General features: G+C 58.9%; 91 protein-coding genes, 1 tRNA gene, 3 rRNA genes and 1 pseudogene (1 of these 96 running past the window's edge). 50 read left to right on the plus strand and 46 right to left on the minus strand.

The window, feature by feature from the left end; genetic code table 11:
* The 4 genes from SERRSCBI_RS22935 to cpxP all read right to left on the minus strand — a co-directional run.
* Positions 1 to 400: the beginning of a sulfate ABC transporter substrate-binding protein gene (locus tag SERRSCBI_RS22935; RefSeq protein ID WP_042785570.1), read on the minus strand. It extends 590 nt beyond the left edge of the window; 400 of the gene's 990 nt are visible here — the first part of the coding sequence; its start codon is at positions 398 to 400; its stop codon lies off the left edge, out of view.
* Between the two features lie 183 nt (positions 401 to 583).
* Positions 584 to 1,546 carry a 6-phosphofructokinase gene (pfkA, locus tag SERRSCBI_RS22940; protein WP_004931116.1) on the minus strand — a complete coding sequence of 321 codons (963 nt, stop codon included), beginning with the start codon at positions 1,544 to 1,546 and terminating at the stop codon, positions 584 to 586.
* A 231-nt stretch (positions 1,547 to 1,777) separates the two neighbouring features.
* Positions 1,778 to 2,680, minus strand: coding sequence for a CDF family cation-efflux transporter FieF (gene fieF / locus SERRSCBI_RS22945; RefSeq protein WP_042785571.1), 903 nt, complete (start codon positions 2,678 to 2,680; stop codon positions 1,778 to 1,780).
* Positions 2,681 to 2,811: 131 nt separating this feature from the next.
* Complete coding sequence (cpxP, locus tag SERRSCBI_RS22950) at positions 2,812 to 3,291, minus strand: cell-envelope stress modulator CpxP (RefSeq protein WP_042785573.1); 480 nt, start codon at positions 3,289 to 3,291, stop codon at positions 2,812 to 2,814.
* A gap of 148 nt (positions 3,292 to 3,439) precedes the next feature.
* On the opposite strand from cpxP, the gene cpxR reads away from it, so the two are divergent.
* From cpxR to SERRSCBI_RS22975, 5 genes are all read left to right on the plus strand, one after another.
* Positions 3,440 to 4,138 (plus strand): envelope stress response regulator transcription factor CpxR, encoded by a 699-nt coding sequence (cpxR, locus tag SERRSCBI_RS22955; RefSeq protein WP_004931124.1) that lies wholly within the window; start codon positions 3,440 to 3,442, stop codon positions 4,136 to 4,138.
* On the plus strand, positions 4,135 to 5,529 hold the full coding sequence (cpxA, locus tag SERRSCBI_RS22960) for an envelope stress sensor histidine kinase CpxA (RefSeq protein ID WP_015379421.1): 1,395 nt from the start codon (positions 4,135 to 4,137) through the stop codon (positions 5,527 to 5,529). The genes cpxR and cpxA overlap by 4 nt, the downstream gene beginning before the upstream one ends.
* A gap of 43 nt (positions 5,530 to 5,572) precedes the next feature.
* Positions 5,573 to 6,046 (plus strand): tRNA (uridine(34)/cytosine(34)/5-carboxymethylaminomethyluridine(34)-2'-O)-methyltransferase TrmL, encoded by a 474-nt coding sequence (gene trmL / locus SERRSCBI_RS22965; protein ID WP_042785574.1) that lies wholly within the window; start codon positions 5,573 to 5,575, stop codon positions 6,044 to 6,046.
* A 61-nt stretch (positions 6,047 to 6,107) separates the two neighbouring features.
* A complete protein-coding gene (locus SERRSCBI_RS22970; protein WP_042785575.1) occupies positions 6,108 to 6,881 on the plus strand; it encodes a CHAD domain-containing protein in 774 nt (257 codons plus the stop codon).
* A gap of 104 nt (positions 6,882 to 6,985) precedes the next feature.
* The gene (locus SERRSCBI_RS22975) at positions 6,986 to 7,657 is read left to right on the plus strand and encodes a DUF3313 domain-containing protein (protein WP_033645203.1); all 672 of its coding nucleotides are present in this window, start codon (positions 6,986 to 6,988) and stop codon (positions 7,655 to 7,657) included.
* A gap of 61 nt (positions 7,658 to 7,718) precedes the next feature.
* Here the strand turns inward: SERRSCBI_RS22975 and cysE are convergent, their stop codons facing one another.
* The 5 genes from cysE to SERRSCBI_RS23000 form a co-directional block, all read right to left on the minus strand.
* Entirely contained in the window at positions 7,719 to 8,540 is an 822-nt protein-coding gene (gene cysE, locus SERRSCBI_RS22980; RefSeq protein ID WP_025304676.1) for a serine O-acetyltransferase, read from the minus strand.
* A 106-nt stretch (positions 8,541 to 8,646) separates the two neighbouring features.
* The gene (gpsA, locus tag SERRSCBI_RS22985) at positions 8,647 to 9,666 is read right to left on the minus strand and encodes an NAD(P)H-dependent glycerol-3-phosphate dehydrogenase (protein WP_033645202.1); all 1,020 of its coding nucleotides are present in this window, start codon (positions 9,664 to 9,666) and stop codon (positions 8,647 to 8,649) included.
* Positions 9,666 to 10,136 carry a protein-export chaperone SecB gene (gene secB, locus SERRSCBI_RS22990; RefSeq protein ID WP_004931139.1) on the minus strand — a complete coding sequence of 157 codons (471 nt, stop codon included), beginning with the start codon at positions 10,134 to 10,136 and terminating at the stop codon, positions 9,666 to 9,668. Before secB ends, gpsA begins: the two co-directional genes overlap by 1 nt.
* Positions 10,137 to 10,193: 57 nt before the next feature.
* Positions 10,194 to 10,442: a glutaredoxin 3 gene (gene grxC, locus SERRSCBI_RS22995; RefSeq protein ID WP_019452217.1), complete on the minus strand. Its 249-nt coding sequence runs from the start codon at positions 10,440 to 10,442 to the stop codon at positions 10,194 to 10,196.
* 28 nt (positions 10,443 to 10,470) lie between these two features.
* Entirely contained in the window at positions 10,471 to 10,905 is a 435-nt protein-coding gene (locus SERRSCBI_RS23000) for a rhodanese-like domain-containing protein (RefSeq protein ID WP_033645201.1), read from the minus strand.
* 297 nt (positions 10,906 to 11,202) lie between these two features.
* Here SERRSCBI_RS23000 and gpmM point away from each other — a divergent pair, with 297 nt between their 5' ends.
* Genes gpmM through SERRSCBI_RS23015 form a run of 3 tightly spaced genes read left to right on the plus strand, consistent with a single transcriptional unit; the run spans position 11,203 to position 15,050 of the window.
* On the plus strand, positions 11,203 to 12,747 hold the full coding sequence (gene gpmM / locus SERRSCBI_RS23005; protein ID WP_033645200.1) for a 2,3-bisphosphoglycerate-independent phosphoglycerate mutase: 1,545 nt from the start codon (positions 11,203 to 11,205) through the stop codon (positions 12,745 to 12,747).
* Positions 12,748 to 12,756: 9 nt separating this feature from the next.
* Complete coding sequence (envC, locus tag SERRSCBI_RS23010; protein ID WP_028128084.1) at positions 12,757 to 14,091, plus strand: murein hydrolase activator EnvC; 1,335 nt, start codon at positions 12,757 to 12,759, stop codon at positions 14,089 to 14,091.
* Positions 14,092 to 14,093: 2 nt separating this feature from the next.
* Entirely contained in the window at positions 14,094 to 15,050 is a 957-nt protein-coding gene (locus tag SERRSCBI_RS23015) for a divergent polysaccharide deacetylase family protein (protein WP_042785576.1), read from the plus strand.
* A gap of 40 nt (positions 15,051 to 15,090) precedes the next feature.
* On the opposite strand, the gene tdh is transcribed toward SERRSCBI_RS23015, so the two are convergent.
* Both tdh and kbl read right to left on the minus strand, forming a co-directional pair.
* A complete protein-coding gene (gene tdh / locus SERRSCBI_RS23020) occupies positions 15,091 to 16,116 on the minus strand; it encodes an L-threonine 3-dehydrogenase (RefSeq protein WP_033645198.1) in 1,026 nt (341 codons plus the stop codon).
* 9 nt (positions 16,117 to 16,125) lie between these two features.
* Positions 16,126 to 17,322, minus strand: coding sequence for a glycine C-acetyltransferase (kbl, locus tag SERRSCBI_RS23025; RefSeq protein WP_033645197.1), 1,197 nt, complete (start codon positions 17,320 to 17,322; stop codon positions 16,126 to 16,128).
* Positions 17,323 to 17,562: 240 nt separating this feature from the next.
* Between kbl and rfaD the strand changes: the two genes are divergently transcribed.
* The 6 genes from rfaD to SERRSCBI_RS23055 are packed head-to-tail and all read left to right on the plus strand — an operon-like array spanning position 17,563 to position 23,939.
* Positions 17,563 to 18,492 carry an ADP-glyceromanno-heptose 6-epimerase gene (rfaD, locus tag SERRSCBI_RS23030; RefSeq protein ID WP_033645196.1) on the plus strand — a complete coding sequence of 310 codons (930 nt, stop codon included), beginning with the start codon at positions 17,563 to 17,565 and terminating at the stop codon, positions 18,490 to 18,492.
* A 22-nt stretch (positions 18,493 to 18,514) separates the two neighbouring features.
* The gene (rfaF, locus tag SERRSCBI_RS23035; protein WP_033645195.1) at positions 18,515 to 19,561 is read left to right on the plus strand and encodes an ADP-heptose--LPS heptosyltransferase RfaF; all 1,047 of its coding nucleotides are present in this window, start codon (positions 18,515 to 18,517) and stop codon (positions 19,559 to 19,561) included.
* Between the two features lie 2 nt (positions 19,562 to 19,563).
* Positions 19,564 to 20,529 carry a lipopolysaccharide heptosyltransferase RfaC gene (gene rfaC / locus SERRSCBI_RS23040; protein ID WP_033652247.1) on the plus strand — a complete coding sequence of 322 codons (966 nt, stop codon included), beginning with the start codon at positions 19,564 to 19,566 and terminating at the stop codon, positions 20,527 to 20,529.
* Entirely contained in the window at positions 20,526 to 21,692 is a 1,167-nt protein-coding gene (locus tag SERRSCBI_RS23045) for a glycosyltransferase (protein ID WP_042785577.1), read from the plus strand. Before rfaC ends, SERRSCBI_RS23045 begins: the two co-directional genes overlap by 4 nt.
* 28 nt (positions 21,693 to 21,720) lie before the next feature.
* A complete protein-coding gene (locus tag SERRSCBI_RS23050; protein ID WP_042785580.1) occupies positions 21,721 to 22,962 on the plus strand; it encodes an O-antigen ligase in 1,242 nt (413 codons plus the stop codon).
* Positions 22,959 to 23,939: a glycosyltransferase gene (locus SERRSCBI_RS23055; RefSeq protein ID WP_042785583.1), complete on the plus strand. Its 981-nt coding sequence runs from the start codon at positions 22,959 to 22,961 to the stop codon at positions 23,937 to 23,939. Before SERRSCBI_RS23050 ends, SERRSCBI_RS23055 begins: the two co-directional genes overlap by 4 nt.
* Positions 23,940 to 23,975: 36 nt before the next feature.
* On the opposite strand, the gene SERRSCBI_RS23060 is transcribed toward SERRSCBI_RS23055, so the two are convergent.
* Together SERRSCBI_RS23060 and SERRSCBI_RS23065 are read right to left on the minus strand one after the other, a co-directional pair.
* The gene (locus SERRSCBI_RS23060; protein WP_042785584.1) at positions 23,976 to 25,070 is read right to left on the minus strand and encodes a glycosyltransferase family 9 protein; all 1,095 of its coding nucleotides are present in this window, start codon (positions 25,068 to 25,070) and stop codon (positions 23,976 to 23,978) included.
* 8 nt (positions 25,071 to 25,078) lie between these two features.
* Entirely contained in the window at positions 25,079 to 26,035 is a 957-nt protein-coding gene (locus SERRSCBI_RS23065) for a polysaccharide deacetylase family protein (protein ID WP_042785585.1), read from the minus strand.
* A gap of 210 nt (positions 26,036 to 26,245) precedes the next feature.
* On the opposite strand from SERRSCBI_RS23065, the gene rfaQ reads away from it, so the two are divergent.
* Genes rfaQ through SERRSCBI_RS23080 form a run of 3 tightly spaced genes read left to right on the plus strand, consistent with a single transcriptional unit; the run spans position 26,246 to position 29,555 of the window.
* The gene (gene rfaQ, locus SERRSCBI_RS23070; RefSeq protein WP_033652252.1) at positions 26,246 to 27,328 is read left to right on the plus strand and encodes a putative lipopolysaccharide heptosyltransferase III; all 1,083 of its coding nucleotides are present in this window, start codon (positions 26,246 to 26,248) and stop codon (positions 27,326 to 27,328) included.
* Positions 27,325 to 28,452, plus strand: coding sequence for a glycosyltransferase family 4 protein (locus SERRSCBI_RS23075; RefSeq protein ID WP_042785587.1), 1,128 nt, complete (start codon positions 27,325 to 27,327; stop codon positions 28,450 to 28,452). Before rfaQ ends, SERRSCBI_RS23075 begins: the two co-directional genes overlap by 4 nt.
* 2 nt (positions 28,453 to 28,454) lie before the next feature.
* Positions 28,455 to 29,555 (plus strand): glycosyltransferase, encoded by a 1,101-nt coding sequence (locus SERRSCBI_RS23080; RefSeq protein WP_033652254.1) that lies wholly within the window; start codon positions 28,455 to 28,457, stop codon positions 29,553 to 29,555.
* Between the two features lie 44 nt (positions 29,556 to 29,599).
* On the opposite strand, the gene SERRSCBI_RS23085 is transcribed toward SERRSCBI_RS23080, so the two are convergent.
* Positions 29,600 to 30,613, minus strand: a complete 1,014-nt coding sequence (locus SERRSCBI_RS23085; protein ID WP_042785588.1) for a glycosyltransferase family 9 protein — start codon at positions 30,611 to 30,613, stop codon at positions 29,600 to 29,602.
* A gap of 125 nt (positions 30,614 to 30,738) precedes the next feature.
* On the opposite strand from SERRSCBI_RS23085, the gene waaA reads away from it, so the two are divergent.
* Genes waaA through coaD form a run of 3 tightly spaced genes read left to right on the plus strand, consistent with a single transcriptional unit; the run spans position 30,739 to position 33,279 of the window.
* Positions 30,739 to 32,016 (plus strand): lipid IV(A) 3-deoxy-D-manno-octulosonic acid transferase, encoded by a 1,278-nt coding sequence (gene waaA / locus SERRSCBI_RS23090; protein ID WP_019452200.1) that lies wholly within the window; start codon positions 30,739 to 30,741, stop codon positions 32,014 to 32,016.
* Positions 32,017 to 32,790 carry a glycosyltransferase family 2 protein gene (locus tag SERRSCBI_RS23095; RefSeq protein ID WP_033645184.1) on the plus strand — a complete coding sequence of 258 codons (774 nt, stop codon included), beginning with the start codon at positions 32,017 to 32,019 and terminating at the stop codon, positions 32,788 to 32,790.
* A gap of 3 nt (positions 32,791 to 32,793) precedes the next feature.
* Positions 32,794 to 33,279, plus strand: a complete 486-nt coding sequence (coaD, locus tag SERRSCBI_RS23100) for a pantetheine-phosphate adenylyltransferase (RefSeq protein ID WP_033645183.1) — start codon at positions 32,794 to 32,796, stop codon at positions 33,277 to 33,279.
* Between the two features lie 3 nt (positions 33,280 to 33,282).
* Here coaD and mutM read toward each other — a convergent pair whose 3' ends face one another.
* The 4 genes from mutM to radC all read right to left on the minus strand — a co-directional run bounded on the left by mutM (position 33,283) and on the right by radC (position 35,541).
* Positions 33,283 to 34,098 carry a bifunctional DNA-formamidopyrimidine glycosylase/DNA-(apurinic or apyrimidinic site) lyase gene (gene mutM / locus SERRSCBI_RS23105; protein ID WP_042785589.1) on the minus strand — a complete coding sequence of 272 codons (816 nt, stop codon included), beginning with the start codon at positions 34,096 to 34,098 and terminating at the stop codon, positions 33,283 to 33,285.
* A gap of 81 nt (positions 34,099 to 34,179) precedes the next feature.
* Positions 34,180 to 34,347, minus strand: coding sequence for a 50S ribosomal protein L33 (gene rpmG, locus SERRSCBI_RS23110; RefSeq protein ID WP_002442576.1), 168 nt, complete (start codon positions 34,345 to 34,347; stop codon positions 34,180 to 34,182).
* Positions 34,348 to 34,358: 11 nt separating this feature from the next.
* Complete coding sequence (rpmB, locus tag SERRSCBI_RS24440; RefSeq protein WP_004931195.1) at positions 34,359 to 34,595, minus strand: 50S ribosomal protein L28; 237 nt, start codon at positions 34,593 to 34,595, stop codon at positions 34,359 to 34,361.
* Positions 34,596 to 34,857: 262 nt separating this feature from the next.
* Positions 34,858 to 35,541, minus strand: coding sequence for a DNA repair protein RadC (gene radC / locus SERRSCBI_RS23115; RefSeq protein WP_042785592.1), 684 nt, complete (start codon positions 35,539 to 35,541; stop codon positions 34,858 to 34,860).
* A 182-nt stretch (positions 35,542 to 35,723) separates the two neighbouring features.
* On the opposite strand from radC, the gene coaBC reads away from it, so the two are divergent.
* The 3 genes from coaBC to slmA all read left to right on the plus strand — a co-directional run bounded on the left by coaBC (position 35,724) and on the right by slmA (position 38,225).
* Complete coding sequence (gene coaBC, locus SERRSCBI_RS23120; protein WP_033634306.1) at positions 35,724 to 36,941, plus strand: bifunctional phosphopantothenoylcysteine decarboxylase/phosphopantothenate--cysteine ligase CoaBC; 1,218 nt, start codon at positions 35,724 to 35,726, stop codon at positions 36,939 to 36,941.
* On the plus strand, positions 36,919 to 37,377 hold the full coding sequence (gene dut / locus SERRSCBI_RS23125; RefSeq protein ID WP_033652257.1) for a dUTP diphosphatase: 459 nt from the start codon (positions 36,919 to 36,921) through the stop codon (positions 37,375 to 37,377). The genes coaBC and dut overlap by 23 nt, the downstream gene beginning before the upstream one ends.
* 251 nt (positions 37,378 to 37,628) lie before the next feature.
* On the plus strand, positions 37,629 to 38,225 hold the full coding sequence (slmA, locus tag SERRSCBI_RS23130) for a nucleoid occlusion factor SlmA (protein WP_033652258.1): 597 nt from the start codon (positions 37,629 to 37,631) through the stop codon (positions 38,223 to 38,225).
* A 31-nt stretch (positions 38,226 to 38,256) separates the two neighbouring features.
* Here the strand turns inward: slmA and pyrE are convergent, their stop codons facing one another.
* Both pyrE and rph read right to left on the minus strand, forming a co-directional pair.
* On the minus strand, positions 38,257 to 38,898 hold the full coding sequence (gene pyrE / locus SERRSCBI_RS23135; RefSeq protein WP_042785593.1) for an orotate phosphoribosyltransferase: 642 nt from the start codon (positions 38,896 to 38,898) through the stop codon (positions 38,257 to 38,259).
* Between the two features lie 96 nt (positions 38,899 to 38,994).
* A complete protein-coding gene (gene rph, locus SERRSCBI_RS23140; RefSeq protein ID WP_025160305.1) occupies positions 38,995 to 39,711 on the minus strand; it encodes a ribonuclease PH in 717 nt (238 codons plus the stop codon).
* Positions 39,712 to 39,837: 126 nt separating this feature from the next.
* On the opposite strand from rph, the gene SERRSCBI_RS23145 reads away from it, so the two are divergent.
* Positions 39,838 to 40,701, plus strand: coding sequence for a YicC/YloC family endoribonuclease (locus SERRSCBI_RS23145; RefSeq protein WP_015379441.1), 864 nt, complete (start codon positions 39,838 to 39,840; stop codon positions 40,699 to 40,701).
* Between the two features lie 54 nt (positions 40,702 to 40,755).
* On the opposite strand, the gene SERRSCBI_RS23150 is transcribed toward SERRSCBI_RS23145, so the two are convergent.
* Positions 40,756 to 41,145: a hypothetical protein gene (locus SERRSCBI_RS23150; protein WP_042785594.1), complete on the minus strand. Its 390-nt coding sequence runs from the start codon at positions 41,143 to 41,145 to the stop codon at positions 40,756 to 40,758.
* A 375-nt stretch (positions 41,146 to 41,520) separates the two neighbouring features.
* Between SERRSCBI_RS23150 and SERRSCBI_RS23155 the strand changes: the two genes are divergently transcribed.
* Positions 41,521 to 42,705, plus strand: a complete 1,185-nt coding sequence (locus tag SERRSCBI_RS23155; RefSeq protein WP_004931212.1) for a NupC/NupG family nucleoside CNT transporter — start codon at positions 41,521 to 41,523, stop codon at positions 42,703 to 42,705.
* A gap of 34 nt (positions 42,706 to 42,739) precedes the next feature.
* Here SERRSCBI_RS23155 and SERRSCBI_RS23160 read toward each other — a convergent pair whose 3' ends face one another.
* A complete protein-coding gene (locus SERRSCBI_RS23160) occupies positions 42,740 to 43,174 on the minus strand; it encodes a DUF3574 domain-containing protein (protein ID WP_042785595.1) in 435 nt (144 codons plus the stop codon).
* 253 nt (positions 43,175 to 43,427) lie between these two features.
* Here SERRSCBI_RS23160 and SERRSCBI_RS23165 point away from each other — a divergent pair, with 253 nt between their 5' ends.
* The 7 genes and pseudogenes from SERRSCBI_RS23165 (at position 43,428) to SERRSCBI_RS23200 (ending at position 51,455) form a co-directional block, all read left to right on the plus strand.
* A complete protein-coding gene (locus tag SERRSCBI_RS23165; protein ID WP_025304704.1) occupies positions 43,428 to 44,045 on the plus strand; it encodes a trimeric intracellular cation channel family protein in 618 nt (205 codons plus the stop codon).
* 211 nt (positions 44,046 to 44,256) lie between these two features.
* Positions 44,257 to 44,880 carry a guanylate kinase gene (gene gmk / locus SERRSCBI_RS23170; protein WP_033636481.1) on the plus strand — a complete coding sequence of 208 codons (624 nt, stop codon included), beginning with the start codon at positions 44,257 to 44,259 and terminating at the stop codon, positions 44,878 to 44,880.
* A gap of 54 nt (positions 44,881 to 44,934) precedes the next feature.
* Positions 44,935 to 45,210 carry a DNA-directed RNA polymerase subunit omega gene (gene rpoZ, locus SERRSCBI_RS23175; protein WP_004931221.1) on the plus strand — a complete coding sequence of 92 codons (276 nt, stop codon included), beginning with the start codon at positions 44,935 to 44,937 and terminating at the stop codon, positions 45,208 to 45,210.
* Between the two features lie 18 nt (positions 45,211 to 45,228).
* Entirely contained in the window at positions 45,229 to 47,340 is a 2,112-nt protein-coding gene (gene spoT, locus SERRSCBI_RS23180; RefSeq protein WP_015379445.1) for a bifunctional GTP diphosphokinase/guanosine-3',5'-bis pyrophosphate 3'-pyrophosphohydrolase, read from the plus strand.
* A 5-nt stretch (positions 47,341 to 47,345) separates the two neighbouring features.
* The gene (gene trmH, locus SERRSCBI_RS23185) at positions 47,346 to 48,041 is read left to right on the plus strand and encodes a tRNA (guanosine(18)-2'-O)-methyltransferase TrmH (RefSeq protein WP_042785597.1); all 696 of its coding nucleotides are present in this window, start codon (positions 47,346 to 47,348) and stop codon (positions 48,039 to 48,041) included.
* Positions 48,038 to 50,119: an ATP-dependent DNA helicase RecG gene (gene recG / locus SERRSCBI_RS23190; protein ID WP_042785598.1), complete on the plus strand. Its 2,082-nt coding sequence runs from the start codon at positions 48,038 to 48,040 to the stop codon at positions 50,117 to 50,119. The genes trmH and recG overlap by 4 nt, the downstream gene beginning before the upstream one ends.
* A gap of 90 nt (positions 50,120 to 50,209) precedes the next feature.
* Positions 50,210 to 51,455, plus strand: a pseudogene (locus tag SERRSCBI_RS23200) (IS3 family transposase).
* Between the two features lie 12 nt (positions 51,456 to 51,467).
* Here the strand turns inward: SERRSCBI_RS23200 and gltS are convergent.
* On the minus strand, positions 51,468 to 52,679 hold the full coding sequence (gene gltS, locus SERRSCBI_RS23205; protein ID WP_033645177.1) for a sodium/glutamate symporter: 1,212 nt from the start codon (positions 52,677 to 52,679) through the stop codon (positions 51,468 to 51,470).
* Positions 52,680 to 52,919: 240 nt separating this feature from the next.
* On the opposite strand from gltS, the gene SERRSCBI_RS23210 reads away from it, so the two are divergent.
* Together SERRSCBI_RS23210 and SERRSCBI_RS23215 are read left to right on the plus strand one after the other, a co-directional pair.
* Positions 52,920 to 54,320, plus strand: coding sequence for an NCS2 family protein (locus SERRSCBI_RS23210; protein WP_042785599.1), 1,401 nt, complete (start codon positions 52,920 to 52,922; stop codon positions 54,318 to 54,320).
* Positions 54,321 to 54,448: 128 nt separating this feature from the next.
* Complete coding sequence (locus SERRSCBI_RS23215; RefSeq protein ID WP_042785600.1) at positions 54,449 to 56,110, plus strand: AsmA family protein; 1,662 nt, start codon at positions 54,449 to 54,451, stop codon at positions 56,108 to 56,110.
* A gap of 38 nt (positions 56,111 to 56,148) precedes the next feature.
* Here SERRSCBI_RS23215 and fabY read toward each other — a convergent pair whose 3' ends face one another.
* The 5 genes from fabY to typA form a co-directional block, all read right to left on the minus strand.
* Positions 56,149 to 57,096: a fatty acid biosynthesis protein FabY gene (fabY, locus tag SERRSCBI_RS23220; protein ID WP_004931235.1), complete on the minus strand. Its 948-nt coding sequence runs from the start codon at positions 57,094 to 57,096 to the stop codon at positions 56,149 to 56,151.
* Positions 57,097 to 57,117: 21 nt separating this feature from the next.
* Entirely contained in the window at positions 57,118 to 57,555 is a 438-nt protein-coding gene (dtd, locus tag SERRSCBI_RS23225; RefSeq protein WP_016929644.1) for a D-aminoacyl-tRNA deacylase, read from the minus strand.
* On the minus strand, positions 57,552 to 58,445 hold the full coding sequence (locus tag SERRSCBI_RS23230; protein WP_033652264.1) for a virulence factor BrkB family protein: 894 nt from the start codon (positions 58,443 to 58,445) through the stop codon (positions 57,552 to 57,554). The genes dtd and SERRSCBI_RS23230 overlap by 4 nt, the downstream gene beginning before the upstream one ends.
* 51 nt (positions 58,446 to 58,496) lie before the next feature.
* Positions 58,497 to 59,087, minus strand: coding sequence for a glucose-1-phosphatase (gene yihX / locus SERRSCBI_RS23235; protein WP_042785601.1), 591 nt, complete (start codon positions 59,085 to 59,087; stop codon positions 58,497 to 58,499).
* Between the two features lie 166 nt (positions 59,088 to 59,253).
* Positions 59,254 to 61,077 carry a ribosome-dependent GTPase TypA gene (typA, locus tag SERRSCBI_RS23240; protein WP_004931243.1) on the minus strand — a complete coding sequence of 608 codons (1,824 nt, stop codon included), beginning with the start codon at positions 61,075 to 61,077 and terminating at the stop codon, positions 59,254 to 59,256.
* A gap of 370 nt (positions 61,078 to 61,447) precedes the next feature.
* On the opposite strand from typA, the gene glnA reads away from it, so the two are divergent.
* From glnA to SERRSCBI_RS24845, 4 genes are all read left to right on the plus strand, one after another.
* Positions 61,448 to 62,857, plus strand: a complete 1,410-nt coding sequence (glnA, locus tag SERRSCBI_RS23245; RefSeq protein WP_033645173.1) for a glutamate--ammonia ligase — start codon at positions 61,448 to 61,450, stop codon at positions 62,855 to 62,857.
* Between the two features lie 193 nt (positions 62,858 to 63,050).
* On the plus strand, positions 63,051 to 64,100 hold the full coding sequence (gene glnL / locus SERRSCBI_RS23250; RefSeq protein ID WP_004931246.1) for a nitrogen regulation protein NR(II): 1,050 nt from the start codon (positions 63,051 to 63,053) through the stop codon (positions 64,098 to 64,100).
* An 8-nt stretch (positions 64,101 to 64,108) separates the two neighbouring features.
* Positions 64,109 to 65,521, plus strand: a complete 1,413-nt coding sequence (gene glnG, locus SERRSCBI_RS23255; protein WP_033652266.1) for a nitrogen regulation protein NR(I) — start codon at positions 64,109 to 64,111, stop codon at positions 65,519 to 65,521.
* Between the two features lie 113 nt (positions 65,522 to 65,634).
* Positions 65,635 to 65,757, plus strand: coding sequence for a YshB family small membrane protein (locus tag SERRSCBI_RS24845; RefSeq protein WP_015379453.1), 123 nt, complete (start codon positions 65,635 to 65,637; stop codon positions 65,755 to 65,757).
* 34 nt (positions 65,758 to 65,791) lie between these two features.
* Here the strand turns inward: SERRSCBI_RS24845 and hemN are convergent, their stop codons facing one another.
* Complete coding sequence (gene hemN, locus SERRSCBI_RS23260; RefSeq protein ID WP_042785602.1) at positions 65,792 to 67,165, minus strand: oxygen-independent coproporphyrinogen III oxidase; 1,374 nt, start codon at positions 67,163 to 67,165, stop codon at positions 65,792 to 65,794.
* Between the two features lie 182 nt (positions 67,166 to 67,347).
* Positions 67,348 to 67,890, minus strand: coding sequence for a Der GTPase-activating protein YihI (gene yihI, locus SERRSCBI_RS23265; RefSeq protein ID WP_015379455.1), 543 nt, complete (start codon positions 67,888 to 67,890; stop codon positions 67,348 to 67,350).
* A 734-nt stretch (positions 67,891 to 68,624) separates the two neighbouring features.
* Here yihI and yihA point away from each other — a divergent pair.
* On the plus strand, positions 68,625 to 69,269 hold the full coding sequence (yihA, locus tag SERRSCBI_RS23275) for a ribosome biogenesis GTP-binding protein YihA/YsxC (RefSeq protein ID WP_004931258.1): 645 nt from the start codon (positions 68,625 to 68,627) through the stop codon (positions 69,267 to 69,269).
* A 517-nt stretch (positions 69,270 to 69,786) separates the two neighbouring features.
* Here the strand turns inward: yihA and polA are convergent.
* Positions 69,787 to 72,585 carry a DNA polymerase I gene (gene polA, locus SERRSCBI_RS23280; protein ID WP_042785603.1) on the minus strand — a complete coding sequence of 933 codons (2,799 nt, stop codon included), beginning with the start codon at positions 72,583 to 72,585 and terminating at the stop codon, positions 69,787 to 69,789.
* Between the two features lie 497 nt (positions 72,586 to 73,082).
* On the opposite strand from polA, the gene SERRSCBI_RS23285 reads away from it, so the two are divergent.
* Positions 73,083 to 73,979 carry an acyltransferase gene (locus SERRSCBI_RS23285; RefSeq protein ID WP_033645170.1) on the plus strand — a complete coding sequence of 299 codons (897 nt, stop codon included), beginning with the start codon at positions 73,083 to 73,085 and terminating at the stop codon, positions 73,977 to 73,979.
* A 42-nt stretch (positions 73,980 to 74,021) separates the two neighbouring features.
* Here SERRSCBI_RS23285 and dsbA read toward each other — a convergent pair whose 3' ends face one another.
* The 3 genes from dsbA to SERRSCBI_RS23300 all read right to left on the minus strand — a co-directional run bounded on the left by dsbA (position 74,022) and on the right by SERRSCBI_RS23300 (position 76,028).
* Entirely contained in the window at positions 74,022 to 74,636 is a 615-nt protein-coding gene (dsbA, locus tag SERRSCBI_RS23290) for a thiol:disulfide interchange protein DsbA (protein WP_255352678.1), read from the minus strand.
* Positions 74,637 to 74,673: 37 nt separating this feature from the next.
* Positions 74,674 to 75,660: a serine/threonine protein kinase gene (locus SERRSCBI_RS23295; protein WP_042785605.1), complete on the minus strand. Its 987-nt coding sequence runs from the start codon at positions 75,658 to 75,660 to the stop codon at positions 74,674 to 74,676.
* 98 nt (positions 75,661 to 75,758) lie between these two features.
* A complete protein-coding gene (locus SERRSCBI_RS23300) occupies positions 75,759 to 76,028 on the minus strand; it encodes a YihD family protein (RefSeq protein ID WP_004931268.1) in 270 nt (89 codons plus the stop codon).
* A 148-nt stretch (positions 76,029 to 76,176) separates the two neighbouring features.
* On the opposite strand from SERRSCBI_RS23300, the gene mobA reads away from it, so the two are divergent.
* Both mobA and mobB read left to right on the plus strand, forming a co-directional pair.
* Positions 76,177 to 76,767 carry a molybdenum cofactor guanylyltransferase MobA gene (gene mobA / locus SERRSCBI_RS23305; RefSeq protein WP_033652269.1) on the plus strand — a complete coding sequence of 197 codons (591 nt, stop codon included), beginning with the start codon at positions 76,177 to 76,179 and terminating at the stop codon, positions 76,765 to 76,767.
* Positions 76,764 to 77,282, plus strand: coding sequence for a molybdopterin-guanine dinucleotide biosynthesis protein MobB (mobB, locus tag SERRSCBI_RS23310; RefSeq protein WP_042785606.1), 519 nt, complete (start codon positions 76,764 to 76,766; stop codon positions 77,280 to 77,282). The genes mobA and mobB overlap by 4 nt, the downstream gene beginning before the upstream one ends.
* A gap of 72 nt (positions 77,283 to 77,354) precedes the next feature.
* On the opposite strand, the gene rrf is transcribed toward mobB, so the two are convergent.
* The 4 genes from rrf to SERRSCBI_RS23330 form a co-directional block, all read right to left on the minus strand.
* A 5S ribosomal RNA gene (rrf, locus tag SERRSCBI_RS23315) occupies positions 77,355 to 77,470 on the minus strand.
* 100 nt (positions 77,471 to 77,570) lie between these two features.
* Positions 77,571 to 80,477, minus strand: a 23S ribosomal RNA gene (locus SERRSCBI_RS23320).
* A gap of 239 nt (positions 80,478 to 80,716) precedes the next feature.
* Positions 80,717 to 80,792, minus strand: a tRNA-Glu gene (locus SERRSCBI_RS23325).
* Positions 80,793 to 80,880: 88 nt separating this feature from the next.
* Positions 80,881 to 82,421, minus strand: a 16S ribosomal RNA gene (locus SERRSCBI_RS23330).
* Together the 16S, 23S and 5S rRNA genes with 1 tRNA gene alongside form the textbook arrangement of a ribosomal RNA operon.
* A 482-nt stretch (positions 82,422 to 82,903) precedes the next feature.
* Here SERRSCBI_RS23330 and SERRSCBI_RS23335 point away from each other — a divergent pair.
* Together SERRSCBI_RS23335 and mdtD are read left to right on the plus strand one after the other, a co-directional pair.
* Positions 82,904 to 83,593 carry a FadR/GntR family transcriptional regulator gene (locus SERRSCBI_RS23335; RefSeq protein ID WP_042785607.1) on the plus strand — a complete coding sequence of 230 codons (690 nt, stop codon included), beginning with the start codon at positions 82,904 to 82,906 and terminating at the stop codon, positions 83,591 to 83,593.
* 67 nt (positions 83,594 to 83,660) lie between these two features.
* Positions 83,661 to 85,076, plus strand: a complete 1,416-nt coding sequence (mdtD, locus tag SERRSCBI_RS23340; RefSeq protein WP_033645165.1) for a multidrug transporter subunit MdtD — start codon at positions 83,661 to 83,663, stop codon at positions 85,074 to 85,076.
* Here mdtD and rbsR read toward each other — a convergent pair.
* The 7 genes from rbsR to kup all read right to left on the minus strand — a co-directional run bounded on the left by rbsR (position 85,073) and on the right by kup (position 92,925).
* Positions 85,073 to 86,074, minus strand: a complete 1,002-nt coding sequence (rbsR, locus tag SERRSCBI_RS23345) for a ribose operon transcriptional repressor RbsR (protein WP_042785608.1) — start codon at positions 86,072 to 86,074, stop codon at positions 85,073 to 85,075. The two genes, mdtD and rbsR, sit on opposite strands and share 4 nt — an antisense overlap.
* Before the next feature lie 4 nt (positions 86,075 to 86,078).
* Positions 86,079 to 87,005, minus strand: coding sequence for a ribokinase (gene rbsK, locus SERRSCBI_RS23350; RefSeq protein ID WP_042785609.1), 927 nt, complete (start codon positions 87,003 to 87,005; stop codon positions 86,079 to 86,081).
* Positions 87,006 to 87,066: 61 nt separating this feature from the next.
* Entirely contained in the window at positions 87,067 to 87,954 is an 888-nt protein-coding gene (gene rbsB, locus SERRSCBI_RS23355; protein WP_028128068.1) for a ribose ABC transporter substrate-binding protein RbsB, read from the minus strand.
* A gap of 24 nt (positions 87,955 to 87,978) precedes the next feature.
* Complete coding sequence (rbsC, locus tag SERRSCBI_RS23360; RefSeq protein ID WP_033652333.1) at positions 87,979 to 88,947, minus strand: ribose ABC transporter permease; 969 nt, start codon at positions 88,945 to 88,947, stop codon at positions 87,979 to 87,981.
* 6 nt (positions 88,948 to 88,953) lie between these two features.
* The gene (rbsA, locus tag SERRSCBI_RS23365) at positions 88,954 to 90,459 is read right to left on the minus strand and encodes a ribose ABC transporter ATP-binding protein RbsA (protein WP_033652332.1); all 1,506 of its coding nucleotides are present in this window, start codon (positions 90,457 to 90,459) and stop codon (positions 88,954 to 88,956) included.
* 7 nt (positions 90,460 to 90,466) lie between these two features.
* Positions 90,467 to 90,886: a D-ribose pyranase gene (rbsD, locus tag SERRSCBI_RS23370; protein WP_033652331.1), complete on the minus strand. Its 420-nt coding sequence runs from the start codon at positions 90,884 to 90,886 to the stop codon at positions 90,467 to 90,469.
* A gap of 170 nt (positions 90,887 to 91,056) precedes the next feature.
* A complete protein-coding gene (gene kup, locus SERRSCBI_RS23375) occupies positions 91,057 to 92,925 on the minus strand; it encodes a low affinity potassium transporter Kup (protein ID WP_015379467.1) in 1,869 nt (622 codons plus the stop codon).
* Positions 92,926 to 93,208: 283 nt separating this feature from the next.
* Here kup and ravA point away from each other — a divergent pair, with 283 nt between their 5' ends.
* Entirely contained in the window at positions 93,209 to 94,717 is a 1,509-nt protein-coding gene (gene ravA, locus SERRSCBI_RS23380; RefSeq protein ID WP_122004632.1) for an ATPase RavA, read from the plus strand.
* Between the two features lie 2 nt (positions 94,718 to 94,719).
* Complete coding sequence (gene viaA / locus SERRSCBI_RS23385; RefSeq protein ID WP_042785612.1) at positions 94,720 to 96,183, plus strand: ATPase RavA stimulator ViaA; 1,464 nt, start codon at positions 94,720 to 94,722, stop codon at positions 96,181 to 96,183.
* 6 nt (positions 96,184 to 96,189) lie between these two features.
* On the opposite strand, the gene asnA is transcribed toward viaA, so the two are convergent.
* On the minus strand, positions 96,190 to 97,182 hold the full coding sequence (gene asnA / locus SERRSCBI_RS23390; RefSeq protein WP_042785613.1) for an aspartate--ammonia ligase: 993 nt from the start codon (positions 97,180 to 97,182) through the stop codon (positions 96,190 to 96,192).
* Between the two features lie 155 nt (positions 97,183 to 97,337).
* Between asnA and asnC the strand changes: the two genes are divergently transcribed.
* The 4 genes from asnC (at position 97,338) to rsmG (ending at position 101,369) form a co-directional block, all read left to right on the plus strand.
* Entirely contained in the window at positions 97,338 to 97,799 is a 462-nt protein-coding gene (asnC, locus tag SERRSCBI_RS23395; protein ID WP_004933786.1) for a transcriptional regulator AsnC, read from the plus strand.
* Positions 97,800 to 97,899: 100 nt separating this feature from the next.
* Positions 97,900 to 98,340, plus strand: coding sequence for an FMN-binding protein MioC (gene mioC / locus SERRSCBI_RS23400; RefSeq protein WP_015379470.1), 441 nt, complete (start codon positions 97,900 to 97,902; stop codon positions 98,338 to 98,340).
* Between the two features lie 380 nt (positions 98,341 to 98,720).
* Positions 98,721 to 100,610, plus strand: a complete 1,890-nt coding sequence (gene mnmG, locus SERRSCBI_RS23405; protein ID WP_033645158.1) for a tRNA uridine-5-carboxymethylaminomethyl(34) synthesis enzyme MnmG — start codon at positions 98,721 to 98,723, stop codon at positions 100,608 to 100,610.
* Positions 100,611 to 100,769: 159 nt separating this feature from the next.
* Positions 100,770 to 101,369: a 16S rRNA (guanine(527)-N(7))-methyltransferase RsmG gene (rsmG, locus tag SERRSCBI_RS23410; protein ID WP_042785614.1), complete on the plus strand. Its 600-nt coding sequence runs from the start codon at positions 100,770 to 100,772 to the stop codon at positions 101,367 to 101,369.
* Positions 101,370 to 101,445: the final 76 nt, after the last annotated feature.

Here is a 101,445-nt window from a genome sequence, read left to right on the forward strand (position 1 = left end):
AGTCAGGCCAGTCATGAATTTGTTTCGGGTTGCCTTTGCGCACCAGGAAGACGATGGTCGACGTGTAAGGCGCCGAGTTGTCCGGCAGGCGTTTTATCCAGTCTTTCTCAATGCGCCCGCGTTCGGCGATGGCGTCGACGTCATAGGCCAACGCCAGCGTCACCACGTCGGCCTCGATGCCGTTGATCACCGAGGTCGCCTGTTTGCCGGAGCCGCCGTGCGACTGACGCACCGTCACCTTGTCGCCGGTTTCCGCCTGATAGTGCTTGCTGAATGCCGTGTTGTAAGCCTGATAGAACTCACGCGTCGGATCGTATGACACGTTCAGCAACTGAATATCCTTCGCCATGGCGCCGGACGCCAACAGCACCAATGTCAGACCTACACCCCATTTACGCATCGACAGGCTCTCCCAGAAAATTAACGCAACCTCAATCGGTTGATTTAGCATCAGAGCCTGCCAGAAACTTTCCCGGCAATTAAAGAATAAAAAAGTTTGGGATAGATGATTCTGGAATATGTCGCCGCCGGGCATAAAAAAGCCCCCGCAAGCGGAGGCTTTCAGCGCGCGGTGAGCGGCGAATCAGTACAGCTTTTTCGCCGTTTCCAGCCAGTCGCCCTTGAACGGACGCTTCATGTTTTCGATCGCGTCGATGATGTCGTGATGCACCATCTTTTCGTTCTGGATACCGACGCAGCGGCCGCCGTAACCCTGCAGCAGCAGTTCGATGGCGTAGGCGCCCATGCGCGAGGCCAGGATGCGGTCATAGGCGACCGGTGAACCGCCGCGTTGAATGTGGCCCAGCACGGTAGCGCGGGTTTCACGCTTGGTTTCCTGCTCGATGTGGCGCGCCAGCTCATCGATATCGCAGATGTGCTCGGTGATCGCTACGATGGCGTGCTTTTTGCCCTTGGCGATACCGGCCTTGATTTCGCACACCAGATCTTCGCGATTGAATTCGATTTCAGGCAGCACGATGAATTCGCAGCCGCCGGCAATCGCCGCCGCCAGCGTCAGATCGCCGCAGTAACGGCCCATCACTTCCACGATAGAGATGCGCTGGTGCGACGAGGAGGTATCGCGCAGGCGGTCGATCGCTTCCACCACGGTTTCCAGCGCGGTGAAGTAACCGATGGTGTAGTCGGTACCGGCGACATCGTTATCGATGGTGCCCGGCAGGCCGATGCACGGGAAGCCTTCTTCCGTCAGGCGTTTGGCGCCCATGTAGGACCCGTCGCCGCCGATCACCACCAGCGCGTCGATACCGCGATTCTTCAGGTTTTCAATCGCCTTGGCACGCACGTTTTCATCCCTGAATTCCGGGAAGCGGGCAGAGCCGAGGAAGGTGCCGCCGCGATTGATCATGTCGGACACGCTATAGCGGTCCAGCTGCTCCATGCGATCTTCGTACAAGCCAAGGTAGCCATCGTAAATACCAAAAACTTCCAGACCTTCTGAAAGCGCAGAACGCACAACGCCGCGGATTGCAGCGTTCATACCCGGCGAATCACCGCCGCTCGTCAGTACACCGATTTTCTTGATCATGACTACCTCTGAACTGTGTAGATGCAATTTCTTAAGAATTCTGTCTCCGCCGATCGTCTTGAAACCTCTCCGGCTGCAGAAAACCAGCTTTACGGCTTATTGCTGGATATTATATCAAAAACACCCAGCTGAATTGATTCAAGTCACGCAATATAACGGTTAAAACACCGCATGGCACGCTGAGCTAACTCAGATATTCATGATAATACGTTGCGCTATGCCTCTATATGATTATAGCTCCCAATGCCCCTGCCTACCCGGCGGCACCACGGAGCACGGATCCAGGTGAATGATGACGTCCGCCCCCGCAAAACGTTGCCGCAGGGCTTGTTCCACCTGATCGGCCAACCGGTGCGCCTCGCGCAGCGGCAGCGTGTCTTCCATCTCCAGATGCAGCTGGATGAAACGCGTCGGCCCCGACTGACGCGTGCGCAGATCGTGTGCGCCTTTCACGCCGGGCCAGGAGGAAACCACGGCGATAATCGCCTGGCGCTCGTCATCCGGCAACGCCCGATCCAACAGCGACTGCACCGCTTCATAGCCCATGCGCAACGCGCTATAGAGGATGTAAACGCCGATGCCCAGCGCGAACAACGCATCCGCCCGTTGGAAGCCGTACCAGCTTAGCCCAAGAGCGATAAGAATAGCACCATTCATCATGACATCTGACTGATAATGCAGCATATCTGCGCGTACGGCCTGACTGCGCGTTTTTCTGACCACCCAGCGTTGATAGGTGACCAGAATCAGCGTGCTGACCAACGCGATCACCGTCACCACGACCCCGATGCCGGGATCGCGCAGCGTTTGCGGCGCATACAGATGCTGGAAGCCGGTGAGGAACAAAAACAGGGCGGAGCCGGAAATAAACATGCTTTGCGCCAGCGCCGCCAGCGATTCCGCTTTGCCGTGGCCGAAGGTGTGCTCGGCATCGGCCGGCTGCAGCGAATAGCGCACCACCAGAAGGTTGGTCAGCGAGGCGGCGATATCGACCAACGAATCCACCAGCGCCGCCAACAGGCTGACCGAACCGGTGTGGTACCAGGCGACGATTTTAATCAACAGCAGCGACGACGCCAGCGCAGTTGCGGCCAACGCGGCGGACTTTACCAGGCGTGCATAGCGCTGTTCCATAAGGGGCCCCGGCCAAAAGGTGTGGCGCTCAATATAGCGAAATGTCGGATAAAAAAAACCCCGCCATCATGGCGGGGAAGACAGGGATGGTGTCTATGGCAAGGAAAAACAGGGGACTACTCAGTCGTACTTCACTTCTGGGCAGAAGCTTGCTGCAAACCAGAAATTTGTTGCTCCATCTGCTGCATGCGCTGCTGATGTTTCTGGTCTAAAACACTTTTTTGCTCTGGCGTCAGCAGGTTATACATTTGGTTGCGCACCCGGGCCATTTCGACCTGGCGCTTGACCTGCTGTTGGGCCATCTTTTCCGCCTGGGCGTACACGGCGGCTTCGTCAAATTTCTCTGCGGTCACCAGTTTATGCATGGCTTCCATTTCAGCTACATTGACACCAGGCAGATCGTGCCGGGCCTGGCGCATCAAATCGCGCATTTGCTGGCGCTGCTGTTCGTTGAGGCTGACACCGTCGAACATATGGTGCTGGCCGGGTATTCGGGTCATCGCGTCGTTGCCGGGAGGTTGGGCTGTGTCCGGTATAGTGTCGGCAGCGAAGGCAGCGGTCGAACCAATTGCCAGCAGTGATGCCATAACTAATGCGGTCACCTTACGCATTTCAACTCCTCAAGCTTTCTCATTTTGCGAATCAACGAGGAGCAGTGTACCGCCACACCTGAAAACCTGCGTCAGTGCATGTAAAACTACGTAAAGTCATGGAATGGCAACAGTTGATGACGTATTTTGCGTCTGGAGGTAAATCATAATGAACAAGATTCTGTTAGTTGACGACGACCGCGAGTTGACCTCGCTGTTAAAAGAACTGCTTGAAATGGAAGGTTTTAATATCGTCGTCGCGCACGATGGCGAGCAGGCGTTGTCGCTGCTGGACAGCTCCGTCGATCTGCTGCTGCTCGACATCATGATGCCGAAGAAAAACGGCATCGATACGCTGAAAGAACTGCGCCAACATCACCAAACGCCGGTCATCATGCTGACCGCGCGCGGCAGCGAGCTGGACCGCGTGCTGGGCCTGGAGCTGGGCGCCGATGATTACCTGCCGAAACCCTTCAACGATCGCGAGCTGGTCGCGCGCATTCGCGCCATTCTGCGCCGTTCCAACTGGAGCGAACAGCAGCAACAGGTCGACAGCGGCGCCCCGACGCTGGATGTCGATGGCCTGCAGCTGAACCCCGGCCGCCAGGAGGCCAGCTTCGACGGCCAGGTGCTGGATCTGACCGGCACCGAGTTCACCCTGCTGTATCTGCTGGCGCAGCATCTCGGCCAGGTGGTGTCGCGCGAACTGCTGAGCCAGGAAGTGCTGGGCAAACGCCTGACTCCGTTCGATCGCGCTATCGACATGCACATCTCCAACCTGCGGCGTAAGCTGCCGGATCGCAAAGACGGGCATCCGTGGTTCAAAACCCTGCGCGGGCGTGGTTATTTGATGGTATCTGCAACATGATCAACAGTTTGACGGCACGCATCTTCGCCATTTTCTGGTTCACGTTAGCCCTGGTGCTAATGCTGGTGCTGATGGTGCCCAAGCTCGACTCCCGCCAAATGACCTCGCTGCTCGACAGCGAGCAGCGGCAGGGGTTGATGCTGGAACAGCACGTCGAGGCCGAGCTGCAAAACGATCCGGCCAACGATCTGATGTGGTGGCGCCGCCTGTTCCGCGCCATCGACAAATGGGCGCCGCCGGGCCAACGCCTGCTGCTGGTCACCAGCGAAGGCCGGGTGATCGGCGCGCAGCGCAACGAAATGCAGATCGTCCGCAACTTCATCGGCCAATCCGATAACTCGGATCATCCGAAGAAGAAAAAATACGGCCGCGTCGAGCTGGTCGGGCCGTTCGCGGTGCGCGATGGCGAAGACAACTACCAGCTGTACCTGATCCGTCCCGCCAACAGCCCGCAATCCGATTTCATCAACCTGATGTTCGACCGGCCGCTGCTGCTGCTGATCGTCACCATGCTGATCAGCGCCCCGCTGCTGCTGTGGCTGGCCTGGAGCCTGGCGAAGCCGGCGCGCAAGCTGAAGAACGCCGCCGATGACGTGGCGCGCGGCAACCTGAAGCAGCATCCGGAGCTGGAGGCCGGTCCGCAGGAGTTCCTGGCTACCGGCGCCAGCTTCAACCAAATGGTCAGCGCGCTGGAGCGCATGATGAACGCGCAGCAGCGGCTGATCTCGGACATCTCGCACGAGCTGCGCACGCCGCTGACTCGCCTGCAGTTGGCCACCGCGCTGATGCGCCGCCGCCACGGCGAAGGCCACGAACTGGCGCGCATCGAAACCGAAGCGCAGCGGCTGGATTCGATGATCAACGATCTGCTGGCGCTGTCGCGCGGGCAGCAGAAGGGCGAGCTGGCGCGCGAGCAGCTGAAGGCCAACGAACTGTGGGCCGACGTGCTGGACAACGCCCGTTTCGAAGCGGAACAGATGGGCAAGCAGTTGGAGATCGCTGCGCCGCCCGGTCCGTGGACGCTGTTCGGCAACGCGAGCGCGCTGGACAGCGCGTTGGAAAACATCGTGCGCAACGCCCTGCGTTATTCGCACACCCGCATCGCCGTGGCGTTCAGCGCCGACAATCAGGGCGTGACCATCCAGGTTGACGACGACGGCCCCGGCGTCAGCGCCGAAGATCGCGAGCAGATTTTCCGCCCGTTCTACCGCACCGATGAGGCGCGCGACCGTGAGTCCGGCGGCACCGGCCTTGGTCTGGCGATCGTCGAGGCGGCGGTCAATCAGCATCGCGGCTGGGTGAAGGCCGAAGACAGCCCGCTTGGCGGTCTGCGGCTGGTGCTGTGGCTGCCGCTGCATCATCAACGCCTATCGTCTAAGACAGAACAGTAAGAGTTTGCTATCCTGCGCCCCTCGTTCACGAGGGGCCTGCAACATGCTGAACATCGTTTTATTTGAACCCGAGATTCCACCCAATACCGGCAATATCATCCGCCTGTGCGCCAATACCGGCTTTAATCTGCATCTGATAGAACCGCTGGGTTTTCCGTGGGACGACAAGCGTCTGCGCCGCGCCGGGCTGGATTACCATGAGTTCACCCGCGTCCACCGTCATGCCGACTACGCCGCTTTTCTCGCCGCCGAGGATCCGCAACGGCTGTTTGCTCTCACGACCAAAGGCACGCCGGCGCACAGCGCCGTCAGCTATCAGGCTGGCGACTACCTGCTGTTCGGCCCGGAAACGCGCGGGTTGCCCGCCGACATCCTCGATGCGCTGCCCGCGCAGCAAAAAATCCGCATCCCGATGCAGGCGCAAAGCCGCAGCATGAACCTGTCGAATGCCGTCGCGGTGGTGGTTTATGAAGCCTGGCGGCAAATGGACTATGCCGGCGCGCTGATCAAGGCGTAATCCGCAACGACGCGCCATACTGAAGGAGGCATCGTTGCGATGCTCTCTCCAGGAACGGCACATGGCTTTCGTCGAGGATATTGTCACCCCGCTTCGCCGGCTCGAGTCGGCGCTGAACGAGGCGCTACAGCGGCTGCAACAGGCGCCGGACAGCGAAGCGCTGCACGATTTGCGCGTCAGTCTGCGCCGTATCCGCAGCCTGCTGCGCCCGTTGCACGGTTGCCCCGGCGCAACGCGGCTCGATCGGGCCGCCGCCCAGTTGGGCAGGCTCACGACGCCGCTGCGCGATCTCGAGGTGCTGATCGCCGAACTGGCGCACCATCACCTGGATTGGCAGGCCAACGTGCGCCAGAACGATTTTCAGGCCCGCTGCCGCCAACTGCTCGCCAACCCGCAGCTCATCAGCTTCCCTTCGCTATTGCACGCCTGGCCGCACCGCTTTCGCCGCACCGCGCAACGCGCCGCCAAACACCGTGTAAACCGACGCCTGCAGCGCCAGCAGCGGCAATTACGCCGGGCGTTGGCTGATACCGGCTACGATCGCCACCGTCTGCGGCTGCTGGTTAAACGCCTGCGTTACGCGGCCGAAGCCTACCCGCAACGCCTTCCCCTTTCTCCCGCCGCGATGGCGAGCCTGAAAGCGGCGCAAAATGCCCTCGGTGATTGGCACGACCGGGAGGTTTGGTGCCTGCAAGCCGAACATCAGGCGGATCTCTGGCCATTGTTGCCACAGTGGCAAGCTGAGCTACGCCTGACGCTGGCCAGAGCGGATGCCTCACTCGCCGCCTTATCACCGGCGCTGGCGACAAAAACCGGCGGCGCATCACGATCCTGAAAAAAGGCCGCGACAGGGCACGCCCGGCCCCGAAAATGCCCGCTACGCCGCAGATAATGCGCTATGTTTTGTAAGGGTAATCACCACTCATCATAGGAAACCACATGAAAAAACAACGCTTGAGCGTTGCCATGGCCGTTCTGGCAGCAGGCCTGTTGCTGGCGGGCTGTTCGTCCAAAGTCACCCAAACGTCGCAATATTCGGGCTTCTTGTCCGATTACAGCAAACTGCAGGAAACCACCTCGCCAAGCGGTCATAAAACGCTGCGCTGGGTAGATCCGAGCTACAAGGAATCCAACTATCGCGGCATCTATTTCCAACCGGTGGTCTATTTCCCGGCGGAGAAACCCACGGCGCGCGTCAGCCAGGACACGTTGAACAAGATTAAGGCCTATGCGACCCAGCGGATCAAAACCGCGCTGCAGAACCGCTTTACCATTCTGCCAAGCCCGGCGGGCTCGCGCGTGCTGGTGGCCAAACTCGCCATCACCGCCGTTTCGGCCGAAAACGAAGACATGAAGTTCTATGAGGTGGTGCCGGTTGCTGCGGTGGTTGCCAGCACCATGGCGGCTACCGGGCACCGGACGCAAAATACCGCGCTGTATATCGAAGGCGAGTTGATCGACCAGGATACCGGTAAAACGGTGATGGAAGTGGTGCGCAAGGCCTACGGTAAAACCGTCAACAACGACAGCACGCCGGTCACGGCGGATGACGTAAAGGCGGCGATCGACGATATCGTTACCGATATCACCCAGTTCCCGAAACAGGGCTGACCGCCGCTTGAAAAACACAGGGGGAGCCGAAGCTCCCCCTGAATGGACCCGCAGGCACGGCTTAGATGCCGTCGCCGTACTCGAATCCGTGGTTGGTGCCGTTGAAGTATTGATCCATATCCATCGACGGCGTATCGCTCTCCGGGCGCCCGACGATGCGCGCCGGTACGCCGGCGGCGGTGGTATGCGGCGGCACCGCCTGCAAGACCACCGAGCCCGCGCCAATCTTGGCGCCCTTGCCCACTTCGATATTGCCGAGAATTTTGGCGCCGGCGCCAATCATCACCCCTTCGCGAATTTTCGGGTGACGGTCGCCGCTGGTTTTACCGGTACCGCCCAGGGTGACCGACTGCAGAATAGAAACGTTGTTTTCCACCACCGCCGTTTCACCAATCACGATGCCGGTGGCGTGGTCGAGCATGATGCCGCAGCCGATGGTCGCCGCCGGGTGGATGTCTACGCCGAAGGCGACGGAAATTTGATTTTGCAGGTAGATCGCCAGCGCTTGCCGCCCTTGCTGCCACAGCCAGTGGCCGATGCGGTAAGCCTGCAGCGCGTGGAACCCTTTCAGGTAAAGCAGCGGCGTGGAGTATTTATCGACCGCCGGGTCGCGCAGCCGCACCGCGAGAATATCGCGCGCCGCCGAAACGATCATCTGATTGTCGGACTTGTAGGCCTCTTCCACCACCTCGCGCACCGCGATGGCGGGCATGATCGGCGTCGCCAGCTTGTTGGCCAACATATAGCTGAGCGCGCTGCCTAGGTTCTCATGCTTGAGCAACGTCGCATGGAAAAAGCTGGCCAGCATCGGTTCACAATCAGCCAGTGCTCGCGCTTCTGATTTAATGCTGTTCCAGACCTGTTCCAACTCTTCTGACGACATCACATACCCCTTTGCCTTGCCAAACGGGCCGCTTCACACGGTGGCGCGGAGCGGCCCAGGTCATTTGCGGGGTCAGCATTCCGCTGCCCCGACATATCGTTTTATGTCACGCGCTGGGTTTTTCGTCCTTTCGGGCTCGCCCCAGCAGGCTCAGCGCCGCTTCGCGGGCGTCCTTGTGGCAGTAAAGCACCTGATAGATCTGTTCGGTGATCGGCATTTCCACGCCGTGCCGCTGCGCCAACGCCAACACCTCTTTGGTATTGCGATAGCCCTCGACCACCTGACCGATGCTGTCCTGCGCTTCCTGCACGCCTTTGCCCTGCCCCAGCATAATGCCGAAGCGGCGGTTGCGCGACTGGTTGTCCGTGCAGGTTAGCACCAGATCCCCCAGCCCCGCCATGCCCATGAACGTCGAAGGGTCGGCGCCCAGCGCAGAACCCAGACGGCTCATTTCCGCCAGCCCGCGCGTAATCAACGCGGTGCGGGCGTTGGCGCCGAAACCGATGCCGTCGGACATGCCGGCGCCGATGGCGATCACGTTCTTCACCGCGCCGCCAAGCTGAACGCCAATGAAGTCGGGATTGCTGTAGACGCGGAAGCTCTTGCCGCAGTGCAGCAGCTGTTGCAGATCGTCGGCGAACTGCGCATCGGTCGCCGCCAGCGCAATCGCCGTCGGCAGGCCGGCGGCCAGCTCTTTGGCGAACGTCGGCCCGGAGAGCACCGCCAGCGGGATCGCCTCGCCCAACGCCTCACGCGCCACGTCCTGCAGCAACCGGCCGGTTTCAGCCTCCAGCCCCTTGGTGGCCCACACGATGCGGGCGTCAGGGCGCAGATGCGGCTTCAGCTGGCGCAACACGTCGCCGAACACATGGCTCGGCACCACCACCAGCACGTCGCGGCTGGCAGCCAGCGCACGCGCCAAATCGGCTTCAAGCAGCAGGGTATCGGGGAAAGGAACGTCGGGCAGAAATGCCTGATTGCAGCGATCGCGCTGCAACGTTTGAATTTGCGCGGGGTTATGCCCCCACAACACCACGGTGTGGCCGTTACGCGCCAGCGTGATGGCCAATGCGGTGCCGTACGAGCCGGCACCGATGACAGTCATTGAAGCATTGACGGTGTTCATCAGGCATCCTGATGTGGTGCGGCACCTTCGCCTTCCGCCTGCTGCTGCAGATAGTTCATGAACAGCGCGTCAAAGTTGACCGGTGCCAGGTTCAGCTGCGGGAATGTGCCGCGGGAAACCAGGCTGGTGATGCACTCGCGCGCATACGGGAACAAGATGTTCGGGCAGTATGCGCCCAGGCAATGCGCCAGCTGCGTGCCTTCGATGCCTGCTACCGAGAAGATGCCCGCCTGTTGCACTTCGCACAGGAACGCCGTCTCTTCGCCCAGGGTCGCCGTCACGGTTACGCGCAGTACCACTTCATACACTTCGTCAGCCAGTTGGCTGGACGCGGTATCCAGATCAAGTTTAACTTCCGGCTGCCATTCCTGCTGGAAAACCTGCGGCGCGTTCGGCGCTTCGAAGGAGATGTCCTTGGTATAAATACGTTGGATCTGGAAAGCCATTTCAGTGCTGTTTTGTTCTGACATGTGAGTAATACCCTTGGTTAAACGTCCTTATTGACACTCGGTGAACCGGCAAGCTGCTTAAAGCAGCGGATCCAGGCCGCCGCGAGCATCGAGTTCATATAAATCATCACAGCCGCCGATATGCCGGCCGTCGATGAAAATCTGCGGCACGGTGGTGCGCCCGCTGCGCTCGATCATCACTTCGCGCTTGGCGCTATCGCCGTCGATGGCGATCTCGTTAAACGCCGCGCCCTTGCTGTTCAACAGCGCCTTGGCGCGATGGCAGAACGGGCAAGTCGCTTTGGTGTAGATATCAATGTTAGCCATGGATTGCCACCTCAAATAGGTTTAACGATTACTTGCCGCGCACCAGCGGCAGGTTTTCTCCGCTCCAGCCGGCGATGCCGTCTTTCAGCATCGTCACCTTTTCAAAACCGGCCTTGCTCAGGTTCTCTGCCGGTTCGCGGGAGGCGGTGCCGTTGGCGCACACGACGATGATCGGCTGCGCTTTGTGTTTTTCCAGCTCGCCCAGGCTGCCGCTTTTGATTTCGCTGGCGGTCAGGTTGATGGCGCTGGCCAGGTGACCACGGCGAAAATCGTCGCGGCTGCGGGTGTCAACCACCACGGCATCTTCTTTGTTGATCAGGCGGATAGCTTCACCGCGAGCGATCTCTTTGACCTTGGAGAAACGGCTTTTGAAGGTCATGACGATCACGGCGACCAGCAGAGCGATCCAAGCCAGGCTCAGAATAGGGTGTCTGCTTACGAATGGCATAATTTCTTGCAGCATGGGGTGTAACAACTCCCGTCAGTTAAGGGATAAATAAGTCAAGGTTCCAGAGTATACCTGCCGAGTGCGGCAAATACAGCCAATAAGCAAGCGCGATTGTAGAAACTGCGGGCTGCGCTGAGAAATTCCCGAGGTCAGAGCATAAAAGCCCGCGCGATTCGCCGCAACCTTGATCTCTTTGGGCTATTTATCGCCGGTGGCGGTGTAAAATCAGCCGGTTTTTCGAGGGCGAACAGCCATGCTTCCGGCGGGCGCATGGCTATTCGCAGCTTAAAAAGTTCATAAGAGGTCAATGCAATGTCGAGCAACAAAAAACCGATGGTACTGGTGATCCTGGACGGCTACGGCCACCGTGAAGAGCGGCAGGACAACGCGATCCTGAACGCCGGCACCCCGGTGATGGATCGCCTGTGGCGGGAGCAGCCGCATACGCTGATCGCCGCTTCAGGGCTGGATGTCGGCCTGCCCGACGGCCAAATGGGCAACTCCGAAGTCGGCCACGTCAACCTGGGCGCCGGGCGCATCGTATACCAGGATCTGACCCGGCTGGACAAAGCGATCGCCGACGGCGACTTCTTCGCCAATCCGGTCCTGACCGCCGCCGTCGATAAGGCCGTGGCGGCCGGCAAAGCGGTGCATATCATGGGCCTGCTGTCGCCGGGCGGCGTGCACAGCCATGACGAGCACATCCTGGCCATGATTAAACTGGCCGCCCGACGCGGCGCCAAAGCCGTCTATCTGCATGCCTTCCTCGACGGACGCGACACGCCGCCGCGCAGCGCCGAAGCCCCGCTGCAGCGCTGCCGCGAGGCCTTCGCCACGCTGGGCGTCGGGCGCATCGCTTCACTCATTGGGCGCTACTACGCCATGGATCGCGACAACCGTTGGGATCGCGTGCAGCTGGCCTATGACCTGCTGACCGCGGCCAAAGGCGACTACGTGGCCGACGATGCGGTAGCCGGTTTGCAGGCCGCCTACCAGCGCGGTGAAAACGACGAGTTCGTCAAACCGACCGTCATTCGCGCCGCCGGCGAGGCCGATGCCGCGATGCAGGACGGCGATGCGTTGATCTTCATGAACTTCCGCGCTGACCGCGCGCGCCAGATCACCCGCGCCTTCGTGAACGCGGATTTCGACGGTTTCCCACGCGCCAAACAGGTGCAGTTCGGCGATTTCGTGATGCTGACCGAATACGCCGCCGACATCGACACCGCCTGCGCCTATCCGCCGGCGTCGCTGGCCAACACCTTCGGCGAATGGCTGATGAAGCACGACAAAACCCAGCTGCGCATCTCGGAAACCGAAAAATACGCCCACGTCACCTTCTTCTATAACGGCGGCGTGGAAGCACCGTTCAAAGGGGAAGACCGCGTGCTGGTCAATTCGCCGAAGGTCGCCACCTACGATCTGCAGCCTGAGATGAGCGCCGCCGAACTGACCGACAAACTGTTGACCGCCATCCGCAGCGGCAAATACGACGCCATTATCTGCAACTACCCGAACGGCGACATGGTGGGGCATACCGGCGTGTATGAAGCGGCGGTCAAAGCGGTGGAAACGCTGGACGCCTGCATCGCCCAAGTGGTTGACGCGGTGCGCGACGTCGACGGTCAGTTGCTGATCACCGCCGATCACGGCAACGCCGAGCAGATGCGCGATCCGGCCACCGGCCAGGCGCATACCGCCCACACCAGCCTGCCGGTGCCGCTGATTTACGTCGGCAAACCGGCGCAGGCGGTCGAAGGCGGCAAGCTTTCGGACATCGCGCCAACCCTGTTAACGCTGATGGGAATGGAAATCCCGCAAGAGATGACTGGTAAGCCGCTGTTCATCGTGGAATAATCCTTCTCCATGAGGGAGAAGGCGTTTTTTGCACTATCAAGGGTAACCCGAAGCGCAAACGCAGGCAGCCGGCCGCTGCCTGAACGCACCGCGCCAAGGACGTTCACCGCCATGTGCGCCAGCGTATTTTGCGCTGGCGTATTGCTGTTGCCGCTCGCCGGCCAGGCGGCGGAAGACAATAAATCCCAGCTGAAAGACATTCAGCAGAGCATCGCCGAGAAAGAAAAAGCGGTGAAGCAGCAGCAACAGCAGCGCAGCTCGCTGCAGGATCAGCTGCGGCAGCAGGAAAAAACCATCGCCCAGGCCAGCCGCCAGTTGCGCGACACCCAGGGCACGCTCACCCAGTTGGGCAAGGACATTTCCGGCCTGAACGCCTCGATCGCCAAGTTGCAAAAGCAGCAATCGACCCAGCAAAACCTCCTCGCCAAACAGCTTGACGCCGCCTTCCGGCAAGGGCAGCACAGCGCCGTGCAGCTGATCCTCAGCGGTGAAGAAAGCCAGCGCAGCGAACGTATTCTGGCCTATTTCGGTTATCTGAACGAAGCGCGCCAGAAAACCATCGAAGAGCTGAAACAGACCCGCGCCGAGCTGGCGAAGCAAAAAACCACGCTGGTGGCCAAACAGGGCCAGCAAAAATCCTTACTGAGCGAACAACAAACGCAGCAGCAGAAGCTGGAGCAGGCGCGCGGCGCCCGCAAGAAAACGCTGACCGCGCTGGAAGCCTCACTGGAAAAAGACCAACAACGCCTGGTGGAACTGCGCCAAAACGAAGCCCGCATGCGCGACAAGATCGCCCGGGCGGAGCGCGAAGCCCGCGCGCGCGCCGAACGCGAAGCGCGCGAAGCGGCCAAGGTGCGCGAACAGGTGCGCATCAAGGAACAGCAGGCGAAGAAAACCGGCACCACCTACAAACCTAGCGAAGCCGATCGCTCGCTGATGGCGCGAACCGGCGGCCTCGGCCGTCCGGCCGGCCAGCTGATGTGGCCGGTGCGCGGCCGCACGCTGCACGGCTTTGGCGAGCAGCAGCAGGGCGAGCTACGCTGGAAAGGCATGGTGATCGAAGCCCGCGAAGGCAGTGAAGTGAAAGCCGTCGCCGATGGCCGCGTGCTGCTGGCCGACTGGCTGCAAGGCTATGGCCTGATGGTGGTGGTCGAACACGGTAAAGGCGACATGAGCGTGTACGGCTATAACCAAAGCGCGTTGGTCAACGTCGGGGCGCAGGTGCGCGCCGGCCAGCCGATCGCTCTGGTCGGCACCAGCGGCGGCCAGGGAACGCCGTCGCTCTATTTCGAAATCCGTCGTCAGGGACAGGCGGTTAACCCACTGCCGTGGTTGGGAAGATAGATTTGCGCTATGTCAAAACCCGTACAGCTCTGTTAATGGGCTGTCTGCTGCAGGCTTACGCTGCGCAGGCAGGAAAACTCTCCATCGTCATCGATGACGTGGGCTACCGCCCCCACGAAGAAAACGCGGTGCTGCAAATGCCGACGGCGATCTCGGTCGCAGTCTTGCCCAACGCGCCGCACGCCCGCCTGATGGCCACCCGCGCCCACAGCCAGGGCCGCGAAGTGCTGATCCACATGCCGATGGCGCCGCTCAGCAAGCAGCCGCTGGAGCGCGATACCCTGCAGCCCGCCATGAGCAGCGACGAGATCCAGCGCATCATCCGCAACGCGGTGAACAACGTGCCTTACGCGGTCGGCATGAACAACCACATGGGCAGCGCCATGACCTCCAGCCTGCCGGGCATGCAGAAAGTGATGCAGGCGCTCGAAAGCTACCGTCTGTACTTCCTCGACAGCATGACCATCGGCAACAGCCAGGCGACCCGCGCCGCGGCCGGCACCGGCGTGAAGGTGATCAAACGCAAGGTGTTCCTCGACGATACCGCGAACGAAGCCGATATCCGCCGTCAGTTCAACCGCGCGGTTGAACTGGCGCGGCGCAACGGTTCCGCCATCGCCATCGGCCACCCGCGCCCGGCAACGGTGAAAGTGCTGCAGCAGATGCTGCCGTCGCTGCCCGCCGATATCGTGCTGGTCAAACCGAGCGCGCTGCTGAACGAACCGCAGGGCAACGGTGGCGGCAGCTACGTCCCGCCGCCGTTCAAACCGCAAAAACCGCAGCCGAAGAACCCGTTCAGCGGCGGCATCAAACAGTGCAAGGTCAAACCGCCGAAGGAAAAAACCAACGCCGGCACCGCGCTGGGCGTTATCGCCGACAGCATTGCCACCTCGCCGCCGGTGACCTTCATCAAGCGTCATTGGCAACACTGGACGCAAACCAAACCGCAACAAGCATAAAAAAAGGCCGGAATTCCGGCCCTTTTCACGCCTGCCGAGATCAATCCCAGCTCAGCACCACTTTGCCCGACTTGCCGGAGCGCATGGCGTCGAAGCCCTGCTGGAACTCGTCGATCGAGAAACGGTGGGTGATGATCGGGGTCAAATCCAGACCGGACTGGATCAGCGCCGCCATCTTATACCAGGTCTCAAACATTTCGCGGCCGTAAATCCCTTTGATAAACAGCCCTTTGAAAATCACCTGGTTCCAGTCGATCGACATATCCGAAGGCGGAATGCCCAGCATGGCGATGCGCCCGCCGTGGTTCATGGCGTTCAGCAGCGTGCGGAACGCCGGCGGCGCGCCGGACATTTCCAGACCGACGTCGAATCCTTCGGTCATGCCCAGCTCGGCCATCACGTCGTTGAGGTTTTCCTTGCTGACGTTCACCGCGCGGGTCACGCCCATCTTGCGCGCCAGTTCCAGACGATATTCGTTAACGTCGGTGATCACCACATGACGGGCGCCGACGTGCTTGCAAACCGCCGCCGCCATGATGCCGATCGGGCCGGCGCCGGACACCAGCACGTCTTCCCCGACCAGATCGAACGACAGCGCAGTATGCACCGCGTTGCCGAACGGATCGAAGATCGAAGCCAGTTCGTCGGAGATGTTATCCGGGATCTTGAAGGCATTGAACGCCGGGATCACCAGATATTCCGCGAAGCTGCCCGGACGGTTCACACCCACGCCGATGGTGTTGCGGCACAGGTGCGTGCGGCCGCCGCGGCAGTTGCGGCAGTGGCCGCAGGTGATGTGGCCTTCGCCGGACACACGATCGCCGATGCTGAAACCTTTGACTTCCTGACCGATCGCCACCACTTCGCCCACGTATTCATGGCCGACCACCATCGGAACCGGAATGGTTTTTTGCGACCACTCGTCCCAGTTGTAGATATGCACATCGGTGCCGCAGATCGCGGTTTTGCGGATTTTGATCATGATGTCGTTGTGGCCCAGCTCCGGCTGAGGCACGTCGGTCATCCAAATCCCTTCTTCCGCTTTCAGTTTTGACAGTGCTTTCATGGTTTTACCTTATGCAATAACGCCAAGATCCTTACCGATACGTGTAAACGCCGCCACTGCGCGTTCGATTTGCTCCGGGGTGTGGTCGGCGGACATCTGGGTGCGGATGCGCGCCTGGCCTTTCGGCACCACCGGATAGAAGAAACCGGTCACATAGATGCCTTCCTTGAGCAACGCATTGGCGAATTCCTGCGCCAGCTTCGCCTCCCCCAGCATGACCGGGATGATGGCGTGATCGGCGCCGGCCAGGGTGAAGCCGGCGGCGGTCATTTTTTCGCGGAACAGACGCGCGTTGGCCCACAGGCGATCGCGCAGCGCATCACCCTCTTCCAACAGTTCCAGCACTTTGATCGACGCGGCGACGATCGCCGGCGCCAGCGAGTTGGAGAACAGGTACGGGCGCGAACGCTGGCGCAGCCACTCCACCACTTCTTTCTTGGCGGCGGTGTAGCCGCCGGACGCGCCGCCCAGCGCCTTGCCTAACGTACCGGTAATGATATCGACGCGGCCCATCACTTCGCAGTATTCATGGGTGCCGCGCCCGTTGGCGCCGACAAAGCCCACCGCGTGGGAGTCATCCACCATCACCAGCGCCTGATACTCGTCCGCCAGATCGCAAACCCCTTTCAGGTTGGCGATCACGCCGTCCATCGAGAACACGCCGTCGGTGGCGATCAGAATGTGGCGCGCGCCGTCGGCTTTGGCCTGTTTCAGCTGCGCGGCCAGCTCGGCCATGTCGTTATTGGCGTAGCGATAGCGCTTGGCCTTGCACAGCCGCACGCCGTCGATGATCGACGCATGGTTCAACGCATCGGAGATAATGGCGTCTTCCGGGCCGAGCAGGGTTTCGAACAGCCCGCCGTTGGCGTCGAAGCAAGAGGAGTACAGGATCGCGTCTTCCATGCCCAAAAAGGCCGCCAGTTTCTGTTCGAGCTGCTTGTGGCTGTCCTGGGTGCCGCAGATGAAGCGCACCGACGCCATGCCGAAACCGTGGCTGTCCATCCCCGATTTGGCGGCGGCGATCAGCGCCGGATGGTTGGCCAGGCCCAGGTAGTTATTGGCGCAGAAGTTGATCACATGGCTGCCGTCGGCGACGGCGATGTCCGCCTGTTGCGCGGAGGTAATGATGCGTTCTTCCTTGAACAGCCCTTCACTGCGCGTGGCGGCAAGCTGTTGTTCCAACTGCTGATAAAAAGACGCTGACATTCGGTTATCTCCAGGATTGGGCTAATTGCGGCATATTTTACTGATTTGTAACCAAACTGACGAGAATGCGCGGGAGAGAATATTAAAATTGCAGCAGATATCACGGCAAACGGCGGACTTCAATGGCAATGCGGGATATTCGGAGCCCTTCCGCTGTTTGCCGCGGCATGAAATGCTATGATAACCGCCATTGAGCGTGGGGCATTGTGCCCCACCAGGCAGCTTAGCAGGGGTAACCCAATGATTATCGTTACTGGCGGCGCCGGCATGATCGGCAGCAACATCATTAAGGCACTGAACGACAAGGGATATCGCGATATCCTGGTGGTGGACAACCTGAAAGACGGCACCAAGTTCGTCAACCTGGTCGATCTGGACATCGCCGACTATATCGATAAAGAAGACTTTATCGCCAGCATCGTGGCCGGCGACGATCTGGGCGAGATCGAAGCGGTGTTCCACGAAGGCGCCTGCTCTGCGACCACCGAGTGGGACGGCAAGTACATGATGGACAACAACTATCAGTACTCCAAAGACCTGCTGCACTACTGCCTGGATCGCGAGATTCCGTTCCTGTATGCCTCCTCCGCCGCCACTTACGGCGGCCGCGAAGAGTTTATCGAAGAGCGTCAGTATGAAGCGCCGCTCAACGTGTACGGCTATTCCAAATTCCTGTTCGATCAGTACGTGCGTGAGATCCTGCCGGAAGCGGACTCGCAGATCTGCGGCTTCCGCTACTTCAACGTTTACGGCCCGCGTGAAGGCCACAAAGGCAGCATGGCCAGCGTCGCCTTCCACCTGAACACCCAGATCAACCGCGGCGAAAACCCGAAACTGTTCGCCGGCAGCGAAAACTTCAAGCGTGACTTCATCTACGTCGGCGACGTGGCGGCGGTCAACCTGTGGTTCTGGGAAACCGGCAAATCCGGCATCTTCAACTGTGGCACCGGCCGGGCGGAAACCTTCCAGGCGGTGGCTGACGCGGTGGTGGACTTCCATCAGCAAGGCGCGGTGGAATACATCGAGTTCCCGGAGAAGCTGAAGGGCCGCTATCAGGCGTACACCCAGGCCGATCTGACCAAGCTGCGCGCCGCCGGCTACGACGCACCGTTCAAAACGGTCGCCGAAGGCGTGAAAGAGTACATGGCCTGGTTGAACCGCACCGCATAAGCTGAAGGAATTAACGCTGGGTATGAAAATACTGGTTATCGGCCCTTCTTGGGTTGGCGACATGATGATGTCGCAAAGTCTCTATCGCACCCTGAAGGCCGAATATCCGACGGCGGAGATCGATGTGATGGCGCCTGCCTGGTGCCGCCCGTTGCTGGCGCGCATGCCGGAAGTCAATCAGGCGCTGGCGATGCCGCTGGGCCACGGCGCGCTGGGGCTCGGCGAGCGCCGCCGCCTGGGGCGCGCTCTGCGCGCCAACCGTTACGATCGCGCTTACGTTCTGCCCAACTCGTTCAAATCCGCGCTGGTGCCTTTCTTCGCCGATATCCCGCAGCGCACCGGCTGGCGGGGCGAAATGCGCTACGGCCTGCTGAACGACGTCCGCGTGCTCGACAAGGCGGCTTTCCCGCTGATGGTGCAGCGCTATGTGGCGCTGGCCTATGACAAAGGCCGCGTTCAGCGCGCCGACGATCTGCCGCAGCCGCTGCTGTGGCCGCAGCTGCGGGTGAGCGACGAAGAGATCGCCGAAACCACCTCGGCCTTCAACCTGACCGACAGCCGCCCAATCGTCGGCTTCTGCCCAGGCGCGGAGTTCGGCCCCGCCAAGCGCTGGCCGCACTATCACTACGCGGCGCTGGCTCAACGGCTGATCGAGAGCGGCTATCAAATCGCGCTGTTCGGTTCGGCAAAAGACCATGAGGCCGGCGAACAGATCCGCGCCGCGTTGCAGGACGACGCGCGCGATTTCTGCCTTAATCTGGCCGGAAAAACCCAGCTGGAGCAGGCGGTGATCCTGATCGCGGCCTGCCGGGCGGTGGTCAGCAACGACTCCGGTTTAATGCACGTTGCCGCAGCGTTGAACAAACCGCTGATAGCCTTGTACGGCCCAAGCAGCCCCGACTTCACACCGCCGCTCTCCGACAAGGCGCGGGTGATTCGCTTGATCAGCGGCTACCACAAGGTGCGTAAGGGCGATGCCGAACAGGGGTATCACCAAAGTTTGATCGATATTCAGCCGCAGCAAGTGTTGGATGCGCTGACGCCGTTGCTTGTCGCCAGCGAGGAATAGTCATGCAGGTGTTAATCGTAAAAACGTCCTCGATGGGAGACGTGCTGCATACGCTGCCCGCCCTGACCGATGCGCTGCAGGCCATTCCCGATATCCGCTTCGACTGGGTAGTGGAAGAAGGTTTCAGCCAAATCCCCACCTGGCACCCGGCGGTGGATCGCGTGATCCCGGTGGCCATTCGCCGCTGGCGCAAAAACTGGTTCGGCAGCGACACCCGACAGCAGCGCTGCGACTTCAAGCGCGCGCTGCAAGAACGCCGTTACGACGTGGTGATCGACGCGCAGGGCCTGATGAAAAGCGCCGCGCTGATCACGCGCGTCGCCAAGGGCAACAAACATGGCCCGGACTGCAAAAGCGCGCGCGAACCGTTCGCCAGCTGGTTCTACAACGTGCGCCATGAGATAGACAAACGGCAGCACGCCGTGGAACGCACGCGCGAGCTGTTCGCCAAAAGCCTCGGCTACGATAAACCGGGCAGCTACGGCGACTATGCCATCGCCGCGCGTTTTCTCAGCCAGCCGCCGGCCGATGCCGGTCAATATCTGGTGTTTTTGCACGCTACGACCCGCGACGACAAGCATTGGCCGGAGCAGAACTGGCGCGAGCTGATCGCGCTGACGGCCGACAGCGGGCTGAAGATCAAACTGCCCTGGGGGGCGGAGCATGAACATCAGCGCGCGCTGCGGTTGGCGGAAGGTTTCCCACATGTCGAGGTGCTGCCGAAGCTCAGCCTGCAGCAGGTGGCTGACGTGCTGGCGGGCGCCAGGGGCGTGGTCTCGGTCGACACCGGGCTCAGCCATTTGACCGCCGCGCTCGACAAACCGAACATCACGCTGTTTGGGCCGACCGATCCCGGCCTGATCGGCGGCTACGGGCAAAATCAGCACTCGCTGATTTCGCCGGAAAAAAGCATGGCGACAATCGACGCCGATACGGCATGGCAGGCGTTGCAAAAGGTTATAGCATGAAAAAACTGCACATTATCAACCTGGGTAAAATGGGCGGCGTCGAGCGCCTGTTCCTGCAGTACATCAACGATACCACCGACGGCAGCAACCAGGTCCTGTGCATCAGCGGCGACATCGGCGAGGAGATCCGCCGCCAGTTGCCGGCGCACCAACCCGTCACCTTCGCCAACCGCCTGATCAATGCGCTGCCGCTGCGCTGCCCGCAGTTCCTGCGAAAATTTCTGTTGAAGTGGAAAATCGAGCGGGCCAACGCCGACGTGGTGATCGTCTGGGACCTGGTACCGGGGCTGGCGGCCAAACCCAAGCGCGGCAAGCTGGTTTACTACGATCACGGCTGCTCCTGGCGCTACCCGAAAAATCAAAAGACGCTGCGTTTCTTCGCCATGCTGGACGGCGTGATTTCCGCCTCACACGCCTCGAAGCGGGTGATGGAGCTGCGCTTTAATCTGCCTTGCCCAAACCACGTGGTGATCAACCGCATCAAGACGCCGGCGGGGATCGACAACACGCCGAAAACGCTGTCACAGCCGATCAGAATCGGCACCGCCTCGCGTCTGGTCAGCCTGAAAGGCATCAGCGTTTCATTATTGATGATGCAGGAACTGCTGCGACGCGGGCATGACGTCACGCTGGAAGTGGCCGGCAAAGGGCCGGATCGCGCGGCGTTCGAGGCGCTGGCGGCCCGGCTCCAGCTCGGCGATCGCGTCACCTTCAGCGGTTACCAGGATGACGTCGCCGGCTTCTTCAATCGCACGCACATTTACATGAGCACGCCGATCACCGAGCCGTTCGGCTTGTCCTGCATGGAATCGCTCTATTTCGGCGTGCCGGTCATCTTCCCGCAGGTTGACGGCCAGCCGGAAGCGGTGAAAGACGGCGTCTGCGGCATTGGCCTGGTTCCGTCGGTCACCATCGAACAACACCGGCAGCTCACCGATATCGAGGTCGACTTCCCGCATGAAGTCTACGATCCGTTAACCGACAGCCTGGTGTCGCCCAAGCTGTTGTCGCATATCGACTGCGCGGATGCCGTTGAGACATTGCTGGCGGGCGAAACCTACCAGACGTTGAGCCGAAACGCGCAGCGCTATCCTGCTGAACATTTCAACTATGCTCAGTTCAAAGCTGAGTTTGACGACACACTGCGATCCTTCATCGTTTAATCAACACGTGAGCCGGAAAACACGCCCGATGCTAAAACAAAAAACGCCGCACCCTGCCTTCAGTTATCTGATTTATCTGGGATGTGCCATCGCTTTTTGCACCATTCCTTTCGGTTCCGCGACCGGACGCAATCTGTTTTACGTTTCCAGCTACATCGCCTTTATCGCCGTTTGCCTGTATCCGCGCTACTACTTCAGCAACGTTAAAAATCTGCTGTTGCCCGCGCTGATGTTCTGCGTCGGCATGGGCACCATCCTGTGGATGCATCATTTCAAACAGCCGGGCGAATATATCAATGTTTATCGTTCCTATATGTCGACCGGCAAACTGCAGCTCGCGACCGCTTTCATTTTGCTGATTGCGCTCAATGAACGGCTGTGCGTGCAGCGCCTGCTGATCGTCGTGGCCCTCGTTACCGGTTTGGCGGTCAACGGCTATTCCCTCTATCAAGGATTGCGGCTGGATATTCCTCGTGTGGAGCTCAACTTCGATCGCGCCACGGTCGTTGCCTACCTGATGACGGCCATCGATCTGGTGATGATGCAAGCCATCCTGATGCTGCGCACCCGCTACCGTCTGGTGCTGTACATTGCGGCGTTCCTGCTTTCCTTCTCCGCGCTGGTGCTGACCGGCACGCGCGCGGCGATGCTGGTTTACCCGGTGGCGGTTTGTCTGTCGCTGCTGGCGACCAAACATCTGGTATCCAGAAAACACAAGTTTGTGCTGGTCTCCTCGGTACCGTTGTTGCTGCTCATCTGCGGATTCGTCTTTAAGACGCAGATTGAACAACGCATTGCCGACTTCAAAACCAACATGCAACTGATCGATAAACCCGAGATAGATAACTCCATCATTTCCCGTCTATCGATGCAGGTGATTGCATGGCGTACAGGAACGGATGCCCCATGGGGTCAATCCGCGGAGCAGCGCGGTGAAGAGATCCGCGCCATCGTTGCGCAGCAACCGCACCTGTCTGGCGTCATGCCTTACATCAACGTGCATCTGCATAACGAGCTGCTGGAGACCTATTCGCTCAAGGGGGTCTGGGGGGCGTTGCTGTTGCTGGCGCTGTATATCGGCCTGTTCTTCTCTTCATTCCGGCCGCAGCGCAACGCGCTGCTGCTGAGCGTGAGCGCCAGCCTCTTCGTTTACGGTCTTAGCGACGTCATCTTCTTCAGCACGGAAGGCACCGTCATATTCTGTCTGGCGCTGATCGCCGCCGTGCTCTCCGTGGCGAAACCGCCTTCCGCCCAGGAGCAGACCGCGTGAAAACTCATCAGCCACCGCTGCTCAGCGTTATCGTGCCGTTTTACAATAACGAAGCGTTCGTCATCGCTGCGCTGGATTCGTTATTTACGCAGATTTCTGATGAGATTGAGGTGGTCATCATCGACGATGGCTCTACCGATGCGTCAGGGGCGCTGGTCAGCCGGTATCTGGCGCAGCGGCAGCATCCGCACGTGGCTTTTATTTCACAGGCCAACGGCGGCATTGCGCACGCCCGCAATGTCGGCCTGCAGCTAGCCACCGGGCGCTACGTCACCTTTCTCGACGGCGACGATCTGCTGAGCGACGACTATCTGGCGATCCTGCGGCCCCTGCTGATCGCCGATGAATATGACCTGATCGATTTTAATTATCAGAAGTTCACCGAACAACCGCCGAAACCCGAGAACCGCGCGACACAGCCCGCAGCCTACGACTTTTCCTCGTTGGGGCTGGGCAGCCTGCAACCGCTGTTCGCTCGCTCGATGTGGCATCTCTGGAGCCGGGTATATAAGCGCACGCTGCTGGCAGGGGAAACGTTCGAAGACGGCAGGCGTTATGAAGACGTGATTTTCACGCCTTTTCAGTATTTCAAAACTCGCCGCATCGCCCATCTTGACTGCGAACTCTATTTCTACCGGGATAACAGCCAGGGCATCACCCGCAATATCAAACCCAAAGATATTGAAGATTTGCTGTTCGCCATGGAGAAGATGCTGCGCTTTGTGGCGCAGCATCCTGGGGATGAGCCGCTGCGCCGGTTGGCCGCCCTGATGCTGGCCAACTGCTTTTCCGAGGTGAAAAGCATGTCGAAGGCGGTGTACGGTTATTATCATTACGCGCCGGCAACGCTGCAAATTCTGCGCCGCGCCGCCGCTGTCTGCCGCAACAGCGACGTGCCGGGCAAAAAAGTCCGCCAGATGCGCTATGCGCGAGTGGATACCTTTCTTTCGAAGCTGCGCGGGCGCAAACCACGCTAACCGCATAGGCCTGGCGGCCGATGCGTCGCCGCACCTCTAGCGCGCTAAAGGCACGTGCGCGACCAGTTCGTCATAAATCCGCTGCGGCTGAATGACCCCCATCGGGCTTTCTGCCTCCAGCGGCATCGTATAGCCGGTGCGCGACACCTGAATGATGCGGTGCAGCTCAGGATCCTGAATCGGCCCGGTGGAGCGTGAATCGGCGGTCACGAACAGGCTGATGGTTTTCACCTTCAACGCCACCGCCAGATGCAGCGGCCCGGTGTCGCCGGTGACCAGAACATGGAAACTGTCGAGCAACGTCAGCAAGCCTTGCAGCCCCGTTTTACCGATCTGATTATCCACGCAGGCCTGCGTTTGCGGGCCGATCAGGCTCATAAACTGTTGTGCCTTGCCGTCGTCAAGCGGTGCGCCAATCAGCACGATGCGCACATTGGGGTGCTTCGCCACCAGCTCATCGGCCAGGTGCGCATAGTGCGACACCGGCCAGCAACGCGACTCCGTCGATGCCCCCAGTTGAAAACCGATGGTGGGATGGTCGCTGCTTTTGACGCCGCGCTGATAGTCCACGGGAATTTCCATCGTCGGATCGTCGCTACGGCAGCCCAAAATGGAAATCAGCTCCAGTTTGCGGCGCACGAAATGGCCGTAATAATGGAAGATATAGTTGGTTAACCAAGGTTCCAGCCCGCAAATGCCCGAGCTGTAGTTATCCCTGATGATGTACTTTGCCCCCGCCATGACGGCGCTGATGATGTCATAAGGCAGATGAGAGTGCAGGATCAGCGCCAAATCCGGCTGATGTTCGCGCAGCGATTTCAGCAATGGGCGTATCGTCTTGATCTTGCTGTCCCAATACACCACGCGATCGTAATAGCGGCCGTTTTCCACCAGTTCGCGGTTTTTCTTGTGCACCACCAGCGTGATGTGCGCGTTGGGATAGCGTTCCCTCATCGCCCTCAATGCCGGCGTGTTGAACATGAAGTCGCCCAACGCCGTGGTGGAATAGATGACGATATTGTCAAACTGCTGGGCGCCGTCGAACGTCGCCTTGTCCTGAAAACGGCCGTACTTCGCCGTATAGCGCCGCAAGAACCAGTCGGCAACCTTAATTTTCCATTTCTTCGACATGTGCGTGCTTAGTTCGCTTTAAGTTGATAATACTCGGCCAGCGTCATGCCCACCGTGCGCTGCTGCAGCCAGTCAAACAGCTGCTCCAGATCGCGGTACAGCACTTCGATATCCTGCTCGGTTTTGAACGTCGGGCTGCCGCCCGGCATAAACTCGGAGGAGTGCAGCATAAACTCGACGTAGTCATGCCCCTGCGCCAACGACGTCTCGGCCACGCTGATCATCTTGGCCACGTTGCCGCCACTCGGCCGCAGCCAGTTGACGGACGGCGAACGCCGCTTGCCGCGCAGCCGATCATAGCCCTGCTTGAACGCATTCATCAGCGCCGAATGCTTGTACTGGATGCTCATCGGCACTTCCAGCAGCGACGAAGCGCCCGGCTTGGCGATGTTCTGCGGATCGATGAAATAGGCGTGCGACGGGAACCGGCTGTAATCGGTACCGCCGTTGCCCTGCGGGTTGCCCGGCGAAAACTGCCAGTTGACCCGCGGCGTGACCGAACAATCCACCTGATAGCCGTATTCCAGCAGCAGTGAGGCATAGTATTCGTTGAACGCCCAACGGCCCGCGCGATGGCTGAGCATTTTGGTCTGGAAGGCGTCCTCCAGCAGTTTGGTCATGTGGTCGACCTTGGCGCGTATCTGATCGGCGGGATACTCGATCAAATAAGGCTTGTGGCGCCAGTCGTCATCGGTGAGCGGCGTAAGCGGCGGGCTGTTCCAGGCGTGCAGATGCATGCCGACTTCACCGGCGCCGCGGGCGATCACGTCACGCGCGAACTCGACGTAAGCCGGATCCATCGCCATTTCATAGTTGGTGAGATAAACCGGCTTGAAGGCATATTTCTCGCACAGCGCCTGAAAGCGCGGCAAGAAACGCGTGTTTTCGGTCGCGATGCGATCGTGGTTTTGCCACAGATTATCGCCTTCGGTATCAATGGTGATGAGAAACGCCGGTTTAGTCATGAATATCGAACCTGATATCAACAGAATACGCTATGTTACGCAGGCCGTTTCGCCAGGGCAAACGACTTTGCTGCCTGGTTTGGACAACGTTGAAGCGCATTCGTCCCTGCTCCGGCGATTTTTTTGCGGCTCGGCAAGAAAACCGAGCAACAGTAGCCACATGCGATCGGGTCATTTAGAATCAAAGATTGGTTTCCCAGAAAGCGACTCATGATGAACGACGCGCCAGCCCTAACTTCCGCCCCATCCGTACAGCGTATTCTGATCATAAAACTGCGCCACCACGGCGATATGCTGCTGGTCACGCCGGTCATCAGCAGCCTGCGGCAAAACTACCCGCAGGCCCGGATCGATGTGCTGCTGTATCAGGAAACGCAGGAGATGCTGGCCAGTAATCCGGAACTGTCGACCCTGTTCGCCATCGATCGCCAATGGAAAAAACAGGGCGCCCGCGCTCACCTCGGGCATGAGCTGGCGCTGCTGCGCCGCCTGAAGGCGCAGCGCTACGATCTGGTGGTCAATCTGGCCGATCAGTGGCGCAGCGCCATCATCACGCGCCTGACCGGCGCGCGCATCCGTTTGGGCTTCGATTTCCCCAAACGCCGCGGCTTCCTGTGGCGCCACTGCCACACGCAGCTGGTGCCGGTAGACAATCACGCCCACTTGCATACCGTCGAACAAAATCTCTCGTTGCTGGCGCCGCTGAACCTGCCCGCGCTCAATGAGCATGTCACCATGAGTTATGATCCGCAGGATTGGCAGACCTGTGAGCAACTGTTGCAGAAACAGGGCGTCGCCGGCAGTTATATTGTGGTGCAGCCCACCTCTCGCTGGTTCTTCAAATGCTGGAGCGAAGAGAAAATGGCCGCCACCCTCACCGCCTTGCAGGCCGACGGCCACCAGTTGGTGATCACCTCCGGCCCCGACGCCAGAGAAAAAGCCATGGTCGAGCGCATTTTGGCGCTCTGCCCGCCGCAGGGCGTAATCTCGTTGGCCGGCCAGCTGACGCTGCGCCAACTGGCCGCCCTGATTGACCACGCCAAGCTGTTTATCGGCGTGGATTCGGTGCCGATGCATATGGCCGCCGCGCTGCAAACGCCGTGCGTGGCGTTATTCGGCCCTTCCAAGCTGACTTTCTGGCGGCCATGGCAGGCTACCGGCGCCGTGATCTGGGCCGGCGACTTTGGCGAACTGCCCGACCCGGACGCCATCGATACCGGCACCGATGAACGGTATCTTGACCTCATTCCTACAGACGCGGTGATTGCAGCCGCGCGGAGCACGCTGGCATGAAAGCATTTCGTTTGGCGATCGTTCGCCAAAAATACCGCCCGGACGGCGGAGCCGAACGTTTCGTTTCCCGCGCCCTGGAGGCGCTGGAGCAACAGGATCTCGATCTGAACGTCATCACTCGCGAATGGCAGGGTGACGCCAATCCAAACTGGCATATTCACCTGTGTAACCCGTTGAAACTCGGCCGCATCAGTCGCGAACGGGGCTTCGCCGTGGCGGCCAGGGCGCTGTGGCAGAAAGAGCGCTTCGATCTGGTGCAAAGCCATGAGCGCATTCCCGGCTGCGATATCTACCGCGCCGGCGACGGCGTACACCGCCGCTGGCTGCTGCAACGCGCGCGGCTGCTGCCCGAGTGGCGCCGCAAGTGGCTGTTTTCCAACCGTTATCACCGCTATGTGATGTGCGCCGAGCGCGCCATGTACGCCGCACCGGAGCTGAAAGCCGTCATCTGCAACGCCGAGATGATCAAACGGGAAATCATCGCCGACTTTGGCGTGCCCGCCGACAAAATCACGGTGATCTATAACGCCATCGACAATCAAAAGTTCCCGCCCGCCGACGAGGCCCAGCGCCGACGCCTGCGTGAGCAATATCAGATCCCGCAACAGGCGCACTGCCTGATCTTCGTCGGCTCCGGTTTCGAGCGCAAAGGGCTGGCCGCCGCCATCCGCGCCGTGGCGGCGACCGACAGCCACCTCTTGGTGATCGGTAAAGACAAAGCCGAAAAGCGTTACCGGGCGCTGGCGCAGTCGCTGGGCTGCGGCGATCGCATTCACTTTATGGGCGTGCAGAAGCAGACTCTGCCGTTCTATCAGGCCGCGGATGCGCTGCTGCTGCCGACGCTGTACGATCCGTTCCCGAATGTGATTCTGGAAGCGATGTCCTGCGGCCTGCCGGTTGTCACCAGCACCACCTGCGGCGGCGCCGAGTTTATCACCCCGGGCCAGAACGGCTTTGTGACCGACGCGCTCGACGTGCCGGCCATCACAGAAGCCATTCGGGCGCTGCCGCGCCAGGCGCTGGGATCCTCCATGGGCGAAGCGGCAAGATTGCGCATTATGACGGCTACGCCGGCGCATCTCTCCGAACAGCTCATTTCCCTCTATAACCGGTTACTGGATTAGCTATGCGTATTCTGATGATCATCGATGGCCTGCCGGGAGGCGGCGCGGAAAAAGTGGTGCTGACCCTGTGTCAGGGCATGCAGCAACAGGGGCATGACGTCAGTCTGATCTCGCTGCGTGACGTCTGCAATTACCCTATCCCGTCAGGCATTGATTATCAGGTGGTGGCCGATCGCAGCCGAGCCCCCTGGCGCAAGCTGACCGAGCTGTCGCGCCGCGCCGCCGCGCTGGATCGGGCGATAGCCGAACACGAGCGCCAACACGGCGCGTTCGATCTGGTGTTCTCCAACCTGCACAAAACCGATCGCATCGTCAGCCGCAGCAAGCGGCTGGCTTCGGATCGCCTGTGGTTCTGCATTCACGGCATTCTCTCCACCTCCTACCTCGGCCACCGCAAAGGCCTGGATCGCTGGCTCAAGCAACGTAAAATCGCCAACGTTTACCAGGGGAGAAATATCGTCGCCGTTTCACAGGCGGTCGGCGGCGATCTGCAGCAGAATTTGCCGATCCGCCCGCGTCGGCTGGCGGTCATCAATAACCCGTTCGACATCGACGCCATCCGGCAACAGGCGGCGGCGCCTTGCGAACTGGCCGGTCAGGACTATCTGGTGCACGTCGGCCGCTTTCACGCCACCAAGCGGCATGACCGCCTGCTGAAAGCCTATGCGCAATCCGGCATTCAGGCGCCGCTGGCTTTGATCGGCACCGGGGATGACGCCCGCGTCGCCGAGGTCAAGCGTCTGGCGGCAGACTTGGGTATCGCAGAGCGCGTGCTGTTCCTCGGCTTCCAGGCCAATCCCTATCCGTTTATCCGCCATGCCTCGCTGTTGGTGCTCAGCTCCGATAGCGAAGGGTTTGGCAATGTGCTGGTAGAATCGCTGTTGTGCGGCACACCGGTGGTCAGCACCCGCTGTCCGGGCGGCCCTGCGGAAATTCTGGAAAAAGCCGGCATGGCTAACGCGTTGGCGGAATTAAACGAAGCGTCGCTGGCAGAAAAAATGGCGGAAATTTACGCCAATCCGCCGCAGATAAATCAACAGCAATTGCTGAGCTATGGGCTGGAGCCTATTTGCCGTCAATATATTGAGCTGAAAGAAAAATAATAAAGTAATAAATAAGGCAGGTGATACCTGCCTTATTTTCTTCGCTAGCTTAGCGCCTGCATTTTCTGCCAAACCTCATCGACAGAAACATCTTCACAGTGCCCCGACTCACTCTGCAAAATATGATGACGGCCGGTCCATGGATGCCAGGACGTTTTATCGGTATCGCCAAAGAACACCACCATATCCTTATTCAGCGCGGCGGCAAGATGCATCTGCCCGCCGTCGCTGCACAGCACCCGGTCGCATAAATCGAACCCGCCTAACAGCTCGCGCACCGAGGCCGTCGGATAAAGCGCGACGCGTTCGTTTTGGCACAGCGCCAACAGCTGTTCTGCGCGCTGCTGATCGCCGATGTCGTCCGGCGCCAGCGTGCCCTGCGGCGACCAGAAGATCAGCACGCCGGTGCGGGGATCGGCGGTCAGGCGGTTGATGATTTCGGCATAGCGTTCAACCGGCCAGCGCCTTTTCGGGCTGCGGCTGCTGATATGCACGGCGCAAACCCGTTCGACCGACGGCAGGCGTTCCTGCAGCCGCTGCGCCGCCAGCTGCCGCTCTTCCGGCGTCAGAAATACCCGCACCGGCGGGATCGGAATGGTTTGATCGGTTATCGCCGATAAATAGCTGTAGGTGTGTTCGACCTGATGTAGACCGCGGAAATCGTCCTTGCGGAACGGGCGCTGAATATCTTTCGTGCCCAAATCGGCGCCGATGATATGGGTGGCGCCAGCCATTTTCGCTAAACGCAGGCTGTATTTGCAAGGCACCGGGTTGGCCAGAATGACCGCATCGAACTTTATTTTGCGCAGCTTCAGGAAGATCATCAGACGTTCGAAATAAACGCCCAACGTCGTTTCATTTTTCGCCTTATGCTTGGCCTTTTTATAGACAAAGACTTTCTCGAGATGAGGGTTGTTTTTAACGACGTCCTGGCTGACTTTATTGATCAGCAGATAAACTTTTGCGTCTGGATAGGCAATTTTCACCCCTTCAATCAGAGGCGTGGTGCAAACAAGATCGCCGATGTTGTCGCGGCGAATAATTAAAATATTCTTCATTCCGAGCCTATCGGCGAAATCGCTCGCCGGTTGTCTGAAACTGACACCCAAGGTTACCAAATTAGCGCCTTTCCCTTCCAGTTATGGTACTATTCCGAATAACCCATATAAATGAAATTGATAGAATGTTGCTGCGTTTATATCAGGTACTACTCTACCTCATCCAACCCCTGATCTGGCTCCGCTTACTGCTGCGCAGCCGCAAAGCTCCAGCCTACCGTAAACGCTGGGCGGAACGCTATGGCTTCTGCGCCGGGAAAGTCGTGCCGGGCGGCATTATGCTGCATTCCGTCTCCGTCGGCGAAACGCTGGCGGCCATCCCGCTGGTGCGGGCGCTGCGCCATCGTTACCCCGCTTTGCCGATAACTGTGACCACAATGACCCCGACAGGTTCAGAACGCGTCCAGTCCGCTTTCGGCAAAGACGTGCATCATGTCTATCTGCCCTACGATCTGCCCGGTTCCATGAACCGCTTCCTCGACCAGGTGAATCCCAAGCTGGTGATCATCATGGAAACCGAGCTATGGCCTAACCTGATCAACGCACTGCATCAGCGGCAAATCCCCCTGGTGATCGCCAATGCGCGCCTGTCGGCGCGATCCGCCGCCGGCTATAAGAAAATTGGCGGATTCATGCGCGATATGCTGCGCCGCATTACGCTGATCGCCGCACAGAACCAGGAAGACGGCGATCGTTTTATCGAACTGGGCCTGAAACGCTCGCAGCTGGCCGTTACCGGCAGCCTGAAATTCGATATCTCCGTCACCCCGGAACTGGCCGCCCGCGCCGTTACGCTGCGCCGCCAATGGGCGCCGCGCCGCCCGGTGTGGATCGCCACCAGCACCCATGAAGGCGAAGAAACCATCCTGCTCGAAGCGCACCGCAAGCTGCTGGAAAAACACCCCGACCTGCTGCTGATCCTGGTGCCGCGTCACCCGGAACGCTTCCCGACCGCCAAGGAACTGGTACAGAAGGCCGGTTTCAGCTACACCCTGCGCAGCAGCGGCGAAATCCCGTCCGGCAGCACCCAGGTGGTGATCGGCGATACCATGGGCGAACTCATGCTGCTGTACGGCATCGCCGATCTGGCCTTTGTCGGCGGCAGCCTGGTGGAACGTGGCGGGCATAACCCGCTGGAAGCCGCCGCCCACGCCATCCCGGTGCTGATGGGCCCGCACACCTTCAACTTTAAAGACATCTGCGCCAAGCTTTCGCAGGCCGAAGGCCTGATCACCGTGACCGACGTGGATTCGCTGGTAAAGGAAGTGGAAACCCTGTTGACCGACGAAGACTACCGCCGTTACTACGGCCGCCATGCGGTGGAAGTGTTGTATCAGAATCAGGGAGCGTTGCAGCGCCTGCTGCAGCTGCTGGAACCGCACCTGCCGCCCCGGAGTCACTGAATGAGCAGCCGCAAAAGCCTGTCGGTGGTGATGATCGCCAAAAACGAAGCCGGGCTGTTGCCGGACTGCCTGCGCTCGGTCGCCTGGGCCGATGAAATCATCGTGCTGGACTCCGGCAGCGAGGACGACAGCGTCGCCGTCGCCGAAAGTCTGGGCGCCAAAGTCTTCACGCACACCGACTGGCAAGGATTCGGCAAGCAGCGCCAGCTGGCGCAAAGCTACGCCAGCCATGACTACGTATTGATGATCGACGCCGACGAACGCGTCACCCCCGAACTGCGGCAATCCATCGAGCGGGTGTTGAACGCGCCGGACGACGGCGCCGTTTACAGCTGCGCGCGGCGCAACCTGTTCCTTGGCCGCTTCATGCGCCACAGCGGCTGGTATCCCGACCGCGTCAACCGCCTGTACGCCAATTCACGCTATCGCTATAACGACGATCTGGTGCACGAGTCGCTGAACATCGGCGACGCCAAAGTGATCCCCCTCAGCGGCGATATGCTGCACCTGACCTGCCGCGACTTCTTCGCCTTTCAGCGCAAACAGCTGCGCTATGCCGAAGAGTGGGCCACACAGCGCCACCGGGCCGGCAAGCGTTGCGGCTATCTGTCCATCCTGACCCACACGCTCGGCGCCTTCGTCAAAACCTGGCTGCTGCGGGCCGGCTTCCTCGACGGTAAACAGGGGTTGCTGTTAGCGGTGGTCAACGCGCAATATACCTTCAATAAATATGCCGCATTATGGGCATTGGGCCGCAACTACTCAGAGAAGTGAATCATGACCAGCAAAGCCATCTATCCCGGGACGTTCGATCCCATGACCAACGGCCACCTGGATTTAGTGACGCGCGCGTCGCTGATGTTCGATCACGTGATTCTGGCCATCGCCGCCAGCCCGAGCAAAAAGCCGCTGTTCAGCCTGGATGAGCGTGTGGCGCTGGCGACGCAGGTCACCTCGCATCTGGACAATGTGGAGGTACTGGGCTTCAGCGAGCTGATGGCGCATTTCGCCGCTCACCAGAATGCCAATATCCTGGTGCGCGGCCTGCGGGCGGTGTCTGACTTTGAGTACGAACTGCAGCTGGCGAACATGAACCGCCATTTGATGCCGACGCTGGAAAGCGTGTTCCTGATGCCTTCCGAAGAGTGGTCGTTCATCTCCTCATCACTGGTGAAGGAGGTCGCCCGCCACGGCGGCGATATCGCGCCTTTCCTGCCCGATGTGGTCACTCAGGCGCTGATGGCGAAGCTCGCCGCCGCGTGATGCTCAGCGCTGGCAGCGTCGGCAAAAGAAGGTGCTGCGCTGCCCGTGCCTGGCGGATTCAATCGGCGTGCCGCATGTGCGGCACGGTTCTCCCGCCCGTCCGTAAACCTGCAGCTCCTGCGCGAAGTACCCCGGTTTCCCGTCCGACTGCAAAAAGTCGCGCAATGTGGTGCCGCCCTGCTCGATGGAGCGTTGCAACACCGCCTTGATGGTCTTCGCCAACAGCGCCGCTTCGGCTTTGGTCAAGGATCCCGCCGGACGATCGGGCAGGATCCCGGCGCTGAACAGCGATTCACTGGCGTAAATGTTACCGACCCCGACCACCAGCTTATTATCCATCAGCCACGGTTTGATCAGCGTGCGCTTATTACGTGATTTTTCATACAGGTAGTCGCCGTTGAACGCCTCACTCAGCGGTTCCGGCCCCAGATGCGCCAACACGCTGCTGGTCGCCAGGTCTTCGCACCACAGCCAGGCGCCGAAGCGGCGCGGATCGGTATAACGCAGGATCATACCGTTGTTGATCACCAGATCGACGTGGTCGTGTTTGCCGGCTTCGTCTTCGTTTTCCTCACGCAGCATGCGCAGGCTGCCCGACATGCCCAGATGCACGATAATCCAACCGCGCTCCAGCTCAATCAGCAGGTATTTGGCCCGACGCTGCACGCTGAGCACCGGCTGATCGCTCAGCGTCAGGATCTGCTCGGAAACCGGCCAGCGCAGGCGCGCGTTGCGCACCACCGCATACTGAATGCTGTGGCCGACAAGATAAGGCTCTATACCACGTCTGCTCGTCTCAACTTCCGGTAATTCAGGCATCTGGCTTCCCCTCCGATGTTTTCTACCCTTTATAAAACAAAAAACCCGGCCAAGGCCGGGTTTTTCATTAATCCACTAAAATTATTTAATTTTAGCTTCTTTGTATACTACGTGCTGACGGACAACTGGATCGAATTTCTTCAGTTCCAATTTTTCCGGCTTAGTACGCTTGTTCTTCGTGGTGGTATAGAAGTGACCAGTACCAGCAGAAGAAACCAGCTTGATCTTCTCGCGAACACCTTTAGCCATGATTCAGTTCCTTAATACTTCTCACCACGGGCACGCAGATCGGCCAGAACCGTCTCAATACCCTTCTTATCGATAACACGCATACCTTTAGCAGATACACGCAGAGTTACAAAGCGCTTCTCAGCCTCAACCCAAAAACGGTGTGAGTGCAGGTTAGGCAGAAAACGGCGTTTGGTCGCGTTCATTGCGTGGGAACGGTTGTTACCGCTCACCGGGCGCTTGCCAGTAACTTGGCAGACTCGGGACATGTCTATTCTCCAAAAATCAAATCAGCTCGAGCTTCGTATAGGGTATGGCCGCCTCGTCAGGCTTTTAGAGCCCATCTCAGCAAACTTCATACTGAGGAGACTCTCGTCATCAGGTAGAAACCACACATCAGGTCAGAAACCTGCTGAGATAGGCTCTTGCGCCAAACCCAAGATTCTCAAAGGTGGCGTAGTATACGCTCTGAAGCGTAAGTGCTCAAGTCCCGAACAGCTAAAGATCCCACAAGGATCGCGAAAAAATCGCTTAAAGCCATCCGCGCTCGGCAAAAGAGACGCATTCACCCCGACCGATCACCAAATGATCGAGCACTCGGATCTCCAATAACTGGCAGGCTTTCACTACCTGTTCAGTTATCAAACGGTCGGCATCACTGGGTTCAGCCTTACCCGAGGGGTGATTATGCGCGAGAATCAGCGCGGCGGCATTAGCCTTCAACGCTTCACGCACAATTTCTCTCGGGTAGACGACGACGCTGCTGATGGTACCAGCAAACATCTCCTGATGGCGAATAACCCGATGCTGATTGTCTAAAAACAATACCAAAAAGACCTCTCGCTCACGATGTGCCAGCAGGCTTTGCAGATAATGCTGGGTGACGCGCGGGTTAAGCATGGCGTTTTCCTGCGAGAGATGGCTGGAAAAGAAGCGAAGCGCCAGCTCGGCAATCGCCTGCAGCTGCGTATAGCTGGCGTCGCCCAAGCCTTTTTGACTGCAAAACGCCTGATGATCGGCCGACATCAGATGGTAAAGCGAGCCGAATCGGCGCAGTAGCTGCTCCGCCAGCTGCATTACGTGCACGCCGGGCAACCCGGTGCGCAAGAAAATGGCCAACAGCTCTGCGTCGGACAGCGCCGCGGCCCCCTGCATCAACAGCTTTTCACGCGGCGCCAGCGCGCCCGGCCAGCACGCCACAGTCGGGTTGCTCATCGTGTTCCTCCCTGAAAGGGCTACAGCATGCCATGCGCCCCCGGCGCGTTCGACAGGTGTTTGATAACATTGCGAAGTGTTTCGCAAAGCACAATGTAACGCCCTGCAGCCATTGCGGAATCGCTCACCTGAACGGCGGATATGCTAAAATGGCGCATCTTTCGGCTTTCAATCGGACAATGATGATGACGGGACTTTCCGGCAAACATATTGTGCTTGGCATCAGCGGCGGCATCGCCGCCTACAAATGCCCAGAGCTGGTGCGCCGCCTGCGCGACAGGGGCGCGGAAGTGCGCGTGGTGATGACCCACGCCGCCAAGGCGTTCATTACGCCGCTGACGCTGCAGGCCGTTTCCGGCCACCCGGTGTCCGACGATCTGTTGGATCCCGCCGCCGAAGCCGCCATGGGCCACATCGAACTCGGCAAATGGGCGGATCTGGTGATTCTGGCGCCGGCGACCGCCGATCTGCTGGCGCGCGTCGCCGCCGGCATGGCCAACGATCTGCTGACTACCGTCTGCCTGGCGACCGACGCCCCTATCGCCGCCGCCCCCGCCATGAACCAGCAGATGTATCGCGCCGCCGCCACGCAGGCCAACCTGCAAACGCTGCAGGCGCGCGGCATGCTGCTCTGGGGGCCGGACAGCGGCAGCCAGGCCTGCGGCGACGTCGGCCCGGGCCGCATGCTGGATCCGCTGGACATCGTCGAGCTGGCGAACGGTCATTTCTCCGCCCCGCAGGATCTGCAACATTTGCAGGTTATGATCACCGCCGGCCCGACGCGCGAAGCGCTGGATCCGGTACGCTTCATCAGCAATCACAGCTCCGGCAAAATGGGCTTCGCCATCGCCCGCGCCGCCGCCGCCCGCGGCGCGCAGGTGACGCTGATCGCCGGGCCGGTGAGCCTGCCGACACCGCCGAAGGTCACACGCGTGGACGTCACCAGCGCGCTGGAGATGGAACAGGCGGTGCAACAGCGCGCCGCTCAGCAGCAGATTTTCATCTCCTGCGCCGCCGTAGCCGACTACCGTCCCGAGCGGATCGCCGATGAAAAAATAAAAAAACAGGGTGATGAAATCGTCCTCAAGATGGTAAAAAACCCCGATATCGTCGCCGGCGTGGCGGCGATGACCAAAAATCGACCGTTTGTCGTGGGGTTTGCCGCCGAAACCCAGAATGTGGAAGAATACGCGCGGCAAAAACTGGCGCGTAAGAAGCTGGATTTGATTTGCGCTAACGATGTATCGCTTGCAGAGCACGGGTTCAACAGCGACACCAATGCCCTGCACCTTTTTTGGCAGGATGGAGAGAAACGCCTGGCGCTGAGCGACAAGGCACTCCTTGGCCAACGTTTAATAGACGAGATAGTCAGCCGTTATGATGAAAAAAATCGACGTTAAGATCCTCGACCCGCGCATCGGTCAGGATTTCCCGCTACCGACCTACGCCACTCCGGGCTCCGCCGGTCTCGACCTGCGAGCCTGCCTGGACAGCGCGGTGGAGCTGGCGCCGGGTGAAACCACGCTGCTGCCTACCGGTCTCGCGATCCATATCGCCGACGCCGGCCTGGCGGCGGTGATCCTGCCGCGCTCAGGCCTGGGCCACAAGCACGGCGTCGTGCTGGGCAATCTGGTCGGTCTGATCGACTCCGATTATCAGGGCCAGCTGATGGTGTCGGTCTGGAACCGCGGCCAGAAGTCATTCACTATCGAACCGGGCGAACGCATCGCGCAGATGGTCTTCGTGCCGGTGGTGCAGGCCGAGTTCAACCTGGTGGAAGAGTTCGACAGCAGCGAGCGCGGCGAAGGCGGCTTCGGCCACTCGGGGCGCCACTAAGCGCCACTCAATGCACGATGGCCGGCAGGGAAACGTCGCCTGAACCTTGCCTTTCCGGGGAGAAGGATGTCTCTGCGGCAAGGTTTTACCGCGACAATTGCAGCGCACACCAGGCAGCGCGGAAAAAGGCCGTTAAGGCCGCTGACCCCAGCATCGTAAAAAAGCTATCACATAAGCCGCACAGAGCCTGCTCTGCAGCGGCCGGTGCCCGGGTTTCCGTCAGTTAAGTTTTAGCAAGGGTCTAATCAGACATGGCAGAAAAAGAAAATACGAAAAGGAATCGGCGCGAGGAAATATTGCAGGCGTTAGCCCAGATGCTGGAATCCAGCGACGGCAGCCAGCGCATTACCACCGCCAAGCTCGCCGCGAACGTGGGTGTTTCTGAAGCTGCGCTGTACCGGCATTTCCCCAGCAAGACACGGATGTTCGACAGTCTGATCGAGTTTATCGAAGACAGCCTGATCACCCGCATCAACCTGATCTTGCAGGACGAGAAAGAGACGTTTAGTCGTCTGCGCCTGATTTTACTGCTGATTCTGGGCTTTGCAGAACGCAACCCGGGGCTGACGCGCATCATGACCGGCCACGCGCTGATGTTTGAACAGGATCGCCTGCAGGGCCGCATCAACCAGCTGTTCGAACGCATCGAGGCGCAGCTGCGTCAGGTGCTGAAAGAGCGCAAATTGCGCGAAGGCAAAGGCTTTATCGTCGATGAAACGCTGCTGGCCAGCCAGCTGCTGGCCTTCTGCGAAGGCATGTTGTCGCGCTATGTGCGTTCGGAATTCCGCTATCGTCCAACGCAGGAATTCGACGCCCGCTGGCCGCTCCTGGCGGCCCAGCTGCAATAACGATAACGCCGGGCATGCCCGGCGTTTTTACTTATATCCCGTACTGCTCGCGGTAAGCGCGCACCGCCGCCAGGTGGTCCGCCATTTCCGGTTTCTCTTCCAGATAGGCGATCAGATCCTTCAGCGTCACGATCGAAATCACCTTGCAGTGGTAGTCGCGTTCCACTTCCTGAATGGCGGAGATGTCCGCGCGGCCGCGTTCCTGCCGGTCGAGGGAGATCAGCACGCCCGCCAACGAAGCGCCGCTGGCGCCGATGATTTCCATCGACTCACGGATCGCGGTACCGGCGGTGATCACATCGTCCACCAGCATCACGCGGCCCTGCAGCGGGCTGCCCACCAGCGAACCGCCCTCGCCGTGGGTCTTGGCTTCCTTGCGGTTAAAGCAGTAAGGCACGTCGCGCTCATGGTGTTCCGCCAGCGCAACCGCCGTGGTGGTGGCGATAGGAATGCCTTTATAGGCCGGGCCAAACAGCAGATCGAAATCGATGCCGGAATCCATCAGGGCTTCGGCATAGAAGCGCCCCAACAGCGCAAGATCGCGCCCGGTATTAAACAGGCCGGCGTTGAAGAAATACGGGCTGGTGCGGCCGGATTTCAGGGTGAACTCGCCGAATTTCAATACCTGCTTGTTAAGCGCGAACTCGATAAACTGGCGCTGATAGGCTTTCATTACTGCTTCTCCTCGTCTGAATCTGCTTGGGTCTTGTCATTACTGCCGCCCGATCGGCGGGCATAAAAAAGGCGACTTCTCAGTCGCCTTGAAAAATTAGTCCGCCAGCGCCGCTTTCTGCGCCTGGAAGATGGTTTCGATGCCTCCTCGGGCCAGCGCCAATAGCGCCAACAGCTCATCGTGGCTGAACGGCTCGCCTTCGGCGGTGCCCTGCACTTCAATCATGCGGCCGTCTTCCATCATCACCACGTTCATGTCGGTTTCCGCCGCGGAATCTTCCACATACTCCAGATCGCACAGCGCTTCGCCGTTGACGATGCCGACGGAAACCGCCGCCACCATGCCCTTCATCGGATTGGCTTTCAGCTTACCGTTGGCCACCAGGGTGTTCAGCGCATCGGCCAGCGCCACGCAGGCGCCGGAGATGGAAGCGGTGCGGGTACCGCCGTCGGCCTGCAGTACGTCGCAGTCGAGAGTGATGGTGAATTCACCGAGCTTTTTCAGATCCACCGCGGCGCGCAGCGAACGGGCGATCAGGCGCTGGATCTCCAGCGTGCGGCCACCCTGTTTGCCTTTGGCGGCTTCACGGGCGTTGCGGCTGTGGGTGGAGCGCGGCAGCATGCCGTACTCGGCGGTGATCCAACCTTGCCCCTGGCCTTTCAGGAAGCGCGGAACGCCCTCTTCTACCGTGGCGGTGCACAAGACTTTGGTATCGCCAAACTCAACCAGCACTGAACCTTCAGCGTGTTTGGTATAGTGACGGGTCAGTGTCAGGGGGCGAACTTGCTGTGGTGCTCTGCCTGCAGGACGCATGGGCTCTCTCCGGCTTCAAATCAACTATTGGCTGCGCATTATACGGGCTTCGTGACGTAATGCCTATCCTGCCCGCAGCCGCGACGCTATAATCGCCCCATCTTTTCCTATTACGGGTACGCATCAATGATCCGCAGCATGACCGCCTACGCCCGGCGTGAAATCAAGGGTGAATGGGGCAGCGCAGCCTGGGAGCTGCGTTCCGTTAACCAGCGCTACTTAGAAACCTACATCCGCCTGCCGGAACAATTCCGCAGCCTGGAGCCGGTGATCCGTGAACGTATCCGTGGCCGCCTGACCCGCGGCAAAGTCGAATGCAACCTGCGTTTCGAACTGGATCCAAGCGCGCAAAGCTCGCTGATCCTGAACGAAAAACTGGCCAAACAGCTGGTCGAAGCCGCCAACTGGGTGAAAATGCAGAGCGACGAAGGAGAAATCAACCCGATCGACGTGCTGCGCTGGCCGGGCGTGATGTCCGCGCAGGAGCAGGATCTGGACGCCATCAGCGCCGAGCTGATGCAAGCGCTGGACGGCGCGCTGGATGACTTTATCGTCGCACGCGAAAGCGAAGGCGCCGCGCTGAAAACGCTGATCGAACAGCGCCTCGACGGCGTCAGCGCCGAAGTGGTCAAAGTGCGCGCCCAGATGCCGAACATCCTGCAATGGCAGCGCGAGCGCCTGGTCAGCAAGCTGGAAGAGGCGCAGGTGCAGCTGGAAAACACTCGCCTGGAGCAAGAGCTGGTGCTGATGGCGCAGCGCATCGACGTCGCCGAAGAGCTGGACCGCCTGGAAGCGCACGTGAAAGAGACGCACAACATCCTGAAGAAGAAAGAAGCCGTCGGCCGCCGCCTCGACTTTATGATGCAGGAATTCAACCGCGAATCGAACACCCTGGCCTCCAAGTCAATCAATGCCGACGTCACCGCCTCCGCCATCGAGCTGAAGGTGTTGATCGAGCAAATGCGCGAGCAGATCCAGAACATCGAGTGATCCGCTCCGCACACCATCAAGCCCGCGCCACGCGGGCTTTTTTATGGCTATAAATCAGCGATAGGCGGCCGCCTGTTCCTCACCGATCAACCCCATTTTCTGCAGTTGCACCGCAATGCTCCAGGTTGAACGCTCGAACTCATCGCTCAGCGCCTCCAGCGTCGCCCCGGCCGCATGGCTCTCGCGCAGCCGCAGTTTTTCTTCTTCCGGCCAGGGGAAGTAGGCATTGGCCGGCCGGCCCTCGGCCAGATTCTTCTGCCGCTTTTCTTCCGGCGTCAGTCTGGCTTTTTTCTGCAGTTCAGATTCACCGTCAAACTCGTCGGCCAACGCGAACAGCAGGCGGATAGCCTCCGGCGCGCAGGCCGCTGAAGCCGGTCTCAATAGCTCGCCGGTGTCGGGATTAACGCCGTTGGCCAGCGCCCTGAGCAACGTGCCGATATTCATCGTTCTCCTCCTTGTTCGATAAAATGCGCGCCTATCGCGACCGGCGCCTTGTCCAAACATGTTTCTCTTCCTCAGCCAAGAAAGCCACGCTTTGCGCCATGAAAAATCGCCCATTGCGAGCCAGATTCCAGGTGCCTGAACGTGCGGGACGGTGGTTGCATCAGGCTGCGAGCCGACAGGCATCATGGAAGACGGCTCACTAAGGCACTTCGGGGGCTTATGAAAAACTGCCGAGCAGCGCGTGCGGATGACAATCGGCAAGATATCCCGCACGCCATAAGTATTTTGTTCTAATTATCACGCAAGGTAATGAAAGGACGGCGATGCTGTGGCTAAATGTGTTTTTTTCCTGCCCGTGAACCGTACGGACCGTTTATGCCACAAATTCTGCAATTTATTATGGCCCTGGTGGTGATCATCGCCCTGGCGCTGCTGGTCAGCAATAATCGCAAGAAAATCCGCCTGCGCTATATCATCCAGCTGTTGGTGATCGAAGGCGCGCTGGCCTATTTCTTCCTGCACTCCGCCAGCGGGCTCAGCGTGATCAAACACGTCGCCGGCTTCTTCGACACCCTGCTCGCCTACGCCGCACAAGGGTCGGAGTTCGTGTTCGGCGGCATGAGCAAAGATGGCCTGGCGTTTATCTTCCTGGGCGTTTTGTGCCCTATCATCTTTATTTCCGCCCTGATCGGCATTTTGCAGCATTTCCGCATCCTGCCGCTGATCATCCGTCTGGTGGGCACCCTGCTGTCCAAGGTCAACGGCATGGGCAAGCTGGAATCGTTCAACGCCGTCAGCACGCTGGTGCTGGGGCAGTCGGAGAACTTCATCGCCTACAAGGGCATCATCGGCGACATCTCGCCGCGCCGCATGTACACCATGGCCGCGACCGCCATGTCGACGGTATCGCTCTCCATCGTCGGCGCCTACATGTCGATGATCGACGCGCAGTACGTGGTGGCGGCGTTGATCCTTAATATGTTCAGCACCTTCATCATCCTGTCGATCATCAACCCGTATCAGGTCGAAGACGAGCCGGAGCTGAAGCTGAACAAGCTGCACGAAGATCAGAGCTTCTTCGAAATGTTGGGCGAGTACATTCTGGCCGGCTTCAAAATTGCGATGATCATCGCGGCAATGCTGATCGGCTTTATCGCGCTGATCTCCGCCGTCAATGCGCTGTTCTCGGCGGTGCTAGGCATCAGCTTCCAGCAAATCCTCGGCTACGTGTTCTATCCGCTGGCCTGGCTGATCGGCATCCCGGCGGAAGAGGCCCTGAAGGCGGGCAGCATCATGGCGACCAAACTGGTGGCCAACGAATTCGTGGCGATGATTGAGCTGAAGAAAATCGCGGCGGAGCTGTCGCCGCGCGGGCTGGGCATTCTGTCGGTGTTCCTGGTGTCGTTCGCCAACTTCGCCTCCATCGGCATCGTCGCCGGCGCCATCAAGGGGCTGAATGAGCAGCAAGGCAACGTGGTTTCCCGTTTTGGCCTGAAGCTGGTTTACGGCTCGACGCTGGTGAGCCTGTTGTCGGCGGCCATCGCCGGCCTGGTGCTGTAATCCCCACTCCCGGCCGCAGGGCCGGGAGTTCGCTTTAAAACGCCACGCACACCGGCGCATCCACCCGCATTACCGAATCCTGCGCAAACTGCTGCTTATAGCCGCTGCGCAGCGCCTCGATATTCGCCTCGCTCTCTTTGCCCGGCGCATGGATCAACAGCAGCGCCTTGCTGTTCTCGCGCGCCAGCTTGCCGTCGTGACCCAGCCACTGCCCTTTGGCATCAAACACCGTCAGCCCGTCTTTAAAACGCGGCGTCACCTGGCTATCGACGAAGGTTTGCCACTCGGCGGCGGTGATCGCCGGCCCCGCCGGCCGGTTCAGGCCGAAGTAGAGCGTTGTCTGCACCAGCGGATCGCCGATGCGACAAGTCGGGGCGGGGGAAACAGCCTGGTGGCCTGGCGCCACGCAGCCACTCAGCAGCAGGGCGGCCACCATGGCGCCGGCGGCCAGTCTCGGGGAGTTTTTCATCTGCAGTCTCGATTTTTCGGTTGAAGGATTCGCTGCAAAAGTCATAGTCAGCGATGGAAATTAGCGCGAAATTTCTAATGCTTTCATTAACAGCCAGATGTTAAAAAAGGCTGGTTATCGGCAATAAAAATGGAGTTTGGATTAGCCATATTAATCCGAAGCGCCATCGGTGAAAAAAACTCAGTGGCGCGCGTCCTCGGCGGCGATTACCCTGCCGGCCATCATTCTGACGCAATTACGCTGTGAACCCCTTATGTTACTGAGCATCCTTTATATCATCGGCATCACCGCCGAAGCCATGACCGGCGCGCTGGCGGCCGGCCGCCGCCAAATGGACATGTTCGGCGTGATCATCATCGCCTCTGTCACCGCAATCGGCGGCGGGTCGGTGCGCGATATGTTGCTCGGGCATTTTCCGTTGGGCTGGGTCAAACACCCGGAATACATCGTCATCGTCGCGATAGCGGCGATCGTCACCACCTGGGTGGCTCCTCTGATGCGCCATCTGCGCCGCCTGTTCCTGGTGCTCGACGCCGTCGGCCTAATCGTCTTCTCCATCATCGGCGCGCAGGTGGCCCTGGATATGGGGCACAGCGCCATTATCGCCGCCATCGCCGCGGTGATCACCGGCGTCTTTGGCGGGGTGCTGCGCGATATGTTCTGCAACCGCATCCCGCTGGTTTTCCAGAAGGAGATCTACGCCGGCATCTCCTTCAGCGCCGCCTGGCTGTATATCGGCCTGCAGCACCTCAGCCTGCCGCACAATCTGGTGGTGATCCTCACCTTGGTCGCCGGCCTGAGCGCGCGTCTTATCGCCCTGCGCTTCCGCCTCGGCCTGCCGGTGTTCAACTACCAGCATCCGGATCACTGATCTCGGGGCGGCAACGCGCCGCCGCCGAGGCCAAAACTGCAAAAATGTCGCCCTTCGACGCGCAAATTCGCCCTTTCGGCGCTTTTTCCACGCAAAGCCGCGGGCAAAATGCGAGCTAACGCTGCACCCGGCGCGTTAGCCGTGTATACTGTGCGGAGAAAATACACATCCGCTGTTTTTGGCATATCAACCGTTATCAACGAACATCATCATGGCTCAAGGCACGCTTTATATTGTCTCTGCTCCCAGTGGCGCAGGTAAATCAAGTCTGATTCAGGCTTTGTTAAAGACGCAACCGCTGTACGACACGCAGGTTTCGGTTTCGCACACCACGCGCGACAGTCGCCCGGGTGAAAATCACGGCGAGCACTATTTCTTCGTCTCGAAAGACGAATTCCGCCGGATGATTGAGCAGGACGCGTTTCTTGAGCACGCCGAAGTGTTCGGCAACTATTACGGCACCTCGCGCGCCGCCATCGAACAAGTCTTGTCGACCGGCGTGGATGTGTTTCTGGATATCGACTGGCAGGGCGCGCAGCAAATCCGCGCCAAAATGCCGCAGGCGCGCAGCATCTTCATTCTGCCGCCGTCGAAGGAAGAACTGGGCCGCCGCCTGCGTGGGCGCGGGCAGGATTCCGAAGAGGTGATCGCCAAACGCATGGCTCAGGCCGTGGCGGAAATGACGCATTACGCGGAGTACGATTACCTGATCGTGAACGATGATTTCGATCTGGCGCTGTCCGATCTGAAGACCATCATTCGCGCCGAACGCCTGCGTTTGGGCCGCCAGTTGCTGCGGCATGACGCTTTAATCAGCAAACTATTGGCAGACTGAAGGCAGTTTCAGTATCATGCCCAGTCTTTTCGTCACCTGTGGAGTAGCACAAATATGGCACGCGTAACTGTTCAAGACGCTGTAGAGAAAATTGGTAACCGTTTTGACCTGGTGTTGGTCGCTGCTCGTCGGGCGCGTCAGATCCAGACCGGCGGCAAAGATGCACTGGTTCCGGAAGAGAACGACAAGTACACCGTTATCGCCCTGCGCGAAATCGAAGAAGGCCTGATCACCAGCCAGATCCTCGACGTGCGTGAGCGCCAGGAACAGCAAGAGCAGGAAGCCGCAGAGATTCAAGCGGTTACCGCGATTGCTGAAGGTCGTCGTTAATTAGACTGCGAGTCCGCCTTGTACCTGTTTGAAAGCCTGAATCTGCTGATTCAACGTTACCTGCCCGAGGAGCAGATTAAGCGCCTCAAACAGGCATACCTCGTCGCGCGCGACGCGCACGAGGGTCAGACACGCTCCAGCGGTGAGCCCTACATTACTCACCCGGTCGCCGTGGCCTGCATCCTGGCGGAAATGCGTCTCGATCACGAGACGCTGATGGCGGCGTTGTTGCACGACGTCATCGAAGACACCCCAGCCACCTATCAAGATATGGAACAGCTGTTCGGCAAGAGCGTCGCCGAACTGGTTGAGGGCGTCTCCAAGCTCGACAAGCTGAAGTTCCAGGACAAGAAAGAAGCGCAGGCGGAAAACTTCCGCAAGATGATCATGGCGATGGTGCAGGATATCCGCGTCGTGCTGATCAAGCTGGCCGACCGTACGCACAACATGCGCACCCTCGGTTCGCTGCGCCCCGACAAACGCCGGCGCATCGCGCGTGAAACCCTGGAAATCTACAGCCCCCTCGCCCACCGTCTGGGTATTCATCACCTGAAAACCGAGCTGGAAGAGCTGGGCTTCGAGGCGCTGTACCCGAACCGTTATCGCGTGATCAAGGAAGTGGTGAAAGCCGCGCGCGGCAACCGCAAAGAGATGATTCAAAAAATCCTCTCCGAGATCGAAGGGCGGCTGACCGAGGCCGGCATCGCCTGCCGTGTCAGCGGGCGGGAAAAACACCTCTACTCCATCTACCTCAAGATGCACCTGAAAGAACAGCGTTTCCATTCCATCATGGATATCTACGCATTCCGGGTGATCGTAAAAGAGGTCGATACCTGCTACCGCGTGCTCGGCCAGGTGCACAGCCTGTATAAACCGCGCCCGGGGCGGGTCAAAGATTACATCGCCATTCCCAAGGCCAACGGCTATCAATCGCTCCATACCTCGCTGATCGGCCCGCACGGCGTGCCGGTCGAAGTGCAGATCCGCACCGAAGACATGGATCAGATGGCTGAGATGGGGGTGGCCGCGCACTGGGCTTACAAGGAAAGAGAACAGGGCGAAACCGGCACCACGGCGCAGATCCGCGCCCAACGCTGGATGCAAAGCCTGCTGGAGCTGCAGCAAAGCGCCGGCAGTTCGTTTGAATTTATCGAGAGCGTCAAATCCGATCTGTTCCCGGATGAGATTTACGTTTTCACCCCGGAAGGCCGCATCGTCGAGCTGCCCGCCGGCGCCACGCCTGTCGACTTCGCCTATGCGGTGCATACCGATATCGGCCATGCCTGCGTCGGCGCACGCGTCGATCGTCAGCCATACCCGCTGTCGCAGTCGCTGACCAGCGGCCAGACCGTCGAGATCATCACCGCGCCGGGCGCACGGCCCAACGCCGCCTGGCTGAACTTCGTGGTCAGCTCGAAAGCGCGCGCCAAGATTCGCCAGATGCTGAAGAACCTCAAGCGCGACGACTCCGTCGGCCTCGGCCGCCGTCTGCTCAACCATGCGTTGGGCGGCAGCCGCAAGCTGGCCGAAATCCCGCAGGAAAACATTCAGCACGAGCTGGACCGCATGAAGCTGGCGACGCTGGACGATCTGCTGGCGGAAATCGGCCTCGGCAACGCCATGAGCGTAGTGGTGGCGAAGAACCTGCAGGGCGATCAGTCCAGCCTGGGCACCACCTCCGGCGTGCGCAACCTGGCCATCAAGGGCGCCGACGGCGTGTTGATCACCTTCGCCAAGTGCTGCCGTCCGATTCCGGGCGACCCGATTATCGCTCACGTCAGCCCGGGCAAAGGGCTGGTGATCCACCATGAATCCTGCCGCAATATTCGCGGCTATCAGAAAGAGCCTGAGAAGTTCATGGCGGTCGAGTGGGATAAAGAGACCGAGCAGGAGTTCATCGCCGAGATCAAGGTGGATATGTTTAACCACCAGGGCGCGCTGGCCAACCTGACGGCGGCAATCAACGCGGCCGAATCCAATATTCAGAGCCTGAACACCGAAGAGAAAGACGGTCGGGTTTATAGCGCCTTTATCCGCTTGACCACCCGCGATCGCATCCATTTGGCAAACATTATGCGTAAAATCCGTATCATGCCGGATGTGATCAAAGTTAACCGCAACCGAAACTAGCGCTTATGAGTCCTGAACGCTATGCGCGGATTTGTGAAATGCTCGCGACCCGGCAGCCGGATTTGACGGTCTGCCTGGAGCAAGTGCACAAACCGCATAACGTCTCCGCCATTATCCGCACCGCCGACGCCGTCGGCGTGCATCAGGTCCACGCCGTGTGGCCCACCACCCGCATGCGCACCCTGGTTTCCTCCGCCGCCGGCAGTAACAGTTGGGTCAGCGTTAAAACCCATCCCACCATCGGCGACGCGGTCAGTCACCTGAAAGCGCAGGGCATGCAAATTCTGGCCACCAACCTGTCTGCGCGCGCGGTCGATTTCCGCGAGGTGGACTACACCCGGCCAACCTGCGTGCTGCTCGGCCAGGAAAAAACCGGCATCACCGAAGAAGCGCTGGCGCTCGCCGATCAAGACATCGTCATTCCGATGATCGGCATGGTGCAATCGCTCAACGTCTCCGTGGCTTCGGCGCTGATCCTGTATGAGGCGCAGCGCCAGCGGCAAAACGCCGGCCTGTATCGCCGCGACAACAGCATGCTGGACGAAGAAGAGCAGCAGCGTCTGCTGTTCGAAGGCGGCTATCCGGTGCTGGCCAACGTGGCCAAGCGCAAGGGGCTGCCGCGTCCGCAGATCGACGAACAGGGCCAGGTGGTCGCCAGCGCCGAATGGTGGGCGGCCATGCAGGCGACGGTGCGCAAATGAAAGGCCGCCTGCTGGATGCTGTCCCACTCACCACGCTTTCCGGGGTTGGCGCCAGCCAGGCGGGCAAACTGGCCAAGCTTGGCCTCGACACCATTCAGGATCTGCTGCTGCACCTGCCGCTGCGCTACGAAGACCGCACCCGCCTCTACCCGATCAACGATCTGCTGCCGGGCATCTACGCCACGGTAGAAGGGGAAGTGCTGCGCAGCGACATCAGCTTCGGCCGCCGCCGCATGCTGACCTGCCAGATCAGCGACGGCACCGGCATCCTCACCATGCGGTTCTTCAACTTCAACGCCGCAATGAAGAACAGCCTGGCCACCGGCCGCCGCGTGACCGCCTACGGCGAGATCAAACGCGGCAACCACGGCGCGGAGATCATCCATCCGGAATACCGTATTCAGGGCGAAACCAGCGAGGTTGAGCTGCAGGAGTCGCTGACGCCGGTCTACCCCACCACCGAGGGGGTGCGGCAGGCCACGCTGCGCAAGCTGACCGACCAGGCGCTGGAGCTGCTGGATACCTGCGCCATCGCCGAACTGCTGCCGCCGGAGCTGAGCGGCGGCCTGATGAGCCTGCCGCAGGCGCTGCACACCCTGCATCGCCCGCCGCCGGACATCCAGCTGGCGGATCTGGAGCTGGGCAAACACCCGGCGCAAAAGCGTCTGATCCTCGAAGAGTTGCTGGCGCATAACCTCAGCATGCTAGCGGTGCGCGCCGGCGCGCAGAGTTATCAGGCGCAGCCGCTGCTGCCGGACGATCGGCTGAAAAACCGTTTTCTCGCCCAGTTGCCGTTCTCGCCAACCGGCGCGCAAACGCGCGTGGTGGCCGACATCGAAGCCGATATGCAAAAAGACTTCCCGATGATGCGGCTGGTGCAGGGCGACGTCGGCTCCGGCAAAACGCTGGTGGCGGCGCTGGCGGCGCTGCGCGCCATCGCGCACGGCAAGCAGGTGGCGCTGATGGCGCCGACCGAGCTGCTGGCCGAACAGCATGCCAACAACTTCCGCCAGTGGTTCGAGCCGTTGGGGCTGGAGGTCGGCTGGCTGGCGGGCAAACAGAAAGGCAAGGCGCGCATCGCGCAGCAGGAAGCCATCGCCAGCGGCCAGGTATCGATGGTGGTCGGCACCCACGCCATCTTCCAGGAGCAGGTTCAGTTCAACGGCCTGGCGCTGGTGATCATTGATGAGCAGCACCGCTTCGGGGTGCATCAGCGGCTGGCGCTGTGGGAGAAAGGCGAAGAACAGGGCTTCCACGCCCATCAGCTGATCATGACGGCCACGCCAATCCCGCGCACGCTGGCGATGACCGCCTATGCCGATCTCGATACCTCGGTTATCGACGAGCTGCCGCCGGGCCGTACGCCGGTGACCACCGTCGCCATTCCCGATACCCGCCGCGCCGACATCATTCAACGGGTGAAAAGCGCCTGTCTGGAAGAAGGACGGCAGGCTTACTGGGTGTGTACGCTGATCGAAGAGTCCGAGCTGCTGGAAGCGCAGGCGGCGGAAGCCACCTGGGAAGAATTGAAAGCCGCGCTGCCGGAGCTGAAGGTGGCGCTGGTGCACGGCCGCATGAAAGCGCAGGAAAAGCAGGCGGTGATGCAGGCGTTTAAACAGGGCGAGCTGCAGCTGTTGGTCGCCACCACGGTGATCGAAGTCGGCGTCGACGTGCCGAACGCCAGCCTGATGATCATCGAAAACCCGGAACGGCTGGGCCTGGCGCAGCTGCACCAGCTGCGCGGCCGCGTAGGGCGCGGCGCGGTGGCTTCACACTGCGTGCTGCTGTACAAAACGCCGCTGAGCAAAACCGCGCAAACGCGCCTGCAGGTGCTGCGCGACAGCAACGACGGCTTTGTCATCGCGCAGCGCGATCTGGAGATCCGCGGCCCGGGCGAGCTGCTGGGCACCCGCCAGACCGGCAGCGCCGAATTCAAGGTGGCGGACCTGTTGCGCGACCAGGCGATGATCCCCGAAGTGCAACGCGTCGCTCGCCATCTCCATCAGCACTACCCGGAACACGCCCAGGCGCTGATCGAACGCTGGCTGCCGGAGAAGGCGCGCTACTCTAACGCATAAAAAAGGGCGCCGCAGGCGCCCTTCTCATGATGACTCTGACCCGTCCTGAATAGCGTTGACACATTTTACTCACGCACAGAGGAAAATGTGATGAACCAGTATATTAAACGCACACAACGCGATTACTCTCTATCCTTTAAACTGGCCGTCGTCGAACAGGTCGAAAAAGGCGAAATGACTTGCCGTCAGGCCACAGACCGTTATGGTATCCAGGGCAACGTAACCGTCATGAACTGGCTGCGCAAATACGGTCAGCTTGACTGGCGGACTTCTCCTTCCACCAGAACGTGCGGAGACAATATGCCCAAACTCCCCCTGACGCCCGAACAGCGTATTAAAGAACTTGAGCAGCAACTGGCTGAATCTGAAGTCAAAGCCCAGTTCTTCGAGGCTGTCGTCAAAGTGATGAACACCGACTTTGGCGCCACGCTGACAAAAAAGCAGCTAACCGCCTTATCGCGCAAACACAAGTACCGGGACTCACAGTAACGCGGGCCTGCCGATGGATGGGCATCAGCCGACAAGCGTGGTATCAGTCCCTGCAGCGTGAAGCAGGCAAAGAGGAGCAGACCCGGCATCTCGTCGAACAGGTGACGGCCATCCGCTTGCACCAGCCCCGGCTGGGGACACGTAAGCTGCATCACCTGTTGCGGCAACGCCCCGAACCGGCATTGCATGTGGGGCGCGACCGGCTGTTCAGTATCCTGCGCTGCGCGCGGTTACTGGTGATGCCTAAACGGGCATATCACAAGACGACGCAGAGCCATCATCGTTTTTATCGTCATCCCAACCTGCTGAAGGCGGGGGACAACCAGGTCATAGCCAGCCGTCCGGAACAGGTATGGGTGGCGGATATCACCTACTTGCCGCTGAGAACAGGGACGGCGTATGTCAGCCTGGTAACGGATGCCTGGTCGAGAAAAATCGTGGGGTATCATGTGCATGACAGTCTGCATACCCGGCATGTCGCCTGCGCGTTCAAAATGGCACTGGCCGGCAGACGCACGGCGTTGCCGTTGGTGCACCACTCGGACAGGGGTATCCAGTACTGCTCACAGGAATATCAGGCGTTACATCAGAGATATGGCATCACCTGTTCGATGACGGACGGGTATGACTGTTATCAGAACGCGCTGGCGGAACGGATAAACGGGATACTCAAAACGGAATACCTGCTCGGCAGGCCAGAAGATATCGCGCAGGCAAGAAAGATGGTCAGGGAGTCGGTGAACTTGTACAACACGCGGCGGCCGCACCTGTCGCTGAAATACAAAACGCCCGATGAGGTTCATCGGGCGTTATCCGGCTGAAAAGTGTCAACCTATATCAGGACTAGTCACTCGCGATATCACCCCACCGCCGGGAACACCGGCAACAGCAGATACAGCTTGATGACGATGGCGTTGGCGATATCGATAAAGAACGCCCCCACCATCGGCACCACCAGAAACGCCAGGTGCGACGGGCCGAAGCGATCGGTGATCGCTTGCATGTTGGCGATCGCCGTCGGCGTGGCGCCCATGCCGAAGCCGCAGTGGCCGGCGGCCAGCACCGCCGCATCGTAGTTCTTGCCCATTACCCGGTAGGTGACGAAGATCGCGTACAGCGCCATCACCAGCGTCTGTACGGCCAGGATCGCCAGCATCGGCAGCGCCAGCGAAGCCAGCTCCCACAGGCGCAGGCTCATCAACGCCATCGCCAGGAACAGTGACAGGCTGACGTTGCCCAGCACCGATACCGCCCGCTCGAACACGGTATAGAAACCGGTGAAGGCCAGCGTGTTGCTGAGGATCACCCCGACGAACAGCACGCAAACGAAGTTAGGCAGTTCAAACACCGTACCGCTCAGCAGACCGGCAATCAGCTGCCCCAGGCTCAAACAAATGGCGATCATGGCGATGGTTTCAATCATCACCAGCGAGGTGATCAGGCGGCCACTTTCCGGCTTCTCGAAACCGCTCGGCTGCACGCTGTCTTCCGGCGTGCCTTCCGGCGTAGAGGAGTGTTTAACCAGATAGCGCGCCACCGGGCCGCCGATCAGGCCGCCCAGCACCAGGCCGAAGGTGGCGCAGGCCATGGCGACTTCCGTCGCGTTTTCAAAGCCGTAGCGCTCGATGAACAGCTTGCTCCAGGCCGCCCCGGTGCCGTGGCCGCCCGACAGGGTGATCGAACCGGCGATCAGGCCCATCAACGGATCCAGCCCCAGCATTTTCGCCATGCCGATGCCGATGGCGTTCTGCACCAGCAGCAGCCCCAACACCACGAACAGGAATACCATCAGCGCTTTGCCGCCGGCGCGCAACCGCGCCAGGTTGGCGTTCAGGCCGATAGTGGCGAAGAAGGCCAGCATCAGCGGATCCTTCAACGACATGTCAAAGCTGATTTCCCAGTTGGCGAATTTTTTCAGGACTAACAGCAGGAGGGCCACCAGCAAACCGCCAGCGACGGGAGCGGGAATGGTATATTTTCGCAGCAGAGGAATGCTTCTGACGCACTTGCCCCCAAGGAGCAAAACCAGCGTCGCCGCGACTAACGTGCCATAAGTATCAAGATGAAACATCCAGGTACTCCATGTAAGGGAAAAGATCCAAATAAAAATAATAAGTTATAGAAAACCACGTAGTTTTTAAACTTGATGAGTGCAGGATTAGAAGTAAAAAACGCTGAGATGACAAGAAAAAATGAATGAAAATGCGACATAAACGGGAAAGTCGGCAACATAATATTTAGGCGCAACCGTTTGCTTTTGCGGGGCGGCGCATTAAAATGCCTGCTTTGCCGTATCTGGAAACGCCACACCATGAGCATGTCATCCTCCGAGCTTGATGCCGCACGCCAAACCGCCTCTGAACCCCGCGCCAGCGAACTGATTTATCGCCTCGAAGACCGCCCGCCGCTGCCACAAACGCTGTTTGCCGCCGGCCAGCACCTGTTGGCGATGTTCGTTGCGGTGATCACTCCGGCGCTGCTGATCTGCCAGGCGCTGGGTCTGCCGGCGCAGGATACCCAACACATCATCAGCATGTCGCTGTTCGCTTCCGGTCTGGCTTCCATTCTGCAAATCAAAACCTGGGGGCCGGTGGGCTCCGGGCTGCTGTCGATTCAGGGCACCAGCTTCAACTTCGTTTCGCCATTGATCATGGGCGGCCTGGCGCTGAAAAACGGCGGCGCCGACGTGCCGACCATGATGGCCGCGCTGTTCGGCACCCTGATGGTCGCCTCCTGCACCGAAATTTTGCTGTCGCGCGTGCTGCATCTGGCGCGCCGCATCATCACCCCGCTGGTTTCCGGCATCGTGGTGATGATCATCGGCCTGTCGCTGATTCAGGTCGGCCTGACCTCGATCGGCGGCGGCTATGCCGCGATGAACGACCACAGCTTCGGCTCGCCGAAAAACCTGCTGCTGGCCGGCGCGGTGCTGGCGGTCATCATCCTGCTGAACCGCCAGCGCAACCCTTACCTGCGCGTCGCTTCGCTGGTGATCGCCATGGCGGTCGGCTACCTGCTGGCCTGGGCGATGGACATGCTGCCCACCGACGCTCCGGCGGCACCGACGGCGGCGATTACCATTCCAACGCCGCTCTATTACGGCCTGGGCTTCGACTGGAACCTGTTGCTGCCGCTGATGCTGATCTTTATGGTCACCTCGCTGGAAACCATCGGCGACATCACCGCCACCTCTGACGTCTCCGAACAGCCGGTCAGCGGGCCGCTGTACATGAAGCGTCTGAAAGGGGGCGTACTGGCCAACGGCCTGAACTCGATGCTGTCGGCGGTGTTCAACACCTTCCCCAACTCCTGCTTCGGCCAGAACAACGGCGTGATCCAGCTGACCGGCGTCGCCAGCCGCTACGTCGGCTTCGTGGTGGCGCTGATGCTGATCGCGCTGGGGCTGTTCCCGGCGGTGGCCGGCTTCGTGCAGCACATCCCCGAGCCGGTACTGGGCGGCGCGACCATCGTGATGTTCGGCACCATCGCCGCCTCCGGCGTGCGCATCGTGTCGCGCGAACGCCTGAACCGGCGCGCCATCATGATCATGGCGCTGTCGCTGGCCGTCGGCATGGGCGTCTCCCAGCAGCCGCTGATCCTGCAGTTCGCGCCGGACTGGCTGAAAACCCTGCTCTCTTCCGGTATCGCCGCCGGCGGCATTACCGCCATCGTGCTGAACCTGGTGTTCCCGCAGGAACACGAAAAAAAGTAACCCGCCCATTGGCGTTCAAACGGCCGCTTGCGGCCGTTTTTTATTGTCTATCAGACCATTGCCCTTGAGATGCCCGGCCAATTGCGGCATAAACAGGGTATCTTTTTTGACCGATGCGGATGTAGACGATGAAATTTATCGGAAAGCTGTTGCTGACGTTGCTGCTGCTGATCGTGCTGGCGGCGGTGGTGCTGTATCTGGTGGGGCAAACCCGCTGGGCGGCAGGCCGTCTAAGCGCCTGGATCAGCGACAACAGCGAATACCGCCTGTCGATAGGAAAAATCACCCACTCGTGGAATCAGCCGGGCCAGATCGGTCTGGAAGACGTGCAGCTGGCGCGCAGCGGCCAACCTCAGGCGCTGGTCGCCAAACGCGTCGATCTCGGCCTCAGCCTGCGCCAAATCACCGAACCGCGCTATTTTTACAGCGTCACGCTGCGCGACGGCACGCTGAACGTGCAGCCACAGGCTGCTGCGCTGCCCGTACAGGCCGACGTGCTGCAACTGAGCAACATGGCGCTGCAGTCCAACGATAGCGAGTGGCAGCTCAACGCGCAGCAGGTCAATGCCGGCATCACGCCGTGGCGCCCGCTGGCCGGCCATCTGCTGGGGGACAACAACCAGTTCCAGTTCAGCGCCGGTTCGATGACGCTGAACGGCATCCCCGCCTCGAAGGTGTTGGTGCAGGGGGAGCAAAAACAGGGCCAGTTGCTGTTGAACAACTTCGGCGCCGATCTGGCGCAGGGCGACCTGACCGGCGTGGCCAGCCGCGCCACCGACGGCAGCTGGCAGGTGGATCGCCTGCGGCTGAGCGGCGTGCGCATGCAGACCCCGATGACGTTGGCGGAATTCATGCGGCGCTTCACCGCTCTGCCGCCGGTCACCCTCAAGCGTTTCGATCTGATCGATGCGCGCCTGGAAGGCAAGGCGTGGGCGGTTAACGATCTCGACCTGTCGCTGCAAAACGTCAGCGTCGAAAAAGGCGACTGGCGCAGTGAAGACGGCTCGCTCAACGTCAACGCCGGCGACGTGGTCAACGGCGGTTTCCACCTGATCGATCCGATCGCCACCCTGCGGCTCTCTTCCGCCGGCATCGCCATTCAGCAGTTCACCACCCGCTGGGAAGGCGGGCTGCTGCGCACCTCCGGCAACTGGCTGCGCGCCGGCAAACGCCTGCAGCTGGATGAAGTGGCCATGGCGGCGCTGGAGTACACCCTGCCGATCGACTGGCGCGAGCTGTGGCTGAAACCGCTGCCGGACTGGCTGGCAGAGGTGTACGTCACCAAGCTGACCACCAACCGCAATCTGATTATCGATATCAACCCGGCATTCCCGTTCCAGATCACCGCGCTGGACGGTTACGGCAGCAACCTGCTGCTGGCGCGCGACCACCAGTGGGGCATTTGGTCCGGTTCGCTGAACCTGAACGGCAGCGAGGCCACCTTCAACAAAATCGACGTGCGGCGCCCTTCGCTGGCGCTGAACGCCGACGCCAACCAGATCGCCGTCACCGAGCTCAGCGCCTTTATGCCCAATGGGTTGCTTGAGGCCAAAGCGACCGTCGATCAGCTGCCGGGCAAGCCGTTCCAGCTGACGCTGCACGGCCGTTCGGTACCGATCAACATCTTGCAGCAATGGGGATGGCAGCCGGTGCCGCTGACGGGAGACGGCAACCTCGAGCTGCAGTTGAAAGGGCTGCTGAACAGCGATGGGCCGTTCAAGGCCTCATTGAAAGGCAATCTGCAGGCCACCGCCGGCGACGGCCAAGCGGTGAACCAACAACTGCCGTAGTGCACTGCGCGGCCCGCCCTCAGGGCAGGGCCGCCGCCTTACTCCTCCAGCGCTTCAGAGCCGCCCTGATCCAACGGCACATCCGGCTCGGCCGGCAACACCATATAGGTGCCTTCGAACACTGCGCCCTTGTCCTCGTCACCGAACAGATGCACTTCGGCGTGTACGCGCGCGCGGCGGCCGCGCGCCAGACGCGCCAAATCGCCGCTCAGCGAGCCGAGATCCGCCACCGCCCGCGGCCTGCCGGTAATCGGTTTGCTGTAGCGAATGTGCGCGTCCGCCAGAATGATGGTGCCGCCCAGATGGCGCTCGCGCAGCAGCAGCCAAATCAGCCCCCAGGCGGTCAGCGTCGCCAGTGAGAACAGGCTGCCGGCAAACAGCGTATGGTGCGGATTCTGATTGCCGATCTCCGGCATGGTGGTGACGAAGCGCTGGCCGGTGTATTGGCTGATGCGCACGCCCATCTTTTCGCTCAGCGGGATGTGTTCATACCAGGCCTGCTGCAATTGGCCGCACCAGTCGGGGCGATGCAGGATATCGTCCAGCGTCGCCACCGGTTTGATCATCAAAAAGTGACGGATCGGGGTGGTCTGCGGCGCGGTGATCTCGCCCTGATTGACGAAGCCCAGTTTGGCGAAGAAATCCACCGCGTCTTCACGGGCGCTGCACACCACCCGCTTCACGCCTTCCTGCCGCGCGACCGACTCCAGCGTCATCGCCACCAGCGTCCCCAGCCCTTTATCCTGCAGCGTCGGATCTACCGCCAGAAAACGGATCGCCGCCTCGTTGTCGGCATTGATGTACAGCCGCCCGATGGCGACGATTTTACCGGCCTCGTCCACCACCATTTGGTGATGGGCCATGGCGTCATAGGCATCCTTTTCCGAACCCACCGGCTGGTGCAGCGGCTTGCGCAGCATTTCCCAGCGAAACTGGTAATACTCCTTCAGTTCTTGCTCTGTTACGGGTACTCGTAGGTGATACATAGACGCCTGTTCTCCGAATGCTTAGACCTGTAGCCAGAATGTCACCGGACCATCGTTGACCAGCGCCACCTGCATGTCGGCGGCGAACTCGCCGGTCTGGGTCTCTACGCCGCGTTCGCGGCACTGGCCAACAAAATATTGATACAACCGATCGGCGACCAAAGGCGCGGCGCCGCGCGAGAAGCTGGGCCGCATGCCCTTCTGGGTGTCCGCCGCCAGGGTGAACTGCGAAACGACCAGCACACTGCCCCCGGCCTGCTGGACGTTGAGATTCATCTTGTCGTTCTCGTCGCCGAAAATGCGGTATCCCAACACGCGTTCGCACAGGCGCTGCGCTTTTTGCTCGTTATCGCCCTGCTCCACGCCCAATAACACTAACAAACCGGGGCCAATCTTGCCTACCGTCTCGCCACCTACCGTGACGCTGGCGTTTAACACCCGTTGAATCAACGCAATCATTCCTGCTGCCCTTCTGGTTTTTGTTCCTGTTGCTCCGCCTTCTGCCGGCGGTAGTCGCGGTATTCGCCGATGGTCACGGTGATTTCCGCGCCGAGTAACACGATACACCAGCTCCAGTAGACCCACAGGAATAAAATCGGGATCACCGCCAGCACGCCGTAAATCAGCTGATAGGAGGGGAACATGGTGACGTACAGCGCGAATCCCTTCTTGCCCAGTTCGAACAGCAATCCGGCCACCACCGCGCCAATCAGCGCGTCTTTGGGCGGCACGCGCACCGTCGGCACGATGCAATACAGCAGCCAGAAGGAGGTGCACGACAAAATCAGCGGAAAGATGCGCAGCACCTGATCCACCAGGCCGTTGACGCCGGTCTGCGCCAGCCAGTTGAGCGACAGCAGGTAGGAACTGATGGCCATGCTGGCGCCCACCAGCAGCGGCCCCAGCGTCAGCACCATCCAGTACACGGCGAAGGAGAAGACGATCGGCCGTTTGTTCTTGCTGCGCCAGATGGTGTTCAGCACGCTGTCCACCGAGGAGATCAACAGCAACGCGGTAACGATCAGCCCGCAGGTGCCGACGGCGGTCATCTTGTTGGAATTGGCGACGAACTGTTCCAGGTAGTTCTGGATCACGTTGCCGGCGGCCGGCACGAAATTGGAAAATATAAAGCTCTTCAGCTGTTCGCTGATGTCGGAAAACATCGGGAAAGCGGCGAACAGGGCGAACACCACGGTGACCAGCGGCACCAGCGACAGCAGGGAAACGTAGGCGAGATGGCCCGCCAACATCGTCAGGCCATCGTGGTCGATGCGTTGGTACAGCAGCCGTCCGAAGGTGACGCTTGGCTTAATCGCAGAAGGCAGCTTCTTGCGGCGGAAAAACGACATGGTCACTCCTTGATGTCCGTTGATACGCCTTAAGCTTAACGCGCCCTGCGCTCATTGAGCAAAATAGGCCGGCACCACGTCGCGATCGGTGACGTGCACCGTCTTGATCCCCAGCGCCTGCGCGGCGAGGACGTTCGCCGGGTGATCGTCAAAGAACACCGCGTCGGCGGCGGCGGTGTTTTCCGCAACCAGCACATGCCGGTAGATGTCAGCTTCAGGTTTGCGCATGCCGAGATCTTGCGACAAATAGAGATGATCGGCGGCGGCGGCCACTTCTGGGTAATGCTGCGGCCAGTAATTGCAGTGCAGACGGTTGGTGTTCGACAGCACCACCACCCGGTGACCTTCGTTGCGCAGGCGCTGCATGATGTCGATCACCTCCGGGCGCAACGCGACGAATACCGCCTGCCAACCGGTGGCGAACTGCTCAAAGCTGAGCGCGATGCCCATTTCATCGCACAGTTTGCCGGCGAAGTCTTCATCGCTGATTTCACCGCGCTCATGCTGCTGAAACACCTCACCCATGGTGAAACGATCGGACAGCACCGCCAACGGCGTGCCGCTCAAATTGCTCCACACGCCCAGCACACGCTTGAAATCGATATCGACGATCACATTACCTAAATCAAAGATATACAGCATAGTCCTCTCCTGATGGGCCGGTGAGATTTCACTGTAGCGGGAAAAGGAACAGCTGAACAGGGAGCGAACGGAAAAGCGCATAGCGCGCCGCACAAACGGGGAACAACAGAGGAAAAAACTCAGGGCGCGAGAGCCGCGCCCTAAGCATGAGACACTCAATCAGCGATTAAGCGTCTTTTGGACCGCGGCTGGCACGCTTACGATCGTTTTCCGTCAGGTGACGCTTACGGATACGGATCGAGGTTGGCGTCACTTCTACCAGTTCGTCGTCATCGATGAACTCCAGAGCTTGCTCCAGGGTCATTTTGATGGCCGGAACCAGGGTAGTCGCTTCGTCGGTACCGGAAGCACGCATGTTGGTCAGCTTCTTACCGGTCAGGCAGTTTACGGTCAGGTCGTTGGAACGTGAGTGAATACCGATGATCTGGCCTTCATACACTTCCGCACCGTGGCCCAGGAACAGCTTGCCGCGATCCTGCAGGCCGAACAGCGCGAACGCGACCGCTTTGCCCTGGCCGTTGGAGATCAGCACACCGTTCTGACGCTGGCCCACTTCGCCCGGACGCACATCGTCGTAGTGGCTGAAGGTGGAGTACAGCAGACCGGTACCCGAAGTCATGGTCATGAATTCGTTACGGAAGCCGATCAGACCGCGGCTTGGGATCACGTAGTCGAGACGCACGCGGCCCTTACCGTCCGGATCCATGTTTTTCAGGTCGGCTTTACGCTCACCCATCGCCTGCATCACGGAACCCTGATGCTGCTCTTCGATATCCAGCGTCACGTTCTCGAATGGCTCCTGCTTGCGGCCATCGATTTCGCGGAAGATAACTTTCGGACGGGAAACCGCCAGCTCGAAACCTTCACGGCGCATGTTTTCGATCAGCACCGACAGGTGCAGCTCGCCACGACCGGATACGCGGAAGGCGTCAGCATCGTCGGTTTCTTCAACGCGCAGCGCCACGTTGTGCACCAGCTCTTTGTTCAGACGGTCAAGGATCTGACGCGACGTCACGTACTTACCTTCTTTACCGCAGAACGGCGAGGTGTTGACGTTGAAGAACATGGTTACGGTCGGTTCGTCGACGGACAGCGCCGGCAGCGCTTCTACGGCGTTGGTGTCGCAGATGGTGTCGGAGATGTTCAGCTCGCCCAGGCCGGTGATGGCGATGATGTCGCCCGCTTCCGCCAGGGTGCTGTCGATACGCTCCAGACCCAGGTGACCCAGCACTTTACCCACTTTACCGTTGCGAGTTTTACCTTCGCTGTCGATGATGGTGACCTGCTGGTTCGGCTTCACTTTACCGCGCTTGATGCGGCCGATGCCGATAACGCCCAGGTAGTTGTTGTAGTCCAACTGGGAGATCTGCATCTGGAATGGCGCTTCCAGCTCAACCTGCGGCGCAGACACGTGGTCGACGATCGCCTGATACAGCGGGGTCATGTCTTCCGCCATGTCGGTGTGGTCGACGCCGGCGATGCCGTTCAGCGCAGAAGCGTAGATGATCGGGAAGTCGAGCTGCTCGTCGGTCGCGTCGAGATTTACGAACAGGTCGAACACCTGATCCACAACCCAGTCAGGGCGTGCGCCAGGGCGGTCAACCTTGTTGATTACCACGATCGGCTTCAGACCGTTGGCGAACGCCTTTTTGGTCACGAAGCGGGTTTGCGGCATAGGGCCATCCATTGCATCCACAACCAGCAGCACCGAGTCAACCATCGACATCACGCGCTCTACCTCACCGCCGAAGTCGGCGTGTCCTGGGGTATCCACGATGTTGATGCGGTAACCATTCCAATTAATGGCGGTGTTTTTTGCGAGGATGGTAATCCCACGCTCTTTCTCCAAATCGTTGGAGTCCATTACGCGTTCGGTGGCTTCCGCACGCTCTCCGAAAGTACCGGATTGTTGCAGCAGCTTGTCAACCAGGGTGGTTTTACCATGGTCAACGTGGGCAATAATGGCGATGTTACGCAAATTTTCGATCACAGCTTTGCCTCGGGCATTAGAAATAGCGCGCTATTGTACACGTATTAAGCGAGGGACTAAACAAGATCACAACCATCTCTTATAAACAACCGCGTACCGGTCAGTTTGTGATCCCTTTCACGGTGCAAAAAGCCGCAATCGTTGCACTTTTGCACCATTTCAGTGCCCACCCCCACGCTTATTGCACCATAACAGTGCAAACTATCGCTGATGGTGCATACTGTGTCTGGGTAAAACCCGCGCAGAAAGGCGATGAAAGCCTTTTTAAAAAGTTGGCACGCTTTTCGCTTTAGTCTTTTCAAGGCGAAAAAAAGCCAGTTCCACAGATTCGTTCCACGACGACGACAATGATAAACCGGGAGAGTTAAGTATGTCCGCTGAACACGTTTTGACGATGCTGAATGAGCATGAAGTGAAATTCGTAGACCTGCGTTTCACTGACACCAAGGGTAAGGAACAGCACGTGACTATCCCGGCTCATCAGGTAAACGCCGACTTCTTCGAAGAAGGCAAAATGTTTGACGGCTCCTCTATCGGTGGTTGGAAGGGCATCAACGAATCTGACATGGTACTGATGCCGGATGCCAGCACGGCGGTTCTGGATCCGTTCTTCGAAGAACCTACGCTGATCATTCGCTGCGACATTCTCGAGCCGGGCACCATGCAAGGCTACGATCGCGACCCGCGCTCCATCTCCAAACGCGCCGAAGACTTCCTGCGCTCCTCCGGCATCGCGGACACCGTGCTGTTCGGGCCAGAGCCTGAGTTCTTCCTGTTCGACGACATCCGCTTCGGCAGCAGCATCCGCGGTTCCCACGTGGCCATCGACGACATCGAAGGCGCCTGGAACTCCGGCACTCAATACGACGGCGGCAACAAAGGCCACCGTCCGGCGGTGAAAGGCGGTTATTTCCCGGTTCCACCGGTCGACTCTTCGCAGGATCTGCGTTCCACCATGTGTCTGACCATGGAAGAGATGGGCCTGGTGGTTGAAGCGCACCACCACGAAGTGGCGACCGCCGGTCAGAACGAAGTGGCGACCCGCTTCAACACCATGACCAAGAAAGCCGACGAAATTCAGATCTACAAGTACGTGGTGCACAACGTGGCGCACGCCTTCGGTAAAACCGCGACCTTCATGCCGAAACCCATGTTCGGCGACAACGGTTCCGGCATGCACTGCCACATGTCGCTGTCCAAGAACGGCACCAACCTGTTCGCCGGCGACAAATACGGCGGCCTGTCTGAAACCGCGCTGTTCTACATCGGCGGCATCATCAAGCACGCCAAGGCGATCAACGCGTTGGCAAACCCGACCACCAACTCGTACAAACGTCTGGTACCGGGCTACGAAGCGCCGGTGATGCTGGCCTACTCCGCCCGTAACCGCTCTGCGTCCATCCGTATCCCGGTGGTCGCCAGCCCGAAAGCGCGCCGCATCGAAGCCCGCTTCCCGGATCCGGCGGCTAACCCATACCTGTGCTTCGCCGCACTGCTGATGGCCGGCCTGGACGGCATCATCAACAAGATCCACCCTGGCGACGCCATGGACAAAAACCTGTACGACCTGCCGCCGGAAGAAGAAGCCGAGATCCCAAAAGTGGCCGGCTCGCTGGACGAAGCGATGGCCGCGCTGAACGAAGACCGCGAGTTCCTGACCCGCGGCGGCGTATTCACCGACGATGCGATCGATGCCTACATCGAACTGCGCAAAGAAGAAATGGACCGCGTTCGCATGACGCCACACCCGGTCGAGTTCGAACTGTACTACAGCGTCTAAGCCCTACCCGCGCCGTCTGCAAAGGCGGACGGCGCCCACAATTTTTGTTATCGCTTTTTTGTTGCCGTGGAAACTTTCAGCCCATCTTCGGATGGGTTTTTTCTCCACCGTATTTTCTGCAAAACTATTCCATACCGCGCCGATCCCGGATGGAGTAGGATAGATGCACTAAAAAGGTGCAGGAGTCTGCTGTATGGCAACTGGCAAGCTGCCCGATGCTGGGCAGATCCTCAATTCACTCATCAACAGCATCCTGCTGTTGGATGACTCACTGGCGGTTCACTACGCCAACCCTGCGGCACAGCAGCTGCTGGCGCAAAGCTCCCGCAAGCTGTTCGGCACGCCGCTGCCCGACCTGCTCGGCTATTTTTCGCTGAACGTCTCTCTGATGCGTGAAAGCCTGCGCGCCGGTCAGGGCTTCACCGACAACGAAGTGACCCTGGTGGTCGATGGCCGCGCGCATATTCTTTCCCTGACCGCTCAGGCGCTGCCGGAAGGCTATATCCTGGTCGAGCTGGCGCCGATGGACAATCAGCGCCGCCTGAGCCAGGAACAGCTGCAGCATGCCCAACAGGTGGCCGCCCGCGATCTGGTACGCGGTTTGGCGCACGAGATTAAAAACCCGCTGGGCGGCCTGCGCGGCGCGGCACAGCTGCTGGCCAAAGCGCTGCCCGATCCGGCGCTGACCGAATACACCAAGGTGATCATTGAGCAGGCCGATCGGCTGCGCAATCTGGTGGATCGCCTGCTCGGGCCGCAGCGCCCCGGTCAGCACATCACCCAGAGCATCCATCAGGTCGCGGAGCGCGTCTGCCAGCTGGTGTCGCTGGAAATGCCGGATAACGTCACGCTGGTGCGCGACTACGATCCCAGCCTGCCGGAAATGGCCCACGACCCGGATCAGATAGAACAGGTGCTGCTGAACATCACCCGCAATGCGCTGCAGGCCTTGGGCGAGGCGGGCGGCACCATTACGCTGCGCACCCGCACCGCGTTTCAGATAACGTTGCACGGCACCCGCTATCGCCTGGCGGCGCGTATCGATGTCGAAGACGACGGCCCCGGCGTGCCGGCGCAGCTGCAGGACACGCTGTTCTACCCGATGGTCAGCGGCCGTGAAGGCGGTACCGGCCTGGGATTATCCATCGCCCGCAATCTGATCGATCAGCATTGCGGAAAAATTGAGTTCAACAGTTGGCCAGGTCATACCGAATTCTCGGTCTACCTGCCCATTCGTCAGTGAGGTTTGCAATGCAACGAGGGATAGTCTGGATCGTCGATGACGATAGCTCCATCCGCTGGGTGCTTGAGCGCGCGCTCACCGGCGCGGGCATGAGCTGCGCCACCTTCGAAGGCGGCAATGACGTGCTGGAAGCCTTGGCCACGCAAACTCCCGACGTGTTGCTGTCCGATATCCGTATGCCGGGCATCGATGGTCTGGCGCTGCTCAAGCAGATCAAACAGCGCCACCCGATGCTGCCGGTGATCATCATGACCGCGCATTCGGATTTGGATGCGGCCGTCAGCGCCTATCAGCAAGGGGCCTTCGACTACCTGCCGAAACCGTTCGACATCGACGAAGCGGTGGCGCTGGTCGAGCGCGCCATCAGCCATTATCAAGAGCAGCAGCAGCCGGTGCGCAGCCAGCCGGCCAGCGATCCGGCGGCGGACATCATCGGCGAAGCGCCGGCGATGCAGGACGTGTTTCGCATCATCGGCCGGCTGTCGCGTTCGTCAATCAGCGTGCTGATCAACGGCGAATCCGGCACCGGCAAGGAACTGGTGGCGCATGCGCTGCACCGCCACAGCCCGCGCGCCAAGTCGCCGTTCATCGCCCTGAACATGGCCGCTATTCCCAAGGATCTGATCGAGTCCGAGCTGTTCGGCCACGAGAAAGGCGCCTTCACCGGCGCGAACCAAATCCGTCAGGGGCGCTTTGAACAGGCCGACGGCGGCACGCTGTTCCTCGACGAGATCGGCGATATGCCGCTCGACGTGCAAACGCGCCTGCTGCGGGTGCTGGCGGACGGCCAGTTTTACCGGGTCGGCGGCTATGCGCCGGTGAAGGTCGACGTGCGCATCATCGCCGCCACGCACCAGAACCTGGAATTGCGGGTACAGGAAGGCAAGTTCCGCGAGGATCTGTTCCACCGCCTGAACGTGATCCGCGTACACCTGCCGCCGCTGCGCGAGCGCCGGGAAGACATCCCGCGGCTGGCGCGCCACTTCCTGCAGATCGCCGCCAAGGAGCTGGGCGTAGAGGCCAAGAACCTGCATCCGGAAACCGAAACCGCGCTGACCCGCCTGCCTTGGCCGGGGAACGTGCGCCAGCTGGAGAATACCTGCCGCTGGCTGACGGTGATGGCCGCCGGGCAAGAGGTGCTGATTCAGGATCTGCCGAGCGAACTGTTCGAAACCGCCGCACCGGAGAGCCCCAGCCACAGCCTGCCGGACAGCTGGGCCACGCTGCTGGCGCAGTGGGCCGATCGCGCGCTGCGTTCCGGTCATCAAAATCTGCTGTCGGAAGCGCAGCCGGAGATGGAGCGTACACTGCTCACCACCGCCTTGCGTCACACCCAGGGGCACAAACAGGAAGCCGCACGCCTGCTGGGCTGGGGGCGCAATACCCTGACCCGCAAGCTCAAAGAACTGGGCATGGAATAGGCGCTGAGGTTGATGATAAAAAACGCAGCCCAGCGCACAAAAAAACGCCAACCGCAGACTTTACAGCCGGTGCGGGCGCAGTATGATCGTGTCGCACACTCTGGAGGTTGACGATGCTGGACTCATTCATCGTATTCATTTCTCAGGGCGCGGAGCTGGGCTCCGCCGCCAGCCACACCCCGCAGGCGGCGGTCGCCGCGGTGTTGTGCGCCGCGCTGATTAACTTCTTCAGTTAAAAAAACAGCCGCATCAGCGGCTGTTTTTTCATCCTCAGATCACCCGAGAGAACTGCTGGCTGCGCGCCTGTTGCCGCAGATAACGGTCGAAGCACATGCAGATATTGCGGATCAGCAACCGCCCGCGCGGCGTGACGCGAATGCCTTGCTCGTCGCGCTCCACCAGCCCATCGCGTTCAAACGGCGCCAGCAGCTGCAGGTCTTCGGCGAAGTAAGCGGTGAAATCGATGCCGTATTGCCGTTCAAGTGGCTGATACGCCAACCGGAAGTTGCAGATCAACGTTTTGATCAGATCGCGCCGCAGGCAATCGTCGTCCGTCAGCGCCAACCCGCGCCACAGGGCGTTGCCCTGCGCCGGTACGCTCTCATAGTAACGCTTCAGCTCTTTCTGGTTCTGCGCATAGCTGTCGCCGAGCATGCTGATGGCCGACACGCCCAACCCCAGCAGATCGCTGTCGCCCTGGGTGGTGTAGCCCTGGAAATTGCGGTGCAGCTTGCCTTCGCGTTGCGCAATCGCCAGCTCATCGTCCGGGCGTGCAAAGTGATCCATGCCGATAAACTGATAGCCGGCGTCAGTCAGGAACGCGATGCTCTGCTGCAGGATATCCAGCTTCTGCTGCGCGCTGGGCAGATCGGCGTCTTTGATTTTGCGCTGGGCGGCGAATAAATTCGGCATATGCGCGTAGTTGAACACGCTGAGGCGATCGGGATTCAGTTCAGCCACCCGCTGCAGCGTGAAGGCGAAGCTTTCCGGCGTCTGTTTCGGCAGGCCGTAGATCAGATCAATATTGGTCGAGCGGAAGCCCAGCGCTTTGGCCCGCTCGATCAGGGCGAAGATAAAGGCTTCATCCTGCTCGCGGTTGACCAACGCCTGCACCTGCTTGTTGAAATCCTGCACCCCCATGCTCAGGCGGTTAAAGCCTTCAGCGCGTAAATGATCGAGCACATCCAGCGCTATCTCGCGCGGATCGACTTCGATCGACATCTCCGCATCGGGCAGAAAATCAAAATGTTCGCGCAGCAGCGCCACCAGCCGGCTGATTTGCGCTTTGTCCAGATAGGTTGGCGTACCGCCGCCCCAATGCATCTGACCGACCTTGCGGCCGGCGAACAGTGGCGCACGGCTGGCGATCTCTTGCGCCAGGACATTCAGGTATTCATCGGCCTTGTGCGTCTGACGCGTCACCAGTTTATTGCAGCCGCAGAAGTAGCACAGCTTATGGCAGAAAGGGATATGCACGTACAGCGACAGCGGGCGCTCAGGGTAGCGCGCCGCGGCGCGTTGAAACGCCGCTTCGTCGTAGCGCTGGTTAAACTCCAGCGCCGTGGGGTATGAGGTATAACGCGGCCCTGAGTAGTTATATTTTTGGATCAGGGCCAAATCCCAGACAATCGTCTGCTCTGACATGCTCACTCCTTCCGATATCTTTTTCTACCGGGCCGGGAGAGAGGCGGTTGTCTGCGCTGTCTGGCCACGGAAGCGCTGCGAAAACGCGCTTTGCGCTTAGACAGCCGCCATAGTTTACCGAATAACCACAGCAGATAACACATCAAGAGTAGGGCTATTGTCGGGATCAGCCACATGGCGCGTTAAAAAGCGTCCTTCGGGTTGCCGCCTTTCAGCAGCTTCAGAATATCTTCCTGCTTCTCTTCTTCTTCCTCGTCGTCTTCATCGCCCAGCTCGATGCCCAGCACGTCCATCAGCACATCGATGCGATCCAGCGTCTTGTCGACATACGCCTGCTCTTGCGCGTTCAGCGTTTCGCCATCGTCGATGCGATCCAGCAGCGCGTTCAGACGTTCGTCATTTTCCAGCTTCGCCAGCTCTTCTTCCGGCGACAGGCGCGGTTTTGCTTCAGCCTTTGGCTTCGGCTGCGGTTTGGCCTTCACTTTGGTTTCGTCGACCACCAGCGCAACCGGCACTTTACTGCCGATACGCGGATCTTTGGCTTCCGCCGCCGATTTGTTTTTCTGGCTGCCGGACTCGACCTGAGTGCGCGAACCGGAAGCGTGGCCGCGGCGTTTTTTCAGGCGTTTGCGCTCACGCGCTTCCTGATCGAGCTCCATACGGCTTTTCTTTTTCGTTTTTGACTTCGCCGCGCTGCCGCGAGGTGCTTTTGATGGCTGGTTCATAGCGTGTGCTCTTAGGTATGTAGATTCAGTATAGAATTGCGGCGGAATCTAGCAGAAAGCGGACAAAGAAAAAAGGCGGCAGGTTAAACCTGCCGCCTATTTCGCACCTTCTTGCGAAGGGTATTCCTGTTACGCGCTCCTTGCGTACATGCAACATCCCGGTTTTTCCTTCTGCTATAACCGCATTCCCTGCCACTACGTCCTTCATCCTGAAAGGAAAATCGTCCATGGCGCAATCCATTCGCATCCGCTCTTCCCGAGCGCGCTTCCTGCGGGCATCCAAACTGCCGATACTTCACCATCCGATGTGCCTGCCGCCTATTCCGGTGCGAAAGGGTCACTTCCTTTTGCGTTCATCCTGGCACTCATTGCACGCCCTGTGCATTCCCTGAGATTTGTCATCCTTCCCGGATGTTCCCTAATCCTGCGCAACCCTGCGTTAACGAGTACTTTACGTTATTGTTGCGAAGGCTCAAGGCACCGGAGGCCGATTTGACTGACATTTCCACACAACGAAAAAACAACACATTGTTTTAAAAAAAGAAAAATAAATATCGCTTTCGAATAAAGCGACATTACCCGCGATTCGAATGGCAAATGTCTCACAACGTACGAGCAGCTTAACCGTCGTTTTATCGCGCCCCGCCGCTTAAAAACGGAGAAACACGCCATTTTTACCGCTGATGCAGTTATAATCGCCAACCAGTTAGCCATCCTCACGGAGACGAAAAATTTTGACCAGCAAGAACTACAACTATCATGTGACCCATTTCGTCACCAGCGCACCCGATATTCGCCATCTTCCGGGGGATGCAGGAATTGAAGTCGCCTTTGCCGGCCGTTCCAACGCCGGTAAATCCAGCGCGCTGAATACGCTGACCAACCAAAAAAGCCTGGCGCGCACCAGTAAGACGCCGGGGCGCACCCAGCTGATTAACCTGTTCGAAGTGGAAGACGGCATTCGTCTGGTCGACCTGCCGGGTTATGGCTACGCCGAAGTGCCGGAAGAAATGAAGCGCAAATGGCAACGCGCGCTGGGCGAATACCTGCAGATGCGCAACAGCCTGAAAGGGCTGGTGGTGCTAATGGATATCCGCCATCCGCTGAAAGATCTCGACCAGCAGATGATCCAGTGGGCGGTCGACGTCGGCACGCCGGTGCTGGTGTTGCTGACCAAGGCCGACAAGCTGGCCTCCGGTGCACGCAAGGCACAGCTCAACATGGTGCGTGAAGCGGTGCTGCCGTTTATGGGGGATATCCAGGTCGAAGCCTTCTCATCGCTGAAAAAGATCGGCGTCGACAAGCTGCGCCAGAAGCTGGACACCTGGTTTAACGAGATCCCGCCGGAAGTGCTGCCGGAAGAAGACATCGGCGAATAAGCCCTGATCGCACGTTTGAGCCGATGCCTCGCCGCATCGGCTTTTTTATGCCCGCAGATCGGCCGCAGGCGGGATTTTTCGTTATCTAATTACATTTTTGAAATAAAGCCATCATAAAGACTTATCGCCAAAACGGGCTTGTTTCGCCGAATTACGCGGATTGAGGGAGCGGAAGTTGAAATGAAAGTCGGGGCTGAGCGATAGGAAAAACGTATGGTTTGCTGCTGTTTTTACAATAAAAAACGCCCCAGTCAATACTGACTGGGGCGGCTAAATATTCAGCCAAATCCGATTACGTGAAGTAAAAGGTCTGAAAGATAGAACATCTTACCTCTGTACCCTACGCCTGTAACTCTACATCATTTTTTCGCAGGGCAAAAGAATTTTTTGTAGTTTACTTACACAATTTGAGACACAAGAACGGCGAAGTTGGGGAAACTATCGCCGCATCTTGTAGCTTAATTACGAAAAGTGCTTAGCTTCTCGCCAGTTAGCGCATACGGCGATAACCCGGCGATCAGTGCGCCTCATCCCAGTTCATGCCGACGCCCACATCGACCTTCAGCGGCACCGCCAGCGTCATGCTGCCTTCCATCAGTTGGCGGATACGTTGGCTGGCTTCGTCGATCACCGACTCGTGCACCTCGAACACCAATTCATCGTGCACCTGCATGATCGCGCGTACCAACGGCTTCTCCTGCCCCTGCAGCCAGGCGTCGACCTCGATCATCGCACGCTTGATGATATCGGCCGCCGTGCCCTGCATCGGGGCGTTGATGGCGGCGCGCTCGGCCGCCTTGCGGCGCATGGCGTTGCTGGAGCGGACGTCCGGCAGATACAGACGGCGGCCGTCCAGCGTGCTGACATAGCCCTGCTCGGAAGCCTGCTGACGGGTGCGCTCCATGTAATCCAGCACGCCCGGGTAACGTTCGAAGTAGAGATCCATATAGCGCTGGGCTTCCCCACGCGGGATCCCCAGCTGACGCGCCAGGCCGAAGGCGCTCATGCCGTAAATCAAACCAAAGTTAATCGCCTTGGCGCTGCGGCGCTGCTCGCCGGTCACTTTATCCAACGGCACGCCGAAAACTTCCGACGCCGTGGCGCGGTGAATGTCTTTCCCTTCGGCAAAGGCCTTCAGCAGCCCTTCATCCTGAGACAGATGCGCCATGATGCGCAGCTCGATCTGCGAGTAGTCGGCCGCGACAATGCGGTAGCCTTCCGGCGCAATAAAGGCCTGGCGAATGCGCCGCCCTTCTTCGTTGCGCACCGGGATGTTCTGCAGGTTCGGATCGCTCGAGGAGAGGCGGCCGGTGGCGGTCACCGCCTGATGGTACGAGGTATGCACCCGCCCGCTGACCGGATTGATCATCAGCGGCAGCTTGTCGGTATAGGTGGTCTTCAGCTTCGCCAGGCCGCGGTATTCCAGAATCACCTTCGGCAGCGGGTAGTCGAGCGCCAGCTCGGCCAGCACTTCTTCGTTGGTGGATGGCGCCCCGCCCGGGGTTTTCTTCAGCACCGGCAGCTTTTGTTTTTCGTACAAGATAGCCTGCAGCTGCTTGGTCGACGCCAGGTTGAACGGCTCTTCCGCCAGCTCGTGGGCCTGCGCCTCCAGCTCAGCCAGACGCTTGGCCAGCTCCTGGGAGTGGGCCGATAAAATGGCCGGATCGATCAGCACCCCGGTGCGTTCGATATGCGACAGCACCGGCAGCAGCGGCATTTCAATCTCGTTGAACACCGTCAGCAGTTCCGCGCTCTGTTTCAGCTGCGGCCACATCGCCAGATGCAGCTGCAGCGTGACATCGGCGTCTTCGGCAGCGTATGGCGCCGCCTGCTCAAGCGCGATCTGATTGAACGTCAGCTGGTTCTTGCCCTTGCCGGCGATCTCTTCGAAAGTGATGGTTTTGTGGCCAAGATAACGATCGGCCAGGCTGTCCATATCATGACGGCCGCCGACGCTGTCCAGCACATAGGACTCCAGCATGGTGTCGTAGGCGATGCCGCGCATCTCGATGCCATAACGCGCCAGCAGGCTCATATCGAACTTCAGATTTTGCCCGACCTTGAGCGCTTTCTCGTCTTCCAGCAGCGGCTTGAGCGCCTCCAGCACGTAAGCGCGATCCAGCTGCGCCGGCGCATCCAGATAATCGTGCGCCACCGGCAAATAAGCCGCTTCGCCCGGCGCGATCGCAAAGGACAGGCCGATCAGATTGGCGGTCAGGGTATCCAGGCCATCGGTTTCGGTATCGAAGGCAAACACGTCGGCTTTTTTCAACCGCGCCAGCCAGTCGGTAAAGGTCGCTTCGTCCAGGATGGTGACATAACCGTCCTGAGACAGCTTGGCCTCCGCCAGCGCTTTCGGCGCTTCCGCGGCTACGGCTGGTTTGGCGGTGCCGGCAGCTTTCGCGCCCGCGCCTTTCTTGTTTTCCAACCAGACGCCGGCTTCTACGTCCGCCAGCCAGCGTTTGAACTCGTACTGTTTGAACAGCTGTTGCAGCGTGTCGACATCCGGCGCGGAGACCGTCAGGTCCGCACAGGTCAGATCCAGCTCGACGTCGGTTTTGATCGTCGCCAGCTTATAGGAGAGGTACGCGACCTCTTTATTCTGTTCCAGCTTGGCCGCCATGGTTTTGGCGCCGCGGAAGCTCAGCGTGGCGATGTTCTCCAGATTGCCGTACAGCGCATCCAGCCCGCCGATACCCTGCAGCAACGCCTGGGCGGTTTTCTCGCCCACGCCCGGCACGCCGGGAATGTTGTCCGATGAATCGCCCATCAGCGCCAGGAAGTCGATGATCAGCTCCGGCGGAATGCCGTATTTGTCGCACACTTCCTGCGGGCCGAGGATCGTGTTGTTCATGGTGTTGATCAAGGTGACGTTCGGCGTCACCAGCTGCGCCATGTCTTTGTCGCCGGTGCTGATCAGCACCGCGTGGCCGGCCTTTTCAGCCTCCAGCGCCAGCGTACCGATGACGTCATCCGCCTCTACGCCGGGCGTCACCAACAGCGGCAGGCCCATCGCCTTGACCATGTTATGCAGCGGCTCGATCTGCGCGCGCAGATCGTCCGGCATCGGCGGCCGGTGCGACTTGTATTCAGCGAACAGATCATCGCGGAAGGTCTTCCCTTTGGCATCAAACACCACGGCAACGTGGCTCGGTTGATACTGCAACAGCAGACTGCGCAGCATATTCAGCACGCCGTACATCGCGCCGGTCGGCTCGCCCGCCGAGTTGGTCAGCGGCGGGAAGGCGTGATAAGCGCGGTAGAGGTAAGAGGAACCGTCAACCAGGATTAGTGGGTTTTCTGCAATCTGGGCCATAGCGTTTCTTTATCGTGATCGGACATAGGGGTAAGCATGCCATAGCTGGCCGCCGGAGACGAACCTTAGCGTGCATTGCGGACGAAAATGATGTGATTGTGCGCGAGGATCCGCAAGATCTTACCTGTGGATAACTTTGTGCATAGAAAAGAGACCGAATTATAACGCTGTGATTATCGTTATAACGGCGAATAAAATTCCTATTTAAATCACCGCGTTAAAAGAACGAATTCCGGCGACGCTTTATTATTGGCTTTTATTGGATTTGTGGATATAACTTTCGCCGGATTTTAATCGCACTATTAATCAAATTCGGCGCCTCAATTACCATAGCACAAGCTGGACAAGTTGCACGAAAACTCAGCAAATGGTTATCCGATGAGACGAAAAACAGTGATTTTAAGCGGCGCTTTACCCCGGCGATTTCTGTTAAAATGCGTTTTTGTTCATGCGCTTTGGCATGCAACGATGTTCCCACCAACCGTCAGCCCATAATCATGCCAAGATTGTTAACGCCTGTTATCTTTATCATTTCCGTCATACTTACCATTCTGGTGACGGTGTTATGCTCCATCCCCATCACGCTGGCCGGCATCGTGAAACTCGTGGTGCCCATTCCCGCCGTTTGGCGATATATCTCGGCTTTCGCCGATTTCATGATGTGGTGTTGGTGCCAAGGGCTGGCGCTGTTATTGCGCATTAACGGGCAATTGCGTTGGGATATTGAAGGGCTGGAAGGGTTGGATCGCAAAAACTGGTATCTGCTGATCAGCAACCACGAAAGTTGGTCAGACATTGTCGTGTTATGCGTGCTGTTCAGAAATCATATTCCAATGAATAAGTATTTCCTCAAGCAGCAGCTCGCCTGGGTGCCGTTTGTCGGCCTGGCCTGCTGGGCGCTGGACATGCCATTCATGAAGCGTTACTCCCGCGCCTATTTGCTCAAGCACCCGGAAAAACGCGGCAAGGATATCGAAACGACGCGCCGTTCCTGCGAAAAATTCCGCCAGCGCCCAACCACCATCGTCAATTTCGTCGAAGGCTCACGCTTCACCGAAGCCAAGAAAATTAAAAGCAATTCACCTTATCGCAATTTGCTGGCGCCCAAAGCTGCCGGCATCGCGTTTACCCTTAGCGCGCTGGGCAATCAGTTCGACAAAGTGTTGAACGTCACCCTGCTTTATCCGGAAAATAACCAGCGGCCCTTTCTGGATATGCTGTGCGGCCGCCTGACGCGTATCGTGGTGAGAATAGAGACGCTACCGATCGATGAAACCCTGCACGGTGATTATTTCAACGATAAACAGTTCAAGCGGCGCTTCCAGCTGTGGCTGAATACGCTGTGGCAGGAAAAAGACCGGTTGCTGGATAAATTGAAGCGGCAATACGGATAAAAAAACGCCGGCGATGCCGGCGTTTTTCATGTTGAATCAGGCTTATTTCTGCTGGCTGAGGAATTTAACCACATCGGCGAACTGCTTCACGTAAGCGTCCATCGAGCTGGTGTCCAGGCCATCGTTTTTAACCATGTATTTGCCGTTGACGAATACCGCCGGCACGCCGCGCAGCTGCAGATCTTCTGCGGCTTTCTCCTGTTGAACCACCAGAGATTTCACCACGAAGCTGTTCCAGGCCGCGTCATAATCTGCGGCGGTTACGCCCGCTTTCACGAAGACGTTACGGATATCGTCCGGCGTTTGCACGGTCTGGGTTTTCTGCACCGCTTCAAACATCAGCGGGCTTACTTTGTCTTCCACGCCCAGCGCCATCGCGACCGCCCACGCCTGAGTCAGCTGTTTGCCCAACGGCCCCAGGAACTCCACGTGGTACTTGGTCATTTTGGTGCCGGCAGGCAACGCTTTTTTCACGTTCTCGGACACGTGATAGACCTGCTCAAACTGGTAGCAGTGTGGGCAGTAAAAGGAGAAGAACTCCAACACCTGCGGCTCACCGGTCACCGGCTTGTCCAGGGTCACGTACTGAGTGCCATCGCTAAACTGTGCCGCCGAGGCGCTGAATGCCATCACCATGCCAACGAGCGCCAACCATATTTTTTCATAAGACTAAACTCTCCATTGTGTTAAAGCTTCAATACATTGGCGTCAGCTGCAGAGGAGGCTCCTGCAACAGCTTAACCTGTTCATTAAACGCCGCAGTCTGAGATAACCAGAAATCAGACTCCGCCATCCACGGAAAACTCTTAGGGAAGGCCGGATCCTGCCAACGGCGAGCGACCCAGGCCAGGTAATACACCATGCGCATCGCCCGCAGTGGCTCAATTAACGCCAGCTCGCGCTGATCGAACTCGGCAAATTCGCCGTACGCCTCCAGCAAAACGTCCAGCTGCATCAGTTGGTCGCGACGTTCGCCGTGCAACAGCATCCACAGATCCTGAACCGCAGGGCCGTTGCGCGCGTCATCAAGATCGACGAACAGCGGGCCATCGCGCCACAGAATATTGCCCGGATGGCAATCGCCGTGCAAACGCCGCGGCTGCCAGTTCAGATGCCAGTGTGGCTTGATCGCCGCAATCAGGTTATCCGTCGCCTGCAGGAAGGCATCACGCTGAGCCGCCGGCAACAGCTCGCAATCGGCCAGCGCCTGACGCGGGGCAACAAGATACTCTTCAATCCCCATGGTTGGACGCTCGGCAAACAAACGCTCGCCGCCGACCTGATGGATACGCCCCAGAAAACGGCCTACCCATTCCAACTGATCCAGATTGTCTATCTCGTATTGCCGGCCCCCCACGCTGGGGAACAGGGCAAAGAAAAAACCGCCGTGCGTATGCAGCGTAGCGCCTTGCAGCGCCAACGGCGCCACCGCCGGGATCTCCGCGCCGGCCAGATCCAGAGCGAACTGATGTTCCTCACCGATTTGTGCGGCGCTCCAGCGCTCCGGGCGGTAAAACTTCACCACGTAGCGTCGACGATCCTCGTCCATAAACTGATAGACGCGGTTCTCATAGCTGTTCAGCGCCGTCAGGCCGGAATCGACGCGCAGGCCAATCCCTTCTAGCGCGTCCATGATCAAATCGGGCGACAGGGTGTCGAAATTAAAAGCTGAGTTATTCATAACGTTCGTTTGATCGCTGACAGCACGGTGCCGGGAATGAGAAATAGTAGCATTAATGGCGCATTTCACGCGCTATGCTTTCTCGCACCGCACGAGGATCAATCCTTGATAACGCCACGAGCGCGCAGCAACGCCGTTTTAAAATCTTCTTCGTAATCTTTCTTCAGGCCCGGGATCTGATCCGTGCCGGCGCTGCCGCGCATTTTCAGATGGTAAATAAGAATATCGTCGCTCAACTCGGACAATTCGCCCTGGAAGCCCGCTTCTTTCGCCAGCTTTTGCAAAAACTGCATCAAATTGAGATCGGGATCTTCCTGCCAGGCCGGGTGCAACAGCTCGATCAACTCGTTTACGCGATGCGTTTTCATCTCAATATCGTCCAATAGCATGAATAAACTCACAAAGTAACAGGCTTACCCACGCAGTGAAAGAACCGGCTTGTCAATAAAGGTAAATCCTGATGTCGCGCCGGCTTTAGCGCTACAATCAGCGCATCGACAAGGCGGGATAAACGAGATGCATAAAGAAATCAGCGGCGTCATTTTGGCCGGCGGACGGGCCACGCGCATGGGCGGTGAAGACAAAGGCCTGGTGTCGATTGGCGGGATCGCACTCTATCAACACGTATTGGCTCGGTTACGCCCGCAGGTGGCTTCCGTCGCCATTAGCGCCAATCGCAATCAGGCACGTTACCAGGCGAGCGGTTTGCCGGTGATTGGCGATCTGACGCCCGATTTTGCCGGGCCGCTGGCCGGCATGCTGGCCGGGCTCAAACAGGCTCCCAGCGAATGGGTGGTCTTCGTCCCTTGTGATGTCCCCGACTTTCCCGCCGACTTAGTCGCTCAGCTATGGCAGCAAAAAGGCGCGGCGCAGGCGGCCTTTGCCAGCGATGGTGAACGAGATCACCCCACGCTGGCGTTACTGCATAGCCAAATAGCGCCGCAGCTGGCCGACTATCTGGCGCGCGGTGAACGCAAGCTGATGCTGTTCTTGCATCAAACTGGCGCACAACGCGTAGTGTTCAGCGGGCAGCAAGCGGCATTTCATAACCTGAATACGCCGGCTGACTGCCTGAATTGGCAACAAACGCGAGAGCTCAAAAAATGAATCGTTCATTGCCTCCCTTGCTGGCCATCGGCGCCTACAGCGGAACGGGGAAAACGACCCTGCTCAAACAACTGATCCCGTTGCTGAAACAACGCCAGGTAAGGATTGGACTGATCAAACATACGCATCACGACATGGATGTGGATAAGCCGGGTAAAGACAGCTATGAGCTGCGTAAAGCAGGCGCCGAGCAAACGCTGGTCGCCAGCGATCGTCGCTGGGCATTAATGACCGAAACGCCGGAGCAACAACCTTTGGATCTGCGCTATCTGGCTGGGCGCTTTGACGCCGATAAGGTCGACTTGATTCTGGTGGAAGGGTTCAAACATGAGCCGGTCAGCAAGATCCTGCTTTATCGGGCCGAGATCGGCAGACCGTTGGAAGACATGCTGGATCAGTTTGTCGTCGCGATAGCCAGCGATCGACCGCTATCCATTTCGTCTAAGCAGCTGGATCTCAATCAACCGGAAAGCATCGCCGACTTTATTGTCGAGTGGTTGAAAGGCGCAGCGTAGCTGCGCTTTTTTGCGTTTTACGCACAGCAAAAAGCCCTGAACGTCAGTTCAGGGCTTTCGGCTTTATTTGATGCCTGGCAGTGTCCTACTCTCGCATGGGGAGACCCCACACTACCATCGGCGCTACGGCGTTTCACTTCTGAGTTCGGCATGGGGTCAGGTGGGACCACCGCGCTATTGCCGCCAGGGCAAATTCTGTTTCATTCCAACCGCCTCACTTCCATGAAGCCATCAGAACCAATCTTGGAACGTCGCTGAAAATCTCTCTAAAAACACCTTCGGTGTTGTAAGGTTAAGCCTCACGGATCATTAGTACTGGTTAGCTCAATGCATCGCTGCACTTACACACCCAGCCTATCAACGTCTTAGTCTTAAACGTTCCTTCAGGGGCCTTAAAGGCCCAGGGAAGACTCATCTTGAGGCAAGTTTCGCGCTTAGATGCTTTCAGCGCTTATCTTTTCCGCACTTAGCTACCGGGCAATGCCATTGGCATGACAACCCGAACACCAGTGGTGCGTTCACTCCGGTCCTCTCGTACTAGGAGCAACCCCTCTCAATCTTCCAACGCCCACGGCAGATAGGGACCGAACTGTCTCACGACGTTCTAAACCCAGCTCGCGTACCACTTTAAATGGCGAACAGCCATACCCTTGGGACCTACTTCAGCCCCAGGATGTGATGAGCCGACATCGAGGTGCCAAACACCGCCGTCGATATGAACTCTTGGGCGGTATCAGCCTGTTATCCCCGGAGTACCTTTTATCCGTTGAGCGATGGCCCTTCCATTCAGAACCACCGGATCACTAAGACCTACTTTCGTACCTGCTCGAGCCGTCACTCTCGCAGTCAAGCTAGCTTATGCCTTTGCACTAACCTCACGATGTCCGACCGTGATTAGCTAACCTTCGTGCTCCTCCGTTACTCTTTGGGAGGAGACCGCCCCAGTCAAACTACCCACCAGACACTGTCCTCACCCCGGATTACGGGGCCGAGTTAGAACATCAAACATTAAAGGGTGGTATTTCAAGGATGGCTCCACGCAGACTGGCGTCCACGCTTCAAAGCCTCCCACCTATCCTACACATCAAGGCTCAATGTTCAGTGTCAAGCTATAGTAAAGGTTCACGGGGTCTTTCCGTCTTGCCGCGGGTACACTGCATCTTCACAGCGAGTTCAATTTCACTGAGTCTCGGGTGGAGACAGCCTGGCCATCATTACGCCATTCGTGCAGGTCGGAACTTACCCGACAAGGAATTTCGCTACCTTAGGACCGTTATAGTTACGGCCGCCGTTTACTGGGGCTTCGATCAAGAGCTTCGCCTTGCGGCTGACCCCATCAATTAACCTTCCAGCACCGGGCAGGCGTCACACCGTATACGTCCACTTTCGTGTTTGCACAGTGCTGTGTTTTTATTAAACAGTTGCAGCCAGCTGGTATCTTCGACTGGCTTCAGCTCCATCCGCAAGGGACTTCACCTACATGCCAGCGTGCCTTCTCCCGAAGTTACGGCACCATTTTGCCTAGTTCCTTCACCCGAGTTCTCTCAAGCGCCTTGGTATTCTCTACCTGACCACCTGTGTCGGTTTGGGGTACGATTTAATGTTACCTGGAGCTTAGAGGATTTTCCTGGAAGCAGGGCATCAACTACTTCTGCACCGTAGTGCATCGTCATCACGCCTCAGGGTTGATATGCAACCGGATTTACCAGGTCACACCCCCTACACGCTTAAACCGGGACAACCGTCGCCCGGCCAGCCTAGCCTTCTCCGTCCCCCCTTCGCAGTAACACCAAGTACAGGAATATTAACCTGTTTCCCATCGACTACGCTTTTCAGCCTCGCCTTAGGGGTCGACTCACCCTGCCCCGATTAACGTTGGACAGGAACCCTTGGTCTTCCGGCGAGCGGGCTTTTCACCCGCTTTATCGTTACTTATGTCAGCATTCGCACTTCTGATACCTCCAGCAACCCTCACAGGCCACCTTCAACGGCTTACAGAACGCTCCCCTACCCAACAACGCTAAGCGTCGCTGCCGCAGCTTCGGTGCATGGTTTAGCCCCGTTACATCTTCCGCGCAGGCCGACTCGACCAGTGAGCTATTACGCTTTCTTTAAATGATGGCTGCTTCTAAGCCAACATCCTGGCTGTCTATGCCTTCCCACATCGTTTCCCACTTAACCATGACTTTGGGACCTTAGCTGGCGGTCTGGGTTGTTTCCCTCTTCACGACGGACGTTAGCACCCGCCGTGTGTCTCCCGTGATAACATTCTTCGGTATTCGGAGTTTGCATCGGTTTGGTAAGCCGGGATGGCCCCCTAGCCGAAACAGTGCTCTACCCCCGAAGATGAGTTCACGAGGCGCTACCTAAATAGCTTTCGGGGAGAACCAGCTATCTCCCGGTTTGATTGGCCTTTCACCCCCAGCCACAAGTCATCCGCTAATTTTTCAACATTAGTCGGTTCGGTCCTCCAGTTAGTGTTACCCAACCTTCAACCTGCCCATGGCTAGATCACCGGGTTTCGGGTCTATACCTTGCAACTAATCGCCCAGTTAAGACTCGGTTTCCCTACGGCTCCCCTATACGGTTAACCTTGCTACAAAATATAAGTCGCTGACCCATTATACAAAAGGTACGCAGTCACACCACGAAGGTGCTCCCACTGCTTGTACGTACACGGTTTCAGGTTCTATTTCACTCCCCTCGCCGGGGTTCTTTTCGCCTTTCCCTCACGGTACTGGTTCACTATCGGTCAGTCAGGAGTATTTAGCCTTGGAGGATGGTCCCCCCATATTCAGACAGGATGTCACGTGTCCCGCCCTACTCATCGAACTCACGACCTGTGCATTTTAGTGTACGGGGCTATCACCCTTTGCTGCGCGACTTTCCAGACGCTTCCACTAACACACAAGCCGATTCAGGTTCTGGGCTCCTCCCCGTTCGCTCGCCGCTACTGGGGGAATCTCGGTTGATTTCTTTTCCTCGGGGTACTTAGATGTTTCAGTTCCCCCGGTTCGCCTCATGCCACTATGTATTCATGACATGATAGTGTGTCGAAACACACTGGGTTTCCCCATTCGGGTATCGCCGGTTATAACGGTTCATATCACCTTACCGACGCTTTTCGCAGATTAGCACGCCCTTCATCGCCTCTGACTGCCTAGGCATCCACCGTGTACGCTTAGTCACTTAACCTCACAACCCGAAGATGTTTCCATCGTTCGCGCTGCAAACATTTGAGAGACTCTATGACAGGTTACTCTTCATCCCAGTACATCTACGGAGGGATAAATTTCAGCCGTCATGTTTCAATTTTCAGCTTGTTCCAGATTGTTAAAGAGCAATATCTTAAACATGACTCGGAAGTCATCTTTAAGATATGGTGTATCGTCAGATACTTGGGACCGCCGCTTTCACCGGGTGGGTCGGAAGCTTGGCGTCCCCTAGGGGATTCGAACCCCTGTTACCGCCGTGAAAGGGCGGTGTCCTAGGCCTCTAGACGAAGGGGACACGACACCGTACTTTTATGACGCTTTTGCTCGTTACTTTTTCATCAGACAATCTGTGTGAGCACGCCACTCGAACTAATATCTTTAGGTAAGGAGGTGATCCAACCGCAGGTTCCCCTACGGTTACCTTGTTACGACTTCACCCCAGTCATGAATCACAAAGTGGTAAGCGCCCTCCCGAAGGTTAAGCTACCTACTTCTTTTGCAACCCACTCCCATGGTGTGACGGGCGGTGTGTACAAGGCCCGGGAACGTATTCACCGTAGCATTCTGATCTACGATTACTAGCGATTCCGACTTCATGGAGTCGAGTTGCAGACTCCAATCCGGACTACGACGTACTTTATGAGGTCCGCTTGCTCTCGCGAGGTCGCTTCTCTTTGTATACGCCATTGTAGCACGTGTGTAGCCCTACTCGTAAGGGCCATGATGACTTGACGTCATCCCCACCTTCCTCCAGTTTATCACTGGCAGTCTCCTTTGAGTTCCCGGCCGAACCGCTGGCAACAAAGGATAAGGGTTGCGCTCGTTGCGGGACTTAACCCAACATTTCACAACACGAGCTGACGACAGCCATGCAGCACCTGTCTCAGAGTTCCCGAAGGCACCAAAGCATCTCTGCTAAGTTCTCTGGATGTCAAGAGTAGGTAAGGTTCTTCGCGTTGCATCGAATTAAACCACATGCTCCACCGCTTGTGCGGGCCCCCGTCAATTCATTTGAGTTTTAACCTTGCGGCCGTACTCCCCAGGCGGTCGATTTAACGCGTTAGCTCCGGAAGCCACGCCTCAAGGGCACAACCTCCAAATCGACATCGTTTACAGCGTGGACTACCAGGGTATCTAATCCTGTTTGCTCCCCACGCTTTCGCACCTGAGCGTCAGTCTTCGTCCAGGGGGCCGCCTTCGCCACCGGTATTCCTCCAGATCTCTACGCATTTCACCGCTACACCTGGAATTCTACCCCCTCTACGAGACTCTAGCTTGCCAGTTTCAAATGCAGTTCCCAGGTTGAGCCCGGGGATTTCACATCTGACTTAACAAACCGCCTGCGTGCGCTTTACGCCCAGTAATTCCGATTAACGCTTGCACCCTCCGTATTACCGCGGCTGCTGGCACGGAGTTAGCCGGTGCTTCTTCTGCGAGTAACGTCAATTGATGAACGTATTAAGTTCACCACCTTCCTCCTCGCTGAAAGTGCTTTACAACCCGAAGGCCTTCTTCACACACGCGGCATGGCTGCATCAGGCTTGCGCCCATTGTGCAATATTCCCCACTGCTGCCTCCCGTAGGAGTCTGGACCGTGTCTCAGTTCCAGTGTGGCTGGTCATCCTCTCAGACCAGCTAGGGATCGTCGCCTAGGTGAGCCATTACCCCACCTACTAGCTAATCCCATCTGGGCACATCTGATGGCAAGAGGCCCGAAGGTCCCCCTCTTTGGTCTTGCGACGTTATGCGGTATTAGCTACCGTTTCCAGTAGTTATCCCCCTCCATCAGGCAGTTTCCCAGACATTACTCACCCGTCCGCCGCTCGTCACCCGGGGAGCAAGCTCCCCTGTGCTACCGCTCGACTTGCATGTGTTAAGCCTGCCGCCAGCGTTCAATCTGAGCCATGATCAAACTCTTCAATTAAAAGCTTGATGTGCTTCCACTCGAGAAGCGATGCTCAAAGATTTACTGCATGAATTTTACTTCAGTTAGTCACTCTTCAAGACTTGATATTTTTTGCATCCGAAGATGCTGGATATCGTCTTGTGGAGTGCCCACACAGATTGTCTGATAAATTGTTAAAGAGCAGTGAGTTAGGCGCTTTCGCTTGCTAACTCGAGGTGGCGTATATTACGCTTTTCACCCGGAGAGTCAAGCGTTTATTTCGCTTTCTTCTCGCTGACCCGGCGGCTTGTCAGTCGTTGTTCCCGGTCAGTGGAGGCGCATTATAGGGAGTTCTCGGCAGGCCGCAACCCCTAAATGCAAAAAACTTTTCAAGCGCGGATTTTTTCGGCAAAAGAGCGAAAAAGCGGCGAATTTATGTCACTTTTTCAGGCAAACAGCCATAAAAGCTGGCGATCACTGGAGTAAAATAGAAGAAACGAAGTCAGTAAGGATCCGCAGCCATGCCGTTAAATGCACAACAACAGGCCGCCCAACGCAATCTTTCTTATCTGCTTGCAGAGAAACTCGGCCAACAAATTCTGGCAGGCGATTATCAGGCCGGCAGCATCCTGCCCGGTGAAATGGAACTGGGCGAGCAATTCGGCGTCAGCCGCACCGCGGTACGCGAAGCGGTAAAGATGTTAGCCGCCAAAGGCATGTTGTTGCCGCGCCCGCGCATTGGCACCCGCGTGATGCCGCAAAGCCAATGGAATTTCCTCGATCAGGATTTACTGACCTGGTGGATGACGCGGGAAAACTTCGATCAGGTGATGCAACACTTCCTTATATTGCGCACCTCGTTGGAACCGCAGGCCTGTGCGTTGGCAGCAGACCACGCCAGCCCGCAGCAAACCAAACTGCTGGCGGAGCTGATGGCGGAGATGCGCGCGCTGCATACCCAGTTTGATCGCGAGCGCTGGATCCAGGTCGATACCCAATTCCACCAGCTCATCTACGAGGCCAGCGGTAATCCGTTCCTGACCTCGTTCGCTAACCTGTTCAGTTCGGTGTATCAGAGTTACTTCCGCGCCATTACAGGCAATGAAGTGATCAAGCTGCGCCACCATCAGGCTATCGTCAATGCGATACTCGCCGGAGACAGCGCAGGCGCCCTCGTCGCCTGCCAAGTTTTGCTGAAAGAGAAAGACTAGACACGCTCCCCGCTTATAGATAGAAGAAAGAGATGAGGGAGAGACGACCATTTAACCAGGACCGACCATGACCCAATCCGCGCGCAGTATGGCAGGACTCCCGTGGATCGCCGCAATGGCGTTCTTTATGCAGGCGCTGGACGCCACCATCCTCAACACGGCGCTGCCGGCGATCGCCCACAGCCTCGGGCACTCGCCGCTGGCGATGCAATCTGCCGTCATCAGCTATACGCTGACGGTGGCGATGCTAATCCCGGTCAGCGGTTGGCTGGCGGACCGCTTCGGCACCCGCCGCGTGTTCATCTTCGCCGTCACGTTATTCACCCTCGGTTCGCTGTTGTGCGCCCTCTCCCCCACGTTGAGCGTACTGGTTGCCTCTCGCGTGCTGCAGGGCATCGGCGGCGCGATGATGATGCCGGTCGCGCGACTGGCGCTGCTGCGCGCCTACCCGCGCAGCGAACTGCTGCCGGTGCTGAACTTCGTCACCATGCCCGGCCTTGTCGGGCCGATTCTGGGGCCGCTGCTGGGCGGCTGGCTGGTGACCTACGCCACCTGGCATTGGATTTTCCTGATCAATATCCCTATCGGCCTGCTCGGCATCTTCTATGCGCGCAAATACATGCCGGACTTCACCACGCCCAAGCGCCGCTTCGATTTTCTGGGTTTTATGCTGTTCGGGCTGAGCCTGGTGCTGATCTCCACCGGGCTGGAACTGTTTGGCGAGCGGGTGCTGGCGAGCTACGTTTCGCTGGGCATTCTGCTCAGCGGCTTCGTGATGCTGTTCGGCTACATCGCGCACGCCCGCCGTCATCCTCAGCCGCTGATCGGCCTCGACCTGTTCAAAACCCGCACCTTCTCGGTCGGCATCGCCGGCAACGTCGCATCCAGGTTGGGCACCGGCTGCGTGCCGTTTTTGATGCCGCTCATGCTGCAGGTGGGATTCGGCTACACGGCGATCGTCGCCGGCTGCATGATGGCGCCGACCGCCATCGGCTCGCTGATGGCGAAATCCACCGTCACTCAGGTGTTGCGCTGGTTCGGCTACCGTAAAACGCTGGTCGGCATCACCGTTATCATCGGAGCGCTGATCGCGCAGTTTGCCCTGCAGAGCCCAGGCATGCCGCTGTGGCTGATGATCCTGCCGCTGTTCGTACTGGGCATGGCGATGTCCACCCAGTTCACCGCCATGAATACCATCAGCCTGGCGGATTTGAACGACGCCAACGCCAGCGCCGGCAACAGCGTCCTGGCGGTCACCCAACAGCTGTCCATCAGTTTCGGCGTCGCGATCAGCGCGGCGGTGCTGCGTTTTTACGAATCCCTGTCGTTAGGCACTATGATCGACCACTTCCATTACACCTTTATCACCATGGGGATCGTCACCGTGGCGTCGGCGCTGGTATTTATGTTGCTGAGAAGGAAAGATGGCCGCAACTTGATCAGCGGCCAGGAAAGCAAGAAAGAAGCGAAGGCGGCCAGTTAACGGCGGCCCACCGAGGCGCGTTCCACCAGCTCGGGCGTCAACACCAGCACCTGGGGCGCGCGCTCCGGGTTTTGCAGGCGGTTGATCAGCGCATCGATCGCCAGCTCGCCCAGCGAATCCTTCGGTTGATGAATGGTGCTCAGCGGCGGCGCCAGATAACGCGCCAGTTCAATGTCATCGTACCCCATCACCGCCATATCCTGCGGCACGGAAAGCCCGGCCTGATACAGCGCCTGATAAACGCCTACCGCCACCGCGTCGTTGCCGGCGAACACCGCATGCGGCGGCTCTTCCAGCGCCAGCAGTTGGCGCATGGCGGTCACGCCGCCTTCAAACTCAAAGTCGCAATGCACTTCATACCCTGGCGGGATCGGTAATCCGGCGCGCCGCATCGCGTTGCGATAGCCTTCCAGCCGGTGACGGGCGGTGGTTTTGTCCTGCGGGCCGGCGATGCAGGCGATCTTGCGGTAGCCGCGAGCGATCAGATGATCGGTCGCCATCTCGCCGCCCAGCAGCGAGTTATCCTGAATAATGTCGTTCGCGCCCTCGAACGGCGCCCAGTCCATCATCACGATCGGCAATGACGGGTAGCGACTCAGGGCATCCTGAGATGGCCGGTGATTTTCGGTGCACATCAACAGCAAACCGTCGACGCGCTTTTGCAGCAGCGTCTCCATACTGCGGTTCATGCGCGCGGCGTCTTCTTCGGTATTGCACAGGATCAGGCTGTAGCCGCGTTCATAGCAGCTGCGCTCCACGCCGCGCACCACTTCAGCATAAAACGGGTTGTTGCTGGCGGTCACCAGCATGCCGATGGTGCGGGTCTGATTGAGCTTCAGGCTGCGCGCCAGCGCAGAAGGCGCATAGTTCAACTGTTCCACGGCCGCCATGACCTTGTCGCGCACGCTGTCGCTGACAAAGCGATTGTTGTTGACCACATGCGAAACGGTAGAGGTTGAAACGCCCGCCAGGCGGGCGACATCTTTCATGGTGGCCAAAGGATCACCCCTGTTGCTGCAAGAAGGCGTCGATCTCTTCGCGCCACGGCACCGAAGGCTGCGCGCCGGGGCGGGTGACGGCGATCGCCGCCGCCGCATGGGCGAAACGCACCGCGTCGGCCATGATCTTGCCTTCCAACAGGGCAGTGACCAGCGCGCCGTTAAAGGTATCGCCGGCGGCGATGGTATCCACCGCTTGCACTTTGAAGCCGGGCACCCGTTTGCCGTTGCCGTTTTCGCTCAGCCACACGCCGCAGCTGCCGAGGGTGATGATCACCGTCGCGATGCCTTTGTCGTGCAGCGCCTGCGCCGCGCGCGCCGCATCGGCGTCGCTGTCCACGGCGATGCCTGTCAGGCGCTGCGCTTCGGTTTCATTCGGGGTGATCATATCAATCATCCCCAGCAGCTCGTCCGGCAGCTCGCGCGCCGGGGCCGGGTTGAGGATCACCTGCGTTTGATGTTGCTTGGCCAAGCGGGCGGCGGCGATCACCGTCTCCAGCGGCGACTCCAACTGCATCAGCAGGGCGTCGGCGTCGATGACTTTTTGCCGGTAGCGCGCCAGGTAATCCGGCGTCACCGCGGCGTTGGCGCCGGCATTGATGCCGATCACGTTCTCGCCTTCGGCATTGACGAAGATCAGCGCCACGCCGGTGGTGCTGTCGGCGATGGCTTCAATCGGTTGGGTATCAATGCGATCGCTCGCCAGCTGCCGGCGGACACGCTCGCCGATATCGTCGGCGCCCACGCAGGCGATAAAGGCGATCTCCGCCCCACTGCGCCCGGCCGCCACCGCCTGATTCGCGCCCTTGCCGCCAAACGCCACCTTATACTGCTTCCCGATCACCGTTTCGCCCGGGTGGGGGAATTGTTCAATATTGAGGATATGGTCGGCATTGATGCTGCCCAGAACCACCAGCTTACCTGTTTCCATCGCATTGATTCCTGAATTGCGCGCCATCGTAAACGCCCCGTCCCGATGGCGCTGGTATGACTTACTGAGTGACCAGTTTCAAATCGACCGGAATGGTCGCCGGCACTTTTTCGCCTTTCAGCACTTTATCGGCGGTTTCCACGCCTATCACGCCGATCTGATCGGGACGCTGCGCCACGGTCGCCGCCAGCTTGCCGCCTTCAACCGCTTTCACGCCGTCGGCGGTGCCGTCGAAGCCTACCACGATCACGTCGGTTTTACCGGCGGTTTGCAGCGCACGCAGCGCGCCCAGCGCCATTTCATCGTTCTGGGCAAATACCGCCTGCACATCCGGGTGAGCGGTCAGCAGGTTCTGCATCACGTTCAGGCCCTTGGTGCGGTCGAAATCGGCCGGCTGGCTGGCCAGCAGCTTGAATTTATTCTGATCCAGCGACTGTTTAAAGCCTTCGCCGCGTTCCCGCGCGGCGGAGGTGCCGGCAATGCCTTCCAGCTGAATCACCTTGGCGTCGGCGCCCGCTTTCTTGGCGATGAAGTCGCCGGCCATTTTGCCGCCCACGCGGTTATCCGAAGCGATATGGCTCACCACTTCACCCTTGCTCGCCACGCGGTCCAGCGTGATGACCGGGATCTTAGCCTGGTTGGCCATCTTGATGGCGTTGCCCACCGCATCGGAGTCGGTCGGGTTAATCAACAGCAGCTTGGGCGCCCGCACCATCAGATCCTGCACGTTGGCCAGCTCTTTCGCCGGGTTGTTTTGGGAATCCAGCACCACCAGGTTATAACCCAGCTTGTTGGCCTCTTGCTGCGCCCCATCCTTCATTGAGACGAAGAACGGGTTGTTGAGGGTGGACACCACCAGCGCGATGGTGTCTTTGGCCATGGCATTGGCGCTCAGGGTGGCGCTCAACGCGATGGCGGAAGCTAAGGTTGCCAGTTTTTTCATTTTCATCATCGTGATTCCTGTAGGGGGAGGTTACTTGTTGCTTTTGTTATCTACCAGAACCGCCAGCAGTATCACCACTGCCTTCACGATCATTTGGTAGTAGGAAGAAACACCCAGTAAATTCAGGCCGTTGTTCAGAAAACCGAGGATCAGCGCCCCGATCAGCGTGCCGACGATGCGCCCCTTGCCGCCGGCCAGGCTGGTGCCGCCCAGCACCACGGCGGCGATGGCGTCCAGCTCATAGCCAGTGCCGGCGGTCGGCTGCGCCGACGAGAGGCGCGCCACTTCGATCACCCCCGCCAGCGCCGCCAGCAGGCCGCACAGCGAATAGACGATAATTTTCACTTTATCGACGCTGATACCGGACAGGCGTGTCGCCGCTTCATTGCCGCCCAGGGCATAAATATAGCGGCCCAGGCGCGTATGGTGCAGCATATACCAGGCGGCGATGAACACGATCGCCATGATCCAGATCGGCGTAGGCACACCCAGCGGACGGCCGATGCCGAACCAACCAAAGGTGTCGGCCACGTCGGTGAAACCGGTATTGATCGGGCTGCCGTTGGTGTACACCATGGTGACGCCGCGCAGCAGCAGCATCATCACCAGCGTAGCGATAAAGGCTTGCACCTTGCCTTTGGCGACGATCACCCCGGTGCAGGCGCCAATCGCGGCGCCCAGCGCCAAGGCCGCCGCCACCGCCACCAGCGCGTTGACTTCAAAGCCGACGATCGACGCCGCCACCGCGCCGGTCAGGGCCAGCAGCGATCCCACCGACAGATCGATGCCGGAAGTGAGGATCACCAGCGTCATCCCCACCGCCATGATGGCGTTGACCGAGGTCTGCTGCAGAATATTGAACAGGTTGTTCAGGGTGAAGAAGTTCGGGCTCATGGAAGAGACCACGGCGATCAGCACCAGCAGCGCAATCAACGACTTCTGCTCTAACAGCCATTCTTTACTGAACCAGCGCTTAGCTGCGATAGTCTGGGAACTCATATCTGATTACTCCTGCTTTACGCCGTATTGCTTGCCGACGGCTGCCGCCATCAACGCTTCCTGGGTGGCCTGTTCAATCGGGAACTCGCCGCTGAGATGCCCTTCGTGCATCACCAGAATGCGATCGCTCATGCCCATCACCTCCGGCATTTCCGAAGACACCAAAATGATGCTCAGCCCTTCCTGCTTGAACTGGTTGATTAACTGATAGATCTCTTTTTTCGCCCCGACATCGACGCCGCGCGTCGGCTCATCGAGGATCAGCACCTTCGGCCGGGTCATCAGACCGCGGGCGATCGCCACTTTCTGCTGATTGCCGCCGGAAAGCAGACCTATCGGCTGCTCCATCGACGGCGTTTTGATATTGAACAGGCGGATGAAGTCCCCCACCGCCTGCCGCTCGTCGGCCTGTTTCAGGCTGCCGTCGGCGCGGCTGAAGTAGCGCAGCGCGGTCAGAGACATGTTTTCCTTTACCGACATGCCCAGCACCAGGCCGTCACGCTTACGGTCTTCCGAGATATAGACGATGCCGTTCGCCAATCCATCCTGCGGCGAATGGGTGACTACCTCGCGGCCGTCGAGGTTGACGGTGCCGGCCTTGCGCGGCGCGGCGCCGTACAGAATCTTCATCAATTCGGTGCGCCCGGCGCCCATCAAGCCGGCCACGCCGAGGATCTCACCGCGATACAGCGTAAAGCTGACGTCTTCAACGCCGGGTCCGGAAAGATGACTGACTTCCAGCCGCTTTTCCCCGCGCGGTAAATCAAGGCGCGGGTATTGCTCTTCCAGCTTGCGACCGACCATCATTTCAATCAGCGAATCTTCCTGCAGCTCGCTCACCGGCCGCTCGGCGATGAACTGCCCGTCGCGAAATACCGTCACGTCGTCGCAGATTTCAAAGATCTCTTTCAGACGGTGCGAGATATAGACGATGCCGCGCCCTTCGGCCTTCAGCTCGTTGATCACCTTGAACAGCGAGGCGGTTTCGGTGTCGGTCAGCGCATCGGTCGGTTCGTCCATGATGATCACTTTCGATTCGAAGCTCAGCACCTTGGCAATCTCCACCATCTGCTGATCGCCAATCGACAGCTCGCCCACCAGCCGGTGGCTGCTGTAGCGCAGGTTGAGGCGCGCCAGCAAGCGATCGGCCTCGGCGTACATGCGCTTCCAGTCAATGCGGCCGAAACGGTTGACGAACTCGCGGCCGAGGAAGATGTTTTCCGCAATCGTCAGCTGCGGGATCAGGTTCAACTCCTGATGGATAATGCCGATGCCCGCTTCCTGCGAATCTTTAGGCCCGTTGAACGCCACCTCTTTACCGAGAAAATACTGACTGCCGGCGTCTTTCTGATAGATGCCGGTCAGCACTTTCATCATGGTGGACTTACCGGCGCCGTTTTCCCCCACCAGCGCCATCACCTTGCCGGGATAAACGCTGAGAGCGGCGCCGGAAAGCGCCTTCACGCCGGGAAAGGCTTTATCAATCCCTTTCAGTTGCAGTAAAGGTTGCATAAACGCCTCAGAAAGTTACGCCGGCGCACAGGATCACGTTCGCGTAAGGCGAACACTCCCCGCTGCGGATCACCGCCCGGCTGTGCTCGGTTTGCGCTTTAAACGCCTGATGGCTGATATAACGCACGCCGATGGTATTGCCCTGGCGTTGGCCCAGTGCGGTCAGTTCAGCCAACAATGCCTCGTGGAGCGACGGATTTTGTTTCACGATTTCTTCCGCCAGGATGGCGCTTTCTACCTGCATCTCTTGCGTGACCGCCGCGAACACCTGCATGAAGGTCGGCACGCCCTGCGTCAGCGCCAGATCGATGCGCTGCGTCACCGCCGGTATCGGCAGGCCCGCGTCGCACAGGGTGAGCTGATCGGTATGCCCCAACCGGGCAATCACGGCAGACACGTCGGAATTCAGTAATACGCCTTTTTTCATCTTCTCACTCCGCTAGCGAAACGTTTCGCTCTCTGGAGGAGTGTAAAAAAACGGCAGGGGAAGGCAACCCGGACAATGCAGAAGTGTGATCGTCATCGAAACGTTTCGTTCGCGCACGGAGAAAGCGCAAACAAAAGGGGCTCAGCCTAGCTGAGCCCATGTCAGGCGGGTTAGATCTCGACCTGCGTGCCGAGCTCGATGACCCGGTTCGGCGGGATTTCGAACTGATCCGGCGCGCGCAGCGCATTGCGGCTCAGAGCAACGAACAGTTTGCCGCGCAGGTAGAGGTACCATGGCCGCTTGGTGAGGATCAGCGATTCATGGGACATGAAGAACGACGTCTCCGACATGCGGCACGGCAACCCTTCCAGCCCGCAGCGGTGGAACACTTCCTCCACGTTCGGCGTTTCGCGCCAGCCGTAGCTGGCCACCACCCGCCAGAAGGTCGGCGACAGCTGCTCGATGGTCACCCGGCGCACGTTGTGCACGTAAGGTGCATCCTCGGTGCGCAGCGTCAGCAGCACCACGCGCTCGTGCAGCACCTTGTTGTGCTTCAGGTTATGCAACAGCGCAAAAGGAATGACGTTGGTGGCGCGCGACAAGAAGACCGCGGTGCCCGGCACCCGTACCGGCGGCGATTTCTCCAGCGAGGCGATCATCGCCTCCAGCGAGTTGCCGTGCTCATGCAGACGGCGCAACAGGCGGAAACGCTCGCTCTTCCAGGTAGTCATAATGATGAACATCACCAGCGCCAGGGTCAGCGGCAGCCAGCCGCCGGAGAACAGCTTCAGGGCGTTGGCGGAGAACATCGGCACGTCGATGATCAGCAAGATGGTCACGATACCGATCGCCAGGAAGCGGTTCCAGTGCCAGTTATTAATCGCCACCGAAGTGACCAGAATGCTGGTCAGCACCATGGTGCCGGTGACGGCGATGCCGTACGCCGCCGCCAGGTTGCTGGAGTGTTCGAAGCCGATGATCACCAGCACCACCGAGATATACAGCGTCCAGTTGATCACCGGAATGTAGATCTGGCCGGATTCCATTTCCGAGGTGTGAATGATGCGCATCGGCGACAAATACCCCAGGCGCACCGCCTGACGAGTCAGCGAGAAGACGCCGGAAATCACCGCCTGCGAGGCGATGACCGTTGCCAGGGTTGCCAGAATCAGCAGCGGGATCAGCGCCCAGTCGGGCGCCAGCAGGAAGAATGGGTTTTTGATCGCTTCAGGGTTTTTCAGCAGCAACGCCCCCTGGCCGAAGTAGTTGAGCACCAGCGAAGGCAGCACCACGGTGAACCAGGCCAGGCGGATCGGGAACTTGCCGAAGTGCCCCATGTCGGCATACAGCGCCTCAACGCCGGTGATCGACAGCACCACCGCCCCCAGCGCGAAGAACGACACCTTCTTATATTCCATAAAGAAGTTGAGCGCCCATTTGGGATTCAGCGCCTGCAGCACTTCCGGGTTCGAAATGATGCTGCGCGCGCCCAGCACCGCCAACACGATGAACCACAACAGCATTACCGGGGCGAACAGCTTGCCGACGCTGCCGGTGCCGTGTTTTTGGATAACGAACAGCAGGGTCAGCACCAGAATCGAGAGCGGCACGATATAGGCGTCGAGCGCGGGCGCGGCGATTTCCAACCCCTCTATCGCCGACATCACCGAGATCGCCGGGGTGATCACCACCTCGCCATAGAAGAAGCTGCCGCCGATCAGGCCCAGTATAACCAGCACTGCGGTGGTGCGCGCCGAGGTATTGCGCCCGGCCAGCGACATCAGCGTCAAAATGCCGCCTTCGCCGGCGTTGTCCGCCCGCATCACGTAGGTGAGATATTTGAGGGAAACGATCACGATCAGCATCCAGAAAATCAGCGACAGGAAGCCGAAAACCACGTCTGGACGAACATCGAAGCCGTAATGGCCGGAGAAACACTCTCTCAACGTATAGAGAGGACTGGTGCCGATATCACCGTAGACCACGCCGATGGCAGCCAGGGTTACCGCCGATAGGGACTGCTTATGCTCTGCGCTCATAATTCGTTTCTTTATCAGAACATCCGTTAGCGATGCATCCGCATCAGGCAAAATACGGGCTCAAAGATCCGTCACGCCCACCAGAAAGCCGCACAGTATGCACCATTTATACGGCTTGCCTACCCTTATATCAGAGCCGAAAAATAAACAAAATGTGAACCGGATATCCGACTCAACTGAGAAAATTTTTACTAATCAATAAGCTATACCATTAAAAATAATGGTGGTTTATCATCGAATTATCGACCAAGATTGGCTAACTCTCGGACAATACGACGATTATATGACGCCATCATCCCTTCTGGCAGAACGAATTTCCCGCCTCAGCAGCGCGCTGGAGAGCGGCCTTTATGAGCGGCAAGAGGCGATCCGCCTGTGCCTGCTGGCGGCGCTGAGCGGCGAAAGCGTATTCTTGCTCGGCCCGCCCGGCATCGCCAAGAGCCTGATCGCGCGCCGGCTGAAGTTTGCCTTCCGCAACGCTCGCTCTTTTGAATACCTGATGACGCGCTTTTCCACGCCGGAAGAGGTCTTCGGCCCGCTCTCGATTCAGGCGCTGAAAGATGAAGGGCGCTATCAACGCCTGACCGCCGGCTATCTGCCAGAAGCGGAGATCGTGTTTCTGGACGAGATCTGGAAGGCCGGCCCGGCGATCCTCAACACCCTGCTGACGGCGATCAATGAACGGCGTTTTCGCAACGGCAACAGCGAAGAACCGATCCCGCTGCGCCTGCTGGTCACCGCTTCCAACGAACTGCCCGAAGCGGACAACAGCCTCGAAGCCCTGTATGATCGCATGCTGATTCGCCTGTGGCTGGACAAGGTGCAGGATAAACAGAATTTCCGCTCGCTGCTGGTCAACCGCCAGAGCGAAAGCCAAAACCCGGTGCCGGCGGCGCTGAGCGTCAGCGACGAAGAGTTTCTGCAGTGGCAGCCGCAGATCGATAAGGTGGCGCTGCCGGAAGCCTGCTTTGAGCTGATTTTCCAACTGCGCCAGCGGCTGGACGCGCTGGAACAGGCGCCGTACGTCTCCGATCGGCGCTGGAAGAAAGCCCTGCGCCTGCTGCAGGCCTGCGCCTTCTTCAGCGGGCGCGACGCCATCGCCCCGCTCGATCTGATGCTGTTGAAAGACTGCCTGTGGCACGATCTCACCTCGCTGAAGCTGCTGCAACAGCAGATCGATCAACTGCTGACCGAATCGGCCTATCAGCAGCAGTCGATGTTGATCCAACTGCAACAGATCCATACCCGCTGGATGCAGGACCAGCAGCAGCAAAGCGACCGACAGGCCATCAGCCTGGTGAAAAAAGGCGGGATGTTCAGCCGCAAACCACAATACGCACCGGCCACACCGTTCGCCGGCGGCACCCTCACTCTGCTGCTGCAAAAACCGCTGCAGCTGCATGACATTCAGGTCAATCATCTGAGCATCGAAAGCAGCGCGCTGGACACCTGGCTGCAAAAAGGCGGCGACGTGCGCGCCAAGCTGAACGGCATCGGCTTCGCGCAGCCGATCGATTTGGACGTCGATGACCAACTGCACCTGACGGTGTTGGACGTCAGCCGCCAGCCGTCGCTGCTGGCGCTGCCGGGCAAACAGGCTACCGCTACGCCGCAGGCGCTGCTGGATGAAATGGACGCATTGGCCCAGCGCCTGGCGGAGCAGCGCCGCGCCTTCAGCCAACATCAGCCCTGCCTGTTCACGTCCGCCGCCGGTCTGGCCAAGATCGAAGCCAGTCTGCTGCAGGTCGCGGAACAGGTTAAACAGCAACAGCAGCAAATGCGCGGCCAGTAACCATGCTCAGTCTGGAGACGCTCGATCTGCTGCTGGCGATCACCGAAGGCGAGATGATCGAGGAGATGATCGTCGGCATGCTGGCCGCGCCGCAGCTGTCGGTATTCTTTAAAAAGTTTCCGGCCCTACGCCGGGCGCTGGATCGCGATCTGCCGCGCTGGAAGCTGCAGCTAAAGGAGCGTTTGCAGGAGGCCATGGTGCCGCCGGCGCTGGCGCAGGAATTTTACCGTTACCAACAGTGCCAGCTGGAGAACAATACCCAGTTCTATCACAACCTCAACGACACGATGGAGCTGCTGCGCCAGCTGGTTTCCCCGTTTTATGAACAGGCGCGCGCGCTGGTGGACGCCGCCGATCTGCCCAATCATCCGTTGGACGACAGCTTTCAAACGTTGTTTCTGCAGCGCTGGCGCATCAGCCTGACGCTGCAGGCCACCATGTTGCACCACCAGCTGCTGGAACAAGAGCGCGAGCAGCTGATGGCGGAACTGCAGGAACGCCTGGCGCTGAGCGGCGCGCTGGAACCGCTGCTGTCGGAAAACGACACCGCCGCCGGCAGGCTGTGGGACATGAGCAAAGGCCAACTGCAGCGCGGCGATTACCAGCGGCTGGTGGAGTACGGCAACTTTTTGCAGCAGCAGCCGGAGCTGAAAAAGCTCGCGCAGCAGCTGGGCCGCAGCTATCAGGCCAAGGCGCTGCCGCAGCAGGACGCGCAGCCGGAGCCGTTCAGGGTCATGGTGCAGGTGCCGGCCACACTGCCGGAAGAAGTGAGCGGCATTCATCAGAGCGACGACATTCTGCGCCTGCTGCCGCCGGAGCTGGCGACGCTGGGGATTGAAGAGCTGGAATTCGAGTTCTATCGCCGCCTGCTGGAAAAGCGACTGCTGAGCTACCGCCTGCAGGGCGACGTCTGGCAGGAACAGATCCTGATCCGTCAGGTCACCCACCAGCAGCAGGATCAGCAGCCGCGCGGGCCGTTTATCGTCTGCGTGGACACCTCAGGATCGATGGGCGGCTTCAACGAACAGTGCGCCAAGGCGTTCTGTCTGGCGCTACTGCGCATTGCGCTGGCGGACAACCGCCGCTGCTACATCATGCTGTTCGCCAACCAGATCGTACATTACGAACTCACCGCCGCCAGCGGCATTGAGCAGGCGGTGCGTTTTCTCGGCCAGCAGTTTCGCGGCGGCACCGATCTGGCGGCCTGCCTGAACGCCACCGTCACCAAAATGGCGGAGAGCGGCTGGTTCGACGCCGATGCGGTGATCATTTCCGATTTTATCGCCCAGCGGTTGCCGGAGGAGGTAATAAAGAAGGTGAAACAACAGCAGCAAAGCCACCAGCAGCGTTTCCATGCGGTGGCGATGTCCGCCTACGGCAAACCCGGCATCATGCGCATCTTCGATCACATCTGGCGCTTCGATACCGGGTTGAAAAGCCGGTTGATGCGCCGCTGGCGGCGCTAGGCAGAATCAGAGCAGGCCTTCAACCGCGCCGCGCACTTCCGGTGACCACACGCCGCACTGCACCTGGCCGATATGCGACAGCTGCAACAGCAACATCACCAAACGCGACTGACCGATGCCGCCGCCGATGGTCTGCGGCATATCGCCGCGCAGCAACGACTGATGCCATTCCAGCTTCATGCGATCTTCATCGCCGGTCAGCGCCAGCTGATGTTTCAGCGCCGCGGCGTCGACGCGGATGCCCATGGAAGAAAGCTCGAAAGCGTCCTGCAGCACCGGGTTCCACACCACGATATCGCCGTTCAGGCCCGCCAGGCCATCCGCCGTCGGCGTGGTCCAGTCATCATAATCCGGCGCACGCACATCGTGCGATTTGCCGTGCGACAGCTTGCCGCCGATGCCGATCAGGAACACCGCGCCCAATTCTTTGGCGATCGCCCGCTCACGCCCTTTGGCGTCCAGATCCGGATAGCGCTGCAGCAGGGTTTCGCTGTGCACGAAGTGGATCTGTTCCGGCAGGAACGGCGTCAGGCCATGCTCACGGCTGACTTCCGCTTCCGTCGCCTTGATCGCGGCATAAATGCTGCGCACGGTACTTTTCAGATAGTCCAGACCGCGCTCACCGTCGCCCATCACCCGCTCCCAGTCCCACTGATCGACGTACACCGAGTGGATTGGCGTCAGGCGGTCTTCATCCGGGCGCAGCGCCTTCATATGGGTATACAGGCCTTCGCCGGCACCGAAATCGTAGCTGCCCAGGGTTTTGCGTTTCCATTTCGCCAGTGAGTGCACCACTTCGAAGGTGGCGTCCGGCAAAGTTTTGACTTTGACCCGCACCGCTTTCTCGCTGCCGGAGAGGTTATCCTGCGTGCCGTCGCCCAGGCGGCTAAGGATCGGGGCCTGCACTTCGATCAGACCGAGCTGCTGTTCCAGCTGGCGGGAGAAGAAGGATTTGACCTGGCTGATTTGTTGTTGTTTTTGGATAAACTGTTTTTTCATTGCCGTATCTCTTGTAAACCTGTCTCTGTTGCCATCGATTAAGCAACAAAACGATACGCAAATTCAATATCCGTTAATCAATATTGCCTTTTCACTTTTAATCGTTCATTTTTACCCGGACTGAATTCAACAATCGTTAATTAATGGGGGATTAAATGGCGGAAATTTATCAGATCGATAATCTCGATCGCGGCATCCTCAACGCCCTGATGGACAATGCGCGCACACCGTACGCCGAACTGGCGAAAAATTTCGCCGTCAGCCCCGGCACCATTCACGTGCGGGTGGAGAAGATGAAACAGGCCGGGATCATCACCGGCGCGCGTATCGACGTCAGCCCCAAACAGCTGGGCTACGACGTGTGCTGCTTTATCGGCATCATATTAAAGAGCGCCAAGGACTACCCTTCGGCACTGAAGAAGCTGGAAAGCCTGGAAGAAGTGGTGGAAGCCTATTACACCACCGGCCACTACAGCGTCTTTATTAAAGTGATGTGCCGCTCGATCGACGCGTTGCAACAGGTACTTATCAACAAGATCCAGACCATCGACGAGATCCAGTCCACCGAAACGCTGATCTCGCTGCAGAACCCCATTATGCGCACCATCGTGCCGTAACCCGCCAAATTGCATACCCACATTATCCACAGGTAGATCCCAGCCGATTCACAGCGTACAATGCAGCCACTTTGAGTGAGAAGGTTGGGATCGTTGGTTCATGGCAGACATTACTCTGATCAGTGGCAGTACGCTTGGCAGCGCCGAATACGTGGCTGAACATTTGGCTGAAAAGCTGGAAGACGCCGGCTTCTCTACCGAGATGCTGCACGGCCCTGAACTGGATGAACTGCCGTTGAACGGCCGCTGGCTGGTGGTCTCTTCCACGCACGGTGCCGGCGAACTACCGGATAACCTTCAGCCGCTGTTGGAACAGATCGCTGAGCAGCAGCCGGATCTTTCCGAGGTGCAGTTCGGCGCCGTCGGTTTAGGCAGTTCGGAATACGACACCTTCTGCGGTGCGATCAAACAGATCGACGATCTATTGATCGCCAGAGGCGCTAAAAGGATCGGCGATCGTCTCGAGATCGACGTGACCGAGCATGAAATTCCCGAGGATCCGGCCGAAGAATGGGTAAAAAACTGGATTAATTTACTCTAATTCGTCTAAAGATCGCGCGAACGATTGTGGATAACTAAGCTTAAAAGCAGGGTAAAAGCCGTAGTTATCCCAATAACAACCGTAGTGCGCTTTTTGTCCTGTGCATAACAAGCCTTTTAGATCCCAGCTTATCTGCGTCGGGATCACCGATCATTCACAGCAAACGATCCTCCTTAATCTGCTGATCTTCATCGTGAATAGTCACTTATCCACAGAGGATCGCGATCCTAATAAGAGATCTAATAAAGAGATCTTTAAATAAAAAAGATCTTCTTTTAATTACCGACGATCCTGACCACTTGGTCGATCGTCTAAACTTGAGTAGAATCCCCGACCCCAGGGCAAATACGATCGTTCGCAATACGGCGAGGTGCAGTTCCATGTTTTATCCAGATCAATTTGACGTCATCATCATCGGTGGTGGCCATGCAGGTACCGAGGCCGCCATGGCTGCGGCGCGCATGGGACGTCAGACTTTATTATTGACACACAATATCGACACGCTGGGACAGATGTCCTGTAACCCGGCGATTGGCGGTATTGGTAAAGGGCATCTGGTTAAGGAAATTGATGCACTCGGCGGCCTGATGGCGACAGCGATCGACCACGCCGGCATCCAGTTTAGGATACTAAACGCCAGCAAAGGCCCAGCCGTTCGCGCCACACGCGCTCAGGCGGATCGCGTGTTGTATCGCCAGGCTATCCGTACCGCGTTGGAGAACCAGCCCAATCTGATGATCTTCCAACAGCCGGTTGAGGATCTGATCGTCGAAAACGATCGCGTCGTGGGCGCCGTCACCCAAATGGGCCTGAAATTCCGCGCCAAAGCGGTGGTATTGACCGTAGGCACCTTCCTGGACGGCAAGATCCATATCGGCCTGGAAAATTACAGCGGCGGCCGCGCCGGGGATCCGCCTTCGATCTCGCTGTCTCAGCGTTTGCGTGAACTGCCGCTGCGCGTCAACCGCTTGAAAACCGGGACACCGCCACGCATCGACGCCCGCACTATCGATTTCAGCGTACTGGCGCCGCAACACGGCGATACGCCGGTGCCGGTATTCTCGTTCCTGGGCGATGCCAGCCAGCATCCGGAACAAATGGCGTGCTATATCACTCATACCAATGAGAAAACCCATGACGTGATCCGCAATAACCTCGATCGCAGCCCGATGTATGCCGGGATCATCGAAGGGATCGGCCCACGTTACTGCCCGTCGATCGAAGACAAGGTCATGCGCTTTGCCGATCGCAACGCGCACCAGATCTTCCTCGAGCCGGAAGGCCTGACCAGCAATGAGATTTACCCTAACGGGATCTCCACCAGCCTGCCGTTCGATGTGCAGATGCAGATCGTCCGTTCGATGGAAGGGATGCAAAACGCGCGTATTATTCGCCCTGGTTATGCTATCGAGTACGATTTCTTCGATCCGCGCGACCTGAAACCGACGCTGGAAAGCAAATTCATTCAGGGGCTGTTCTTTGCCGGTCAAATCAACGGCACCACCGGGTATGAAGAAGCCGCCGCACAGGGGCTGCTGGCCGGTCTGAACGCCGGTCGCTTCGCCGCCGAGCAAGAAGGCTGGGCGCCACGTCGCGATCAGGCTTATCTCGGCGTGCTGGTGGACGACCTCAGCACCCTCGGCACCAAAGAACCGTACCGCATGTTTACCTCACGCGCCGAGTATCGTCTGATGCTGCGCGAAGACAACGCCGATCTCCGCCTGACGGAAAAAGGCCGTGAACTCGGCCTGGTGGACGACGTGCGTTGGGCGCGCTACAGCGAGAAGCTGGAGCGGATCGAACGTGAACGTCAGCGCCTGCGCGACATCTGGATGCATCCGCATGCCGAGAACGTCGAACAGGTCAATGCGTTGCTGAAAGCGCCGCTGTCACGCGAAGCAAACGGCGAAGAGCTGCTGCGCCGTCCGGAAATGGACTACGCGCAATTGACCGCCACCGAGGCCTTCGCGCCGCCGTTGGACGATGTACAAGCCGCCGAGCAGGTTGAGATCCAGGTCAAATACGAAGGCTACATCGCTCGTCAGCAGGAAGAGATCGAAAAACAGCAGCGCAACGAGAATACCGTGTTGCCGTTGGATCTCGACTACCGTCAGGTTTCGGGGTTGTCGAACGAAGTGATCGCCAAACTGAACGATCACAAACCGAACTCCATCGGCCAGGCTTCACGCATCTCCGGCATTACGCCGGCGGCGATCTCGATTTTGCTGATTTGGCTGAAAAAGCAGGGGCTGCTGCGCCGCAGCGCATAAATCCCGCATCCAGGCGGCCGTTTGCTCAACCCGTAGCCAAACGGCCGCTGACATCACTTGCGCGCTGAATTATCATAGGCGCCTCATTCGCCAGCTAACCATCCGCTGGTCGTTCAGCGCCTGCCAGAGGATCCGTTGTGCAAAAAAAATTAAGACTCGCTGCTCGCGGCAGCAGGCATTGAGCTGCCCGATCAGCAGAAACAGCAGCTGCTGGGCTATGTCGGCATGCTGGATAAGTGGAACAAGGCTTATAACCTCACGTCGGTGCGCGATCCGCAGCAAATGCTGGTGCGCCACATCCTCGACAGCATCGTGGTCAACCCGCATCTGCAGGGATCGCGTTTTATCGATGTCGGCACCGGCCCCGGTTTACCGGGCATTCCGCTGGCGATCGTGCGTCCGGATGCGCATTTCACGCTGCTCGACAGCCTGGGCAAGCGCGTGCGTTTCCTGCGCCAGGTGCAGCATGAACTGGGCCTGAACAATATCGAACCGGTTCAGAGCCGCGTTGAAGCGTTTCCGGCCGAGCCGCCGTTCGACGGCGTGATCAGCCGGGCGTTCGCTTCGCTGCAGGATATGCTGTCCTGGTGCCATCACCTGCCGGCGAAAGGGCAGGGGCGTTTTTACGCATTGAAAGGCGTGCGCCCGGATGAAGAATTGGCGCACCTGCCGGAGGGCGTTAGCCTGGAGTCTATCGTGCGGTTGCAGGTGCCTGAACTGGAAGGCGAACGCCATCTGGTGGTGCTTAAGGCAAACTGAGTTTGTTTTTGATCAAACAAGCGTGAATTAACGGTAGTACGGCGCGTAAAGGTAAGCAGGCTAATTAGTTGGTCGC

It is taken from the genome of Serratia sp. SCBI (genome assembly GCF_000747565.1).
GTDB classification, from domain to species: domain Bacteria; phylum Pseudomonadota; class Gammaproteobacteria; order Enterobacterales; family Enterobacteriaceae; genus Serratia; species Serratia ureilytica.

Excerpts from the sequence above, each read along its gene's own strand:
- mobB (WP_042785606.1), top strand. The coding sequence starts at position 76,764 with ATGAATCGTTCATTGCCTCCCTTGCTGGCCATCGGCGCCTACAGCGGA.
- tdh (WP_033645198.1), bottom strand. The coding sequence starts at position 16,116 with ATGAAAGCACTGTCAAAACTGAAAGCGGAAGAAGGGATTTGGATGACC.
- mnmG (WP_033645158.1), top strand. The coding sequence starts at position 98,721 with ATGTTTTATCCAGATCAATTTGACGTCATCATCATCGGTGGTGGCCAT.
- yihX (WP_042785601.1), bottom strand. The coding sequence starts at position 59,087 with ATGCTGTATATCTTTGATTTAGGTAATGTGATCGTCGATATCGATTTC.
- SERRSCBI_RS23285 (WP_033645170.1), top strand. The coding sequence starts at position 73,083 with ATGCCAAGATTGTTAACGCCTGTTATCTTTATCATTTCCGTCATACTT.
- gpsA (WP_033645202.1), bottom strand. The coding sequence starts at position 9,666 with ATGAACACCGTCAATGCTTCAATGACTGTCATCGGTGCCGGCTCGTAC.
- SERRSCBI_RS23085 (WP_042785588.1), bottom strand. The coding sequence starts at position 30,613 with ATGAAGAATATTTTAATTATTCGCCGCGACAACATCGGCGATCTTGTT.
- cpxP (WP_042785573.1), bottom strand. The coding sequence starts at position 3,291 with ATGCGTAAGGTGACCGCATTAGTTATGGCATCACTGCTGGCAATTGGT.
- rbsD (WP_033652331.1), bottom strand. The coding sequence starts at position 90,886 with ATGAAAAAAGGCGTATTACTGAATTCCGACGTGTCTGCCGTGATTGCC.
- rbsK (WP_042785609.1), bottom strand. The coding sequence starts at position 87,005 with ATGGAAACAGGTAAGCTGGTGGTTCTGGGCAGCATCAATGCCGACCAT.
- envC (WP_028128084.1), top strand. The coding sequence starts at position 12,757 with ATGAGGGAGAAGGCGTTTTTTGCACTATCAAGGGTAACCCGAAGCGCA.
- cpxA (WP_015379421.1), top strand. The coding sequence starts at position 4,135 with ATGATCAACAGTTTGACGGCACGCATCTTCGCCATTTTCTGGTTCACG.
- rpmB (WP_004931195.1), bottom strand. The coding sequence starts at position 34,595 with ATGTCCCGAGTCTGCCAAGTTACTGGCAAGCGCCCGGTGAGCGGTAAC.
- SERRSCBI_RS23165 (WP_025304704.1), top strand. The coding sequence starts at position 43,428 with ATGTTACTGAGCATCCTTTATATCATCGGCATCACCGCCGAAGCCATG.
- cpxR (WP_004931124.1), top strand. The coding sequence starts at position 3,440 with ATGAACAAGATTCTGTTAGTTGACGACGACCGCGAGTTGACCTCGCTG.
- SERRSCBI_RS23215 (WP_042785600.1), top strand. The coding sequence starts at position 54,449 with ATGAAATTTATCGGAAAGCTGTTGCTGACGTTGCTGCTGCTGATCGTG.
- kup (WP_015379467.1), bottom strand. The coding sequence starts at position 92,925 with ATGAGCGCAGAGCATAAGCAGTCCCTATCGGCGGTAACCCTGGCTGCC.
- rfaQ (WP_033652252.1), top strand. The coding sequence starts at position 26,246 with ATGATGAACGACGCGCCAGCCCTAACTTCCGCCCCATCCGTACAGCGT.
- trmH (WP_042785597.1), top strand. The coding sequence starts at position 47,346 with ATGAGTCCTGAACGCTATGCGCGGATTTGTGAAATGCTCGCGACCCGG.
- SERRSCBI_RS23145 (WP_015379441.1), top strand. The coding sequence starts at position 39,838 with ATGATCCGCAGCATGACCGCCTACGCCCGGCGTGAAATCAAGGGTGAA.
- SERRSCBI_RS23060 (WP_042785584.1), bottom strand. The coding sequence starts at position 25,070 with ATGTCGAAGAAATGGAAAATTAAGGTTGCCGACTGGTTCTTGCGGCGC.
- SERRSCBI_RS22970 (WP_042785575.1), top strand. The coding sequence starts at position 6,108 with ATGGCTTTCGTCGAGGATATTGTCACCCCGCTTCGCCGGCTCGAGTCG.
- rfaF (WP_033645195.1), top strand. The coding sequence starts at position 18,515 with ATGAAAATACTGGTTATCGGCCCTTCTTGGGTTGGCGACATGATGATG.
- hemN (WP_042785602.1), bottom strand. The coding sequence starts at position 67,165 with ATGTCAGAGCAGACGATTGTCTGGGATTTGGCCCTGATCCAAAAATAT.
- SERRSCBI_RS23150 (WP_042785594.1), bottom strand. The coding sequence starts at position 41,145 with ATGAATATCGGCACGTTGCTCAGGGCGCTGGCCAACGGCGTTAATCCC.
- dut (WP_033652257.1), top strand. The coding sequence starts at position 36,919 with ATGATGAAAAAAATCGACGTTAAGATCCTCGACCCGCGCATCGGTCAG.
- mobA (WP_033652269.1), top strand. The coding sequence starts at position 76,177 with ATGCATAAAGAAATCAGCGGCGTCATTTTGGCCGGCGGACGGGCCACG.
- SERRSCBI_RS23065 (WP_042785585.1), bottom strand. The coding sequence starts at position 26,035 with ATGACTAAACCGGCGTTTCTCATCACCATTGATACCGAAGGCGATAAT.
- coaBC (WP_033634306.1), top strand. The coding sequence starts at position 35,724 with ATGATGACGGGACTTTCCGGCAAACATATTGTGCTTGGCATCAGCGGC.
- rph (WP_025160305.1), bottom strand. The coding sequence starts at position 39,711 with ATGCGTCCTGCAGGCAGAGCACCACAGCAAGTTCGCCCCCTGACACTG.
- pyrE (WP_042785593.1), bottom strand. The coding sequence starts at position 38,898 with ATGAAAGCCTATCAGCGCCAGTTTATCGAGTTCGCGCTTAACAAGCAG.
- SERRSCBI_RS23050 (WP_042785580.1), top strand. The coding sequence starts at position 21,721 with ATGCTAAAACAAAAAACGCCGCACCCTGCCTTCAGTTATCTGATTTAT.
- polA (WP_042785603.1), bottom strand. The coding sequence starts at position 72,585 with ATGGCCCAGATTGCAGAAAACCCACTAATCCTGGTTGACGGTTCCTCT.
- mdtD (WP_033645165.1), top strand. The coding sequence starts at position 83,661 with ATGACCCAATCCGCGCGCAGTATGGCAGGACTCCCGTGGATCGCCGCA.
- asnC (WP_004933786.1), top strand. The coding sequence starts at position 97,338 with ATGGCGGAAATTTATCAGATCGATAATCTCGATCGCGGCATCCTCAAC.
- recG (WP_042785598.1), top strand. The coding sequence starts at position 48,038 with ATGAAAGGCCGCCTGCTGGATGCTGTCCCACTCACCACGCTTTCCGGG.
- yihI (WP_015379455.1), bottom strand. The coding sequence starts at position 67,890 with ATGAACCAGCCATCAAAAGCACCTCGCGGCAGCGCGGCGAAGTCAAAA.
- dtd (WP_016929644.1), bottom strand. The coding sequence starts at position 57,555 with ATGATTGCGTTGATTCAACGGGTGTTAAACGCCAGCGTCACGGTAGGT.
- SERRSCBI_RS23295 (WP_042785605.1), bottom strand. The coding sequence starts at position 75,660 with ATGAATAACTCAGCTTTTAATTTCGACACCCTGTCGCCCGATTTGATC.
- SERRSCBI_RS23075 (WP_042785587.1), top strand. The coding sequence starts at position 27,325 with ATGAAAGCATTTCGTTTGGCGATCGTTCGCCAAAAATACCGCCCGGAC.
- secB (WP_004931139.1), bottom strand. The coding sequence starts at position 10,136 with ATGTCAGAACAAAACAGCACTGAAATGGCTTTCCAGATCCAACGTATT.
- SERRSCBI_RS23095 (WP_033645184.1), top strand. The coding sequence starts at position 32,017 with ATGAGCAGCCGCAAAAGCCTGTCGGTGGTGATGATCGCCAAAAACGAA.
- viaA (WP_042785612.1), top strand. The coding sequence starts at position 94,720 with ATGCTCAGTCTGGAGACGCTCGATCTGCTGCTGGCGATCACCGAAGGC.
- coaD (WP_033645183.1), top strand. The coding sequence starts at position 32,794 with ATGACCAGCAAAGCCATCTATCCCGGGACGTTCGATCCCATGACCAAC.
- gpmM (WP_033645200.1), top strand. The coding sequence starts at position 11,203 with ATGTCGAGCAACAAAAAACCGATGGTACTGGTGATCCTGGACGGCTAC.
- rpoZ (WP_004931221.1), top strand. The coding sequence starts at position 44,935 with ATGGCACGCGTAACTGTTCAAGACGCTGTAGAGAAAATTGGTAACCGT.
- ravA (WP_122004632.1), top strand. The coding sequence starts at position 93,209 with ATGACGCCATCATCCCTTCTGGCAGAACGAATTTCCCGCCTCAGCAGC.
- SERRSCBI_RS24845 (WP_015379453.1), top strand. The coding sequence starts at position 65,635 with ATGCTGGACTCATTCATCGTATTCATTTCTCAGGGCGCGGAGCTGGGC.
- rfaD (WP_033645196.1), top strand. The coding sequence starts at position 17,563 with ATGATTATCGTTACTGGCGGCGCCGGCATGATCGGCAGCAACATCATT.
- SERRSCBI_RS23335 (WP_042785607.1), top strand. The coding sequence starts at position 82,904 with ATGCCGTTAAATGCACAACAACAGGCCGCCCAACGCAATCTTTCTTAT.
- trmL (WP_042785574.1), top strand. The coding sequence starts at position 5,573 with ATGCTGAACATCGTTTTATTTGAACCCGAGATTCCACCCAATACCGGC.
- SERRSCBI_RS23045 (WP_042785577.1), top strand. The coding sequence starts at position 20,526 with ATGAAAAAACTGCACATTATCAACCTGGGTAAAATGGGCGGCGTCGAG.
- rbsC (WP_033652333.1), bottom strand. The coding sequence starts at position 88,947 with ATGAGTTCCCAGACTATCGCAGCTAAGCGCTGGTTCAGTAAAGAATGG.
- kbl (WP_033645197.1), bottom strand. The coding sequence starts at position 17,322 with ATGTCAGCGTCTTTTTATCAGCAGTTGGAACAACAGCTTGCCGCCACG.
- pfkA (WP_004931116.1), bottom strand. The coding sequence starts at position 1,546 with ATGATCAAGAAAATCGGTGTACTGACGAGCGGCGGTGATTCGCCGGGT.
- mutM (WP_042785589.1), bottom strand. The coding sequence starts at position 34,098 with ATGCCTGAATTACCGGAAGTTGAGACGAGCAGACGTGGTATAGAGCCT.
- glnL (WP_004931246.1), top strand. The coding sequence starts at position 63,051 with ATGGCAACTGGCAAGCTGCCCGATGCTGGGCAGATCCTCAATTCACTC.
- rbsA (WP_033652332.1), bottom strand. The coding sequence starts at position 90,459 with ATGCAACCTTTACTGCAACTGAAAGGGATTGATAAAGCCTTTCCCGGC.
- SERRSCBI_RS23000 (WP_033645201.1), bottom strand. The coding sequence starts at position 10,905 with ATGCTGCAAGAAATTATGCCATTCGTAAGCAGACACCCTATTCTGAGC.
- gmk (WP_033636481.1), top strand. The coding sequence starts at position 44,257 with ATGGCTCAAGGCACGCTTTATATTGTCTCTGCTCCCAGTGGCGCAGGT.
- SERRSCBI_RS23160 (WP_042785595.1), bottom strand. The coding sequence starts at position 43,174 with ATGAAAAACTCCCCGAGACTGGCCGCCGGCGCCATGGTGGCCGCCCTG.
- SERRSCBI_RS23210 (WP_042785599.1), top strand. The coding sequence starts at position 52,920 with ATGAGCATGTCATCCTCCGAGCTTGATGCCGCACGCCAAACCGCCTCT.
- radC (WP_042785592.1), bottom strand. The coding sequence starts at position 35,541 with ATGAGCAACCCGACTGTGGCGTGCTGGCCGGGCGCGCTGGCGCCGCGT.
- glnG (WP_033652266.1), top strand. The coding sequence starts at position 64,109 with ATGCAACGAGGGATAGTCTGGATCGTCGATGACGATAGCTCCATCCGC.
- SERRSCBI_RS23230 (WP_033652264.1), bottom strand. The coding sequence starts at position 58,445 with ATGTCGTTTTTCCGCCGCAAGAAGCTGCCTTCTGCGATTAAGCCAAGC.
- SERRSCBI_RS23300 (WP_004931268.1), bottom strand. The coding sequence starts at position 76,028 with ATGAAAACGCATCGCGTAAACGAGTTGATCGAGCTGTTGCACCCGGCC.
- cysE (WP_025304676.1), bottom strand. The coding sequence starts at position 8,540 with ATGTCGTCAGAAGAGTTGGAACAGGTCTGGAACAGCATTAAATCAGAA.
- SERRSCBI_RS23155 (WP_004931212.1), top strand. The coding sequence starts at position 41,521 with ATGCCACAAATTCTGCAATTTATTATGGCCCTGGTGGTGATCATCGCC.
- SERRSCBI_RS22975 (WP_033645203.1), top strand. The coding sequence starts at position 6,986 with ATGAAAAAACAACGCTTGAGCGTTGCCATGGCCGTTCTGGCAGCAGGC.
- mioC (WP_015379470.1), top strand. The coding sequence starts at position 97,900 with ATGGCAGACATTACTCTGATCAGTGGCAGTACGCTTGGCAGCGCCGAA.
- waaA (WP_019452200.1), top strand. The coding sequence starts at position 30,739 with ATGTTGCTGCGTTTATATCAGGTACTACTCTACCTCATCCAACCCCTG.
- fieF (WP_042785571.1), bottom strand. The coding sequence starts at position 2,680 with ATGGAACAGCGCTATGCACGCCTGGTAAAGTCCGCCGCGTTGGCCGCA.
- slmA (WP_033652258.1), top strand. The coding sequence starts at position 37,629 with ATGGCAGAAAAAGAAAATACGAAAAGGAATCGGCGCGAGGAAATATTG.
- rfaC (WP_033652247.1), top strand. The coding sequence starts at position 19,564 with ATGCAGGTGTTAATCGTAAAAACGTCCTCGATGGGAGACGTGCTGCAT.
- rbsB (WP_028128068.1), bottom strand. The coding sequence starts at position 87,954 with ATGAAAATGAAAAAACTGGCAACCTTAGCTTCCGCCATCGCGTTGAGC.
- SERRSCBI_RS23080 (WP_033652254.1), top strand. The coding sequence starts at position 28,455 with ATGCGTATTCTGATGATCATCGATGGCCTGCCGGGAGGCGGCGCGGAA.
- fabY (WP_004931235.1), bottom strand. The coding sequence starts at position 57,096 with ATGTATCACCTACGAGTACCCGTAACAGAGCAAGAACTGAAGGAGTAT.
- grxC (WP_019452217.1), bottom strand. The coding sequence starts at position 10,442 with ATGGCTAACATTGATATCTACACCAAAGCGACTTGCCCGTTCTGCCAT.
- glnA (WP_033645173.1), top strand. The coding sequence starts at position 61,448 with ATGTCCGCTGAACACGTTTTGACGATGCTGAATGAGCATGAAGTGAAA.
- gltS (WP_033645177.1), bottom strand. The coding sequence starts at position 52,679 with ATGTTTCATCTTGATACTTATGGCACGTTAGTCGCGGCGACGCTGGTT.
- asnA (WP_042785613.1), bottom strand. The coding sequence starts at position 97,182 with ATGAAAAAACAGTTTATCCAAAAACAACAACAAATCAGCCAGGTCAAA.
- rpmG (WP_002442576.1), bottom strand. The coding sequence starts at position 34,347 with ATGGCTAAAGGTGTTCGCGAGAAGATCAAGCTGGTTTCTTCTGCTGGT.